The organism is Acidimicrobiales bacterium, from assembly GCA_036378675.1.
Classification (GTDB): domain Bacteria; phylum Actinomycetota; class Acidimicrobiia; order Acidimicrobiales; family Palsa-688; genus DASUWA01.
This window is the reverse complement of sequence record DASUWA010000023.1, coordinates 54953-149816: the sequence shown is the minus strand read 5'-3', so window position 1 is coordinate 149816 and position 94864 is coordinate 54953. Positions and strand designations below refer to the sequence as shown.

Below are 94864 nucleotides of genomic sequence, written 5' to 3'. Positions count from 1 at the left end.
GGTGAACGACCCTTTGGATCCAAGCTGGGGTTTCGGTACGCAGATCGGGGGAGTTCGATGAGCGAAAGTGTTCGTCCACGTGCGGCGTCGTCGGTCAAGACGTGGGATGCCGAGGCGGACGTCGTGATTGCCGGATTCGGGACGGCTGGGAGCGCCGCCGCCGCTGAGGCCGCCGCTTCGGGCGCCGAGGTCCTGGTCCTCGAGCGGACCAGCGGGTGGGAAAGCGCGGCCGGCGCGCTGTCAGGCGGGCTGATCTATCTCGGTGGTGGCACCGACATACAGAAGGCGTGCGGATTCGATGACACGCCCGACAACATGTTCACCTTTCTCGTGGCGGCCATGGGTCCCGGAGTCGACGAAGCGCGTTGCCGGGTGTACTGCGACGGCAGCGTGGACCACTTCGACTGGCTGGTTTCGTGCGGCGTCCCGTTCAAGGCGAGCTTTTGGGAGACCCCCGCTTGGGAGATACCGCTCGACGACGGCCTCATGTATTCGGGCGGGGAGAACGCGTATCCGTTCAACGAACTCGCAGCGCCCGCGCCACGCGCCCACGTTCCGCAGATGGAAGGGAAGAAGACTGGGCGAAGAGGCGGCGGCTGGATGCTGCTCAACCATGTGACCAAGACTGCCCTCGAACTCGGCACCCAGATCCGCTACGACACGTCCGTCGAAAGGCTCGTCGTCGACGAAGACGGTGCCGTCGTCGGGGTGATCGCGCGCAACTACGGCAACGAGGTCGCCGTACGCGCGCGAGGCGGCGTCGTGCTGACCACGGGCAGCTTCACCTACTCGGACCGCCTTCTCGAGTACAACTCCCCGTGGCTGCTCGGACGCCCCGGGTCGGCAGTCGAGGCTCACGACGGTCGGTCGATCCGGATGGGGCAGGCCGTCGGGGCAGATGTCCGGCACATGGACGCGTTCGAGTGCGCGCTCGGCATCGACCCGGCGCTGCTCGTACGCGGAATCCTCGTCAACTCGAACGGGCAGCGCTTCATCAACGAGGACACCTACCCCGGGCGGATCGCGCACGCGATCCTTCGCACCCAGGACAACGACGCGTTTCTCATCATCGACGAGGCCAGCTACGAGGAATCGCCGGAACCGCTCCGGCTGAAGTTCCTCAAGCTCCGGCCGACTTGGGTGTCGGCCACTCCAGAAGAGCTGGAGAAAGAAATCGGAATGCCCGAAGGATGCCTCCGAGCGACGGTGGACCTGTTCAACAACCACGCCGCATCGGGCACCGACCCCATGTTCCACAAGTCCCCCAAGTGGGTCCGGCCTCTCGGAAGTCCTCTTGGAGCGATCGACCTGCGCGGGATGTGCAACGGCTTCACGCTGGGAGGGCTCGCCACGACACCCAACAGTGAGGTCCTTCACGTCGATGGAGACGTGATCCCCGGGCTCTATGCCGCCGGTCGCGCGAGCAACGGCATACCCGCTTGGGGTTACGCCAGCGGGACGTCCCTCGGAGACAGCACCTTCTTCGGGCGGCGCGCCGGCAGGTACGCGGCACGTGCAGCAGCGCCACGAGGGGGCTGATGCCCTAAGGTCATCTCATGGTTCCCCGCGGCACGACGCGCCGGCTCCGCCAGCCCCGAGTGGCGGAGATGGTCGCCGGCGAGCTGCGCGAACGAATCATCAGCGGCGAACTTCCCGATGGTTCGTCCCTTCCCAAGCAGGATGAGTTCATCGAGGAATTCGGCGTCAGCAAGCCGTCGGCCCGCGAGGCGTTTCGCATCCTCGAAACCGAAGGGCTGGTGACGGTCCAACGCGGAAACGTCGGGGGAGCCATCGTCCACCTCCCGAAACCGAACGCGGTCGCCTACACCCTGTCTCTCGTACTCCAAGCGCGCGACGTGTCGCTCGAAGATGTGGGCAAAGCCCTGCAGCAGATCGAACCGGTGTGCGCAGCGCTTTGCGCAGGAAGGCCGGACAGGGACAAAGAAGTGGTGCCCGTGTTGCAAGCGGCTCACGACCGGCTGAGCCGCGCGTTGTCGACGCCACTCAGCAAACGTGACGAGCAGGAGGTCACCGACGCTTCACGCGCGTTCCATGAGGCGATCGTCGAAACGTGCGGCAACGAGACGATGATCGTTGTCGCCGGCGCTTTGGAGACCGTTTGGTCAGCGCACGAACGGTCTTGGTCCGCCCGGGTGGCTGAGGCAGGGCGCTTTCCGGAACCTCGGCTGGGCGCAAAGGCTCTCAAAGAGCACGCAGAGATCCTTGCGGCCATCATGACCGGCAACTCCGATCGCGCGGCGCGAGCGGCCCGCCGGCATCTCGCAAGCGCCCAGCTCTACCCGCTTTCGGAAAGCCCAGACGCACCGGTCAAGGCGACCACGCTTCGCCAGCTGGTCTAGATCACGGCTGCGGTCGCAACAGTGTCTGCGGCACCCGGCCGTCCAGGTCGGTGAAGGCATATTCGCGGGCCAGATCGGCGACGGCGAATACTCCCCCGCTCTTGGTCATCACATCCCGGTCGGCGGCCAGGGCGACAGCGGCGCGACCAACGAAACGCGGCGACTCTGCGCCCGCCAGGTCGAATGTACCTTCCGGTCCGAGATCGAGGAACTGGGTGCCGTCGTCGGCACGGCGGGCACCGAACATCACCAGCTCGGTCTTTACCAACCCAGGCCACAGCGACACGACCGCCACGCTGTGAGCGGAAAGCTCGTGGGCCATGTCCGCGGTCATCTTGTCGACGGCCGCTTTGCCAACGCCGTAGGGAACGTTGTGCGCGTACTGGATCGCCCCGGAAGAGGAGATATTGATGATCAGGCCTCGACCGTGCGCGACCATCGAGGGAGCGGCGTGTGCTGCCGCCATGTAGTGGGAGCGAACCCCGATGTCGATGACCTCATCCCATGCCTGCTTGGGAAGCTCCCAGAACGGCCGGTTGAGCCACTGGGCCAGATCGGGGGCCGCGAACACGTTGTTGACCAGGATGTCGATTCGGCCTTGGTCGGACAGCACCCTCTCGAAGGCCGCGTCGACCTGCCCGTCGTCATGATGGTCGCATTGAACGGCGACGCCTTTGCCTCCCAGCGCTGTGATCTCGCCGGCAGTTTCAGCGATCGTTCCCGGCAACCTCGCTCCGGCGGCGACCGTCCGCCCGGTGACATACACCGTCGCCCCGGCCGCGCCCAGCTCGACGGCGATCCCCTTCCCGATCCCCCGGCTGGCGCCCGTAACGACCGCGACTTTGCCCTCTAACTGGGTCATCCTTTCAATGATATAAATAAAAGCGGTGAGGAGGTCCCGATGCTCGTAGTCAAGACCGGGGTCGGAGCGCTCGAAGGCTCGACGATCACCGAACGATTGACCGGCAACCAGGTCGATCGGTTCCTCGGAGTCCCGTACGCACAGCCGCCGACCGGCCCGCGCAGGTTCCGCGCGCCCGTTCCCGCCCACCGATGGGAGGGCGTGCGGACTGCCCTGGATTACGGGCCCTCGTGCCCTCAGCTCACCGGTGGCCCTCTGTCGAGCCTGGTACCTGGCATGGAGGTCGGTCGCACAGCCGAGGACTGCCTCACCCTCAATGTCTGGACTCCGTCGGGGACGTCCGAAGCTCCTCTACCGGTGATGTTCTGGCTCCACGGCGGCGCTTTCACGATCGGGGGAACCGCCCTGGAGACCTACGACCCGTCTCTACTCGTCGCCGAACAGCAGGTCGTGGCCGTGAGCGCCAACTACCGGCTGGGCGCCCTCGGTTTCCTGTCCGCCGGACCGGAACTCACCGATTCGAACTGCGGGCTGCTCGATCAACTCCTCGCCCTGCGCTGGGTCCAAGACCACGTCGCCGCATTCGGTGGAGACCCCGACCGGGTGACCGTATTCGGCGAGTCCGCCGGCGCCGGGGCTGCGCTCCACCTGCTCGCCAGCCCCCTGAGCAAAGGTCTGTTCTCCGGGGCGATTCTCCAGAGTCCCGGCGCCGGACAGACCCTGACCGCGGAGCGCGCCGCGCAGGTCGCCGAGGTGTTCCTTTCGAAGGTCGGCGTAGGCCCTGGCGATCGCGAAGGGCTCGAGTCGATCCCGGTCGAGAAGATCATCGCCGCTCAGACCGAGGCGGCCTCCGAGCTTCGCAAGACGATCGGATCGATGCCCTTCCATCCGGAGATCGACGGGCACGTCCTCGATATCTTGCCGCTCGCCGCTGCGCGTTCGGGTCGCCTGGCACCTCGTCCAATTATCGCCGGGACGACGGCGGAGGAGATGCGGCTCTACGCCGACCGAAGGCTGGACCAGCTCGACTCGGCCACGCTCGCATCCGTCCTCGGGTCGATGGCGTCGACGGAGCTCGACCGGCCGTTTTCGACCGACGACATGCAGACGGTCGTGGAGTCCTACCTAGCCGACACGGAGTCGACCGGACGGGACGCGTTTGCGGCCGTCGCGACAGACGCGGTCATGCGCCTTCCTCTCGAGGAGTTCCTCGACGCGTACGCCGAATTGACCGGGCCGGTGTACGCGTACTCGTTCGCGTGGCGCGCCGCAGCGGGTGAACGCGACCCCGGGGCGTGTCACGCGATCGACTTACCTTTTTCTTTCGGAACCCTCGATCGGGCCGGCTGGGCTGAATTCACCGGCGCGGACGAAGACGCAGACCGCCTCTCTGCAGCCGTTCGCGCGGCGTGGGCCAGCTTCGCCCGTACCGGCGCGCCAGACGTGCCCGGAATCGCGTGGCCGCCGTACCGACCCCCGCAACGAGACACCCTCGTCCTGGGGCGCCGGATCGCCGTTGTTGAGGACCCTCTTTCCGAGGCACGCGTCCGGTGCGATCCGATCAAGCCTCGGCGCACCGGCGGGTTGGCGCGGTGGGCACCGAGGGTGATGCCGGGTATCGGACGGCGACTGACCCCCCATCAGGAGCTCGCCTGCGCGTTCCGGATCCTCGCCAGCACCGGGTTCAGCGAGAACATCGCCGGCCACATCACCGTCGCGGTTCCGGGCGGCGACCATCTTCTCGTCAACCCTTGGGGCCTATGGTGGGAGGAGATCACCGCCTCGGACATCTGCGAGATCACCTCCGGTGGCGAGGTCGTCGACGGGCGTTGGGATGTCACCCCCGCAATCCACATTCACACCGAGCTGCACCGGCGGCGTCCGGATGCCCGCGTGGTGGTCCACAACCATCCCTATTACTGCACGGTTCTCGCCGCGGTCGGCGTTCTGCCCGAGATCGCCCACCAGACCGGATCGATGTTCGACGGCGACCTCGGTTTGGTCTCCGAGTACGACGGCGAGGTGGACGACGCCGACCTCGGCCGCCAGCTGGCAGACCGGATCGGGAACAAGTCGGTGGTCGTCCTCGCCAGCCACGGCGTGATCGTGACCGGGCCCACCATCCATGAAGCCGTCTACCGGGCGGCGAGCTTCGACCGCATGTGCCGCCTTACCTACGACACCATGCTTCTCGGCCGGGCTGTCCTGCCGATCCCCGCCGAGCTACGGTCGGCGATGAAAGCCTCGCTGCTCGAGCGCGGCTCGACTGTTTACTGGGAGGGAGCCGTGCGACAGTTGCTTCGCGACGCACCCGAGGTTCTGAGCTAGGGGACCTTGGGACAGGCCCATTGGAGGAGGCTATGGTCAAGATCGACGATCTTCAGCGGGGCTCGTTCACCACGGCAGCGCGGGGCGACCAGCGCTCCGTCACCTTCCTGCCGGAACCTGCACGACAAGCTCGCCGTTACACCGTCGTCTCCGCCGACGATCACATCGTCGAGCCGCGTCACACCTTCGACGGCCGGGTGCCCAAACGGCTGGCAGACCGGGCTCCGCGGGTCGTCGAGAAGGCCGACGGCACCGAGACCTGGGTGTACGACGGGCAGGAGATCCCGAACGTGGGATTCAACGCCGTGGTCGGCCGCCCGGTCAGCGAGTACAGCTTCGAGCCGGCCCGGTTCGACGAGATGCGCAAAGGCGCGTGGGATATCGACGAGCGAATCCGCGACATGGACATCAACGGCGTGTACGCGTCGCTCAACTTCGCTTCGTTCCTCCCCGGATTCGCCGGGCAGCGCCTCCAGATGTCGACGGACGACCGGGACCTCGCGCTGGCATCGGTTCGCGCTTGGAACGAGTGGCACATCGAGGAATGGGCGGGCAGCTATCCGGAGCGGATCATCCCATGCCAGATCCCGTGGCTGCACGACCCTCGCGTCGGCGCCGACGAGATCCGCCGGAACGCCGAACGGGGCTTCAAGGCGGTGAGCTTCACCGAGGCGCCGCATCTTCTCGACCTCCCGTCTTTGCACACCGGCCACTGGGACCCGTTCCTCGAAGCGTGCGCCGAAACCGGCACGGTGATCAACCTTCACATCGGTTCGTCGGGCACGTCTCCCTCAACCTCCGAAGACGCGCCGCCCGATGTTGTCGGGGTTCTGTTCTTCGCTTACGCGATGTTCGCGGCGGTCGACTGGCTGTACTCGCTGGCTCCGGTTCGTTTTCCCGAACTCAAGATCTGCCTCTCTGAGGGCGGCATAGGGTGGGTGCCGGGGCTACTCGACCGGCTTGATCACATGCTTTCGTACCACTCGATGTACGGCACGTGGAAAGGCGTCGACTTGACGCCGGCAGAAGTGCTGAAGCGCAACTTTTGGTTCTGCGCAGTCGAGGATCCATCCGCCTTCGACCTACGGGAACGGATCGGAGTCGACCACATCCTCCTCGAATCCGACTATCCGCACTGCGACTCGACCTGGCCGCACACCCAGGCGACCATCGACGCGGAGATAGGTCATCTCCCCGTCGACGACATCCGGAAGATCACGTGGGAGAACGCCTCGCTCCTCTACCGCCATCCCGTCCCTGCGGCGGTGCAGGCCGACCCCAACGCGTACTGAACCCCTGGGGACACGACCCGCATGAGTTTCCCACGTGAATTTTACCGGGTCTGAAGTCCGCCAGTTCCGCCGCGACGGTTGGTGGCAGGAAAAGACCGTTGGGGAAATCGTGCATGAGCACGCGTCGCGTCAACCGGGCGCGGTCGCCTTCGTCGAGGACGCAACGTCGACCACCTGGGCGCAGTATGACGTGAGAGCCGATCGCCTGGCCGCGGTCCTCGCCGGCTTGTTCGACGTCGGCGACCGGGTAATCGTCCGTTTCCCGGACGGGGCCGCCGTGCACATCGCTTACGTTGCCGCCGAGCGGGCGGGACTCGTCGTGGTGGGCATAGGTTGGCGAGCCGGCCCGGCCGAGGTTGCCCACCTCGCAAAATTGTCGGGAGCGCGGGGTCTTGTGACTCAGGCTGGGATCAACGGCGGTCGTGCCGGCGAGGGATTGGGATCACTCGTGCATGTCGCCGTACCGGAGCGCGCGGATGGCGAGATCCTGGTCGGCGGGCGCCCTGCTCCGCCGCACGACGCTTGCGAAGGTTGGGCCAACCGGCGACTCGGCCCCGACGACCTGTTCATGCTCAACTCGACCTCGGGGACCACCGGTCTGCCCAAGTGCGTGATGCACACCCAGAACAGATGGTTCGCCTTTCACCGCCTGGCGTTGGAGGCGGGAGCGATGTCGAAGGACGACGTGTTCCTGTCGGCGATTCCTGCACCGTACGGGTTCGGGCTGTGGACCGCGCATTTCACGCCGGCGATCCTCGGCTGCGCTACTGCGGTGTTGCCGCGCTTCTCGGTGGACGGGCTTGTTCGGTCTGTCCAGCGCGACCGCATCACCGTGCTGTGCTGCGTGAGCACGCAGTTCATCATGCTGCTCAACGAGGCCGAAGAGAACGAGTGTGACCTGAGCTCGTTGCGGGTGATGTTCACCGGTGGGGAGGCCGTGCCGTACGAGCGAGCCCGCCAATTCGAGGAGCTGACCGGCGCGGTCGTGCTGCAGTTCTACGGTTCCAACGAGACCGGCGCGCTCAGCCGCACGACCCTGTCCGACTCGCCCGAACGCCGCTTCACCACGGCCGGGCGAGTGATCCCGGAGATGAACGTCCGGCTGTTCGCGTCAGAACTCCCCGGTCGAGGGCAACCCGGATGCCGGGGTCCCCTGCTCAGCCTCGGCTACTGGGAGGATCCCGAAGCGAACAACCAGCTGTTCACCGACGACGGCTGGATGCTCACCGGGGATGTCGTCGAAGTCGACGGAGAGGGCTACCTGAGCGTGGTCGGGCGGACATCTGACTTCATCATCCGCGGAGGGAAGAACATCAGCGCGCCCGCCGTGGAAGCCGAGATCGCCAAGCATCCATCGGTCTCGCTGGTCGCCGCGGTGGGTGCTCCCGACCCGGTGTTCGGCGAGCGGGTCGCGGCATTCGTGACATTGCGCCCGGATCGGCAACTCGACCTCGACGACCTCCGGGCGCACCTCCAGTCCAAGGGGGTCACCAAGGAGTGGTGGCCCGAGCGCCTGGTTGTGCTAGACGAAATGCCGCGCGCATCGGGCGGAAAAATCGCCAAGGGCGAGCTGCGTAATCTCTTCACCCGCGATCCCGGCCGCAACGGCCAAACGAAGGAGGAACCGTGAGAGGGTTGACCGGTAAGGCCGTTCTGATGGCGGGTGGCGCCGGCGGGATCGGCACCGCCACGTCTTTGCGGTTGGGCGCGGAGGGCGCCCGGGTGGCGGTCGGCGACCTGAACACGGAAGGTGCCGAGGCGGCAGCCGCCCAGATCGAGCAGGCCGGAGGCGAGGCGTTCGCGATCAGCCTCGACATCGGTGACGAGGGATCGGTCATCGCGGCGGTGAACGCGACGGTCAAGGCGTTCGGCGGGCTCGATGCCATACACATCAACGCCGCCGACCTTTCACCCGAAACCATCGGCGAGGACACCGACGCGGTCAGCATCGACCTCGGCGCGTTCGACCGCACGATACGAACGGGCCTCCGGGGCCATCTGCTGTGCACACGACTTGCGTTGCCCGAGATACTCGCTCGCGGCGGCGGCGCCCTCGTCTACACCAGTTCGGCGGCTGCCTTCGTCGGCGAACCGGAACGTCCCGCCTACGCCGTCGCAAAGAGCGGGATCAACGCCATCGTCCGCCACGTCGCATCGAAGTGGGGGAAGCAAGGCGTCCGCGCCAACGCGATCGCACCCGGCCTGGTGCTCACCGAGACCGTCCAGGAGGGCCTCGACCCCTCATTCCGCGCATCGGTCCTGAAAAGGCAGCGGAGCAACCGGCTGGGCCGTCCGGACGACATCGCAGCGATGGTCGCGTTCCTGATGTCCTCGGACGCGGAGTGGATCAACGGGCAGGTCATAAGCGTGGACGGCGGAGCAACCCTGCGTTAGCCGGCACCGCAATCGGCTTGGGTAGGCCGGGCCGTGGCCGAGGCGCGCACCGACATGTCCAAAAGGCTGAGTCCGGACGCTCCTGAAGGCCGCAACTGACAAGATCCGCGCCGTGATCAATCAGCCATTCGAGCCACCCGGCCCGGGGACTTGGGAACTGGATCCGGTCCACTTTCCCCGTCCCGTCACCCGGTACTGGGCAGAAATGCACCCCGAACCGTTCCAACTGGGGGTAGCCGAATTCAGCCGCCATTACGGGATGTTGATCGGCGGCATGCAGATGGCGTACGTGAACGGCTTCGCATACCGGGCCCTCGCTCCGGTGAGCGAGGACGAGATACCAGAGCGATTCCAGCGCGCCGAAGCGGTGTTCGCGCAGAAGCTGTGGCGGGACCAGCTACGGGAATGGGACGAAGACGCCAAACCAGCAGCCATCAAGACCCACCGGCGACTTCAGTCGGTGGATCCGGATTCCTTGTCAGACACAGACCTCGTGGCATATCTGGGCAGATGCCGGGACCATCACTCACAGATGATCTACCAGCACATGCGGTTCACCGGCGCAGCGATGATCTGCGTCGGCGACTTGCTCGTGCACGTCGGCGATTGGGCGGGCGTCCCACCCTCCGAGGTGCTCGGCATGATGCGTGGAGCCGCGCCGGTGTCGGCCGGAGCTTCTGAGGAACTAGCCGGCTTGATCCGCGCGTTCGAACGAGACCCGGCGGCGCGGGAGATCCTCGAGTCAGAAAGCGAGCCCGAAGTCGCGCTCGACAAGTTGCGTTCTCTCGGCAACGACGTCAGTACGGAGCTCAACGAATACCTGGACCTGGTCGGGTGCCGCCTTCTCGACGGCTTCGACATCTCCGGGCGGTACGCGCTGGAACTGCCGGACGCCCTCCTCCGCGCGATCCGGACCACCGTGGAGAAGGGATCGGCGGTCGCCTCCGACGTTGACTCCCAGATCGCTGGAATCCGCCAACAGGTCCCCGAGGAGCACCGCGCCGAATTCGACGATCTCCTCGGAGAGGCCCGCCTGATGTACCGGATCCGCGACGAACGGGGAGTCTTCAGCGACATATGGGCGTCCGGGATCATGCGACGTGCAGTCGTGGCGGCCGGTCGCCGACTTGCTCGGACCGGACGTGTCGCCGACCCTGAGCACTTCGTCGACGCAGGATTCGACGAGATGACTTCCATCCTGTCCGGATCCGCGGGTCCCTCCGCCGACGAACTCGCGGAACGGTTCGACTACCGGACCTCGCACACCGCTAAGGAAGCCCCTCCAGTGCTAGGTCCGCCGCCAACGCAACCGCCGGATCCATCCGGCCTGCCCGTCGCACCGGCGCGTCTCATGCGAGCCATCGGGGTCGCACTCGGCGAGCTGTTCGGGAGCTCCGAGGCCGAGCACGAGGAGGCACTGTTGCGGGGCCTGGCGGCCAGCGGTGGCGTCTACCAAGGTCCCGCCCGGCGCATCTCGGGTCCTACCGAGTTCGACCGGATCGTGCAGGGCGATGTTCTCGTGACGGAGTCGACGACCGAAGCGTTCAACATCCTGTTGCCGCTGCTCGGCGCCATCGTCACGGATAGCGGCGGGCTTCTTTCGCACTCGGCGATCGTGGCCCGGGAGTACGGCATCCCGGGAGTGGTTGGCACGCGTACGGCGACCGATCTCATCCCCGACGGTGCAACCGTACGAGTCGACGGCGACGCCGGCGAGGTGACGATCCTCAAGTGAAAGGGCTCGAGTGAACGGGGCAGTCCCTCTCTCGGACGCGCACGACGAATCTTTGTATGGGGCCAAGGCGGTCGGCCTCGGCGCGGCTGCCAGGGCGGGTTTGCCGGTCCCCCCCGGCGTCGCGCTCGCAGGACCACTGACCGACGCCGTCGCCTCAGGCCAGGACGAAGCGATCGTAGAAGTGATGGAGGCAGCCGGATTCCTCGCCGGTCCGCTAGCGGTTCGCTCGTCCGTTGTGGACGAGGACGGCGCGGCGGCGAGCTTCGCCGGTCAGCACCTCACCCTCCTGAACGTCCCGTCACGCACCGATCTGAACGCGGCAATCCGCGAGGTCTGGTGGTCGGCGAACTCCGACTCCGCGATCAGCTACCGGAAGCGGGTCGGGCTGTTCGAGCGCCCCAGCGTGGGTGTGGTCGTCCAGGCCCTCCTCGACCCCGACGTGGCCGGCGTGATGTTCACCCAGAACCCGATGAACGGGGCCGACGAGCGGGTCATCGAGGCGAGTTGGGGGCTAGGCGAGGCCGTGGTCGCGGCCCGGGTCATCCCCGACCACTTCCGGGTAGACCGTCATGGGGAGATACTCGAACGGACCCCGGGGCTCAAGAAAGTCGCCATACGGGCCGTCGCCGACGGGGGCACGGTCGAGAAGGATGTGGAGCCGCAACTGGTAGAGACTCTCTGCCTCGACGACCAGCAGGTCCAGCTGCTGAACGACCTGGCCACTCGCTGCGAGGAGGTATACGGCCCAGGGCGCGACATCGAGTGGGCATACGCCGACAAGCAGATGTACCTGCTCCAGTGCCGTGCGGTCACCAATCGCTCGGCAGGTGGGCGCTCGGCAGGTGGTTCCAGGGTGGCCGCGTCGGAGCGCCCGGCCGAGGTCATCGAGCAGGTACCGCTGTTCACAGGTCTGAGGGACGGCGATATCGCCCAGATCGGCAGCATGTTCAAGGAACGCACGTTCGCGGCCGGCGAGACGATCACCAAGGAAGGGGTCGGGGCGGCGGCCTTCTACGTGATCGAGTCCGGTGAGGCGTCGGTATCAATTCGCGGCAAGCAGATAGCGACCCTCGGTCGTGGGGACTACTTCGGCGAGATCGCGCTTATCGACGAGGGATCTCGGTCGGCCACCGTCGCCGCCGCCACCGACGTCGTCTGCCACGGGCTCACCTTCTGGGAGTTCCGTCCGCTCGTCCAGACCAACCCGACGATCTCCTGGAACCTCCTGCAGACCCTCGCCAAGAGACTGAGATCAGCCCAGGATTCCTGAGTCGCCTCTGCACTGGATCTAACCCCGCTCGGAGACCAGGGAGTTCCCCGGGTTCGAAGCAGTACCCGAAATGCGATCGTCATTGAGGACGATGGTCATTGAACACGGCGAACCCCAGGGAGGATCCAAATGACCACTGCACAGGACGTGGGTACACAGGACGCGGGTACACAGAACGCGGGTAACGCCGAAAGGCCGGACATGAAGCTCGAGGTCGTCATCATTCCCGTCTCCGACCCGGACCGATCAAAGAAGTTCTACGAGAACCTGGGCTTCAGGCTCGACGCGGACATCGTCGCAGGCGACAGCTTTCGGATCGTGCAGTTCACTCCGCCGGGCTCGGGTTGCTCCATCGGGTTCGGCATCGGAGTGACTCCCTCCGCCCCGGGAGCGGCGCAGGGTCTGGAGCTCATCGTCTCGGACATCGCGGCGGCCCGAAAGGACCTGGTCGACCGCGGGGCTGACGTGAGCGAGGTGTTCCACGGCTCTCCGTTCAATCCGGCCGGCCGGATCAGCGGACCGGACCCCGACCACCAGAGCTATAAGTCCTACGCGGTGTTCAACGACCCCGATGGCAACCTGTGGCTGCTCCAGGAGATAACCCACCGGCTACCGGGTCGCCTCGATCCCGGCGCTACCACGTATTCGTCCGTTTCGGACCTGGCGAACGCGATGCGGCGCGCGTCCGTCGCGCATGGCGAGCACGAGAAGCGAATCGGCCAAGAAGACCCGGACTGGCCGGACTGGTACGCGAAATACATGGTCGCCGAGGAGACCGGGGAGGCACTGCCGACGTGACCACGTACGACGGCACCTACTCCGCCACCGGGCTCCTGAGCCACGACCCGCAATTGGCCGGACAGACGGTCGTCGTGATCGGCGGAACGTTGGGCATCGGGTTGGAGACCGCCCGCCGTGCGCACGCCGAAGGGGCCGACGTGATAATCACGGCTCGCAACCCGGACCGCTTGCGGACCGTCGGAGCCGAGCTGGGCGCGAGGACCGCCGCGTTCGACGCCACCGATTTTGATCTGCTCACGAGGTTCCTAGACGATCTGCCTTCGATCGACCACGTCCTCCTCACCGGTCCGGGTCCGTACTACGCCCCCTTTGCCGAGTTCGACTTCGACAAGGCGGGCCGCGACGTCGAATCACACCTCTTTCTGCCGATCCTGATCGCGAAGCACGCCGCAGGCAAGGTCCGGCCGGGAGGGACGTTGCTCTTCATGGGCGGCACCGGCGGGCGGCGGACCGGTTCGGGACTCTCCCTGATCTCAGCCCTCACCGCCGCCCTGCCCGCCCTGGTGAGGAATCTCGCGCTCGAAGTCGCTCCCGTCCGGGTCAACCTGATCGCAGCCGGTTTCGTCGACACCCCGCTGTCGGCGTCACTCCTCGGCGACGAACTCGACGCACGCCGCGAACAACTACGCAGCACACTCCCGATCGGGCGCGTAGTGGGTCCGGGTGACATCGCCGCGCTCGCGGTACACCTCATGGTCAACACCGCGATCACCGGGGCGACCATGGACATCGACGGAGGACAGCAGCTGGTCCCCTGAGCGTCTCGACCACGTGGTCTACGGTTGGTTGCCGTGACCTGGGTGCCACCGGAACGGAAGCCATGGGTCGAGAAGCTGATCGCCTACGGCCGAGGGCTCGGGGACGATGGACAATCGATGATCTCGCTTCGCTCGGGCGACCTTCTCGAGGCGGCGACCGCGGCCACAGGCTTCACCGACTTCGGCGACGAATGGTTCCGCGAGCCGCTCCACCGCCTTTGCACCGCGCTCGATGACGAAGCGGAACTGCATCTCGCCGGCCGCCTCCGAGCCCGTGCGGAGTTGCAGGTGATCCTCCAGAACCGGCTCCGGTTGGTCGACCTGTGGAAGAAGGAACCTGCGATCGACCGGGAGATCGTCCGCTCCCCCATCGTCGTTACCGGCCTCGGTCGTTCCGGAACGACGCTGCTGCACGAGCTGCTCGCGTGCGACCGTGACAACCGCCCCGCCCTCCTGTGGGAGCTGGTTCACACGGTCCCGGGAGCTGCTGCGCCCGGAGAGTCGGAACGCCCTGCAGACGACGTCGATTGGGTCGCAACGACTCACGCCGAGATCACCGTCATGGACGAGATGGTGCCCGCCTTCACCTCGATGCACGAGAACGGAGGCCACCTCCCGACGGAGTGCATCTTCGCATTCGCCCACCAGTTCTCGAGCGACATCTTCACCGGCATCTACAACGTGCCCAGCTATACGATATGGAAGAGCGGAATTGATCAGGCGCCGATATACCAGTGGCATCGGCGGATGCTCCAGACGCTCCAGTGGTCCCGTCCCACCGAACGATGGGTGGTGAAGGCGCCCTCGCATCTGTCCCACCTGCCTCTCCTGTTCGCGACCTATCCCGACGTCCGGGTGGTGATGACCCACCGCGATCCGCTCCGGGTGGTGGGCTCTTTGGCGGACACGATGGCGACTCTTCACTGGATGCACTCGAACCGAGTACCGCATCAGGACCTGGTCGAGTTCTTGTGCCTGGGCGTTGAGCTACAGATGAACGGCGTCGCCAATGAACGCGACTCAGGCAGCCTTCCCGATGATCAGATCACCGATGTGGTTTACAAGGACCTCGTATCCGATCCCGTAGGCACCGTTGCCAAGCTGTACGACCGCTGGGGAATCGAGCTGTCCGATGAGGCCCGGGCGAACCTCCAGGATTACGTCGGGGCACGCCATGACAACCGAACGACCGGCGGCCACCGTTACCGATTCGAGGACACCGGACTGGACCTGGCGGAGCATCGCGGTCTCGTCGCCGACTATCAGCAACGGTTCGGAGTTCCGTCGGAGGTATGAGGATTCAGCTTCCGAGACTGTCGATCGGGACCAGCTCGCATGTGGGATGCGGTGGCCGATCGGCCAGCACCCAGCGAACGATCATGTAACCCTCCCGCCTTCCACCGGTGTCGATCCAGTTCGCCACACCGGGGTCTCGTGGCGAGATGACCAGGCGCCAGTTGCCGTCGGCCGATCTCTGCGCCGTGTGATTGTTCAGGTTCGTGGTGGTGTACCGGTAGTCCAGGCTCTCCATCCACGCCGACGCGGTGGTGAGTCCCCAATACAGAAAATTCTCCGCTGGATCGTGGACGGTGACGACGAGAGCCTCACCCTCCCCCAGAACCCAACGCCCGCCGTGGTAGGTCATCTCGGCGTTGCTGTGCGAGCGGACCTCGTCGTCCTGAGCCGCCACATGTTCCGATCCCGCAGTGCCGCCGAAGTGGTTGATGTTGCCAGCAGTGTCGCGCCACATGTTCACCGCCGTCGCAGCGACGAACTGGACGAACAGCGCGGCGAACTCCATCTTTGACGCGATCTCCTCAACTTCGAGGATCGGCGGCGCGACATCACCGACCAGATCGATCCGCAGGTCCGCCGGCCGGTCGCGGACGCGATCGAAGAACGTTTCGCGCACCGCCAGCTGCCCCGTCCCCGGTGGTACCGCGACGACGTTCTTGAAGGCCGGATCGGGATCCTCGCCCTCGGGGACGATGAGCACGTCGACCTCCCCGTTCGGTCCGAGCTGGAACTGATCGAGATGAGCCTGCACGGTCGTGCCGGTCCGCCCGCCGACGGCGCCCTTTCCGATGGGAGTGCCGAACGTCAACCCGACGTACGCGGCATCCCCGCGCGTCCCGCTGAGCCTGTAGGTCTGGCTGTCGTCGATCGGGCAGAAGGCGTACCTAGTGTCCGGATTGTCTACCAGAAGCTTCCTGTACTCGCTTTGCGACTGGAATAGCTGCGGATGAAGCGGATCCGACTTCTCGATGAACCACTCCTGCGCAAGCGAGCTGATCCTCGTTATCCATCGGTACCCCTCCGCGCGGTCGGTGTCGGTTCGCGGCACGGCTTCCGCAGTTCGAACCGTTTCGATCGCAGCTTCCTGGGCCTCGATCCAGGCCTTCCATGCACTGTCGAGGCGGTTCTGCACGTCGCTCATCCCCGAACCATAGGGCACTAACGTTTTCCTCGGCTCGTTTCGCTCCGCTCGCCGAAGGGTGCCGCGGGCATCGCACACGAGGAGGGTTCATCACGACTGAGTCGCCCGACGACGGCTGGACGGTGCTCGTAACCGGTGCGACCGGACGGGTTGGTTTTCCGATCGCGCGGGAACTTGCCCGACGTCACACGGTCTACGGGCTGGCTCGATGCACCCATCCGGGCGACGAGGACCGACTGATGGCCGCGGGCATTGTGCCGATGGTCGGAGATATCGCCGAACTCGAGGCCCTTGCCTTGCCGGTCAATCTCACCCACGTGTTCCACGCTGCGGCGCGGCTGGGGCGCGACGCCGACTCCGATTGGCAGAAAACCTTCGAGGTGAACGCCCAGGTGACCGGGAGACTTATCGCCGCGTGCGAAGGGGTGAGTGGATTCGTCTTCTGCTCGACCGGATCGGCATATGCGTATCAGGGAAGAAGGCCTCTCAGGGAGGATGACCCTCCTGGCGTTCATCTGGGCAACTACAGCCTGTCCAAGATTGCCGGCGAGGCTGTCGCTCGCTTCGCCGCGGTCGAGCACGGAGTGCCCCTGACGATCATCCGCATCTTCTCGACCTACGGTCCCCTTGGTGGTGCGCCCGCGGACCGCTTCGAACGCATACGCGCCGGCAAGGACATCGTCCTGCATCCAGACAAACCGAACAACTACAACCCGATCTACGAAGACGATTACGTCAGGCTCGGTGTCCGCGCGCTGGAGGTGGCCTCGATCCCTCCCATCACCGTCAACTGGGCGGGTAGCGAAACCGTCAGCGCAGAGGAGTACTGCACTTAGCTCGGCGAGCTCATTGGCAAACCGGTCAGGTTCCGGTACGAGGAGCGGGCGCCGTGGCCGCTATGGCCCGACACGAACCTGATGCACCAGGTGCTTGGACGCACCCAGGTCACCTGGCGCGAAGGCATGCGCCGAATGGTCGCGGCGCGCGGCTAGCGCGACCGAGCCCTTCGACGCCGCAAGTGTCGCGGAGCGTACGGTTCGGGCCGTTGCGCGAGTACAAGCACGCCGCCTAGCATGACCAGCGCGACGCCGCCGGCGAGAAGGTTGCCCGTGTGGGTCCCGGTTCTCGCCAACGCGGTCGATCGCGAGATCGGCACGAGGGCAGGAGCCGCGCTCGGCGACGGGTGAACCGTTGCAAGAGTGCTGGGGGGTGCCGCGACCGTCGTGGTCGTGGTCGCGGTCACAGCGGTCGTCGTCGGTGACGCCGGAGCCGCAACTCGGGGCCCGGCGCGCTCTGTCCCGGTGATCATCCCAGGGATGGACACGCTGACTATTCCCGCTGCAAGCACGAGGGCCGCAGCTATGAAAATGACGCGGGCCGCAGCCGGTCTTCGACCCATCCGGGCGACACTAGTTGGTCCCCATGATGAGGTCGGCATCCTGGTTGAAGTCGGTCACGAACGGCCAGTCCTCACCTTCGACCGGAGCCTGGCGGAAACGGACCCACTCATGGCTGTCGCCGTTTCGCTCCACCGCGAGGGCGGACCAGGCCTGACGTTTGAAAGTGACGTTGTCAGGCTGAAGCTCGTGGGCCGCGTTGAAATGCCGGATCACCCGGTCGGTAAGCCCTTCGGAACGCCAGAAGTGCTGAGCGATCTCGAAATGTGCGGCGGCCTCCGAGGCGGTCATGGGCTGGGGGCGAGACCTGTCCACGACCTGCTGAGGGCTGAGGGCGTAACGGCTGTCGGCACCGTTGCTGACCCAGTCCCGGAGCTTGGCGACGTAGGCCTCGCGCTCGTCCAGGCCGCCGATCATTTCCGCTATCTGCAACGCCCTCTTGCCGACAGGCATCGGCATGGCTCGCTCCGGAGGGCGAACGAGGGTACCGGTTTCGTCGATCCAGACGACCATCGGAACGTTGGTGATCCCGAACAACGAGTCCATCCGGTGGGTCTCGTCGATCAGCGACGGATGGGTCGACCCGGCCGCTTCGACGAACGGTCGGGCGACTTCAGGACCCGCCATCTCCAGGCAGACGTCGACGATCTCGAGTCCGAGAGGGTTTAGCTCCTCCCACAGCACCTGCCACCCGGGCAGGTCCCAACGGCAGCCTCAATAGGGGGCCCACGCCACGAGCGCCACCTTCTGGCCTCGCAGGGAGCGGAGAGAGAACTCCCGACCTTCGAGGTCGGGCAGGACGAGATCCGGTGCCTCAGCGGACATGAGCGCCCGACCCCCGGTCGTCTCCGGTCCGATCGCCCATACGCCGAGCTCCGGGTCGTTGACGACAGCCATCCCGAGCTTCCGGCAGGTGTCGGCGAGATCGAACGCCCCGGCCCCCAACGGGACGCACACTTCCCCCTTGCACGCTCCTTGGGGCTTGATGGACCAGCCGGTAGCCGCCTCGAATTGCTCGGCGTCGGTCGAGAACTCGGTGAGTAGCATCGAGGAACTATACGTTGCCCAGCCTGTCGCAGGCCTCTCTGAGCGCGCGGCGGCAGCCCTCCCACGTCTCTCGCACGATGTCGGCGACCGATTCCACTCGGTCGATCCGCCCAGCGACCTGACCGGTGTTGGCGAGGCTGGCTTCCATGTCACCGGTGAAATACAGCGTCTGGGCACCGTCGAGGCGGGTTTCGGACCGTCCTGTCGTGGCCGCCTGATCCGCCGTCGCTGTCCGAATGACGCGCATGGTTGGCATCCCGGGCAACGACAAGAGAACGGTGCCCGTCTCCTCAGACGCGACGACCGCATCCTTGAAGTTGTGGTGGACCGGCGACTCTCTGGACGCGAGCATCCGGGTTCCCATCTGGACCCCCTCCGCTCCCAGCGCGATGGCCGCGGCCATCGAACGACCGTCGCAGATGCCGCCCGCGGCAACGATCGGCAGGGTCACGCGCGATGCAACCAGCGGGAGGACCACGAGGGTCGACGCACCGTGACGGTTCTTGAACCCGCCTCCCTCGACGCCCTCGACGACCAAGCCGTCGACCCCCGCGTCGACCGCCTTGAGGGCGTTGCGGAGCGTGCCCACTACGTGGAACACGGTGGTACCCGCGTCGTGGAGCCGGTCGGTGAGAAGGCCCGGGTCGCCTGAGGATGTCGTCACCACTCGTATGCCCGCGTCGGCGAGAACTTCGACCACGCTCGGGTCCTTACGGACAGCCAGAGCAACGTTCGCCCCGACCGGCCGGTCAGTCAGATCTCGCACCCGCTTGAGGTCTTCCCGGCCCTGCGGGGACGCCGTTTCGATGATGCCCAGTGCGCCCGCGTTCGACACCGCGGCGGCGAGCTGCGCGCCCGCGATATAGGTCATCGGCGCCTGAATGATCGGAATCTCGACACCGAGCATCTCTGCGACCCTCATACGCGCGGAACCCGACGGCCGGCTTGTCGGCGTCATCTCGTCACGACTGTCCGACCGACGGTCCGTCGGGCTTCCATGTCCTCCAGAGCTCCGGGCAGACCCTCGAAGGGGACCGTCTCCCCGACAACGGGGCGGATGCTTCCTGCGGCCAGCAAGCCCAGCAGATGTTCGTGTACCCGCCGACCCACGTCTGTGGTGGGAGGGTTGAACTTCGGAACGGGCACAGGAAGGAAGTCCTTGAGATAGGGAACGAGCGCGGGATCGGTATAAGCGAGAATCACCCCCACCAAATCAAAGTTCCCGAAGCAAAGGGCACGCCCCGAGACCATCGGCTGTTCCTCCGCTTCGATTCCTTCCGCGAATCCGACGCACAGATGACGACCTCCATGGGAGAGGCACTCGAGCGAGCGCAGCGTCGTCGAGCCTCCGACCCCGTCGAAGCAGACGCTCACACCCCGACCGCCAGTGGCGTCGAGAACCGCCCTGACGAAATCGTCGGTCCGGTAGTTGATCACCAGGTCCGCCCCCAGCGACTTGACCAGGGGCGCCTTGTCGTCGCTCCCCACCGTCGCGAGCACCCGCGCCCCGGCTGCGACCGCAAGCTGCACCGCGGCCGAGCCGACGCCGCCGGCAGCCGCGTGGATGAGGACCGTTTCGCCAGCATCGAGTCGCCCGCGCTCGTGCAAGCCGAGGTAAGCGAGATGGAACGGATAGAAAAATGCCGCAGCCTCAATGTCACTCAACTTCGTCGGCGCCTCGAAGGCCATCGCGGTGGAGCAGACGACCAGATCGGCGTGAGCTCCAGTCCCTGCCCGGCCACTTGCAGTTACCCGTCGCCCGATCCATTCCTCCGCGCCCACCCCGACCGCAACCACCTCGCCTACACACTCCATGCCCAATGTGTACGGCAACGGGGGGTTGATGGTCAGATACCGCCCGTGGCAGGCATCAACCTCGTTGTAATTGAGGACGCTCGCGGTCGCACGTACCAGGATCTCCCCGGCCCCCGGCTCCGGCTCGGGAACTTCGCGCACTTCGAGCGCGTGAGAAGGAGACCCGAACCTGGTGACCTGCCAAGCGCGCATCTCAGCTGCTTAGCAGAGCCGCCGCGATGACGTCGCCCACTTGCTCCGACTCGATGAGGAAGCCGTCGTGACCGTAAAGCGAATGTATGAGCGACACGCGAGGGCGGTCAGGCAGATACTCCGCTATTTCCTGTTGCAGCCGGGGCGGGTACAGCCGGTCCGAGTCGATCGCCGCGACAGTCGACCTGGCAAGCACTGAGGACAGCGCTCTCTCGGCTCCTCCTCGTCCACGTCCGACGTCGTGGTGATCCATCGCCCGGCTGAGCACCAAATAGCTGTTGGCGTCGAAACGCCGGCGAAGTTTGTCCCCGTGGTGGTCGAGGTAGCTCTCGACGGCGTACCGGCCACCCGCCAGCGGATCCTCGGCAGCTTGGGCATCCCGCCCGAAGCGAGAAGCCAGCTCGAGCTCGGACCGGTAACTGATGTGACCGATGCGCCGGGCCAGGCCCAGTCCCAACTGGGGTCCGTCGCCATGTCTTCCGTCGTAGTAGTCGCCTCCGTTGAACAAGGGGTCGAGCCGGATTGCGTGAGCTTGAACCGCGCACAGCCCGATTTGCTCAGCGGTGGCTGCGGCGCCGCAACCGACGACGATCATTCTTTCTACCCGCTCGGGATAGGTGACCCCCCACTCCAGGGCCCGCATGCCACCCATCGACCCCCCGACCACGGCTGCCCAACGCTCGATGCCGATCGAGTCCGCCAAGGCGGCCTCGACCGACACTTGGTCCCTGATGGTGATCGCTGGGAAGCGCGATCCCCACGGCGATCCGTCCGGAGAGGGCGAGACCGGTCCCGTCGTCCCCTGGCACCCGCCGAGCGTGTTGGGGCAGATCACCCACCACCGATCCGTGTCGATCGCCCTTCCAGGACCGATCAGCGGATCCCACCACCCCGGGGTCCGGTGGCCCGGACCTGCCGGTCCCGCGGCGTGGCTGTCCCCGGTTAGAGCGTGCTCGATCAGGACCGCGTTGTCCCGGGCCGCGGAAGCGGTGCCCCACGTCTCATAAGCAGCCGTGATTGGACCGAACGAGCCGCCTCCCTCCAGCTTGAGAGATTCCTCGGAGAACAAGCTCGCGAACGTGCGGTGCCCGGGGTCATCCCCTGGCCACCAGACGCCGCTGGTCGCGGCTGGGCGAAAGTTCGGAGACCTTTTGACCATTCGACTAATTCGATCCGATAGCCGACCTGGGCGATCAGGAATCCATGGTAGCTTCGCCTTCGGGGCCTAGTAGAGCCCGTACTGCCGGTGGCAACCCAACCCGGAGGTGAGAGGATGACCAGCACCGCTACTCCAGTTGACAACGGAGTCGACGTCGCGTTCCTAATGACTGCGCGGAACATGCTCACCGAGCAGCCCGAAGGAGCCAACTTCAAATGGAGGGCGAGCAACACATGGGTCAACGGGACCCATAGCCGCAGCAGCGTCTCGGGTTTCTTCGGACTTGGCGAGGAGCAGAAGCATCGCACCGAGTTCACGTTTGACGGAGATCACCCTGAGCTGTTCTCATCCGAGGACAACGGGCCGACGCCGGTCGAGCTGCTTCTCGTCAGCCTGGCGAGTTGCCTCACTGCCGGTGTTGCGGCGGTCGCGCAGAACCGGGAGATACAGCTTCGGTCGGTTACCGCCACGCTCGAAGGCGACATGGACGTCCGTGGAATTCTCGGCTGCGATCCGGAAGTCCGCAACGGGTTCAGCCAGATCCGGGTGAGCTACAAGATCGACGCCGACGCCTCGCCTGACGACATCAAGGCTTTGGTGGCACAGTCGCAAAAGAGGTCGGCGGTGTACGACATCGTCACCAACCCGACGCGCGTGACAGTAGAGGTCGAGTGACCGTCAGCTTCTGACGGCACGCCAAGGTCTGGATGCAGCGGGTCTCGGCCGTCATAATCGGGGCCGGGCAGACCGGTCTCGCCATGAGCCGGTGCCTGAGCGAACGCTCGATCGAGCACGTCCTGCTTGAACGCGGAAAGGTCGCCAACTCCTGGCGAACCGAACGATGGGACTCCTTGCGGTTGCTCACGCCCAACTGGCTGAGCCGGTTGCCCGGCTATCGCTACCAGGGCGACGACCCGGACGGTTACATGACGATGTCCGAGATCGTCGGCTACATCGCGTGTTACGCCGAAACGATCGAAGCTCCGGTCGAGTCGAACACCGAGGTCACCTCCGTCGACGCGATCGACGACGGCTTCCGCGTCCTCACCACCAACGGAGAGTGGAGGGCGAAAGCGGTCGTGATAGCGAGCGGCCCGTACCACCGCGCCGACGTTCCGGGGTTCGCAGAAGCGATCCCGCCGACCGTCACCTGCTTGGCCGCGTCCGACTACCGGAACCCGGACCAACTCGACGAAGGTGGGGTGCTGGTCGTCGGAGCCGCGTCGACAGGTGTGCAGCTGGCCGACGAGATACACCGATCCGGTCGCCCCGTCACCCTCGCCGTCGGCGGGCACGTCCGGATGCCCAGGCTGTACCGAGGCATGGACATCATGTGGTGGCTCGACGCCGCCGGCGTCCTCGACGAGCGTTACGACGAAGTCGATGACATCGTCCGCGCCCGCCACGTGTCCTCGTTCCAGCTGGTGGGCACCCCGGCGAGGCTGACAGTCGACCTCAACTCTCTCCAGCAAATCGGTGTGCGTCTGGTCGGGCGTCTCGCCGGAATGACCAGCGAAGGGACAGCGCAGTTTTCCGGATCTCTGCCCAACCAATGCGCGCTCGCCGACCTCAAAATGGGTCGGCTGCTCGACACACTCGACGAATGGGCGACCGAACACGGCGTCGACACTGAAACCGATCCACCGGAAAGGTTCCCCGCAACCGACGTGCCGCCCGAACCGCCGCTCATGCTGTCCCTTGGCAGAGGCGACATCAAGACGATCGTCTGGGCGACCGGCTACCGCCCCGAGTACCCGTGGCTGAACGTTCCGGTCCTTGACGCCAAGGGGAACGTTCGCCACGAGGGCGGTGTCACCAACGTGCCCGGCGTGTACGTGATGGGCACCACGTTCCTGCGCCGGCGGAAATCGACCCTCATCGTCGGAGCCGGGGACGACGCACACGACCTCAGCACCCACCTTTGTGACTACTTGGATGAGCTGGCGAAGGTCACCTGATCGGCCGGTGCCCAATAACATTGCAACGGTGCAGGATCACGAGTGGGGTTTCCGCACAAGAGCCGTCCACGCCGGTAACCGGCCCGATGCCACGACCGGGGCGCGCGCCGTTCCTATCTACCAGACCACCGCCTTCGTGTTCGAGGACGCCGCCGACGCCGCCGACCTGTTCGCATTGCAGAAGTACGGAAACATCTACACGCGGATCGCGAACCCGACCGTTGCCGCGTTCGAAGAACGAATGGCGAACCTGGAGGGCGGTATCGGTGCTGTCGCCACGTCGAGCGGCCAAGCCGCAGAGACACTTCTATTCACCGGAGTCGCCGGCGCTGGCGATCACATCGTGAGCAGCGCCGCCCTTTACGGCGGCACTCATACCCTGCTCGACGTATCGCTTCGGCGATTGGGTATCGAGACCACGTTCGTCGCTCCGGACGACCCCGCCGCTTTCGTCGCTGCAGCACGTCCCGAAACCAAGGCGTTCTACACCGAGATCATCGCCAACCCCTCTGGTGTTGTCGCCGACCTCGAGGCTCTGGCCGACGGCGCGCACTCTTTGGGCGTGCCGCTCGTAGTGGACTCGACCATGGCCACTCCTTACCTCTGCCGCCCCTTTGAGCACGGCGCAGATGTGGTCCTGCACTCGGCTACCAAGTTCATCGGAGGGCACGGCACGTCGATGGGTGGCGTGGTCGTGGAGAGCGGGCGCTTCGATTGGGCCAACGGCCGTTTTCCCCGAATGACGGAGCCGGTTCCCAGTTACGGCGGCCTGCGCTACTGGGACAACTTCGCCGAGTACGGCTTCTGCACTCAGCTGCGCGTCGAACAGCTGCGCGATTTCGGAGCCGCCCTTGCGCCCCTGAACGCGTTCCTCCTGCTGCAGGGCCTCGAAACGCTGTCGCTCCGTATGGATGCCCACGTGTCAAACGCAATGCGCCTCGCCGAGTACCTGTCCGACCATCCTGCCGTTGCCTGGGTGGCGTTCGCCGGCCTCACCGCCTCGCCTTATCACGACCTCGCCCGCCGCTACATGCCGCGCGGGCCCGGTGCGGTTTTCTCGTTCGGACTCAAGGGCGGGAGGGAAGCGGGCGAGGCCTTCGTGGAGGCTACTGAGCTCGCCAGCCACCTGGCCAACATCGGCGACACCAAGACGCTCGTGATCCACCCCGCATCGACCACTCATCGGCAGCTTTCCGACGAGGCGATCGCCGCCGCGGGTGTGGCGGCGGACCTGGTGCGGGTGTCAGTCGGGATCGAGGATCTCGACGACATCATCTGGGACTTCGACCGGGCGCTGACGATCGCTTCGAAGGCGGACAAATGACCGCACCGCTCCGCGCCGAGCGATCCGAATCCGCACTAGAGCCGTGGCGGCCACCGACCGCGCCGGAGCGACTGCAGATCCTCAACCGAACCAAGACAGTCGCGATCGTGGGCGCGTCGTCCAACCCTGCGCGGGCAAGCCACTTCGTTGCTACCTACCTGCTGAGTTCGAGCACCGACTTCACCGTATGGTTCGTCAACCCGAGGGAGAAGTCGATCCTCGGCCACCCTGTGTACGCGACGTTGGGCGATCTACCGGAGTCCCCGGATCTCGTGGATGTGTTCCGCCGGGAGGCGGAGCTCCCGGCCGTCGCGGCGGACGCGGTCGAGGCAGGGGCCCGCACGTTCTGGGCCCAGCTCGGGCTGTGGAGCGACGACGCCGCCGAGCTGGCTCACGCCGCGGGACTCTCGGTGGTGATGAACCGCTGCGTGAAGATCGAGCACGCCCGCTTTGCGGGTGGCCTGCACCTCGCCGGTTTCGACACCGGAGTGATCAGCGCCAAGCGCCCCACCCGCCTGGGATCGTCCGGGAAATGACGGCGATGACCCCATCGGATTCGTCCACTCCGCAATGGAAGTTGGTCGACGAAGGATGGGGCCGCAAAGCGGTCGACTGTGCGACCCTGCACGAGCCGCAGAACTGCCGCGAGTACATCTACGTCCACCATCAACTCGAGGTAGGAGCCGGCGACCGGCTTCTCGACGTCGCTTGTGGTGCCGGGCTGTCTCTCGAGCTGGCGCACCTGCGCGGCGCGCAATGCGCCGGCATCGACGCCTCGCCGAGATTGGTGTCGGTCGCCCGCTTTCGCAGCCCGGGCTCGGATATCCGGGTCGGGGACATGAACCACCTCCCGTGGGAAGCCGAATCCTTCGACGTCGCCACCAGCTTCCGCGGTATCTGGGGCACGACGCCTGACGCGGTCACCGAGATTTACCGCGTCCTCAAGCCGGGCGGACGGTTCGGACTGACGGTCTGGGGACATCTGAAGGTGTCGCCGGGCGCGTGGGCGCTGGCACCGTTCCGCCTCGCCACCGAGGAGAAGGTCGACAATCAGGCGGCCATGGTGTCGCTCGGCCGTCCCGGTTTGGGCGAGCAACTCCTCGAGTCGTGCGGGTTCGTCGACGTCCGGCGGGCGGACGTTCCCTTCGCGTGGGAGTTTCCTGACCCCGACCTGTTTGCTCGCGCTCTCGCGTCCACCGGACCGGCGTACGAGGCGATCCAGAACGTCGGCGAGGAAGCGTTCTACCAGGCCGCTGTCGAAGAAGCCCGGTCGCGCCTGTCCGACGGACTGCCTTTGCGCGCGGAGATCAAGGTCGTCGGCTATCTGGCCCGCAAGCCGACCTGAAGGGTCACCGGCAGACCCCCTTCTCGATCAGGGCAGCCACGTCGGAGACCGACAACCCCAATACGGAGTTCAACACCTCCTCGGTGTCCGCCCCCAGGCACGGGGCTGATGCAGCGGTGCGTTGACGAAGCGCCGACATGCGCAGGGGGTTGCCCGCGTGTCGCTCGTCCCCCACTTCGGGGTGGTGGAGCCGCACTATGAAGTCCCGTTCCATCAAGTGAGGGTCGGACAGATGATCGAGCGGGCCCAGCACAGGCATCGCCGAGACGCCTCCCTCCTGCAGGAACCGTGCCGCGTCTGCGGAGTCGCGGGAGGAGGTCCATGCAGTTAGGCGTTCGTCGATCAGGCCGCGCCGTTGGAGACGGCCCGCCAGAGTCGATTCATCCTCCGACTCCGGCCAGCCCAACGCCCCGCATAGCCGAACCCAAGCGGCGTCGTCGGGAACGGCGACAGCGAGCCAGCTGTCCTCTCCGGCCGCGGGATACACACCGTGTGGAACGGCGTGAGGGCTGGCATTGCCGAGCGGCCGAGGGTCGACGCCGGACGCGAAGGCCTCGAGGTAAGCCTCGCCCAGAAGGAATGCGGCAAGGTCCGTCTGTGCCATGTCGACCAGCTGCCCTTCACCGGTCCTGCGCCGGTGGTCGAGCGCGGCGAGCACTCCCACCGCGAGCATCTTGCCGGCGATGTGGTCGGGATGGTTGAGAGAAGTACCACACGGATAGGGCGCGTCGGGGTGGTTCCAAAGGCCGTGCAGCCCCACGAATCCGAGGTTGAGGGGCCCGTATGCAGGAACCCGGGCCAACGGCCCCTCGCGGCCGTATCCCTGCGAGGTGACGTAGATCACCGCCGGGTTGACTTTTTTCACCTGTTCGAACCCGAGGCCCAGATCGTCGAGAACGCCGCCGCGGTAGTTCTCGGCAACCACGTCGGCTGTAGCGCAAAGCTCCAACGCCAGTCGCCGGCCTTCCGCCGAGTCTAAGTTCAGCGCAACGCTGCGCCGGCCGCGACACTCGGCGTTGAACGCGAAGCCGCAGTTGACCCGACCCATGCCGGTCGCCCGGAGCACGTCGAGATGGGATTCGGATTCGATCTTGATGACGTCGGCTCCCAGCTCGGACAGGACCATGCACGTTTCGGGAACGACAGCCGCCATCCCGAATTCCACGACGCGGATCCCTTGGAGAAGCAGCCCTCTTCCTCCGGTTCCGGTAGACACAGGATGTGAGGGCGTTCGCGCCTCCCAGGCCGGCTCGGAATCGCCATTGCGTGGCGCGCCTTTGCGCAAGGAGCTGGGCGTTGCGGAGAGGCGAAGCGGCGGTGCGACGAAGGGCGCGCCCTCGAGCTCGTCGAAACCCGTGTCGAGGAACACCTGACGAGCCTTGGTTTGCGGATGGGCGACGAACTCGGACGGCTGGTGGATGACTCCCACGGTCGCGCCCGACTGCATCGCCTCCTGGAATAGCTCGGCGCGCGTACGGTCGGTCAGCCGCTCCTGCGCGATGAGGCGCACCACGTCGCTGTTGGTGATCCGGAAGACGGGGTTCTTCCATTCCGGCTGCTCGAGCGCCTCGGGATTTCCAAGGACGGACAGAAAGCCGCGCCATTGCTTGCTGTTGCCGATGACGGTGCGCACCCAACCGTCGGAGGCGGGCAGTACCCAGTAGGAGCCGTCTGCGTTGCGGGTTCCCTGGACCGGGAGCAACGGGTTGATCTTGGCGTAGTCCTGCAGGACCACAGACCACGGCACGGTGCCGGCGAGCGCCGCTTCTTGCACGCTGACCTCGACGAGCTGACCCTCGCCGGTCCGACCCCGGTCCATGAGAGCCGAGATCGCTCCGAGCGCCGCATAGACAGACGCGCAGTCGTGGGCGAGATGTCCCGGGATCCAGCAAGGTGGGCGGTCCGGGAACCCGCTTGCGTGCAGAGTGCCGGATGCGGCGAGGGCTGGAAGCGGCTCGAGGTGCCATCCCGACTGAGGGCCGCTGAGGCCGAAGTCTGCGATGGCGACGTGAACCAGGTGGGGGTGGCGTTCATACACGTCGGCTGGATCGAGGCCGGCGGCAGCGCACTTAGAGGGTCCGAGGTTGTTCACCAGGACTTCGGCCGACGCCAGGTAGGGCTCCAGCGCGTCCCTTCCCATTTCGGACTGAACGTCGATGGTGGTGCCGCGCTTGTTGGCGTTGCGGTACGTGTGGGAAAGGCGAGGACTGAGATCTTCGGCGGGCGACATGATCCGGATCACGTCGGCTCCCAAATCAGCCAGGATGCGTGCGCACATTGCGCCCCGCAGGTCGGTGAGGTCGACCACTCTGGTGCCGTCCAGCGGTCCGGTCATTGTCGGATAATAAACGTGCAGACATGGTGTTGCCCTAACCTCCCCCGCCGTGAACGCGGCAATGCCTCCCGTCGGTCCGCTGGCCGGAATCAGGGTGCTTCAGATCGCCAGCCTTGCGCCGGGACCGTTCGCCGCTTGCATGCTCGCCGACATGGGAGCGGACGTCGTGCGGGTTGACCGTCTTGCGGGTGCGCCTGCCTTCAGCTCTGAGCTGCTCGGCCGGGGGCAGCGGTCGGTAGCCGTGGACCTCAAGCACCCCGCGGGAATCGATGTCGTCCTCCGTTTGGTTGAGTCGGCCGAGATGTTGATCGAGGGCTTCCGTCCCGGTGTCATGGAACGCCTGGGATTGGGACCGCAGGTGTGCCTCGGCCGCAATCCCGCGCTCGTGTACGGACGGATGACTGGTTTCGGTCAGGATGGGCCGCTGGCAAAAAGCGCGGGGCACGACATCAACTACATCTCGCTGAGCGGTGCGCTCGGAATGATCGGTCGGGCGGGCCAGCCTCCCACTCCGCCTCTGAACCTGGTCGGCGACTTCGGAGGGGGCGGGATGCTTTTGGCGTTCGGGTTGATGTGCGCACTTGTCGAAGCGCGGCGCAGCGGGCGGGGTCAGGTCGTCGACGCGGCGATGGTCGACGGGAGCGCATTGCTCATGCTCCCCTTCTTCGGGCCTCGACGTTCACCGCCGTCCCCGCGCGGCACGAACCTGCTCGACTCCGGCGCGCCTTTCTACGACGCGTACGAGGCTGCAGACGGCCGATGGGTTTCGGTGGGCGCGATCGAGCCACAGTTCTACGCCCGGTTGATCGAGGGCCTCGGCCTCGACCCCGGCTCGCTTCCTGCCCAGATGGATTCGGCCAGCTGGCCCGAGGTCAAGCGACGTTTTTCTGAAGTATTCAAAACCCGCACACGTGAAGAGTGGTGCAAGACGTTCGAGGGCAGCGATGCCTGTGTAACCCCAGTGCTCGACATCGACGAGGTGCCAGACCACCCCCACAACTCGGGTCGGCACGCCTACGCGGATGTTGACGGTGTTGCGCAACCCGCGCCGGCGCCGCGGTTCAGCGTGACCCCCGGTTCGCTCCGCCGCCCCCCTCCCGAGATTGGCGAGCACACCGACGAGGTCCTCGCCGAGTGGGCGGGCATCGATACCGATGCGGCAGCCGAACTGCGCGCTTCAGGGGTGTTGCGCTAAGTCTTGGGCCCGGGCCCTATCCCAACCGGAATATGGATAGGCAGAACCGCGGAGCCGCGACGCGCTGATACGTCGCAGCGACCGAGTCGTACGAGATCCCTGTCTGAGAGCCGTCTTTCAGAGGCACAGGCACGGCGTGAGCGTAACGAGAGCTCGTGTTTCGTCGCCGTCGGGACCGAGGATTGAACCCAGCGCACGACTTTGGTTGGTCGTGCCCGGCGCTATGGTGAGGGGAGCGACACACGGGAGCCCGAGGCTCGGGCTGAGAGGGGGTCTGATACCCCGACCGTTAGACCTGATCCGGCTAATACCGGCGTAGGGAGGAAATCATGGGCCTAGCCAAAGGAAATCGCGTCTTCGTCACCGGGTCACGACCCGACATCCGGGTCCCGTTTCAAGGGGTGCGGTTGCACGATTCACCCGACGGAACCCCCAACGCGGAGTTGCTGCGCTACCACACCGCGGGGCCGGGGGCGCCACGGGAAGCGGGACTGCCCCTGCTTCGCGAGCCGTGGATCGATGAGCGCGGCGACACGGAGCGGTATTCGGGCAGGGTGGTCGACGTTCGCGATGACGGCAGGGCCGCCGCTAGGGGCGCTCAGAGGTATCCCTCCCATACCCGCGAAAGCCGACAACCACGGCGAGCGAAGCATGGTGCGATCGTCACCCAGCTCCACTACGCCCGCCAGGGGATCCTGACCCCCGAGATGGAGTTCGCAGCCATTCGCGAGGGCATACCGGCCGACGCGGTGATGGAGGAACTAGCCGCCGGGCGCGCGATCCTTCCCGCGAACATCAACCACCCCGAGTCCGAACCGATGCTCATCGGGGCGCGCTTCTTAGTGAAGATCAACGCCAACATCGGCAACTCCTCGGTGACCTCGTCGGTCGCTGAGGAAGTCGACAAGCTTGAGTGGGCGACCCGGTGGGGCGCAGACACCGTCATGGACCTGTCAACCGGTCGGGACATTCACACCACCCGCGGCTGGATAATCCGCAACTCCCCGGTACCGATAGGAACGGTCCCCATCTATCAGGCGCTGGAGAAGGTCGACGGTGTCGCGGAGCGGCTGTCGTGGGACGTCTACCGCGACACTGTTATCGAGCAAGCGGAGCAGGGCGTCGACTACATGACGGTCCACGCCGGACTGCTATTGCGGTACATCCCGCTCACGGTCAAGAGGGTCACCGGGATCGTAAGCCGGGGCGGTTCGATCATGGCCGCCTGGTGCCTCGCGCACCATCAAGAGAACTTTCTCTACTCCCACTTCGAAGAACTGTGCGAGATCCTCGCGGCATACGACGTAGCGTTCTCGCTCGGCGACGGCCTTCGACCCGGCTCGATCGCGGACGCCAACGACGAAGCCCAAATCGCCGAGCTGCGAACCCTCGGTGAGCTGACCGAAGTCGCGTGGGAACGCGGTGCGCAGGTCATGGTCGAGGGACCCGGTCACGTACCGATGCATCAGATCCAAGAGAACATGCACCTCCAGCGTCAGTACTGCCACGGGGCCCCCTTCTACACGCTCGGCCCGCTCACCACCGACATAGCCCCTGGCTACGACCACATCACCTCGGCCATAGGCGCCGCCATGATCGGCTGGGCGGGCACCGCGATGCTGTGCTACGTCACCCCCAAGGAACATCTGGGGCTGCCCGACCGCGACGACGTCAAGGCCGGTGTCATCGCCTACAAGATCGCTGCTCATGCGGCCGACCTGGCCAAGGGCCACCCCGGGGCAAGGGCGTGGGACGACGCGCTCTCCAAGGCTCGCTTCGAGTTCCGCTGGGAGGACCAGTTCGAACTGGCCCTGGATCCGGACACCGCCAGGGCCTATCACGATGAGACCCTTCCAGCGGAGTCCGCGAAAACCGCCCACTTCTGCTCGATGTGCGGGCCCAAGTTCTGCTCGATGAGAATCAGCCACGACCTTCGCGCCGCCGACCGGATCCAGGAGGCGATGCAGGACAAGGCGGAGGAGTTCCGCTCGAGCGGAAGCGAGATCTACCTGTTACCGCAAAAAGCGACTTGACTGAGAACACATCGAAACCCATCCGGAGGAGACCGATGCCTAGGTCGATTGATCGTCACCGCCTTCGCGAACTGATGGACAACGGAGCCCAGCTGGTTGAGGTCCTCCCAGCCGATGAGTATGCGGAGGAACACATTCCGGGTGCGGTGAACATTCCCCTCAAAGAACTCGACTCCCACAGCGCTGCTCGACTCGACGCCTCCCGGCCGGTCGCCGTCTACTGCTGGGATGCCCTTTGAGACATGAGCCCGCGAGCCGCGTGGCGGCTCGAACAACTCGGATTCGTCGAGGTTTACGACTACTCGACCGGCAAGATCGACTGGATCGCAGCGGGTTGGGCGACTGAGGGGCCTGGCCCGTCCGAACCCCGCGTCCTGACCGCGATGGATCGCGGCGTGCGGACCTGCGACGTCGACGAACAGGTCGGTGCAGTCCGCCGGCGATTGGGACCCAACATCACCGCTTCTGTGGTGGTCAACAGTCAGGGAATCGTGGCCGGACGCTTAGAGCACCTGGATGCGATCGATGCCGAAGACCCGCGCTCCGCCGGCGACGTGATGAGACCCGGACCCACCACGATCAGACCCAGCGAGAACCTAAAAGAAGCCCGGGAACGCATGGCGGGCAGCCGCGTTCGTGAGCTTCTGGTGACGACACCGGACGGAGAACTGCTTGGGATCTTGCGTCCAGAATGATCGCTTGTGGGCCACTCTGCGCTACTCCGGTTGGTCGATCACACTTGTGGCCCAGCGGGTTTCGATCCGGGCAAACTTCCAGTAGGTGACAGCGGCGAACCAAACGGCGATGAAGAGCCCAACGACTATGTAACCGGCCTGATTGATGTCGAAGTTGGCCATGAGGTCCCAAATGCCACCGTGAAGGTTGAGCTTGTCCGATAGAACGCTGGCGATCTCGATGGTGCCGATCAACAGCGCGACGGCGATGGACAGTCCGGTGATGACTAGGTTGTAGTACACCTTGCGGACCGGCCGGGCGAAGGCCCACCCGTAGGCGAAGTTCATGAAGAACCCGTCGAGGGTGTCGAAGATGGTGAGCCCGCCAGCGAAGAGCAGGGGCAGAGAAAGGACCGCGTACCAAGGGAGGCCTTGGGTTGCTGCTGTTGCTGTCGCGCTGAGGAGCAGCACTTCCGTGGCGGTATCGAAGCCGATCCCGAAGACGGCTCCGACGAAGAACATGTGCCAGCTCTTCGTGATTGATCGCACGAACCGTCCGAAGAATCGGTACATGAGCCCTCTCGCCTGGAGTTGGCGCTCGAGTTCTTCTTCGTCGAAGCCGCCCTGGCGCATCCGCCGGAACACTTTGAGGATTCCAGCCAGAACGACCAGGTTCAACGCCGCGATGAGGTATAGAAACCCGGCTGCCAGGGAAGTTCCGATCACCCCTCCGGTTGTCTCGAAGCTCGAAGCAGGATCGACTATCGCCCCGAACACTGCCCGCGCCGCGACGCACAACCCGGCACCGACCAAAACGAGGACTGTCGCATGACCGAGAGCAAAGAAGAAGCCGGTGCCCAACGGCCGGCTGCCGTCGGCCATGAGCTTTCGGGTGGTGTTGTCGATAGCCGAGATGTGATCGGCGTCGAAGCCGTGCCTCGCCCCTAAGGTCCACGCGGTCAGCGCAACGCCCAAGCCGATCCCGAGGCCCTTGTACCGGAAGTGGTGCGGGGCGATGGCAAAGATGAAGATGCCCCAGCCGATGACGTTGATCGCGAGCACCACCGCGGCCATCAGGCCCAACCGAGCTCGCTCGGCCGTCGACAACACCACCCCTCCTCGACCCGTACCCCCAAGCGTCTCGGTCATCCACTTCTCCTTGCTGCCTCGAAGGTGGAGTGGCCCGACAACTGCTGAGCGTCGAAACGCACCGCCCTTGCGCCGAGGGTTCGGTCACGTCGACATCACCCAGGCGTCCGGACTTACCCCCGAAGGGCTTCACCGTTGCGGGACAGTGCCGGGATCTCACCGGACTTCGCTGTCGTGATGTCGCCCCGGTCAGCCGGAGCGACGCCACCCTAACGATCGACGATCAGGGAGTCAAGCCTGATCAGACGATCAGGTGAGCGCCGGTTTGGGATACTGGAGCATGCACCTGGTACCCCCGGAGCGAGCGCACAGAAGGGTCATCGACGGCAACCGTGTTTGCTCCGCGATCGAGGCCCTCGAAGACCAGGCGGCCATCCTTCACTGGGCCAACCGCTTCTCGGTGCTGGCGGACTTGACTCGCCTGAAGGTGCTCACGTGCATCAAGGTCGCGGGTCCGATCAGCGTCTCCGACCTCGCCGCGGCGGCCGACCTCAACGACGACACCACATCCCAAGCCCTCCGTCACCTGCGAGCGAGCCAGGCGGTCACCACCGAAAGAGACGGGCGCGTCGTCCGTTACCGCATAGCCGACCCAAGCATCGAGTACCTCCTCGACCTGGTCGCTAGCCCGGCGCCCACCTGATCACGCCGATCAGGTAGCCGCGCGCCCGCCATCGGCCGCGAGCACGGCTCCGTGGACAAAGCTCGCCTCGTCGCTGACGAGGAACACGATTCCCGCGGCGATCTCCTCCGGGGTGGCCGGGCGACCGGCGGGCGCAAGTGATGCGAGCTGATCGAGAGCTTCTCCCATCGCGGCGGTGCCCTCAGTGCGGGTGGGACCAGGGCTTATGGCATTCACCCTCACGCCCTTGGGGCCGTACTCCGCCGCCCAGGCCTTGGTCAGCAGCTCCACCGCGGCCTTGCTCGACCCGTACAGCGCCATCCCCTCGGCCCCGAACTGGGCGACCATCGTCGACACGTTGACGATCGCCCCCGAACCTCGAGCAGCCATCCCCGGAGCGATCGCGGCGACCAGGAACCAGGGAGCCTTGACGTTCAAGGCGTAGACGGCATCGACAGTGGGCTCGTCGATGGAGTCGGTCGGACCGAAGGGAAAGATGCCCGCGCTGTTGACCAAGATGTCCACCCGGCCGCCCAGGGATTCGTTGGCACGAGCAGCGAGGTCAAGGGCAGCTTCGGCATCTGCCAGATCGGCAGCCACGAACACCGCTGAACCTCCAGCCGAGCGGATCTCCTCGACCACACCCTGCCCCTTGTCCTTGTCTCGGCCGCTCACCGCGACCGTAGCTCCGGCTTCGGCCAGGGCGATTGCAGTGGCCTTCCCGATTCCGCTGGTGGCGCCCGTGACTAGTGCAGTTCTGCCGGTCAGATCAGCCATGTCAGCTCCTCTTTAGCAAGACAGATAGTGAGACCGCTTGTCTCGTTATCTCTAACAAAGACCGGGTGTCTCGTATTCCGGGGGGTCCAGCTAGAGTTGGACGGGACTGGGTAGCGAGGTCGCGAGTGAGTCGCACAGAGACGGAGATGCCTTGAAAGATTTAGTCCTTGGCGATGACGGCCTGCAGCGGTGCGTCTGGGGCACCTCACCCCCGGAGCTCGGGGCCTACCACGACGACGAGTGGGGGCGCCCAGTCGGCAACGACGACGCGGTTTACGAGAAGCTGTGCCTGGAAGGCTTCCAAGCCGGCCTTTCCTGGCTCACGATCCTGCGAAAGCGAGAGGCATTCCGCGAGGCGTTCGCCTCGTTCGACCCGGCGGTGGTGGCCAAGTTCGGGGACGCTGAAGTCGACAGGTTGCTCAGCAACCCGGGGATAGTGCGAAACGGAGCCAAGATCAACGCAACCATCGCCAACGCACGAGCCACCATCGCGCTTCGCGAACAAGGAATATCCCTGGCGGACCTGGTATGGCAGCGCCGCCCACGTATTGAAAAGGCGCCGCGACGAATTGGTGATCTCCAATCATCGACGCCCGAGTCGAAAGCCTTGTCCTCGGTTCTGCGGCGTAATGGCTTCTCGTTTGTCGGTCCGACCACGGTTTACGCGGCCATGCAGTCACTCGGAGTCGTCAACGACCACTTAGATGGCTGCCACTGGCGAGCGATCACGGAGAAGCAACGAGAGGCCTTTCTCCGCACCCCGCGGAGCAAGAAGTGACTCGAACTCGGGCAATCCGTCGTCCCCCTCAGGATTGATCGGTGGCGCGAACCCGGGACCCGGAGGCCCGACGAAGGGTGCTCGACAGCGCCCGAGACCTGGTGTCCGAGCGGGGTCCCAGGGCGGTAAGTGTCGACGAGATCGCTGCCGCGGCGGGGGTTGGCAAGCAGACCATCTACCGGTGGTGGCCCTCGAAGTCGGCTGTGATCATGGACGCTCTCGCCGAGATCACCGATCCGGTCCCCGCCCACCTGCCCGAATCCACCTACGAAGCGATCCGAATCCAGATGCGCCGAGTGGCAACGATGTTCAGCTCACACAACGGTGACCTGATACGTGAAGTCGTGGCCGACGCACAGGGCGACCCGGCGCTGGCAGAGGACTTCCGGGACCGGTTTTTCGCGCACCGCCGCGCGCGCGGCGCAGCCACCCTCGCCGAAGGCAAAAGGACCGGAGAGCTCCGCCCCGACCTCGACGTAGAGGACGCAGTGGACCTTCTGTACGCGCCACTCTGGTTGCGGCTGATCGTCGGGCACCGCCAGAACAGCCCGGCCGCCGCGGATCGAATCTTGGCCCTTGCATGGCCCGGGCTGGTCAATCAGGCCTAGGTTCCGCGCGGGGTTAGGCGCCCGGGAGAAGTCGGTGTATCTCGACGCGCCGCCGTTGGAAGTCCTCATCTACCCCGGCGGGCGGGGAACACGCCCACAGCTGACGGACCGCGAGCAGCTCGATTGGCTAAACGACCAGCGGCAACAGGTCGCCATAGTGGCAAGCGTCTGCACCGGCTCGCTCGTTCTAGCAGCCGCAGGCCTCCTAAAGAATCGTCCCGCAACGACCCACTGGGCCTCCCTCGAACTTCTCGCCCGAATTGACCCCTCCATCGACGTACGCCCGAATGAGCGATTCGTCGGCGACGGAGATGTGATCACGTCATCAGGAGTATCTGCGGGAATAGACATGGCCCTGCACCTCGTCCGCCGCTTGGCGAGCGAGGATCGGGCCCGAGACGTACGGAAGTTCATTCAATACGACCCCGAGCCACCGGTCTGACCGACCAACGTGCCGCGGAAATATCATCAGGCAATGGAGTCAACTGCGGGATATTCGGGAACCCCGCTACCCAAGAAACTTGGCATCAAGCCCGGCATGCACGTAGCGCTCCTCCACGCTCCCGAGGGGTTCGAGGCGACACTCGGCCTGCTGCCCGACGACGTCGCGATCCAGCATGGACTGCGACGCGGTCAACGGGTAGACCTCATCGTAGGATTCGTGAAGGAGCGCGAGCATCTGGCCCGCAACATCCAATGGTTGGTCACAAACCTGCCTCCCGAGGGCGCATTCTGGGTGGCGTGGCCGAAGAAAGCGTCGAAGATTGCTTCAGATATGACCGAGCGCGCGGTACGGGATGTCGCCCTGCCGATCGGCTGGGTGGACGTGAAGGTCTGCGCCATCGACAACACCTGGTCCGCGTTGAAGCTCGTTCTTCGTAAGGAGCTGCGCCCGCATGCCCGCAATCAAGTGCGAACGAAGCAAACTCTGGGTCCAGGAAAGTGACGGTGAGACGCCATGCCTAAGCCAGGACAGCCCCGGTTCAACCACGTCGCCATGAGTGTTCCAGCCGACCTCTTGGCCGAGGATGGAAGGCGCGAAATCGTCGACTTCTACTCGGAAGTCTTCGGATGGCACGAGTACCCTACCGAGACGGTCGACCGCGAGAAGCTTGTTCTGGGCGCGCATACCATCGATCAGTTTGTCTTCCTGATCGCTGACGACAATCCGATGCGCGCGCCACGTCTGGACCATTTCGGCCTCGGGGTCGGCAGCGAAGAGGAGCTGGACCTCTTCTACGACCGTGCAATCGAGTACCGGACCCGTGATCAGCGCGTAGACATCATCGACAAGAAAGTCGAGAAGCATCCGGGCCTCTCGATTACCAACTTCTACGTTGGCTACCTCCTGCCGATGATGATCGAGGTTCAGTACTTCGCTTTCGATGTACCGCCGACTTGAGCGGTTTCAGCTAGCTAACCGCTATCGCTTCCACTTCTATGGTCATCCCCGGAAGCGCAAGTGCTGCAACCTCCACGACGGTTGAGGCCGGCGGGTCACCGCTGATGAATTCATTCCTGACTCGAGAGAAAGTTCGAAGGTTCGACACGTCGGTGAAGTAGGCCGTCAGCTTCACGACCGATTCGAATCCAACGCCTGCTTGCTCGAGAACTGTCTTGAGATTCTCGAACGCGAGCCTGGCCTGTTCTTCGAAGTTTCCCTCGAGCACGTGACCGTCGGGCAACACTGGACCCTGCCCCGAGAGGAACACGACAGTCTGGGCATCCTCAACCCTCCAAGCCTGCGAGAAGCCGTACTTCTCCTGCCACAACCACGGATTAACCTGCCGTTTCGACGGGCGCGACGACAGCAAGCTGGCTTCGGTCCTCAATAGCGAACGTCGAGACCGGGGTAGGTCCCGGCGTCACGCCACTCGGCAAGCAGCTTGAAGAATGCCAGAGGGCCTTTGCCGTATGAGTTGACGATGAACCCGCCTTCGGCAGGCCGGCCCTCGTTGTTGTAGTACCCAGGCGTGCACTGCTCCTGGAAGGAGCGGACGTTGAGGGCGCTGTCGGCGAGCGTCTGCAGCCACTCGTCCTCGGCTTCAGTCGTCGCCTCGAACTCCCGAGCGCCGCCGTCGAGCCCCGATCGGACGATGTGGGCCACGTGCGAGCTGGCCTCGTGGAGGAGGTGCGGGTAGTTGGCGGTGAAGCCGCCCTGGGTGTGGCCGATGATGAACATGTTGGGGAATCCGTGCACGTGCATGCCGTGAACGGAGCGCATCCCGCCCTTCCAGTATTCGGATAGGAGGACACCGTCGGCACCGATGACGTCGTAACCGGCGCGCCGGGTGTAGTCGGTGCCGACCTCGAACCCGGTCGCGTAGATGATGCAATCCACCTCGTACTCACTCCCGCGCACCACGATGCCCTTCTCCGTGACACGGTCGACACCTCGACCGTCGGTGTCCACGAGCTTCACGTTCGGCCGATTGAAGGCCTGCAGGTACTCGTCGTGGAAGCACGGCCGCTTGCAGAACTGCCGGTACCAGGGCTTCAGGGCGGCCGCGGTGTCGGGGTCCTCGATGATCTCGTCGACCCTCGAGCGGATCTGCTCCATCTTCTCGAAGTCCGCCATCTCCATCGGGCTGAACTCCCCATCGCCTCCGACCCCTGCGGTTCGCTGCTCCCGCAGCCGCGAGATCAGCCGGCCGATGATGTCGGTCCAGCCGTCCATCACCAGGTCCTCCTCGGCGATACCGCCCGAGGTGAGAAGGGTGAAGTTCTCCATGCGCTTGCGCTGCCAGCCGGGTTGTAGCCGAGCGGCCCACTCAGCGTCCGTCGGCCGATTGCCCCGCACGTCGATCGAGGAAGGAGTGCGCTGGAAGACGTAAAGCTGTTCGGCAGCCCGAGCGAGGTGCGGAACTGCTTGGACCGCCGTGGCGCCGGTGCCGATGATGGCGATCTTCTTGTCAGCGAGCCTGCTCAGATTCCCGTTCGAGTCTCCGCCGGTGTAGTCGTAGTCCCAGCGGCTGGTGTGGAAGCTGTGGCCTCGGAAGGTCTCTATCCCCGGGAGTCCCGGAAGCTTCGGACGGTGAAGAGGTCCGGTGCCCATCACGACGAACCGCGCGGTCATCTCGTCGCCTCGATTGGTCCTGATGACCCAGCACGAGCGCGAGGGGTCCCATTCGAGACCGGTCACTTCGGTGGACAGGCACGCATTCTCGTAGAGCCCGAAGTGAGCGGCGATGCGGTGACAGTGATCGAGGATCTCCGGCGCGTGGACGTACTTCTCCGTCGGCAGATAGCCGGTTTCCTCGAGGAACGGGAGGTAGATGTACGACTCGACGTCGCACTGCGCACCGGGGTAGCGGTTCCAGTACCAGGTGCCCCCGAAGTCACCGCCCTTCTCGATGATGCGGATGTCGTCGATGCCGGCCTGCTTGAGCTCAGCACCGGCGACCAGCCCCCCGAACCCCCCGCCTATGAGCGCGACGGTGACTTGGTCGCGGAGCGGCTGGCGCTCGACTGGCTCGATGTACGGATCCTCGAGATAGTGGGCGTAGTCGCCGGCGATCTGGATGTACTGGTCGTTGGCATCGACCCGGAGGCGCTTGTCGCGCTCGTAGCGGTAGCGGTCCCTCAGAGCGGCTGGGTCGAACCCGAGGTCATCGCGCGTCTCAGTGGACATTCTGGACACGCAGTGTACCTACTTCAAAGCCGGGGTCACCCACCCGCGACTGCGTCCTCCAGCGCCCGGATATCGATCTTCCTCATCTGCATCATCGCCTGGAAGGCCCGCTGCGAGCGCGCCGGATCGGGGTCGCCGAGCAGCTCGATCAGCCGATCCGGGACAACCTGCCAGGAGAGCCCGAAGCGGTCTTTGAGCCAGCCGCAGGGACCCTCCTCACCACCGTCGCTCAGGCGCTCCCAGTACTCGTCGACCTCCTCCTGGTTCTTGCACGGCACCACGAACGAGACCGCCTCGTTGAAGCGGAACTGCGGCCCTCCGTTGAGTGCGGTGAACTCCTGGCCGTCGAGCTCGAAGCTGACCGTTTGCGCCGATCCGGGTTCGCCGTGGCCTCCTTCTCCCTGGCGCTGCACGGCGAGGATCCGGGAGTTCTTGAAGATGGAAACGTAGTAGCTAGCGGCTTCCTCGGCTTGGTTATCGAACCACAGGAAGGGCGTGATCTTGGGCATGGCGGTTCTCCTTCGCGCGACGGTCTCACCTGGTTGGACGGAACTCGGGCCCGTAGCTCATCGCGCGTCTCTACTCATGGAGGTTCCCCCTTGCATTCGGCTGGCAGCCATGATTCGCACTCGGCTGGAACGCCTCCAACGTTGTCACAACAGAGGACCGTATGTCGTCAAACGTGGCAGACCGACCCCCAACACGAGTCGACACAGGAGACAACCATGGACGCTCGCATGAACCTTTTCGAGAACAGCCTCGCCATGAAGTTCGGCAAGTACCTCAACTCCGCAGGTCGAGTCCTCACCGAGTCGACCCTTCCGGCCGCGACTCAAGAGTTGGTGAAGCTTCGGGCGAGCCAGATCAACGGCTGCGGCTTCTGCACCGACATGCACACCAAGGACGCCCTTGACGCCGGCGAGACTCAGCTTCGGCTCAACCTGGTTGCGGCGTGGAGGGAGGCAACGGTCTTCACCGAGGCCGAGCGCGCCGCCCTCGAGCTGGCCGAACAGGGAACCCGGATCGCCGACGCAGCGGGAGGCGTCCCCGACGAGGTGTGGGCGAACGCGGCCAAGCATTACGACGAGGAACAACTGGGGGCCCTTGTTGCGGTCATAGCCGTCATCAACGCGTACAACCGCCTCAACGTCATGGTTCGGCAACCTGCGGGCGACTACCAGCCGGGACAGTTTGCCTAACTCCCTAGGACTCCCTCGGAAGTCTTGATCCGGTACAGCCGGGCCGCGTTCCCGCCCATGACCGCGCGCCGTACATCATCGTCAACTCCAGCCAGCGCCTCCGCCGCCATCTCCACGCCATTGGGATATGTACAGGTCGGGTGCGGGAAGTCGGTCTCGAAAAGGAGATGCTCGTAGCCGATGGTCTCGATCGCCCGGTCTATCCCGGTGGTCTCGAACCAAAAGCAGGCGTTGACCTGCCGGCGGAAGTACTCCGACGGGAGCATCGACAGATGCTCGAGCGACCTCGCGCTCATCTCTCCCAGTTGGTAATCGAGTGCCAGCAGGAAGAACGGGATCCACCCGACGCCACTCTCCACCGACACGAACTGGAGGTCCGGGTGGCGCTCGAGCACACCGGAGTAGATCAGGTTGCCAAAAACGCCGGCGTTGTTGAGATAGAGCATCGCCGAACCCAACCCCAGCTTCTGGTTCATCCCGAGCGACGGCCAGCACACCGATCCGAACCAGGACATGTCGGATACAGCTGCCCCGATGTGGAAGTTGACCGGCAACCCGAGATCGCTGCACATCTCCCACAGCGGATCCCAGTGCGCCGTGCCGAGGTCGGGTATTCCGTGCTCGTGCGGCGCGGAGGTCAGATTGATCCCCCGGATGCCGCGCTCGTGAATGCGGTTGACCTCGGCGAGGCAGGCACCGATGTCCCAGAACGGCAAGGCGGCCATCCCGAAAAGGCGATCGCCCGACTGGTCCTGCATGTCAGCCATTGCGTCGTTGAAGATCTGGACCGTGAGCAGGCGGAGATCCTCGTCGACCACGCTCATGAACTGCTGGGTTCCTAAGCCGAACGCATTCGGGTAGACGATCTGGGCCCAGATGCCTTGCTCGTCCATCATCGCAACGCGTTCAGGCACGGAGTGGGCGCCGCGATGAACCTGATCGATGGTCCATCCGAAGAAGCGGGTGCCCCGGACCTTCACCCCTTCGGTGTTGATGACGCCGTTGGCAAGTGCCGGGTTGATCCGAACCCCGTCAACGACCCAGGTCGGTATCCCATCTACGTCCACTACCCTCGGAACCCTTTCGCGCATCGACGCCGGCGCCCTGGACGTCCACATGTCGTGGGGTTCGGTCAGGTGAGTGTCGGCGTCGATAATGCACAGGCCCTTCATCGCTGTCGCCACAGGGAAACTGTGGCACAGCTCGCACAGATATTGCTATACCTGCGTGATGCCGAGCCGCCCGGTGAGATCTCGTGACGAGCTCGGCTTCTGGGAAGGGGCCGATCGGCACCAGCTGGTGATCCAGCGCTGTGCCGACTGCGGTGCTCGGAGGCACCCGCCCGTGCCGATGTGCGGCGCCTGCGGTTCCGTGTCCAGCGACTACGAGGCCTCATCGGGCCGGGGTCGGGTCCTCTCTTGGATGTTGTCCCACCACCCGAACCGGCCGGAGGATCCGCCGACGGTCGTGATCCTCGTCGAGCTCGAGGAGGGAGTCAGAGTCGTTTCGAACCTGGTCGACCCGCCGGGGCCAGGACCGTACGAGGATCTGCCGGTCGAAGTCGACTTCGCCGACCAGGACGACGCGGTGATTCCAATGTTTCGGGCGTCGCCATGACCGGATCGGTGATCGCGGGAATCGGGCACACCGAGTTCTCGAAGGACTCCGGCCGCAGCTCCCTGCAGCTGGCGGCGGAAGCCGGATTGGCCGCGATCCGGGACGCCGGGCTCGTGCCCTCCGAGGTGGACGGGCTGGTCACCTTCGCGGTAGACGACAACGACGAGCTGTCGTTGATGCGGGCGCTCGGCTTGTCTGAACTTCATTACTGGTCGCGGGTGCCGGGCGGGGGTTACGCCGCGTGTGCGACCGTCCAAGTCGCAGCGTCGGCGATCGCGGCCGGCGCCGCCCGGACGGTCCTCATATATAGAGCCATGAACGAGCGCTCCGGCCGGAGGTTCGGCCAACCACTCGTCCGCCGTACGACGGCAGCCCCGCTCGACGTCCACTTCACATACGGCATCGACACACCGGCGAAGATGTACGCCCTCTGGTTCCGGCGTTACATGCATGAATACGGCGTGACCAATGAGGACTTCGGTCGCTATGTCGTCGTCGCCCGCCGTCACGCTGCGACCAATCCGAACGCCTGGTTCTATCAGCGACCGATCACCCTCGACGAGCATCAGCAGTCGAGGTGGATCGTCGAGCCCGTGCTGCGGCTGTTCGACTGCTGCCAAGAAAGCGATGGCGGAGTCGCGATCGTCGTCACCTCGGCCGATCGGGCGACCGATCTGCCTGCACCGGTCTCGGTGGTGGGCGCGGTCGACGCTCATGTCACCGGCACGAGCATTATGAACAACTACTACCTGCCCGACCTGGCCGGCTTTGCCGACGCACAACGATGCGCCGCGAGGCTCTGGGGCCAGACCGGCCTCCGCCCCGGCGACATCGACGTCGCCGAGATCTACGAGAACTTCAGCCCCCTCGCCCTGCTGGTGCTGGAGGCTTTCGGGTTCTGCGGCCGGGGTGAAGCCGCTTCCTACATCGCCAGCGGTGCCATCGACCTCGGCGGCGAACTGCCCGTCAACACTCACGGCGGGCTGCTCGGCGAGGCCTACATCCACGGCATGAACACGGTGATCGAAGGGGTGCGCCAGGCTCGCGGGCAGGCCGCGAACCAGGTCCCCGGCGTCGAGCATGTCCTGGTGTCGTCGCTCAGCAGCGCGCTGATCCTCCGAGCCCAATGAGCGCAGCCCTTCAGGGGTTGGAGGTGCTCGACATGACCAGGAGCGTCGCGGGCTCGATGGCCTCGATGCTTCTGGCCGACCAGGGCGCCGTCGTAACCAAGCTCGAGCCGCCGGGCGGTGATCCGGTACGCGACGAACCTGGCGCGCGTGTATGGATGCGCAACAAGAGGAGCGTCACCGTCGACCTGCCCGCGGACGTCGGAGCCGTGGTTGAGATTGCCCGCGGCGCCGATCTGTACTTGGACAGCTGGACACCGGCGCAAGCCGCGGAGCTCGGGATCACCGATGATCTCCTCGCCTCCGCCAACCCCCGTCTCGTCAGATGCTCGATCACCGCGTACGGCTCCATCGCACGCCACGCCGGCCGGCCCGACGATCCGTTCCTCGTCGCCGCCCGGTCCGGGCTGATGTGGGAACAAAAGGGGTGGGTTGGCGGCCCGATCGCACGCCTCTCTGGAACCCCGCCGCTCGCGCCGGACCTTGTCGCGCCGCCAGGGTGCTGGGACGGTTGCGAGCGGACCGGACCGATCCATCCCGCCACCCCGCAGCCGGCGATCGCGGCCGCCTACCTCGGGGCGCTGGCCGCTCTTTCCGCGATCCACGCCCGGGGGCGGACAGGACGCGGGCAGCGGGTGGAGACCTCGATGCTGCAAGGTGTGCTGGCGACAACCTGGGGCGCGTGGCAACGGGCCGAGCATCCCGACGCCCCGAGCTATGACAGCTGGGTCTTTGACTCCAGGTCACACCGAGGGCACTTCGAGTGCGCCGACGGGCGATGGATCTGCCACTGGGTCCCGCGACCTGCGTTCGTGCTAGGCGTGTCCGACGGAGATGCGCTCGATCCCCAGGCGGAGATACCTCCAATTCACCTCGATTCGGCGCGCATCATGCCCGACCCCGCCGACCTGGCGGTCCTGCACCACTATCACCCGCTGATGGTCGAGGCGTTCCGCCGTTTCTCTGCCGAGGAATGGACGAAGGTGGCTGCGGCGACGGACAACGCACTGCAGCCGGTGATGACGATGGAGGAGGCGCTCGACGATCCGCTTCTCATCGCCGACGGCTCTGTCATAACCGTGCGTGGGGTTCGCCAGCCGGGCCTGGCAATCAGGCTGCACGGCTGCGATCCTTCCGTCGCGGAGCCCTCGGCAGCCGCGGATACACAACAGACAGGGGAAAAAGATGCGCCCCGCGCTTCTCACGCGCCTCCGCTCGATGGCATCCTCGTGGTCGACCTCGGCCTTGCCGTGGCCGGCCCCTGGGGGACGCAAATGCTGTCCGACCTCGGCGCCCAGGTCATCAAGGTCAACCGGAAGTCCGACTCTTACTGGCACACCACCCACATGGCGATGGCGTGCAACCGGGGCAAGCTCGGCTTGGCCCTAAACCTGAGGAAACCGGCGGGCCAGGAGGTACTCCACAGCCTGGTGGCGCGCGCCGACGTCGTCCACACGAACATGCGACGCACGGCCGCCACCCGGCTCGGGGTCGACTACGAGCGTTTGCGCGGGGTGAACCCGGACTTGATCTACTGCCACACGGCGGGCTTCGACGACGCGCGCGCCGATCTACCAGGCAACGACCAAACCGGGGGCGCGCTGGCCGGGGTACTGCATGCTGACGGCGGTTGCGAACGCGGCGGGCGACCCGCTTCGAGCCTGACGTCGCTGGGTGACGTCGGCAACGGGTTCCTGTCGGCCATCGGTGTCGTCATGGCGCTTATCCACCGCGACCGCACCGGCCAGGGTCAGCTGGTCACCACGTCCATCGTGCGCGCTCAGCTTCTCGCCGCGTCGGCGTGGCTCGGCCCGGACGGATCCGGTTCCGGCCGGCCTCTTCTTGACGCGAACCAGCTCGGCTTCAGCGCCCGACGCCGACTGTACGGAACCCGTTCGGGCTGGTTGTGCCTTGGCGTGCGCACCGACGATCAGTGGGGCTCGTTTTGTCGGGCCGTGGATCGGGCCGACCTTCTGGCCGACCGAGACGACGAGGCCCTGGCAGCAGAGCTGGAGTCGACGTTCTCAGGGCGGCCGGCCGCCGAGTGGTGCTCAATCCTCGACGCAGCAGGGGTTCCGGTCGAGTTGTGCGATCCCGACGTGGCCCTCGGTCTTTTTGACGATCCAGATTTGTTAGAGCGGAGTTGGGTTACCACGTACGACCAGCCCCTCGTCGGCGCGTTGAGTCAGCTGGGACTCCTGTTCGACTTCTCCGATACGCCGGCGCGGATAGCCGGTCCGCCTTTGGTCGTTGGCGACAGTTCCCGCGTTGTGCTGAGTCAGTTGGGCTACGGCGACGGCGAGATCGATCAGCTGATCGCCGATCGCATCGTCTACGACAGCGGCACGAGCTGATATCACGATCTCTCGGTTGCGCCCCAGCGGCTCAGACGAATCGGAAGAAGCTGGCCGCTCCGAAGATCAGGCAGTAGATCGCGAACGGCGTGAGGGTGCGGGTCTGGAAGTACCGCATGAGGAATCTGACAGAGAAGTAGGCGGCGATTCCTGCGACGATTACTCCGACTGCGACTTGGCCGTGGATGTGCGCGCCGGCAGAGCCGGCGAGTGAGGGGAGTTTGAGCACACCTGCGGCGAAGATAACCGGGGTGGCTAAGAGGAACCCAAAGCGCGCAGCGTCCTCATGGTCGAGGCCCCGCCACAGACCGCCGACCATCGTGATTCCTGAACGGCTGATGCCAGCGAAGAGGGCCCCGATCTGCAGAGAGCCGATATAGAGAGCCTCCCTGAGTGACAGGTTGGCAAGCCGGGCGTCTGCTTCACGGGCCGCCTGTATCTCCGAACGCTGCCGGCCGCCCGACCGAGAGTCTCTGTCAGCTCGGCCGTTGTGGTCGATCGCTGAACTATCCGCCGGCCGTGAGGCCGGCTGGTGTCGCCGCATGCGTTCACCGGCAACGAGAATCAGGCCGTTGATGAATAGGAACGCCGCTGCAGCTACCGGCTTGGCGAAAACCGTCCGGAAGGTGTGCTCTAGAAGTATCCCGGTGAGGCCGACGGGAATGGTCGCGAAGACGATCATCCAGGCCAGTCGCTCATCACGGCCCTCGATGATCAGTTGCCGTTGCCGCATGGATCGGCCGAGGCTCTGAATGAAGCCTCGTATTATCCGGAACCAGTCGGCTCGGAAGTACCACAGAAGCGCGAATGCAGTGGCGCAGTGCAGGGCGACGATGTAAGCGAGATAGAAGGACTTCTCGCTGCTCGCTTGTGATGATTGGGTTACCAGGGTGTGCCAGCTGCCGCCGATCCACGCGGGGACGAGCACCGAGTGCCCCAGGCTCGAGATCGGGAACAGTTCGGTCACGCCTTGGAGAACGGCGATGACGATGGCCTGCAAATACGACACGGGGCAAAATCCTCGGGGGTTCGGGCAGAGGTGCGGCGCCACTCGGCGCTCGGATGATACGGGTCTCGAAGTAGCACACGTTACACTGTCGGCCGAAACGCCCGAGGGATCTCAGGAGGTGGTTCCCTGTCCTGGCGGCTCATCACCTACCGCCTTCCGAGCGAACCGTCCCGGCACCGGGTGGCGGCATGGCGCGAGCTGCGCCGCCTCGGCGCGGTTTCCCTACAGCAGGGGACCTGGGCTCTGCCGACAGGTGAGGGCTTCGACGAGGGTTTCGATCAGGTCGTCCGGACCATTGACGTAGCCGGCGGGCACCCCGTGGTCCTGGCTGTTGGAGATGATGACGCCAGCGTGGCCCAACTCGAAGCACTGTTCACTGAGCAGCGCGAGGCGGAGTGGTCGGAGTTCCTCGCTGACTGCGACAAGTACGAAGCCGAACTCGTCGACGAGGTACGTAAAGGCAAGCTGACCTTGGCCGAGTTGGACGAGGAAGAACAAAGCCTGGATCGTCTGCGGCGGTGGTACCGCCAGATCCGGGCGCGTGACCTGTTTAGCGCTCCCGCCGGGGTCTTAGCCGAACGGCGTCTCAAGGAGTGCGGCGAGGCTCTGGATGCGTTCGGGGATCAGGTCTACCAAGCGAGGGAGCAGCCGTAAAGCCAACGGTCGGACGCTGCGCGGTGCTATCCGGCCTTCCCGCCGCGGATCAGAGCGGTCGCCTCGTCAGGTGATTTACCCGCCCGTTGAGGGTCTGGAAGGAGCCGCAGGGGCGGAAGAACCGCGTCGTCGTTGAAAGTGTCGAGCCAGGCGCTCATGTTCTCGGCGGTCAGCGGTCTGGCTAGAAAGTAACCCTGGACTTCGTCACAGCCCATTTCCCGGAGCCGGTCCCACGAAACGCGGTCTTCTACGCCTTCCGCCACAGTTCCCAGGCCGAGATTGTGGCTGAGCTCGATTATGGAACGAACGATCGCTGCATCACTCGGGTCGGATGCGACGCGCAAAATGAACGACCGGTCGATCTTCACCTCGTTCACCGGCAGCCGCCGCAGGTACGACAGTGACGAATAGCCGGTCCCGAAGTCATCGACGGACAGCTTGATGCCGGCGCGAGCCAATCGATCCAGCACGCTGATCGTCCTGGGCGGGTCGGCCATGACGCTGGACTCGGTGATCTCGAGCGTGAGACGGTGACTGGGAATTCCAATCTCATGCAGGATGGACTCGATCTGGTTCGGCAGCTCAAGGTCCAGCAAGCTGCGAACCGCGAGGTTGACAGAAATGCCGATGTCGCGCCCGGCGGCGTTCCACTCGTGGCACTTCTTAAGGGCCGTTTTGAGCACGAACATGGTGAGCGGCGTTATCAGACCGGTCTGCTCGGAAACGTTGATGAATTCCGCTGGGCTTAACAGCCCGCGCTCAGGATGGCGCCACCGGACCAACGCCTCGGCACCTGTGATCAGACCATCTCGCACCCGGGCTTTCGGCTGATAGAACACCTCTAGCTGGTCCTCTGCGATCGCCTGGCGAAGCTCGGTGGCCATCGTCAAGCGGGCACGGCTGTTCTCGTCACGCTCGGGCGAGTACATCACGACGCGGGTGTCGCCACCCTTTGCTTCGTACATCGCCACGTCGGCTCTTTGCAGAAGGACGGTGGCGTCGTCGCCGTGCTCAGGGAACATGGCAACGCCGATGCTCGCACCTACGGCAACAGCGAGACCTTCCAGTTGGAACGGCTCGTGGAGCAATTCGACGATCCGTTGCGCCACCCGCACCACTTCCTCGGCATCACCTTGTTCAGGGAGCAAGATTGCGAACTCGTCACCCCCGAGCCGAGCCACGGTGTCACAGCTGCGCAACGCCGTGCCCAGCCGACGGGCCACGTGCTGGAGCAGGATGTCCCCGTTGTGGTGCCCCAGTGTGTCGTTGACCTCTTTGAAGCGGTCGAGGTCGATAAGCATGACGCTGGCCACACCCTCGCCCTCCGAGCGGGCGGACGCGGCGAGGTCGCTCAGCCGCTGCGCGAAGAGCATCCGGTTCGGCAATCCGGTGAGAGAGTCGTGAAGGGCCTCATGCTGTCGATCGGCGGCCTCTTTGCGAAGCTGATCCACGAGGCGGCCATTCTCGAAGGCGACGCTCGCATGGTTCGCGACGGTGGCGAAGATCTGGAGGTCGCTATCGTCGAACGTCGTGACGTTGCTCATCCGGTCCGCAACCATGATCGTGCCGACGACCTTGCCCTCTGACACCAGAGGAGCGACCATACAGTCCGCGACGCGCACCCGAGCCAGGTACGACAAGTGGCCCGGGTCACGGCTTCCACGAGGAATAGCGACCGGGATCTGTTCGTCCACCACTCGCCGCCACACCGGCTCACCTTCGAGCTTCGGGACTAAGGCTTCACTGTGATCGTCGGAGAGCGATCCCTCGCGGCTGCTCAGCCGATAGCTGCACTTGCCACTTCGGTCATCAAGCAAGACGATCTCGGCGACAGCCGCCCGAAGCAGCTTACGGGCTTCTGCAAGAACCTCTTCGGTCACCGCTCGCGCCTTGAGCGACGCGCCGATCAGCTGACTGAACCCGTAGATCCGCTGCAGGCTCGAGTGCCGCTGCTTGAGCGCCAGATGACGCCTATAGATCACCGCGAAGCTGATGATCAACAAGGACACGATCACTAACGCCCAGGGACTGGTCCACAGCACGATCACGGTCACAATCGAAAGACCTGTGTTCACACCGGCAGTGAGTATCCCGGTGACCAGAACCGAGCTGATATCCGGGTCGCCGCCGGTCCACCTGATCACCGCCGAAACGGAGGCCATGCTGATGAAGTCTCCGACTGTGACCGCAACGAGAATCGCTGCCCACGAGCGTGCAGATAGCGGGTTGGACGAGGCACCAATGACCCGAAAAACGAAGATCGCTGCGGCGCTCTCCGCGGCGAAGCACGCCAGGTTGAACGTCGCCTTGACCACGGCTTGACGACGGACAAAGACGCGGTAGGCAAGATGTCCTACCAGCCGCCCAGCGATCAAACCCCACGGAGAAGCGAAGAAGAATCCGACGACGAGCGGTATCTCGCTCAAATTGAATGAGTGCGTCTGCGCCTTTCGCTCGACATGGAACATGAGACCTTCGGCAGCCATGACTGCCGGCACGAAGGCCCACCACGCAACGTGGAACGGAGGATGCGCCGCCGCGGGCTGCCTTGCGGCGGCGAACCCCATCGAGACGGCGACCCCGGCCAGCAGAGTGGAGAGAATCCACACACGGTGGAGTGACGGATCCTTAGTGGGCTTCACCCGACGCCCAGAGTCTTCGGGGCTTTTCGTCGAGAATCGGCCGACCGAAAGGTCTCGAGTGGGAACTGCCGCGGAGTCCCAGGCGGGCCCGCGGCCGGACTCGGCCGGCGTTACTGGGTTACGCATCCCGCCGGCTCGCCTGGCTGGCCGCTCAGGTCCACAGGAAGTCGGTCCATGACGATCCTGTCCACGACGACCCCGTCCACGACGACCCTGTCCACGAAGAACCAGTCCACGACGACCCAGTCCACGACGACCCAGTCCACGAGGACCCTGTCCACGACGACCCTGTCCACGCCGAGCCGGTCCAGGCAGAGCCCGTCCAAGCGGAGCCGGTCCACGCAGATCCGGTCCACGAAGAACCAGTCCACGACGATCCGGTCCAGCTGGATCCTGTCCAGGAGGAGCCATTCCACGTGGCCCCGGTCCATGAGGAGCCATTCCAAGCAGCCCCCGTCCACGACGAACCGGTCCAGTTCGCCTGATTCCAGCTTGACGGCGACCAGCTTGTTCCGAGGTTGATTGTGCTAGGTGGATTGCTCGTCTCCGCCGCGGCTGCAGCGGTTTGGCTGTACGTCAGGCTCGGGCTGATGGCCGCGTAGTAGGCGTTCAGGAATCCGTGCCCTTCAATCAACGGAGCCTGGGTCTCGCCCGGCATCGCGTTGCCCAAGAGGCGCCCCTTGACCTGGTCCGGGCTGATCCCCGGGTTGCGGGCAAGCACCAACGCTGCGGCTCCTGACGTGATCCCGGCCGAGAACGAAGTCCCCGAGCCAACGAAGTTCCCGGTACCGACGTGTGCGTGCGGGAAGTCCTGGGCGATCGTGGACCCGGGAGCTAGCAAGCTGATCACCGAACGGCCGGGGGCCACCAGGTCGGGCTTGAGCCACCCGTCGTACAGGGACGGGCCGACCGACGAGAACGGGCAGGCATACCAATCGGAAGGCGAAGGCGAGTTGTTATCCGCGTAAGCACCCGCAGTGATGGCGAGCGGATCGTCCCCTGGACTGGTGATCGTCCCTGCCGAGGGTCCTGAGTTTCCGGCGGCGACAACCACCGTTATGCCGGACTGCCACGCTTGCTCGATCGCCTGGTCCATCGGCTCAGTGGCAGTCGGTCCCGTGGGCACGGCTCCGAGCGAAAGATTAAGGATGTTGATCCCGTACTTCTTTTGGTTCTTGATCGCCCACTGGATCCCAGATACGACGGTCGAGATGCTGGTCTGGCCATCGGCTCCGGCGACCTTGATCGAGACCAGGTTTGCCCCCGGAGCTTCTCCGGGATACTGGCCGTTCGAAGATGCACCGTTGCCGGCAACCAGTCCGGCGACAAACGTCCCGTGCCCGAACTCATCGGTGAAAGGGGAGTTGCCCGGGGTTAGGTCAACCCCGCCGACAAGTCGCCCGGCGAAGTCGGGCAACGCACCATCGATGCCCGTATCGAGCACGGCGACCGTGACGCCTTGGCCGGTATCGCCCTGCGCAGCCAAAAGGTTGGCGCCTGTGTCCTGGGAAAAGATTCCGCTCGGCGACGATGTCCCAGAGAAAGAAGGACAGCTCGTGGCACCGCTCTTGCTCTGGAAGTTGACCGGCTCGTCCGGAATTACAGACGCGCCGGCCGCCTGCAAAGCATCGACGAGGCCTTTGCGAGCCTTGATAGCCACGGCGGGAATGCTGTCGAAGACCTGGGTTACGGAGGCGCCGCGCGCGACTCCGTGAATCAGGTCAAGAGCGTTACCGGCATTCGGCCCGAACTCCACGATCACCGACTCGTCAGCGCCACTGGCCGTGGCACCCGTGTCAGCGAATGCTGGTGGAAGAGTCGCCAGACCAGCTGCGCCCACTCCAACCACGACGCCGAGCTTCAAAGTCCACGACAGCCCGAACCGTCTGCGCTGCCAGCCCACGCCCCTACCCCTAAAACCTTTCATGGCACCCCTGCCCCAATGCATTTGTGTCTAACGGACTCGCACAGAGTGGCCGAATAACCTCTCTCTGTCGAGAAGGATTCGTCTATTTCTGCGCAATCCTCTTTTAGTTAATCAATCGGATGCTCCGTCTTATCTAGTCATTTAGAGCTAGCCGTGAGCAGCGGATTTATCCGCTTATCGGGCCGGAGATCATCAATCTGATTCGCTGAGTACTTCCTCTATGGCGCGAAGGGCGTCCCAGCGCCACCCTCGACTCCCTCGAAGCTGTCGGTCAGCTAGGAGCCGGGTAGCCGGACAAGATGCCGGCGAATCGGGTCTCCACCAGAGGCCGTTCGGTCGGGTGGGTGATGATCCAGAACTCGCCGGCGCGAACCGCTTCGACCACTCGGCGTGCGACCTGCGACGGATGCTGGCCGTCGGGCCCGGTGAACGAATCGCGGATCGCGACGCGGACCGATTCGGCCATCTCCGTCCGGGTCTCGGTCCCTAACGCCGACGGCCGGTTCCGCTCTGACTCCATGACCCGGCTCTCGGTGGCGCTTGGACAGAGCACACTCACCCCGATCGGAATGCCGGCCAACACCAACTCCTGGCTCAGGGTCTCCGAGATCGACACAACGGCAACCTTGGTCGCGGAATACGGGCCTATGAACGGCACACCGCTCAGCAGGCCGGCGACCGATGCCGTGTTGACGATGTGCCCGGGCCGACCCTGCCGGCTCATGATCGGAAGGAAGCTGTGAATGCCGTGGATGACCCCCCACAGGTTGACGCTCAGCACCCAGCTCCAGTCCTCGAGGGTCTGGTCCTGAATGAGGTTGAAGGTCGAAACCCCGGCGTTGTTGCACAGCAAATCGACGCCACCAAATTGCTCGGCTGCCGTGCCCGCGAGGGCATCGACCGAGCGGGGGTCGGAGACGTCGGCTTGAACAGCCAACGCGGAACCGTCCGCCTTGCGGATGGCATCCGCCACCGTTTCGGCACCATCGGCGTCAATGTCCGCAACAACCACCGATGAACCCTCGGTTGCCAGCAGCTCGGCCAGAGCTCGGCCGATCCCGCTGGCGGCTCCGGTAACGACAGCGACGCGGCCTGGTCCGATAACTCCCCCACCGGACGGCTGATTCACTTCGGGCTCCTCTCGTTGGATCGAATCACTCGTTTATCCTCCGTCCAGCACGATCAGCTCGCCGGTCAGGTAGGACGACGCCGGACTGGCGAGGAACAGCGCGGTGCCCACGATCTCGTCCGCCTCCGCGACCCGCCGGAGAGCGACCCGAGACGCCATGTTCTCTTGCATCTCCGCCGTCGGCATTGACACGTGGAAGCTGTCGGTGTGGAAGGTCCCGCAGACGATCGCGTTGACCCGAATTCCGCGTGGGCCGAGCTCCTGCGCTGCAGCTTTGGTGAGCGCGTTGAGCCCCGCCTTTGCTGCGGCGTAAACGGCAGTGAAGGTGCTCGGGTACAAGGCCGCCTTGGAGCTGATGTTCACTATTGAACCGCCGGCTTCCATCCGGTCCGCAGCCAGTGCGGTCAAGCGCAACGGACCCTTGAGGTTCACGGCGATCGTCTTGTCGAAAAGCTCGGAGGTGATCTCTGAAAACGAAGGCGGAACCGGCGCGATGCCGGCATTGTTGACCAACACGTCGATGCGCCCGAACTCTTCGACCGTCGCTTCTATCAGCGCTTCGCACTGCTCCCAGTCGCCGACGTGACAGGGTACGGAGATTGCCTGAGCTCCCAGATCTTTTATCGCGGCCGCCACCTCGTCACACTGGTCCTGCTTGCGGCTGGACACGACAACGCTCGCACCCGCCTCACCGAAACCCAAGGCCATCGCCCGGCCCAGCCCCCTGCTGGCGCCGGTAACGACCACCACCTTGCCATCTGCTCTGAGGTCGGGAACGGTCATCGGGTCCGCTTTCGGTCTGTCCGGTCTGTCTGGTCTCTCCGGATGCCGTCGATCAGATACCGAAGGTGGATGTCGAAGAGCGCGTCGACCTCCCGTCGGTCCACGCCACCGGGGTCTCCCCCTGCCCTTGCAGTTTGCTTGCGGCGCCGGGGACGTTCTCGCGGGGATGCGCCGGACTCGACGGTCGCGAACCCGACCGTCGCCCACATGACGAGACGGCAGGCCTGCACGGCACCGTCGTCGGTCATGCCGTCTCGCTTTAGCGCTTCGACGAGCGGACGCGACGCTTCGAGGTACGCGGCTCGGTCCGGTGGGACCATGAGGCGGCTGTCACGGGCGAGGCGCAGCCGGTTGCGCATCGCCCGCGCCCAGCGGACCGTGTAGGCCGGCCAGTCCTCGCCTTCCCGCAACGTCGGCGCCGGATTTCCCAGCAACCGGTCGGCGATCGCCTCGACCAAGGCCTCCTTGTTCCCCACCCGGCTGTACAGGGGGACCGGGGAGACACCAAGCCGGCTGGAAACGCTGCGCATGCTCACCGCCTCGAGCCCGGATTCACGGAAGATCTCGACTGCAGCGGTGACGATCTCCTCAGCGTCGAGCCCCAGGTCGGTCGACTTGGGTTTCACGGGATCATCACCAGCTTTCCGATGACGGCTCGGTCCGCTAGTCGCTGGACGGCGGCGGGAAGTTGATCGAACGCCACCTCTTCGGTGACCGCGTTGCGCAAACCGCCGCTTACGACGAGGTCGGAGAGAGATCGATGAATCGAGTCGAGTTCCGGGCGTGAGTAGCCGCCGGCGAACACCCCGACCAGCGAGGTATTTGTCACGACCAAGTTGTGAGTCTCGATGCGAGGCCACGAGCCGCTGGCGAAGCCAACAGCAAGCAGCCGGCCATGACGCCCCAAAGCACTCCACGCCTCCTCTGCCGCGGTCCCGCCGACCGGGTCATAGAGCAGGTCGACGCCTTGACCACCGGTGATCTCCCTCAGCCGGGCGGCGAGGTCGGGACCCAGTAAGGCCACGTGCTCCGCCCCCAATCGACTAGCGAACTCGGCACGAGCATCGTCGCTCACGACCGCGATCACCCTTGCGCCTAAAGCTCGGCCCAGCTGCACGGCCGCGATACCGCTGCCACCCGCGGCCCCGAGCACTGCGAGCCACTCACCCGCTTCCACCCGACCGCGATCCACGAGCCCGGCCCAAGCGGTCAAGTGCGGGATCCAGAATCCGGCTGCCTGCGCATCGGTCAACCCGTTCGGCACCGGGAACGCAGAGTCGGCTACCAACAGGCACTCCTCGGCGAAGGACCCGTGGCCATCGATGAAGCTGGTAACTCCCATAACTGAGGTGCCACGTTGCCACTCGACGTCGGCGCCGGCGGCGGTGACGACGCCGGTCGCCTCTTGCCCGGGCGTGAAGTCGGTTGCGGGAGTCAGTGGATAGGTGTGACGGCACATGAGAACGTCTGGCAGACCTATCCCTGCGGCGGTGACCCGGATCCGGATCTGCCCGGGGCCGGGCTCAGGTTCGGGAAGCTCGACCATGCGGAGAACGTCCGCCGGCTCGCCCGCGCCGGACACCTGCCACGCGCGCATCACGCCATCGCTTCGATGATGTCGCCCGCGCTGGAAAGAAGCAGATCCACCTGAGATCCGAAGAACTCGTGGATCGGCTTGTCGGACAGCCCTCGCAGGTATTTCGCGTAGCTGCCCTCGAGGACGATTGCCAGCTTCCATCGCGCGAAGACGTCGTACCACGGCATAGCTCCGGTATCCCTGCCGGTTGCACTGGCGTAGCGCTCGATCAACTTTCGCCGGTCTGGCAGGCCGTCGGGCTTAAAGGAAGGCTCCTTTGCTCGGCCCAGCGGCATGGTCCCTTCGGGTCCGGGGTGAAATATCAGCGTCCACGCCAGGTCGACGAGAGGATCGCCGATAGCCGCCATTTCCCAGTCGACTACAGCCAGCAGCCTTGGTGGTGGCGCGGCGTCGAACAAGAGGTTGTCGAGTTTGTAGTCCCCGTGGCAGAGGGTGAGATCATGGTGCTGCGGCCGGTGGCTCATGAGCCAATCGGCGGCGGCGTGAGCCGGCGGAAGGTGCCTGCCGACGTAGGAGTCCAACTGCTTCATCCATCGTTCGATCTGGTTCGCCAGGTAGTTCGGCTTGGGAGACAGGTCGGCGAGGCCGTGGTCTCGCCAGTCGAGCGCATGGATCGCTGCGAGGGCGTCGATCATCTCCTCGAGGGCCCGCCCGTGAGTCTCGGGGACGTCAGCCCATGCCGGAGGGATGCTCGAGCGCACCGGCAGTCCGTCGGTGCGTGCCATCACGTAGAAAGGGGCCCCGAAGACGTCGGGGTTGCCGCAGGACAGCACGGGTCTCGCAATCGGCACGCGTGAGTCTTTGATCGCGTCGAGGATTCGGAACTCACGGAGTACGTCGTGAGCAGTGGCCGAGCTCGAGTGACGCGGCGCGCGGCGAAGCACCCAGCGGTTTTCGCCTCGATCTACTGCGAAGATCTCGCACGACCCACCTCCCGCCATCGGTCGGACGTCGATCGGCACAGAATCACCGATCGCTTCGTCGAGGAATCGCGCCAGCGCGGTCGAATCCACGGGTTAGCTCGACACTCCCGCCGCCGCCCGCAGCCGTTCCCAGTTGGCCTGGGCGGCAGGTCGCCGGCTCGGTATGTGCTCGGTGGGCCAGCCCTCGACCGGTTTGTAACCCTTCAGGATCGTCCGGGCGAGCACCGACTTGTGCAGCTCGTCGGGACCGTCGCCGATAGGCCCGAACCGAGTCGAGCGGTACCAGGCCTCGACCGGAAGGTCGCTCGAGTATCCGAGAGCTCCGCAGACCTGGATCGTGCGGTCGAGAACGGAGAGCACGACCTTCGACACGTGCGCCTTGATCATTCCGAGATCGGCGCGCACCGCCGCTGCCCCGTGGCGGTCCATCTTCCACGCTGTTTGGAAGGTGAGCAGCCGGGCGGCCTGTATCTCCATGTGGGAGAGGGCGACGTAGTCCTGCACCATCTGATGTTGAGCCAGCAAAGCTCCGTGCGACTCTCTCGACACCGCACGCTCACAAAGGATGTCGAGCGCCCTTTGGGCCTGCCCCAGCCATCGCATGGCGTGGTGAATACGCCCGCCGCCGAGTCGTTGTTGGGCAAGGACAAAGCCGTCGCCCGGCCGGCCGACTAGATGATCGCCAGGTACACGACAGTCGCGAAAGACGATCTCGGCGTGGTTGCCGTACTGCCCGTATTCCACACTCGGGTGCGCCATGGTGCCGATGTCGCGAGTGACCTCCATCCCGCCGGTCCCGGCCGGAACTACGAACACAGATGCGTGGCGATGCGGGCGCCCGTCGGGGTTGGTCTCGGCGAAGACGAGGACAATGTCCGCCACCGAGGCATTGGTGATGAACCACTTGTGGCCGTTGATGACCCACTCGTCCCCGTCCTTGACGGCGGTCGTGCCGATCACCGTCGGATCAGCGCCGGCGTGGAACGGCTCGGTGAGTGCGAACGCGCTCGAGATCTCACCGCGGAAATTGGGCCAGAGCCAGCGTTCCTTCTGCTCCTCGGTGGCCCCGTGGGCCAGCAGTTCCATGTTGCCGCTGTCCGGGGCCTGAACCCCGAACAGGGTCATCGAGATCATGGACCTGCCGATGATTTCTGACATAAGAGCCAGCTTCAGTTGCCCGAACCCCGGTCCTCCCAGCTTCGGGTCAAGAAACGCGCCCCAAAGCCCCTGAGCTCGGACCTGTTCCTGCAGGTAACGCTGTACCAGTGCCCACTCGGACTGCGGGATCTGGTCGAGTATTGGCTCCAGAGGAACGACCTCCGAGTCGACGAAGGCGCGCATCCACTCGAGCTTTTCTTCGAACTCTGGTTCGGTCTCGAAGTCCCAGGCCAGCTCAGGCCCCCAATCCCGGCATGGATAACAGGTCGATCACACCGTAATCCCCGTGGCTCGACTCCGTCAACCGGAGGCTCGGCCGGGCGGGAATCGTTCGTCCCGCCCGGCTTCGAGGGTCAGCGCCTCAGGCGATCATGCGGCCCGGGACTGCGGCGAACCAGCCTCAATTCCGGTGCCGGTCAGCCAATGAAGGTTGGAGAGCCGGTTCTCAGCCCGCCAGGTCGACACTTCGTGAAGGGTGAGAGCGGCGAATGCCACGCCCACGATTCCCAGGGAAAGGCCGAAGGTCAGCCACTTCAGGGCAGAGCCGGAAGCAGCGACGCCGAAGGCGATCAGAAGCCCGCCGGTGACAGCTGTTGCTCCGTCTAGGGCTCGCTGTACACCCCCGCGCGTGGGATCGAGTTGACCGAGCGCAACGACCGCGACTATTCCGATCGCTACTCCGACGGCGACCCAACCGAGCACGTGGGGGTGGAAGGCTTGGCTGACGACGATCAGAAATCCAGCGAGTATCGCGATAGGCGCGCTCGTCAGATATTTAGTACTCATTGGTGTGATGTCTCCTTGTTCAGCGGACCCCTTGTCCGCTGACACTCATGGTGGGAGAACTCGCCTTTGCGCCGCATCAGCAGAATGACTAAGCACAACCGTTACAGGCAAGTGATTCGGAGGGGAACCGCGGACGCCTCACGAAGCAATGGCGGCTGATTCGCGGTCGTCGAGAACCGTAGAGAGTTGGGTGCGTGAAGCGACACCAAGCTTCGGGAAGATCCGATACAGGTGGCAACCTACCGTCCTTGGCGATATGTAGAGCTGTTGCCCGATCTCGCGGTTCGATAGGCCTTGGGCGGCCATTTTGGCGATCTGAAGCTCCTGCTCGGTAAGCACGAACCGAGATTCTGGCCCGGAGTGCTGCTTCTCCCGGGAGGCCCGAAGCTCTTGCCGAGCCCGTTCCACCCACACGCACGCACCGAGTGCGGTGAGCGAGTCCCGAGCTGCACGCAGGGGCATTCGAGCCAGGCTGATCTTGCGTTGCCGGCGAAGCCACATCCCGTAGTGGAGAAGAAGTCGAGCCCGGTAGGCCGGCCAGGACCTAAGGTCCCGATCAAGGGCCGCCTCGAACAGCCCCTCCGCCTCGTCGTCGTTGGCGAGCAGAGCCCGGGCGTACAACACCCCCACCTCCAAACGATTTGGTGCGCTTTGATTCGGCTCTCTGGTGTTGATGGAGAGAAGATGACCCCGCGCTTCGTCAATCCGTCCGGCGTGCACCGCTGCTTCAGCCAGCTCGCCGATCCGCCAGGCGCTGCGCTGGTAGTGATGCACAGGATCACTAGGGTCGAACGTTCGCTCAAGATGGTCGAAGGCTTCCTCGTAGCTGCCAGTCGAGAACGCAATGATCGCCCGGGTCAGTTGGGCGTCGGCGAGCACCGCGCTGGCTCCGATCGGTACTGCGATACTCTCAGCTTCAGCCAGGTACGTCTCCGCCACGCTTGTATTCCCGCGTATCGCGTGAACGATCGCCAAGACGTTCTTACCCATCGCCTCCCAAATCGGCTGCCGGAATTCCTTCCCCGCGACCACAGCTTTGTCAGCCGCTGATTCGGCCGTGTTCAGGTCGTGTACGTAGATCCCGTTCCAAGCTTGGAGCGCGAGGGCCTCAGGCAGATACCACGCATACCCTGCGAAGCGCAGCTGTTGTATCGCCTCGGCGAGATAGGCGTTCGAACGATCGAATGATCCAGAGAAGTGAAGGGCGCTGCCGAGAGAAAATGCTCCTTCGGCATCGCAAACCGCTCCTGGGGCGCGATCCGCAATCCGAAGGAGGGCCTCGTCACTCCCCTCCACTTGACACATGGCCAAGATTGAGAGGAGTACCGGCTCGTCCTCCCGTGGCGCCACACTCCGCCCGGCTTCGGAGATTCGGGCGCGCAGTTCTGTTCCCTGACCCGACCACCAGCAGAGCTCGGCAGCGGCTCGGAGGAGCCGCAGTGCCACTGCGGGATCTCCGTCCGAACCTGCCGCTATGCCAGCGACTACCAGTGGTTCCACGGACTGAGCGTCTCTGACGAAACCAACTTCGATGAGATCTCGCAGGAGCATCCTTCGAACGTCATGAAGTGGGCTGCAACCGCATCCGTCCATCCCGCTCAACAGCCGGTCGGCCCTCTTCCTCTGTCCCAGATCTAGCGCGAGCTCAGCTGCGCGAAGCAGTCGGCGCTGTTGAACTCCAGGATCAGTACTCAGCTTCGCGGCGCGTTCCAGGGAGGCGATCCGGAATTTAGCGCGGCCCATTGCTCGGGAGCTCATCGCCGCGGCCTCGAGTTCGTGTCCCATCGTTTCGTCGGGGGTGGATACGGAGGCGGCCCGATGCCATGCCCGCCGATGAGGATGATCGGCGAGGGTCGTCGCCAGAGCAGCGTGGACCCGGCGTCGCAAGGTGTCCGCGGACGCCGAGTAGATTGCAGGTGGCGTCAAGGGGTGCAGGAACTGGATGCCAAGTTCGCTCCGTTCGACCAAGCTCGCGTCGACCGCGGGGGCCAGATCGTCGATAGAAGCCTCACAGCCTTTCCCCATAACCTCGGTAGCAGCGAGGATCTCGTTGAGGGTGGCGTCCTCGTCGAGTGCCCGCACCAGGAGCATCAGCCGGGTGGCCGGAGGAAGGTCAAGGAATCGTTCCGCGAAAGCGGTCTGTAGGCGTTTCGTAGTTACGAGTTCATTGGGACGATCGAAGACGGACGTCGCCGACTCTGCCGTAGCCGGAAGCTCCACGAGGACCAACGGATTTCCAGCGGCCAGGGCCAAGATCTGTTCCTGGAGCGTGGGACTTAGCGAGGGAGCTGTCCTCGCGAGGAGGGCGGAGGACGCCTTCTCGTCTAACGCAGCGACATAGAGCTCGGGGATGTTGAAATTCAGAAGATCTGTCTCGTAGCCTTCTCGTACCGCCATCAACAGCGCTACCGGGTCCGATCCGAGTCTCCGAGCGACAAAGCCGAGCACTTCTGCCGATTCTGCGTCGAGCCAGTGAGCGTCATCGACTGCTACTAGGACCGGCGTGTGCCTGGAAACCTCCGCAAACAGCTCTAGCGTCGCGAGCGCAATCGAGCGAGCGTCCCGCATCGGGGCATTGTCCATTCCGAAGCTTCCGAGAAGGACCTCCCGATGCGCTCGTGATAGATCATCTACCCACCCAAGAAGAAGCCTCAGTAACTGGTGTAGGCCGGCCAACGGCATGTTCATTTCGGCGCGGACAGCGCCCACCGTCCACGCGCGCATTCCCCGACTCTCCGCATTGTGGCTGGCCTCTGCCAGGAGGGCGGATTTGCCAGCGCCGGCCCGTCCGCGCAGAATCCGCGCAGCGCCACCACTCGGGAGCTGGCTCAGGAGGTCCCCAAGGGCTCTCGATTCGCACTGCCTTCCGATCAGGTTTCCTTGCGACCCTGAAATGTCATCCTCCAGCCCCACCGCCATCGCCGACCTCCTCGATCCGAGCTGAGCTCCATCGTCACGGGTATCGACCACGTTCGCATCCGCCAGCTGCATAGTCGTGGGTGGCGCGTAGTTTCACGCGCAACCGCGACAAACTGGCCGTCGTGCTGTTTCATAGAACCTCTGCCTCGGATCCCGCCTTCCCGCGAGCTTTCGTAAGGTGTTGATCCCGGCTTCACCGGGCAACCTTCATCCTTTGCGAAGGTCAGGAACGGGCGTTCCCAATATTTCCTCATGCGCCGCACCCCAGGCGGACCTGATCGCCCCTTTGGCCGACCTCGACGTGCGGGCGAGCACCCTCACACCCGCACCACATCCGTTTGGTAGCTCGCTCACACCTACGAGGACCTCCGGCACGCCCGACATCGTCGCCCTCAGCGTTTCCACCATGCAGTCGGGGCGGACCCGATCCGTGATCACATAAAGGCTCGCCACAACGTCATGGGCTCCGAAGACCGCCGGCGAATGCGGGTTCGTCTCGCCGGGCAGGAGGCGGAGCAGGTCGCTGAACAGCAAGTTTCCATCTTGATCCAGTACTTCTGTCTCCGACCAGAACACATCGTATTGATGGCTCTCGCCAAACGCGACACGGCCCGGCAGGACAGTCTCCCCGATAATGAGAGTCGAGTGAGGGTGCGCCACGACACGCATCTTTTGAACAAGTCGCGACGCCCTGAAAGGGATGACCGGGTCGGGCAAGTACTCGAAAACAGCGTCCGCATCGGCCCGTAGATTGATCAACTGGCTGGCATAGTTGCTGTGACATGGGAATGCCGTGGTCGCAGACTGGGTCGCGAAGTGGGCCGCTGATCCCTCCATCAACGAGATGTCGATTCGACAACGGTCGCCTTGGACAAGTCCGTCACCCGACTGCTGCAGGAAGATGAAGGCCATGTCTGGGCGGCCTTGATCGAGGTATATCGGTCGGAATATGTGCAACGGCGACCGCTGATAGTGTCGCTCGATTCGGGTGACCCCGCCGGTGCTCGCCAAGGTCAGGTCAAGGACTCCGACCTTTCCCGCTGCACCCACGGCGAGTCCTCCGGACGTCGAGCCCTCGAGGGATGTGACCTCCCCTGGCACGCGCTTTGGAGTGCACCACGCCAGGTCCCTCTCGGGTCGGGCGGTACCAATCATTGACGCATCGCTTCTGGTGGAACAACCGGGTCCGCGATGACCCGGCAGATCAGTTGAACTACGGCTCTCAACCCCCTCCCGGAGTAGCAGTTGGTGAAGATGAATGGTCGGTCGCCGCGTACTTTTCGAGCGTCTCGGGCCATGACATCCAGGTTGGATCTGACGTGCGACGCAAGATCGATCTTGTTGATCACCAGCAGGTCGGAGTTGGTGACACCTGGCCCGCGCTTCCGGGGAATCTTGTCTCCTTGTGCAACGTCGATCACAAAGATGAAGTAGTCCGCTAAAGCCCGGCTGAAGGTCAACGTAAGGTTGTCGCCGCCCGACTCGACCAGAACGACGTCCGCGTCCGGAAACCGAGCTCCGAGTTCCTGTATCGCTTCAAGATTCATCGACGGATCATCCCGAACGGCAGCATGCGGGCACGATCCGGTTTCGACTCCAACCACCCTGTCCGGGGCAAGTACTCCGGCGAGAGTAGATCTGACGTGCTCTGCGTCTTCTCGCGTGAAGATATCGTTTGTCACAACGAGCGGCGTGTGACCGGCGGAGATGAGCATCGGCACGAGTGCTTCAATAAGGGCTGTCTTTCCTGAACCAACGGGGCCCCCAATACCGATTCGGGCGATCCCACAGCGACGACCGGGGGTGAGTCCCAGGTCCGGGTCAGTGTCCCAGTCGAGCGCGTGGACGTGAGTGTGATCGAAAGCATGCATTTCTGGTGGATCCTTAGCTGGAGAAGAGGCGAACCGCTGACTGCTCGTGGTGCGTAGACATCACGTCAACTAGCGGTGTGCAGGTGGAAATGTCGTCGATCTCGGCGGACATCGCCTTGACCGAGGCATCTGATATGACCGGGCCCGCCAGATGGAGGATCCGCTGCCCCGCTCCGTGGTCAGTCAGCCCGAGTCGGACGGCTGCGGCCACCCAGTTCGAACAGAACGAATACATCTCGGCGACGACCGCCTCCGCGCACGGCGCACCCAGTTTGGCGCTGAGCACGCCCATTACAACGGCGTGGTTGCCGGGCGACCCGCCGCTGCTAACGAGCCGAGACACGTCGGAGATGTCCGCCTCCTTGAAGGCCGATGCCGCGATACTGAGGAGAGCACGTCCGATGCGGACCGAGGCCTCACGTGACTCACGCGCGAGTTTGACCGCAGAGAGGCGAAGGTCCGCGGTCCGGATCTTTTCGAGATCGAAACCACCGGCTCCGTCGACGGCCCGGTGGGCACACACAAGCGCGGCGCCGTCCGATGTAGCCATGCCAAGCCGCAGCGAATCGGTCAGGAGCCACCATAGAAGTGACGCCGGGCTATCGGAAGCAAGAACCCCCGCCTGTGCGTAAGCCTCGAGCCCGAACGACTGCGTGTACCGGCCGGTAGGGAAGGCTGAGTCGGCGAGCTGCAGGAGAGAGACGAGGCTGGCGAGGGAGCGACCGGAGACGCCGGGAGGGACGACCGTCGTGACGCTCCTACCCGCCAGCATCAGACGAGGTAATAGAGCTGTGATAGAGACACGGTTTCCGCTGGGCCGACGGTCGCCGACCGGCCGTCGACCGTAACCTGATAGGTCTCGGGATCGACGCTAATTTCTGGGGTGGCACTGTTGCGGACCATTTGGGCCTTGCCAATCGTTCGGCAGTTCTTCACCGGCTCGATCCACCGGTCCAGCTCAAGACGATCCTTTAGCCCTCGATCGACCGCCGCCTGGGAGGCGAACGTCAAACACGTGCGCCCGACGGCCTTGCCGAGTCCGCCGAACATCTGGAGCAACTGAACGGGCTCGGGCGTCGGAATCGATGCGTTGGCGTCTCCGATCGTCGCCCAGTTCACCAGGCCGCCCTTGATTACCAGCTTGGGCTTGACTCCGAATGTGTTCGTCGGCCACAGCACGATGTCAGCGACCTTTCCGGTCTCGAGCGATCCCACCAGGTGGCCGATCCCGTGGGTGACTGCCGGGTTGATCGTCAGCTTGGCGAGATAGCGCAGTATCCGCTGATTGTCGTTGTCGGACGGATCGCCATCCAGGCTGCCGACCATCGTCTTCATCTTGTCGGCGGTCCGCCAGCACGTCGCAACGGTGTCGCCGATTCGACCCATCGCCTGTGAGTCGGACGAGTACATGCTGAGCACGCCCATGTCGTGCAGCACGTCCTCTGCTGCTTCGGTTTCAGCGCGGATCCGGGACTGTGCAAACGCGATGTCTTCCGGGTTGCCGGGGTTCAGGTGGTGGGTGATGACCGTCATCCAAAAGAGATTGTCCGTGGTATCGGTTGTGTATGGACGGGTCGGGTTGGTGGAGGACGGGAGAACGTTTGGTAGCGAAGCTATCGCCATCATGTCGGGGGCGTGGCCGCCGCCTGCACCCTCGGTGTGGTAGCTATGGATCGCCCGGCCGTTGATCGCCTGGATGGTGTCGACCAGATAACCCCCCTCGTTGAGGGTGTCGGCATGTAGGGCTATCTGCGCGTCGAACTCGTCGCCAACCGAAAGGGCGCAGTCGAGAGCCGCGGCGGTTGCGCCCCAGTCCTCATGGACCTTCAGTCCGCACGCCCCTGCTTCGAGCTGTTCGATCAATGATTGCGGCCTGCTGCTGTTGCCTTTCCCGAGAAGGCCGATGTTCACCGGGAGAGTAGCGGTCGCTTCGAGCATCCTCTCGATGTTCCACGGGCCGGGAGTGCACGTGGTTCCCTTGGAGCCGTCTGCGGGACCCGTTCCGCCGCCTATCAGCGTGGTCACGCCGTTCGAGAGCGCATGGGGTATCTGAGTGGGAGTGAGGAAATGCACGTGCGTGTCGACCGCCCCGGGTGTCGCCACCAGACCCTCTCCAGCTATCACCTCGGTGCCCGCACCGATTATCAAGCGTGGGTCGACGCCGTCTTGCAGGTGCGGGTTCCCTGACTGACCGATTCCAGCGATACGCCCGTCCGTGACGCCGATGTCTGCCTTCAAGATTCCCAAGATCGGGTCCATGACGATCACCGAGGTGATGACAAGGTCAAGGGCACCGTCAGCGTTCCGAAGTCCGGGGACCTGAGCCATCCCGTCACGCACGGACTTCCCTCCCCCGTAAATCGCTTCTTCCCCGGGGAGAATGAGACTCCGCTCGACTTTTGCGATCAGGGACGTGTCCGCCAGGCGGAAACGGTCGCCGACGGTGGGTCCGTAGAGGGCGGCGTATTGCTGCCTGGATACGACGCTCATATCGCGACTTCCTCCGACTGGTGACGCGCTCCGCGATAGCCGAGCAAGGCCGCCTGATCCTTTGCCCGCTGCGCGGTCCAGCTTGCAGAGACAGCCCCCTCGAGAAGGCCGTTGAATCCGATTATCGTCCCGGTTCCACCGAACGCGACCAAGTTGACGTCACGTTCATCCCCGGGCTCGAACCTTATGGACTGGCCTGACGGGACATCGAGGCGCATACCCAGCGCTGCGGGTCGATCAAAATCCAGGGCTCGGTTGGCTTCGAAGAAGTGAAAATGTGAGCCGACCTGGATCGCCCGATCGCCTGTGTTACGGACCGGCAGCTGCAGGGCACGCCTCCCTGCATTGATCTCTATCGGCTCGTCACTAAGGAGCCACTCGCCCGGGATCATGATCGTTCTCCTCGCCTCTTGTCGTTGACCGTGTTCTAGGCCGCTCACGGAATCGGATCTGAAACCGTCACGAGCTGTGTTCCTGTCCGGAAGGTCGCCTCTACCTGAACCAGGTTGAGCATCTCCGCGACTCCTTCCATCACCTCGCCCCGCGTCAGCACCTGTTTGCCGAGCTCGATCGTTTCAGCCACCGATCTCCCATCGCGGGCTGCTTCTAGGAGCGCGTCGGTGATTAGCGCGATCGACTCCGGAAAGTTGAGCTTCAGGCCTCGTCCTTTCCGCCTTCGGGCCAACTCAGCCACTTGGTATATGAGAAGCTTCTCGACCTCTCGCGGGCTGAGCATCAACGACGAGGCGAACGCTTCGATGCGAGCGCTGTTGTGGCGGGGGTTCATTCTGGTTCTCCAGATCGGGCGTTTTCGGTCGGCTCACCGCGGTGACCGCCCGGCTGGCCCTGTGAGAGCAATTGACAGGGCCAGCCGAGCTCGATCGACTAAGTGGGCGGTCGCGGTTTACCAGCCGGCGAGGCCCTGAGGGCTGTTGTAGGGGATCGTGGCGCTGGTGACCTCCTCGAGCGACCCGTCGGGATGCACGGCATAACCGACGAGCTTCGAAGCGTTCCCGTAGATCTGGTACAGGTAGGCGCCGTGCGGGCACAACCAGTTGTCGCTCGGTCCGCTCGTTATCGTCCCGTCGAGGCCCCGAAATGTGCCGTCTCCCGGGACCACCGGGCAGGCTGGGTCCTTGGCCTTCGTAAGCACGTTGCCCTCGAGGCGGAAGCTCGTAAGGTATCCGTAACCGAAGTTGGTGGCGAACACCCAACGATCATCCGGCGAAATGGACAGCCAACAGAGCTCTGCAGGTTTTCCGAGGGTGGTATCCAACGGGGCGATCGGGCCGGTTGATACCTGGCCATCCTCGTCGATCTTAGCTAGAGCCACGCCGTCGCCCACCGCGTAACCGATCAAGAAATGGTCAGGTCGGTTGTTCAGGAAGAGCGGGTACCAGGGGGATCCACCGCCCCCATCCTGGAACGACGGCTCACTCAGGGTGCCGTGCGCCTCGACCTTGAATACCACCAGGCCGTCTGGGTCGGGAGCGTTCGACGCGACGAGTCGCGGGTTCCCCTCCTCGTCCTTCACCCACAGGATGGGTGAGCCGTCCGGATTGGCTTCCGCAGGTTGATCAAACGTGGTGCCGATGATGACAAACCTTTCGTCGGGTGAGATCGCTAGTGTCGTTGCGACGCGGTAGGGCTTGTCGGGGGTATTAGCGGTGTAGCACTCGGGTCGAGCGGTCAGCTGTCCCTCGCTGTCGACGGACATCAAGGTCACATGGTTCGGTCCGAACGAGTGAAGGACGTAGAGAGTTCCGTGCGAAGGCAAGAAGGCGAGCGCCTTGGCCGTGCCACTCCGGAGGTTCGTGCGGACACCATATGTCTGATCGACGATATTGCCTGTTCGCTTCACGTCGATGAGCGACAGCTTTCCGTCTTCGCCTAAAGAGAAGCTCGAGACGGAGTTCTCCCCGGCGTTGGTTGTGAAGAGGAACCGCCGATCAGGAGAGACGATGACACTTTTTGCTCCTTCGAAAGCGTTCGGAGCGCTCTCCTGCCCGCTGATCGGTTTGAACGTTCCCGACCCGGAACCGCCAGTTGCGACTCGCTCCACCTCGGTGAGCGCCCCATTGGGAGCACGCACAAAGTGAACTATCGAGTTATGAACTTCGTTCGTCTGCATGTACAGGTGCCCGGCTGACATCATTTGACCCTGCCGAGACATCATCTGATCCTGGGGGGACATCACCCCGCCGGACTGCGTTTCGTCGTGACCGGGTCGCGCCATCATTGCTTGGGGAATCGTTGGTTCCTCTGTCGCCATTCGCTTTCTCCTTGAACGTCGGGCTAATGCCCAGCTATATCGACGCCCGACCTCCAGATGCGTGTCCGAGGGAAGGCGCCCTTCCCTTCGAGGATGCTCATCGGAGGGCCCCCGAGCATCAGTCGAACGACTTCATGTGTGGCAAGACGGACCGGCGGCTAAGTCGCGTCACGCAACGCCCGGCCGTTGCACCATCGCTATGGGTTCAACGAGTTGCTCCATTCCCAAGGTATGAAACAGCCATCGCACCCGCGGCTTGGCGTTAGTGACCCGTGCTCTCCCACCCGAAGCTCGCACGCGTCGAACAGAACCGATCAACGCGCTCACGCCTACCGCGTCGATCGTGCGGACCCGCCTTAGGTCGATCACCAGATCAAGGCCAGGTTCGAGAATGTCGTAGACGACGTGCCGCAGGTGAAACGACGAGATCAGGTCCAGGTCCCCCGATAGCCGGAGGACTGTCGTCTTGTCCTGACAGTTTTCGATTTGGATCATTGCGTCGTGACTCCTTGCTCGGCGCCGAACCCCCTTCGCGGGCCATTGTGCGGAAGCAGCTCGAAGGTCGCATCGGTACACCGACTGACTTCGCTCGACGTCGTTCGGGCGCCTCGGGCCGGCAGGGCGAGTTCCACCGAGTGGCGATACCGCCATATGACTGATGTGGGCGAACGTGCTCCTGGGGGAGTCTGAAGCTCCGGACGGCCTCCGGGGAGCATTCGTTCCCGCCTCAGATGTCGTCCCTTGCCTCGAAAGGAGATCAACGACATGGCCCGAGATTCTGAGAAAAAGATGGAAAATCCTGAAACGATGAGCAATCCGGAGCAGACTTGGGACCACGAGGAGCAAGGCGGTAACGACGCGATGAGCGGCCACGACAAAATGGGCGCCCCTGACTCGATGGGCAGTCACGACGCGATGGGTGCGCCTGACTCGATGGGCGAAAAGGACGCCGAGAAGGAGTAGCCGCCCCAACTATTGGACGTTGGCTTTAAGGAGGCGATCACGGTGAGATTCACCAGGGGTTTCAGTGGACGCAGCGGTGGACAGCGAGATCCGAGGCTTCCACCGGGCCAGTACGACATTGGGCCATCGTGGCCGGTGTTGACCGCGGAGCCGACCCCGCGGCTCGATACGTCGACTTGGACGTTCAGGGTGGAAGGGCTCGTGCAGAATCCGACTACGTGGAGCTGGGACGAGATACAAGCACTGCCGGGATCGACTTATGACGGGGACATTCATTGCGTCACCGCTTGGTCCAAACTCGGAATGACCTTCCGGGGCGTATCGGTCGATACTCTCCTGGCTGCCGCCGCTCCGATGGCGACCGCTTCCCATGTGGTCGCCTTCTGCCACACCGGATATACCACCAACCTTCCAATTGAGGACGTGACCGGCGGCCAAGCGTGGGTGGCTTGGGAAGCCGACGGCCAGCCTCTCGCTCGAGAGCACGGCGGCCCCGCTCGCCTGCTTGTTCCGCACCTGTATTTCTGGAAGAGCGCGAAATGGGTCGCTGGCCTGCGCGTGCTCGACCACGACGAGCCCGGATTTTGGGAAGTCCGGGGCTACCACAACTATGGCGATCCGTGGCGCGAGCAAAGATATGACGGTGACTGACCCAACTGCGGAAGGTCGGGTTTCCGGGCCGTACCACCCCGCCAGGGTGGTGGCCATCCGCCCAGAGACTCCTACGGCGAAGACCTTTCGGCTGCGACTCCCCAAGCCGTCAGCACATCTCGCAGGTCAGCACTACATAGTCCGGTTGACTGCCCCCGACGGCTACACGGCATCTCGTTCATACTCCGTCGCTTCGCCGCCTGATGGCTCAGCCGAGATCGAACTTACCGTCGAGCGCCTTCCGGAGGGGGAAGTCTCGATGTTCCTGCACGACGAGGTGCTCCCTGGGGATGAGCTCGATCTTAGGGGCCCGATTGGCGGCTGGTTCGTGTGGCGGGGAAACACCCCTGCTCTCCTCATCGGTGGCGGTTCGGGCGTGGTGCCGTTGATGGCGATGCTGAGACTCGCACGGCGGACTGGGGTCGCCGACCTCGTTCGCCTGCTTGTCTCGGTCCGCCGTCCCGAAGACCTCTATTACGCCGACGAAATCTCTGGTCCCGAAACGACAGTCATATACACGCGTTCGGCTCCCGCGGGCAGTCCCCGTCCCCCCGGACGACTGACGTTAGACGACGTCCCTCTTCTGCCAGAGCATGGAACTGTCTACGTCTGCGGATCAGAGTCGTTCGCCGAGGCGGCAAGCGACCTGTTGCTCGCGTCTGGCATTCCCGCCGAAGAGTTGCGAATCGAAAAGTTCGGCCCCTCGGGATAAGCCCCGGCGACGAACGCAGTCAACCGACCGACGCCGGACAGCTATCGATGTTCGTACCGTATGCGCAAACGGTCATCTCAGGGCGAGGTGAAAAATGTCGATCGAAACGCTGCTCGAATGGCTTGATGAGGCCGTCGAAAACGCGGAGGTAGAGCTAGCAAGCGAGAACACCAATCTCCAGACTCTGCTGCGAGAAGATACGTCCGAATAGGCGCTCTGATCAGCAACGCACCTAGGTCGTTCGACGCAAAATCCGCCAAGCAGCCTCTGTCGATCTACGGTTGTCCCGTGCCGGTGCCCTCGGCATCCCTAAGTCGGAGACGCCCACTCAACCTGACAGACCGCGTAGATGAGTGTGCCCTTCTCGACGGTCTGTTAGAGGCGGTCCGCGAGGGACAGAGCCGAGCAATCGTGGTGCACGGCGAGCCCGGAGTGGGCAAGACAGCCATGATGGAGTACCTGGGGGGTCGAGCTTCAGAGTGCCGTATCGGGCGCTGCAGCGGGGTCCAGTCGGAGATGGAGATCCCGTTCGCTGGGTTGCACCAGCTGTGCGTCACGATGCTCGAGCACCTGGCCAGTCTCCCCGGTCCGCAACGGGACGCCTTGCGCACGACGTTCGGCATGAGTCCTCTGCCCGTGGCAGACCGATTTTTGGTCGGTCTCGCGACGTTGAGCTTGCTATCGGACGTGGCCTCTCGACAGCCGCTGCTCTGCCTGATCGACGACGAACAGTGGCTCGACGGGCCCTCGGCGCAGATTCTCGCCTTCGTGGCCCGGCGCCTGGGAGCCGAGTCCGTCGGTATGGTCTTCGGGACTCGTACGCTTGGCAGTGAGCTCGCGGGTCTGCCGAGCCTGGAGATTGGGGGCCTGAAGCAAGAAGATGCCCGCGCCCTGCTGGATTCGGTACTCACCGGCCCGCTCGAACCGCGAGTCCGAGACCAGATAGTCGCCGAGACACGCGGCAACCCGTTGGCCCTGTTGGAGCTGCCACGGAGTCTGACGGCGACGGAGCTGGCGGGGGGATTCACGCTTCCCCGCGCGGTGGATGTTTCCGAAACAATCGAACAGAGCTTCCGACAGCGAGCCGAAGCTCTCCCGCCCGATAGTCGTCTCCTCCTTCTCCTGGCTTCGGCAGACCCGGTTGGTGATCCGGTGCTGGTGTGGCGAGCCGCAGGGCTCGTGGGCATCGCGGCTACGGCGGCGAGGCCGGCGATCGACGCCGACCTCGTCGAGTTCGGGGTGCGCGTCCGGTTTCGGCATCCACTCGTTCGCTCGGCTATCTATTGGTCCGCTTCGGATCAAGGGCGTCAGGAAGCGCACCGGGTCTTGGCCGAGGCTACGGACCCGAGAATGGATCCCGACCGCCGAGCATGGCACCGGGCGCAGGCAGCCGACGGTCCCGACGAGGAAGTAGCTCGCGATTTGGAATCGTCGGCCGAGCGGGCGCAGGGACGCGGCGGACTAGCCGCAGCAGCCGCGTTCCTCGCGAAGGCCATGGACCTGACGCCAGACGCCTCGCGGCGCTCCCAGCGCGCGCTGGCTGCAGCTGACGCGGCACACCAGGCCGGCGCACCAGAGAAAGCCCTCGTCTTTCTAGAGGTGGCAGCGGCAGGTCCTACCAGCGATTTCGAACGCGCCAAACTCGACCTGTTTCGCGCCCAGATTGCGCTGACTCTGAACCGGGGCGGGGACGTAGTCTCCTTGCTGCTCAAAGCCGCCGGACAGATGCAGCAGTTCGACCGCAGATTGACCCGAGAGACGTTTCTCGATGCGTTTCTAGCGGCGCTGTTCGGGGCCCATCTGAGCACTGGAACCAGCGTTCGGGAAGTCGCGGAGGCGGTGCGCTTTGGGCCTGCAGCCCCCGACCATCCGAGCCCTGCGGACCTCCTCCTGGATGTCTTGGCGGTCAGGTTCACGGACGGGTACGCAGCCGCAATTCCGTTCCTGAAGGAAGCGCTTGAAGCCTTTGCTTCGTCGACTCTCTCCGCCGACGAGATGCGCTGGCTATGGCTCGCCCACATTCTGGCAGGCAATTTCTGGGACGAAGCAACTCTGGAGACGGCTCGTCACGTTCGAATCGCTCGAGAAGCTGGGGCCCTCGCCACGCTGCCCATCGCGCTCACATCGCGCATGGGCGCTCATGTGATCATGGGCGAGTTGGACAGAGCGAACCTATTGCTAGGCGAGCTCGAGGCTGCAAGCGAAGCCACAGGTATTCCCGTGGCTTCGTACGGGGCGGTGCTGCTCGCGGCCTGGCGCGGCGGCGCTGATGAACTCGACGGGTTAATCGATCGGACGGTTGCTGACCTCGTGCTTAGGGGCGAGGGATTTGGGCTGATCGTCACCGGGTTCGCGAAAGCGCTTCTCTGCAACAGCCTGGGACGGCACGCGGAAGCTATGGAAGCGGCTCGCGAAGCGAGCCAGTATCCACCGGTCATGGGTGTAGAACCCTGGAGTGTCCTCGTCGAGTTGGTCGAAGCGGGCTCACGCATCGGTCAGATCGAGCCTGCGTCCCAGGCATTTCGTCGTCTAAGCGAGACTACCGAGGCCGCCGGTTCAGACTGGGCTCTCGGCATAGAGTCACGCTGCCGCGCCTTGCTCAGCACGGACGATCACGCCGAGGAGGCCTACAGAGACGCGATAGACCGGCTCGGTCGGACCCGAGTGCGTGGCGAGTTCGCCCGTGCCCAGCTGCTGTACGGCGAGTGGTTGCGCGGCAGCGGAAGGATCGCCGATTGTCGCAAGACCCTGCGCTCCGCCTTCGAGCTTTTCACCTCGATGGGCATGGAAGCTTTCGCGGAGCGGGCGCGGCGTGAATTGCAAGCAACCGGCGCGTCCGTCCGCAAGCGTGCTGCTGATACCCGGAGCCAGCTGACGGCACAGGAAGCGCAGGTGGCGCAGCTGGCGAGCGAAGGTCTGTCTAACCCGGAGATTGGCGCGCGTCTGTTCATAAGTCCACCCACCGTGCAGTACCACCTGAGCAAGGTGTTCGCCAAGCTCGGGGTCAACTCACGGAACCAACTCGGACGGGTCCTCACCTGAGACGTGATCTCGCTAGGTTGCTTCCGCTGAGATGGTGGCTGCGACAAGGACAGGCATCGGCATGAGTAAAAGTCGTTCGACTGATGTTGCTTGCCAAAGACGCGACCCAGGATTGGGGCGATATGGCTTACCTTGTCACGCAGTTCTGGCCCGGTGCCTCGATGGACGAGTACTACACAACCGCCTCCATCCTTTGGCGCCCGAATGGCCTTCCCGAGGGTGAGGCGTATCACGCGGCGGGACCCACTGACGGGGGCGTGCTGATTGCCGGGGTGTGGGAATCAAGCGACCAGCTCGAAAGCTTTCTTACCGAGAAGTTGTCGCTACACACCTCGATCGACGGCGGTCTGAGAGGTGAGCCGGAGCAGCGCATCGCCGAGATCGGCAACCTCGTAATGGCCAACCCCACCCTTTGATCTGCTGACCAAGGCTGAAAGACATCCTGGACTGAGAAGTAGCGCCGTCCCGGAGATACGATCCCACACGGGTGAGGTGTAACCACTCCAGGAAGGGTTGCCGTCATGAAGGTCAGAAGTTCGCTGAAGTCCCTCAAGCAAAAGGCCGGCTCGGTGGTCGTGCGGCGGAAAGGTCGAACGTTCGTTTCAAACAAGAAGACCCCCCGGTGGAAGACCCGCCAGGGGTGACAGTCAACCTGGGTAGAAGCACCTAACCGATCGTCCGGATTAGGGCTTCCGATGGGGGTGCGACCCGGACAACTCGCGAACCGCGACGCGGAACGTAGGGTTCTCGTGGATCTTCTCGAGGCTGTTCGGGGAGGAGAGAGTCGGTCGCTGGTCGTTCATGGCGATTCGGGTGTCGGCAAGACGGCCTTATTGGAATACCTGGTCGGCGAGGCGCGGGACTGCCAGGTGGTCCGCTCGGCGGGCGTCCAGTCCGAGATGGAGTTGGCCTTTGCGGGGTTGCACCAGCTGTGCGCGCCCGTTCTCGACCACCTGGAGCTAGTTCCGGAACCGCAGCGTGACGCCCTGAAAACGACGTTTGGGATCACTCAAGGCGCTGTGCCCGATCGGTTCTTGCTGGGGTTAGCGGTGTTGAGTCTGCTGTCCGAGGCAGCAGACAAGAGGCCGCTCGTTTGCCTGATCGACGATGCCCAATGGCTTGATGGTGCCTCGTCTCAGGTACTGGGATTCGTGGCCCGCCGCCTGGGTGCCGAGTCGCTGGGGTTGGTCTTCGCGGCTCGCATTCCCAATCAGGAGCTGGCGGGTTTGCCCGGGCTTTTGGTCCAAGGTCTGGCGGAGGACGCGGCCCGAAAACTGCTCGATTCGGTTTTAAGCGCGCCGTTGGACGCCCAGGTGCGGGACCGCATCATCATCGAGACCGGTGGCAATCCGCTGGCGCTGTTGGAGCTCCCGAGGGGTTTGACCGCCGGCGAACTAGCCGGGGGGTTCGGGCTACCGGGCGCAGTCGCGCTCTCGCAAAGCATAGAGGAGAGCTTTCGCCGGCGAGTCGAGGCTCTTCCGCTCGATACCCAACGCCTGCTCCTAGTTGCCGCCGCCGAGCCGGTCGGTGACCTCGGGCTGCTGTGGCGAGCCGCCGAGCGGCTCGGGATCGATGCCGCCGCAGCGAAGCCAACACACCAGGCGGACCTTGTGGAGTTCTCCAATGGGGTTCGATTCCACCATCCGCTCGTCCGTTCGGCCGTGTACCGCTCGGCGTCCGCCGAGGAGCGGCAAAACGTCCATCGGGCGCTGGCTGACGCTACTGACGAGGCGCTCGACCCTGATCGCCGAGCCTGGCATCGGGCCCAGTCGTCGGCAGTTCCTGACGAGAACGTAGCCGCCGAGCTCGAGAGCTCTGCAGGCAGGGCAAGGGCTCGCGGAGGCATGGCGGCGGCGGCGGCCTTCTTGGAGCGAGCCACCAGGCTGACACCGGATCCAACTCAGCGAGCGATCCGGGCGATCACTGCTGCCGAGGCCAAAGTCGGTGCGGGTGCCCTGCGCGACGCGATGGACCTCCTCGCGATCGCTTTAGCTGGACCACTCAACGAACTCCAACGCGCGCGGGTGGACCTGATGCAGGCACGGCTCGCCTTCGTGATGAGTCGCGGAAATGACGCTCCGTTGCTGCTGGTCAAGGCCGCAAAGCGGCTCGAGACAACCGATCCCAATCTTGCCCGGGCTACCTACCGGGACGCCATGATCGCCGCCCTCTTTGCCGGCCGATTGGCCAGTCCTGGCGCCGACGTGCCGGCAGTAGCCGAAGCTGCAGGTCAGGCAGGCGGAGGAACCGATCTGGGGAATGAAGCCGATCTGCTAATAGCCGGGCTCGCCGCGAGCTTCAACCACGGATATATCTCGGGCTTGGAGATCCTGCGGCGCGCCGTAGTTTCGTTCGGGGATGGCATGTCGCCAGATGAGGAACTCCGGTGGCTCCCGCTGGCTTACGTCGCAACGATGCACATCCGTAGCGAGGAGCGTTGGTTGGCACTCTCCGAGCGCTGGGCTCGGCTTTCGCGTGAGCTTGGGGCGCTCAGCGAGCTGCCGCTCGCGCTCAGCGCGCGAGCACAGGTGCTCGTGATGGCCGGTGACTTGGCAGCCGCGACAGCACTGGTCGACGAGATTCAAGTGGCCGTGGAAGCCACGGAAATCCAGTTCCCGCCGTACGGAGCGTTGTGCGTCGCATCGTTTAGTGGCCACGAAGCAGAGGCATCGCGGCTGATCGAAGCCACGCTCAACCATGCCTCGCTGCGAGGTCAGGGACTTGCCATATCCGCAGCTGAGTGGGCGAGGGCGGTTCTGAACAACGGCTTCAGCCGATACGAAGACGCGCTGCGCGCAGCCTTGCGGGCGACCGAGGATCGATGGGGTGTGGGCTTCGCGAATTGGGCCCTGGTCGAGCTGATCGAAGCGGCGGCGCGGACCGGAAACCGTGACACCGCCGCCGAGACTTATGAGAGGCTCACGGAAGTCACCGATCAACGATCCGACTGGGCAGCCGGAGTTCACGCCCGTGCGCACGCGCTGTTGATCGACGGAAATGAGGCCGAGCGTCTATATCTCGAGTCCATCGAGCGCCTCGGGCGAACCCCCCTCCGAACAGAGCTCGCCCGTGCTCATCTCGTATATGGCGAGTGGTTGCGCAGACAGCGGCGACGGACCGACGCCCGGTCGGAGCTTCGAGTCGCGCACGACATGCTTGTGGAGATAGGCATGGAGGCCTTCGCTGAAAGGGCAAGACGTGAGCTGCTCGCTACCGGTGAAACCGCCCGCAAGCGCGACGTTGGCTCAACGACCGTGCTCACGCCTCAGGAAGCGCAGGTCGCCCGGATGGCAGGTGAGGGCCTGTCCAACCCGGAGATAGGCGCTCGGCTGTTCATAAGCGCACGCACTGTCCAGTATCACCTCAGCAAGGTATTCGCCAAACTAGACATCACCTCCCGGGGTCAGCTTCACCGGGTCCTGCACTAACCTCCGGCGCTCGCGAGAGCGGCAGTTGCCTCGTCGAGGGACTCGCTTACGGTGACGATCCTGTCCAGGCCAGCACTGCAAAGCACGCGAGTTACTACGGGTGAACTGCACGCGACGGCAGCTTGACCACCCGACTCTCGGACTCGTCGGATAACGCCCACCAACGCGCCGAGTCCTGACGAATCAATGAAGACGAGTCTCGACAGGTCAATGACCAAATCCTCGGACGAGATCGTCTCTGCGACGGCCTGACGGAACGAGCCCACAGTGGAGGCGTCCAGCGTTCCAGCGACAGATACCACGGCTATGCCATTCGATGATGCTTCCTGCTGCACCCTCAGCAAAACAGCGCTCCGCTCTCGATCATCACGCTCGCCGACAATCCGTTCTGGGCGCCTGGTCTGCTGCTGTGGCTAGTGACTGCCTGACGAAGAGAACCGGTCCGTCCTTATCTGCCCAACCGGGATGCCGGTCCGCGTAACAAGCTCGGTTGCTCGATCAGTGAATGACGACGAGCCGCAGATGAACGCGAGCGCACCCGTCGGCATGATCGGTACGTCGTGTTTCTTTAGACGACCCGGCGGTCGACCCGCTGTGTCTGGAGCGCGATTCGTGTAGACGATCGACGTTTCAGGGCCCGGCAGTTCACCCGAGAAGTAGAGCCCTTCTGGACTCCCTACGCACACGACGAGACGGATGAGGTCGGAAGCTCCGGTTCGCCGTGCAAGCCTGAGCATCGCGATCATGGGGAAAAGAGCGGACCGCCCTCCGCTCAGGAGCAGCGCTGGAGTGTCTCCAGGCCACACAAACCACCCGCCAATCGGACCCCGCACCTCGAGCTGGTCCCCCGCCTGCACGTCCTTGTTGAGGAACATCGATACTTCATTCGCGGCAATCCGTTCGACGGCGATCTCAATATCAGTAGACCGATCCGGTGGCGATACCACCGGAAAAGAGCGTGTCGCTGTATACCCGTCGGGGGCGGTCAGACGAACAACGTAGTGTTGACCGGCGAGATGGTTCGACGGCTCCGGCAGCCGAAGTCGGAGCACCTTCGCTCGCGACGCTTCGGGATCAGTGCTCAAGACCGTGGCCATTTCCCATTGCCCTATGTCCCGGGCAGTAGATGACATAAAGGCCCTCTTAGTAGGAGTCAACGATGTCAGGTCAACCGAAACCGCGCGTATCGACGAATGGTCTATGACTGACTGGTTCGCGCTACCCCATCCTACGACGGAGAATCGCGAAAGGGGTCAGTTATGTGACTGGAATTTCCCACTCGGCTAGCCGGCCGAGTTCACCATGCTGTGCTTGTCCTGGTAGTCAATCGACTGATGTTTGGAAGAGGGCGGGAACCGTACCGTTGCGGCCGGTAACCAGCAGCGAAGGAAGGGATGTTCCAAGTGCCCACGACCGACGAAATGAAGACGATGACCGACGTGGCCCTGCCGGGCGTGGGCAGTCCGTGACGGCTTTTCCCTACAACCAACATCGAGCGGATGTACGCCCTCGACGAGGCCTGAAACGCTCGAGACTGGGACACCTTCGACGCCTATCACGACCCCGACCACGTAGTGGTCTACTGGCCCGACAGGCAATCCACGCCAACCCTCGGAGGGCCGGACCACCGAGCAGAATCGGAAAGGTTCTGTCGGGCGTTCCCCAACAACAAAGTGACGCATATCCGTACGATCTCCTCTTTGGCGAGGACGATTGCACCGGCTTTGTCACGCGGTTCACCGGAACGTTTAGCGGAGCTCTCGAACTTCCAGATGGCAGTGTCGTCCAGCCCACCGGCAAGCCATTCGATGTTTTCTTCTCGACCACTGCGCGCTGGCGACAGGGCAAGATAATCGAGGAGTACCTCTTCTACGACAGTGCGACGTTCCTGAAACAAATCGGCCTCGCCTAGGGCCCCCGGCACGACCGGCAGTGTCGACACCTTGGAGCGATGCTTCATCCCAACCCAGACTAGGCCGCTTCGTCTCCGGTGCTACCAGCTGCAGGGCAGAAGTATCGGTAGACTCCCGCCAACTGCAGCGCTCGCACTATGGTCGGTCGCGGATTCGCAGCGTGGAGCACTGGACCGATGGATCGACTAGGGATCAACGCTCCGATGGATCGACTAGGGATCAACGCTCCATCTCGAATCCCCCACTCGCGCGGTCAAAAAGCGCCGACTTCCCTTCGAGGTTCCCTTCGAGCTGGCGACGACAAATGTCACATCGGGAATGTCCGACTGGACTTGCCAGGTTGCAATGCGTGATCGACAAGTTGCGTGGAGGGAGGTATGACGATGAGCAGCAGCGAGATTGACACGGCGACACGCTTCCGCCATCTGGAGGGGTACCGGGTCGCAGTCGTGCTCGCCGACGGTTCTCAGCTCGACGACGTTGAGCTGATCTCAGCCGGTCGAGGCGAGGTGGATTCGCTATGGCTCGATCGTGAAGGCGCCGACCTCTTTGTCAGGAAAGTCGAGGTCGTCGAACTCCACGAGGTCGCCCCGCACGCAGCTTGAGAGTCACTTCCACGGGCCGCGGGTCTGTGTTGCCCCGGCGCAGATGCCAAGCCGCTTAACCCTCAGGAATTACGCCGATCTGTCGGAGGAACGTGAGCGTGTCCCATACCTCCCAGGTCTCCGCGATCTTCCCGTCGGCCATGCGGTGAATCGATATCGCATCTACCTGGACCTTATTGCCGGTCGGCGGTATCCCGTTGACCTCAGCCACGTGGGTGCCCGAGCCGGTCCAGCGCACCACGACCTTGTCGCCGGTGGAGAAGATGTCCTCGATCTGCCAGTGGCCTTCGACGCCTTCCTGGTAGACCTTCACCGTCGCGGCCATCCCTTCCGGGCCGTCGGGGGTCGGTACCTGCGGGTCGTGCATGGTGTGGTCGGCGCTGAACAGCGCCGGCGCCAGCTCCAGTCGCCGGCCGTTGTTCATCTCCTCGTAGAAGCGGCGGACAACCGCCTCGGTCGCTTCGGACACCGATCCCTCCGTTTCGCTTGAACGTCGATCGGTACTTCGTCACGGAGCCGGCGCTTGGATGACGGTTCAGGAACATCCTTCCGGTGTGCCCAGTTGTTTGAAAATTGCCCTTGGGTGGTGGTCATAGTGACCCGCCGCGGGCATCATCCGTCGTAGACCAGCTAAGGGAGCTTGCTGGGAAAAGGAGGGGTCGACGGTGAGCCTTGATCGGCTGCGGCGATGGGCAAAGACTCGAAGGGCTCCGGGATGGGATCCGGCGGCGTCCGCGCCTTGGGGGCCCCTTCGCTTCAACTCGGAGTTGAGGACTGCTGCCGAAATCATGGTTATCTCGCAGCTTTCGACCCCGAGTGCGTCCGGTGATCCGGGTAGCGAGACAGGAACTGCGGCATAGCGAGGAAGTAGCGGCAACCGCCGACGGTGCCTACCGTGACTCGACCCGCGCTTTGGGCTACCTCCGAGCCCGCCTATGTCGAGAAGGGGATCACGGCCGAGGAGCGACGACAGATACCGTGGGTTCATGGATATGCCAGTCGACGAGGTAGTCGCGACTCTTAAGAGATGCGGGCTCACAGATCTTGTCGATCCGGCCCGATCAGAGCTACCCGATCCCGTGAGTCTCGATCAGCTCTTGCAGTGGGCCGAAAAGCACGGCGTCGACCGCGAATTCATGGTCGAGCGGATGGGTGGGAGCCCCTAACGACGTCCGGAGACGTCCGGTTCAGCAGCGGGGTGCGGGCGAGCCATATGATCGCTTCGGTTTTCGTGGACTCAACCTGACAAACGGAGGACGCGGCGCGGTGGAGATTTTCAGGGAGTTCACCTTCGAAGCAGCCCATCGGCTCCCCCACGTACCCCCGGGCCACAAATGTGCGCGCCTGCACGGTCACTCCTATCGGGTAGCGGTCCACGTGGAAGGACCCGTTGGGAGCAATACCGGTTGGGTCCGTGACTTCGCGGACCTGTCGTGCGCGATGGAACCTCTCCTCCGCTGCCTGGATCACTACTACCTCAACGAAATCGAAGGGCTCGACAACCCCACCAGCGAGGTCCTCGCCAAATGGATATGGGACCGGCTCCGGCCGGCCGTCCCCGACCTCTCCCAAGTCGTCATCCGCGAGACGTGCGCGTCAGGGTGCGTGTACCGAGGCGACCTTGACGGGCCATGACCGAGAAGTGGTGGTCCTGGCCAGCGGAGGCGTCGACAGCGCCATACTCCTGGCCGATCAGGCCGCGCGCGGCAACGTCGTGCATCCCGTCTATATCCGCTTCGGACTGACGTGGGAGCAGGTCGAGGAGGCACATCTCCGGCGCTACCTCGGCTCGCTTGCGGACCGGCCCGGCATTCGGTCGCTCACCGTCCTAGAGCTTCCCATCTCCGACGTCTACGGAACGCACTGGAGCGTCTCGGGGACCGACACGCCGGATGACACCACTGCTGACGAGGCCGTGTACCTGCCGGGACGCAACCTGCTGCTGCTGGCCAAGACCACCGTTTGGTGCGCACTGCACGGGATACAGCGGATTGCCCTCGGGACACTTCGAGGCAACCCGTTCGCAGACAGCAGCCACGAGTTTCTTTCTGGAGTCGCCCGCCTGGCTGGAATGGCACTCGACCACGAGCTCGAAGTGGTGACTCCGTTCGGCGAAATGACCAAAGCCGAGGTGCTGGCTATCGGTCGCGACCTACCTCTCGAGCACACGTTCTCCTGCGTGGCGCCCGTCGGCGACAACCATTGCCAGGCCTGCAACAAGTGCGCGGAGCGACGCAAGGCCTTCGCAGAGGCGGGCCTCGAAGATCGGCCCACCTACGCTTCGGGCTGAACATGGGCCGCACCTTTATCGCCCCGGTGTCCTACGGGCTGGGGGACCTAGTGGTCTCCCTTCCTGCGATCCAAGCCCTCATAGACAGCGACCAGCCGGTGTGGCTGGTCGCGCGGGCATCCTCCCAACGGCTCCTCGCCGAACGGATCTCCGGTCTGGCAGGCGTCGTAGAAGAGGCCGAGCTGACGTGCGGTCCCGGTGACCGGATCGTCGACCTGCGTGATCATCCGCTCCAACGCGACTTCTGGTGGGGATCGGCTGCGTTCGAGGCGCAGTTCGGTCGACTCAACATCAATGACATCCTCGAGCGCATCTGCGTCGATTTCGGGATCGAGGCCGACTTCAGCCGCCCCAGGCCGCTTCGCGCAGATCCTCGCTCCGATCTGAGCAGCACCGTGCTGCTGGTCCACGAGACGGACGGCGCCCACAAGGTCTGGCCGGCCCGCCATTGGAAGGCCGTGGACGCCATGCTTCGCGCCGAAGGACACGACACCGCCATGGTCCTCAAAACGGAGGGGTCATCCCCAGCAGGCATTCCCGGACTGGTAGCGCCCACGCCGGCGGTCGCGGTCGACGTCCTGTCTGCGTGTCAGGGGGTGATCGGCATCGACACCGGGCTCACCCACATTGCGGTTCAACAAGGAACACCGACCGTCACCATCTGCAGGCTCAACTCTGTGTACATACGGCCGTGGACGCACAGCGCGGCGCTGCGCGGAGACGCCTGCACCGACTCGTGCCTCGACGCCGAGACCAGATACGCATACAACGAAAGAGTCAGCCTTCGGAACTTTCAGCCACGGCCGCGGGTCTGCCCCTCGAGCTCACCATGCCTGGCGGCCACCCGACCTGACGACGCCGTCGCACTGCTTCGGGAGCTCCTGTGATCAACGGGATCTTGCACAGGGCCGTCGACTCGGCCGCCGACACCGGCGTGCGCAACAGCCAACCGGAAGGGATCGGCCGGGTCGTCGGCCTTGGCGACCTGGTCTGCTGGAACAATCTTGGGCGCAACGTCGTCTTTGCGGACACGTCTCTGCGCCCCCTGGCCGTCTTCGGCACGACACTCTTCCCGGGCGATGACGAGCCGTCCCAGTACGACCTCGACGTGCACGCCATCCTCGACCTGCCGGAATTCGGGCTCCTCGTGGTCCTGAACCACTTGGGAACCGTTCGCGCCTTCCGGCGGGCCGACCTTCTGGGTTACACCGGCTGTGGTCTCGTCGAGCCATCTGCGAATTGGTCTTTTATGGCGGACGTCGAGCGAACCGTCGCGGTGACCGGTCGCCTCGTGGGCTCGGCACCACGATCTGATGGCGCGATCGGCGTCCTCCTCACCGGACCCCTCGACACGGTTGCCGACGGAGCAGAGATTCCCGCCAAGGCTGGTGCGAAGGCGTTCGGCGAAGTGACCGCTCTCGGGGTCGTGCCCTCCGACGGGGATCCGCTCGTCGCCATAGGAGGCGACGGACATGTTGCTCTAGTTCCGCTGGCCGGCGGTCAGGTGGGGAGGCCCCGGTGGGAGGCGGAGGTCGAGTTTCGGGTCGCGACAATCTCCTGGCATGGCGGGGCGCTGTGGGCCGTCGGGCCGAGCCGGGGCGGCGCGGCCGACGACTACGACTGGGAGCAGCTAACCGGAGGCGGATTCGCCGCTTTGGATCCAGCGGACGGCAGGACCGTCGTGCGCGGGCCGATGCCGGACGACGTCGCATGGGGTACCGGCGGGGTGGCCGCGACGCCGATGGGTCCGCGCTTGGCTGCTGCCGGCCGCACGGGCTCTCTGCATCTGGTGGATCCTCGCAGCGGCGTCAGTCAGTGCTCGAGCGCACCGCTGGCCAGCGCGTCCCTGGGGATCGCCCACGTGGCGGAGGTGGGCGGCCGGGTGTGCTGCGGATTCAATCGGGGAGGGTACCGGCTTCACTCTTTTTCCGAGGCCGGCGCTGCGGACGAAGCCCCGTAGAGTTTGAACGACTCGTAGCGAACGAACCGGCGGACTCCCGTGGACAGCTCGTCCATGTAACGGTCGAATGCGGCGGACAAGTCGGCGACTTGTGAATCGAGCGCAGGGATCCACTCGGCAAAGGCCGGGTCGCGCGCGGACGCGGTTGCAGTTCGAGCCCGCCTGATGACCAGCACCGACAGGCGGTCAAGAACCATGCCAGGGCTTTCGGTCGCGACGGGAGCCGAAGCCGGCTGGTCCAGGATGGCGTCTATCGCGACATCGATTTCCTGTACGAGCCGATGGCGGCGGACGTTGAGCCGGTCGATCTCCCGCTTTGCGCCGGCGACGACTGAGTCGTTCGCGCCAATGACGCGAGTCGCATCCTCCAGATCCCACTGACGCAGATTGGATCCCACCAGATCATCGACGAGCCTGGCCCAGCCCAACCCATCGGCCTGCGCTGCGAACCCTGATACGCCCCGCTCCCCCATCACCGTCCGCTCCATGCGGGCAACGAGATCACCCGCCCTCGGTAGCGCCCTCGCAGAAGTCACGGGCCGGTCCGGTCGTCAAGTCCCCCGCGATCCACGGGTTCGGTGTCCTGCCCTTGTAGGTAGCGCAGGATCGTCCGGGACACGAGCGAACCGTGACCCAGGGCATTCGACACCCGCCAGTAGGAACCGCTGACCACATCGCCGGCCGCGAACACGCCGCGACGGGAGGAGCGCAACTCGCCGTCCGTCCGGACGAACCCCCTGCGATCCAGGTCCACCTGGCCACGGAAGGGCTCGGTGCACGGGCGCCGAGAGATCTTGACCACCAAGCCACCGGCGGGCACCGTCCTGCGCGCGCCCGTAGCGTGGTTCATCAATACGACTTCTTCAAGACGTTCACCACCGCTAACCGAGTCGACCTCCCACCCGGGCAGATCTTCGATGCGCTTCTCGGCGCGCACCCCAGCGGCGATGTCGTGCCTGGCCGACAACGACTCGGCGCGGTGAGCAAGGATCACCGAGGACCCCTTCGAAGCCAGAAACAAAGCGTCGAGGGTTGCGCTGTCGCCGCCTCCGATCACCACTACCGGCCGCCCGGCGAAGTGGTCCGGATCGTTCTCAACGTGGTAAGTGACATCTCCTCCGAAAGCGCCCTCGACGGCAACGGGTAGATGCTCGGGCGCACTCCCGCTGGCGATTAGCAGCGCTCTACCCCGAACCCGTCGACCGCCCGCCTCAACCCACCCTTCTGCGACGTTGGCGGCTGTTACGGCGTGGTCGGTCATTACCCGATCGGCAAGGTCCTCGGCGCTGGCCTGCAGGCCCGCCTGCAGTTGAGGCCCGTTCGCGTAGCGACCGGTCGCGACGTTGCGGACCGGGTGGTCGATCTCGACCAGTTGGCCGCCGAGCACTGGGCGGGCTTCGAGCAAGACGACGTCGAGCTGTATGTCGTGACACTCGAGCGCGGCGCTCACTCCGGCCGTTCCGCCTCCGATGATCACCAAGTCGTGTTGACGTTCGGACATCCTGCGATCCTCCGAAATGGTATCCCGGGAATCCTGTTCGGTTGTTAGTGAACTCATCCACGAATGGCTGCAACTACCTCGAGAGCCGAGCCGAAAGAGACCGAGCCGAAAGAGACTTCCGCAGCACGTCGCCGCCGGAGATCAAGGTTGAGGGGCGCCGACAGGCTGGTCATCCAGTTGTGCGGCTACTGCTTCCAACGCTTGGGCCGCCTTGGCGAGCGTGCCAGGAGGGATGTGGTCGAGGACCCGACCGCGCACGCTTGTTAGATGTGCCGGCCATGCGGACCGGAGTTTGCTCAGGCCCTGAGCCGTCAGCTCGGCGAGGTTGCTCCGCCCATCAGCGGAACTAGCTCGCTTTACTACCATCCCGTGTGACTGAAGGCCATCAACTAGGCGCGTCGTCCGGCTCGGAGACAACCCAGTGGCGATCGCCAGATCGGACATTCGCAGCTGCCGGTTAGGCGCTTCAGATAGGTTCATGATGACCGTGTACTCACTGGCCGTCAGTCCGGCAGCACGAACCATGTCGTCATGCAGGAGCCGAGGCAAGCTCAAGACGATGCGCATTAGCGACCGCCAGAACATCTCTTCAGTGGGGGTCATCGGCTCAAGGTTCGCCACTTCGGCTCGAGCATAACTTGCTTTTAGGAGCAATAGTTGGATAAGGGCAGCGCTGCTATTCCGCGCCGATGGTCGGGAATTGGCGAGCTAGGTCGGCTCGGGCGGCATCGTCGAACTCGACACCACCAGCTCGGATGTTCTCGGTCAGATGTTGGCGCGTCCTGGTGCCGGGGATAAGAAGGACGTTAGGTGCCAGGTCGAGCAGCCACGCGAGCGCGATTTGGGCCGGAGTCGCGCCCAGCCGCTCACCCAGCTCGGCAACAAGCCGACTCGTAAGGATCTCGTTCTGAACACCACGCGGCCAGCCCAACGGGCAGAACGGCACGAAGGCGATGCCGCGCGAACTGCATTCGTCCAGGACGTCGGAAGAGCGCTGATCGGCCAGGTTGAACAGGTTCTGGACGCAGACAACATCCGTCTGGTCGAGAGCTCTCCGAAGGTGGTCTATCGATATGTTGCTCAGCCCGATACCGTCGATCAGTCCTTGATCTCGAGCCTCGGTGAGAGCGGCTAGCTGCGCATCGAACCGCTCGCCTGGTCTGGATCCGTCCATTACTCGCAGGTTCACCGCGGCGATACGCTCGACACCGAGCGTTGTCAGATTCTCTTCGATGCCGGCCCGCAGTTGTTCCGGCTCGTCGTACTTCAAGACCGCGCCAGTGTCATCGCGTCGAGCCGCCACCTTGCTCACGATGGCCAAGTTCCGAGGGTACGGGTAGAGCGCCTGGCGGATCAGTTCGTTGACGACAGCCGGCCCGTAGTACTGAGCGGTGTCGATGTGGTTGATCCCACTCTCGACGGCGGCTGCTAGGACCCGCAAGGCTTCGTCGCGGTCTCGGGGCGGTCCAAAAACGTTGTCGCCGGCGAGCTGCATCGCACCGTATCCAATCCTGTTCACCCTCCATTGACCGACGGCGAACGTCCCAGCGGATTCGAGGTCTGCTCGCGGGCCGGTCACGTCCGAGTACGTCCGAGTGCGCCCGGCCGCCCGGTCCATTGATGGCTCGTTTGCGGCCCGGATCCCCGGGCCATTGGCTTATGACCCACCGTAGGTTGGCACTACTGCTCCGCTCACAGGGCCCGCCGCATCGCTGACCAGGAAGGCGATGACGTCGGCAATCGCCTCGGGCTCGACGGCACCGACCAGCATCTCGGGCGGGAACATCGCCTTGTTCTTGGCAGTTGCGATGATCTGCGGGGCGATGACGTTGACCCGTATTCCGCTCGGGCGCAGCTCGACGTCGAGGGTACGGACGAGGTGGACCAGAGCGGCCTTGCTCACTCCATAGGCGGCGTAGCCGGCGGTGGGTTCGATCCCCTGGCGGGCTGATACGTGGACGATGACGCCCGAGCCCTTTTGTTGCATGTGAGGCACCACGGCCTGAGTCAGCCAAAGCGCTGTGCCGACGTTTACGTCCGTCAGCTGCCTCAGGGTCTGCGGTGTCACTGACAGAGCGTCGCCGGCCTCGAAAGTGCCGATCGTGTTGACGAGAACGTCCGGCGTGCCCATATCTGCTGCGATGCGGTCCACGAGCGGTCCAGCCACGCCCGGGTCGGTGGCATCAGCCACCTCTGTGTTTATCCCATCTGGAAGCTCTTTAAGCCCAGCTTCGTTCCGGTCTACCGCGACCACGGTCAGCCCGCCCCCTCGTAGAGCCAGAGCTGTCGCCTGGCCGACACCGCTACCAGCGCCGACGACGATTGCTATCCGATTGCTCATGATCGAACCCTCCTCTGTGAAACTCAGCCACGGTATCACTGCTTGCACAAGCAAATATCTACTCCTACAATTCGGTTCATGTCAAGGTGCTTGTTGTCGTCAGAACGGTGAGCTGCTCTGATGGCCAAGGCTGACCCGCTGAGCACGACCGAAGAGGAGTTCTGGCGTTCGCTTATGCGGATCGTGCTGACGATCCCTCGCCACCTGGATGATCATCTGGTGCGGGCCACTGGCATCAATGCAAACGAGTACCAGACGCTGGTCTCGCTGTCCGAAGCTCCCGACGGTGAGTTGCGGATGACCGATCTCGCCAACGCCACTGGTTTATCCGGCAGTCGTATGACTCGTTTGGTCGACGATCTTCAAGCGCGCGGCTTCGTCACCAAGCGCGCCAGCGCTTTGGATGGCCGTGGCAACGTGGCCAGCTTAACTGTGGCCGGTCTACGGAAGCTGAAGGCGGCCAGGCGGGTCTACATCTCCAGCGTCAGGGCTCTTGTATTCGATCACGTCGACCGACCGGCCACGAAGGACGCTGCCGACGCCCTGTCCGCGATCGCCAGTCGACTACAAGACCGGCACTGAGAAATATTGCTTGCACAAGCATATAAACTCGCTATATGTTGGCCAAAGACGGAATGAGCACAACAGAGTGAAAGGAAGGAACATGGCTACGAAGGATTTGGGCGTCTGGACAGCGGATGATTGCGCCCTGGTGCTCATCGACTACCAGTACGAGATGTTCGAAGTCATCCGCTCGGAGACTGGAGCCGACATGGTCGAGCTAAATGCCCGACTCCTCGCGAGGACCGCGAAGGCCTTCGGCATGCCCATCGTCCTGTCGACGGTGGGCGTTGGGTTCGGGATCAACGGGCCTACTCTCCCGTCAATTCTTTCCGAGCTCGAGGGGATCGAGCCAATCGACAGGTCCTCGATGAACGCGTTCGAGGACAAGGCCTTCCGCGACGCAGTGAAGGCCACAGGACGGAAGAGACTGGTCATCGGTGCGCTTCACACCGAGATCTGCCTCACGTTCGCTACCGTCCAGGCACTCAAGGACGGGTACGACGTGTTGTACGTGGCTGACGCCGTCGGCGGCCGCTCGCAGACCGCACATCGCACTGCCATCGAACGGTTGGCGCACGCCGGGGCGGTTCCCACCACGGCACTCGGGGTGACTACTGAAATGTTCCGGGACTGGGCCGGGCCGATGGCTGGGCCGGCTCTCGACGTCATCTACTGGTACTTCACGGAAGCCCCAAAGATCACGGATCTGGTGGGTGTGGCAGAAGCGGAGAAGAAGGCCGCCGCGGCACACGGAGCGCAGTGACATGTCTGGACGACTGGAAGGACGAGTCTGCGTCGTCACGGGCACCGGCGGAAGCATCGGGCGGGCCACCGCTTTAACTTTCGCCCATGAGGGGGCATTCGTAGTGGGGTGCGACGTACTGGTCGAGCCGGCTGAACGGACAGTGACGATGGTTCAGGCAGCCGGTGGCCAGATGGTGTCGCTGCAGCCGAGTCGACTCAGCGATCCCACTGAATGCACCAGACTCGTTGACCTGGCGGTCAGCGAATTCGGCCGGATCGACGTCCTGTTCAACCTCGCAGCGAAATCCCACTTCAGCCCGCTCGAGAAGTTCACCGACGACGAGTGGGACGCCGCCCGCAGGGACGAGGTTGACCTGGTCTTCTACCTCACCCGGGCTGCGTGGCCGCACCTGAAAGCCAGCCAGGGCGTGGTTTTGAACATGGCCTCGTTGAACGGGTCTCTCGGTTTCAAGCTCCTGCCATCGCTGGCTCACATGACCAACAAATCGGGAATCATCGGGATGACGCGCCAGCTCGCTTTGGAAGGCAGCGAGCACGGGATCCGCGTCAACTCGGTCTCGCCGGGATTCATCGAGACCAACTCGACCCGAGGAGAGCTCGAGGACGAGGAGTTTGGCCGCCGGATGCGCGAGAGGACCCTCCTAGGTCGGTTCGGGCAGGCGGAGGACATTGCAAATGCTGCCCTTTATCTCGTCTCCGATGAAAGCGCCTACGTGACAGGCGTTGACCTCGTGGTCGATGGCGGAATGAAGGCCTGGTGACCGCGGCGACGGTCCAGACGGAGGGAGGAGCTATGGCCAGCGGCGACGCATCCGCATCACGGGCGCTTGCGACTGAGAAAGGCCGCCGTACGTCGGGTTTCTGGACCGTGGCGTTCGCCTTTCTCATTGTCATGGCCGTCGCGACACTGCCGAGTCCCCTGTACGGCCTCTACCGAACGCGAGATCACCTCTCGTCGCTGACGATCACGGTCGTTTACGCGATCTTCGCGGCGAGCACTATCGCCACCCTGCTGGCCGTTCCTTCCATCGCAGCGCGCATCGGTCGGCGGGGAGTCATGCTCGAGTCCGTGGCGACGATGATGGTCGCGGTAGGTGTGCTCGCCGCGTGGAAAGCCCTACCGGGACTGATTGTCGGACGGCTGCTCAGCGGGGCGTCGGTCGGCCTCGCTGCCGGCACCGCCATCATCTATCTGCTCGAGTTACGCCTCCGAGCCGACCCCGACGCGTCCCCGATCCGGGCGCGCAACATCGGAACGTCCGTGAACGTAGGCGGCCTGGGACTCGGTCCGTTGATTGCCGGCGCCCTGGCCCAGTGGGGGAAGCTGCAGCTGACCCTCCCCTACCTCGTGTTCATCGTCCTCGGGGCGATCGCGTTGGTGAGCTTGTGGGTCGTACCCGAGACAGGTGTGCGAACTCCCAAAGCGACAGCTCCGACGCGTTCGAGGGGTTCGAGTTCGGCGAGGCTGCCGATCCCAGCAGCCGCCGGGACCGCTGCCGCCTTCTCCGCGAGCGGCCTGTTCGCGGGGCTGTCCGGACTGATCCTCGGCACCACCCTGCACCATCCGTCACACGCCCTGTCCGGGGCGACCCTGTTCCTCGTGTTCTCTTCAGGAGTGGTGTCCCAGGTGGCCACGACAAAGCTGCCGGCACCCCGCGTGCTCGCGGTGGGTACCGTCTCGATGCTGGCAGGTCTCGTCCTCCTAGTGGTTTCAGTGCGTCTCTCGACCCCTAGCCTGGCGTTGTTCCTCGTCGGGGGCGCCCTGATTGGCGGGGGTGCCGGAGCGGTATTCAAAGGGACCACGGGAATCGTCCTCGAAGCAAGCGCCCCTCAAGACCGGCTAGCTATGACATCGGCGCTGCTCATCGCCCTCTACGTGGGACTTTCCGTTCCCGTGGTCGGAGCCGGGATCGCACTCAACCAGAAAGCGGGCGTCCCCAACACGGTGCTTGCCTTCGCCATCTTTGTTGGGGTTGGAGTGACCGTCTCAGGCTGGTTGCTACTAAGCCGTCGCCGGCCGGGCAAAGCCGTCAGGAACCAGCCACCGCGATGACCGGGAAGGCGAAGCGCATCACGGGAAGCAACTCGCACCCGAACGGCGTTGAACGGCAGGACAATGTGAAGGCAGACGTCGTGCCTCAGGGAGGATGACCGTGGCTACCCAACACCGAAAGCGAGCCGCAGCTGCCGATCCTGAGGCACGCGAGTACCTCAAGCAGGCGGACCCGGTCCTCGGGAAGCTGATCGACGCGAGGCCGGACTTCCGTCCCCGCGCGTGGATGGAGGAGCTTCCTCCGCTAGACGCCTTCGCGTCGCTTATCTTCGGTATCGCCGGCCAGCAGCTCTCCGTCGCCTCCACCCGAGCGATCATCTCGCATTTAGAGGACCACTTCGGCGGCCACATGCCCTCGCCGGCCGAACTGCTCGCGGCCGACGCGAAAGTCCTGAGGGACAGCGGCTTTTCGGCTCGCAAGGGCGAGACCATACGAGCTCTCGCGGAGAGGTTCGTCGACGGACGGCTAAGCGAAAAGGCGTTCGCGCGTATGACCGACGAAGAGGTAGAAGCCGCGCTCACCGAGGTCCCCGGGATCGGGCCCTGGACAGCACGCGGCTTCTTGCTGATCGCCCTGGACCGGCCCGACGTGTTCCTCACCGGCGACCTGGCTCTCAGGCACACCATCCAGCGAGAGTACGGGTTCGACCATTTGCCGACCGACGAGGAGTTGGTCGAGCTCTCGGATCGATGGCGGCCGTATCGGAGCCTGGCCGTTAGCTACCTGTTCGCATCGGAATACCAGGGATAGGAGTGAACAGGGGGGCGTTGTCGTCGAATCACCTTCCCCGACAATCCGATCGGTAGCCTTCCGATGTGGGACTGCTAGAGGGAAGGGTCGCCATCGTCACCGGTGGCGGCGGGGGGATCGGCGCAGCTACGGCTCGGACATTGGCTGCGCAAGGAGCGCGGGTCGCAGTCTTGGACATCGATGGGCCACGAGCCGATCTTGTCGCGGCAGAGATAGAGTCGACAGGTGGAGCTGCATGCGTGATCCACACGGATCTTTCCGACGAGGTGTCCGTCCGGGCGGCGGTCGCTGAGATCGGAAGGCGGTTCGGCCGGATCGATGTGCTCCACAACAATGCTGCCCTGACCGACTCGGACTTCCTCTCCCGAGACACCACCGTGATCGAGCTCGACGTCGAGGTGTGGGATCGGACGCTGAACGTGAATCTCCGTAGTCAGATGCTGATGTCGAAGCACGTCGTCCCACACATGGTGGCCGCCGGCGGGGGCTCGATCATCAACATGTCGTCGGGGGCCGCGTTCCGTGGTGATCGGACCCGTACCGCATACGGCGTTTCTAAGGCCGGCGTTCACGCCTTGACCATGTACACCGCCACGAGCCATGGAAAAGTTGGTGTGAGGGTCAACACGATCGTGCCTGGACTGATCATTACCGACGCCGTCAAGGCCCACCTAACACCGCAGATGCTGCAGGGGTTGGGTCGCGCCACCCTGACGCCATTTGTGGGTACGCCGCAGGACGTGGCTGAGCTGGTGCTGTTCCTGGCGTCGGACAAGTCCCGATACATCACAGGGCAGACGTTCACGATCGACGGGGGGATGTCCGCCCACGTTGACAGCTCCGACAGGTGACCAGGCCGAGCTTCAGACCGAGATGGGATGAATGGACGTATCGGCAGGTCCGGCGGACCGCTGAAAATGCTATTCTCGGCCCGCCGGAAGAAATGAGGTTTTCGTGCCGCGAATCGAGCCAATTCCGCTAGACGAGCTCGCGCCGGAGCCCCGGCGCATCATCGAAGAAGGCGTTACGAGCGGGATGTATGCCACTCCGATCCCGTTACAGATTTTCGCCTACAAGACGCAGCAGATCTTGATGACGCATACGGCGAGGAGCGTGTGGGGGCAGCAGTCGCTGCTCGGCGGGAGGATTTTGGAGCTCTTGCGGATTCGGAGCGCGCAGCTGGGTGAGTGCCAACCGTGTATGCAGTCGCGAAAGCACGAGTCGATCACCGATGAGGACGTCGCGTGCCTGCTGGCGCCCGGACAGGGTGAGCTGACGGAACAGGAGCGATTAGCGGTGCAGTTTCTGGACCTGCTGTCTGCCGACCATCACGCCATAGACGACGACGTGTACCGGGAGCTGAGCGAGGTATTCACGGCGGCCCAGATCATCGAGCTCGGGTTCGCGTGCGCCAACTCGATGGGCCTGCACCGGTTCATCCACACTCTTGACGTATACGGCTCGAGTGATCCCGTCATTCGGTTCAGTCCTGACCAGATCGACAGCGTCAACGAGGATGCCAAGGACCGCGTCGAACAGGTGGACCCTTCGTGACGCAGAAGATCCTCGTCACGGGAGCCACCGGACTGGCAGGTGCCAACATTTGCCGTCTGCTCAGGGAGCGGGGCGACGAGGTGCGAGCCCTCGCCCGAGCCAGCGCGGATACATCGCCCCTCACCGCACTTGGCGTGGAGATCGCCACAGGCGACATCACCGATGCGAAGGACGTCAGGCGGGCCGCGGCTGGTTGCGAAGCTGCCATCCACTCGGCGGCGTTGCTCGGCGGAGCCAGCCAGAACCTGTCTGATTTCGAGGCGGTCAATGCCCGCGGCACCAAGCATCTGCTGGACGCGGCGGAGGCGGAAGGATTGGGTCGCGTGGTTGCGGTGAGCACCAGTACCTTTTTCGACACATTCGGCAGCGTCGAGCGCGAAGACGCACCGCTCTTGAAAGAGACCAGTTCCGATCCCTACACGGTCACCAAGATGGCAGCCTTCAAAGACGTCATGGCCCGAGCGGCGCGTGGCATGGACGTGGTCAGCGCTCACCCTGGCGCTATCTTCGGTCCGTCGCCCGTAGTCAGCAACGCGCTAGGGATCACCAGCTTCAACCGTGTCTTGTTGTCTGCTCTTCGGAAGCGCATCGAGCGGTACCTGCGTTTCCCCGTGAGCTGGGTTTATGCCGAAGATGTGGCGAGAGGCTGCATCCTCGCACTGGACAAGGGTGTGGCAGGTGAGCGATACATGCTCGATGGCCAGCCGGACGACGTGGTTAGCATCGCCGAGGCCTGCAATCGCATGTGCGAACTCGCCGGCCTTGAGCATCGCGTGCTGGACGTGGCGCCCTCAGACGATCCCGAAGTGGTAGCCGTGTTCGGTCCGACCCTTCTCGCCATCGCCGAAAAGGCGGCCAGGGGGACCACGGAGCGTACTCCCCTGCAAGAAACGAAGACGTGGAAACGGCTGGGCTACGACCCGATCAGCCTGGACGCGGGCCTGCGACGGACGTCGGCATGGCTGAAGGAGATAGGGAAGTTTCCCTGACTGCCGAAGGTGAAGCCTCCGCCATGTCACGCCCGCACCTAGTTTCCCT

At 64.3% G+C, this 94864-nt stretch carries 96 protein-coding genes and 2 riboswitches; of the genes, 53 read left to right on the top strand and 43 right to left on the bottom strand.

The features are described from left to right. Window positions 1-1539 (top strand): FAD-dependent oxidoreductase (locus tag VFZ97_09130; GenBank protein HEX6393592.1); only part of this gene is annotated, 1539 nt, incomplete at its 5' end. Between the two features lie 17 nt (window positions 1540-1556). Next, window positions 1557-2360, top strand: a complete 804-nt coding sequence (locus VFZ97_09125; GenBank protein HEX6393591.1) for an FCD domain-containing protein — start codon at window positions 1557-1559, stop codon at window positions 2358-2360. Between the two features lies 1 nt (window position 2361). On the opposite strand, the gene VFZ97_09120 is transcribed toward VFZ97_09125, so the two are convergent. Further along, a complete protein-coding gene (locus VFZ97_09120) occupies window positions 2362-3222 on the bottom strand; it encodes an SDR family NAD(P)-dependent oxidoreductase (protein ID HEX6393590.1) in 861 nt (286 codons plus the stop codon). A 39-nt stretch (window positions 3223-3261) separates the two neighbouring features. Between VFZ97_09120 and VFZ97_09115 the strand changes: the two genes are divergently transcribed. From VFZ97_09115 to VFZ97_09075, 9 genes are all read left to right on the top strand, one after another. After that, window positions 3262-5550, top strand: a complete 2289-nt coding sequence (locus VFZ97_09115) for a carboxylesterase family protein (GenBank protein HEX6393589.1) — start codon at window positions 3262-3264, stop codon at window positions 5548-5550. Window positions 5551-5582: 32 nt separating this feature from the next. After that, window positions 5583-6842, top strand: a complete 1260-nt coding sequence (locus VFZ97_09110; protein HEX6393588.1) for an amidohydrolase family protein — start codon at window positions 5583-5585, stop codon at window positions 6840-6842. Window positions 6843-6876: 34 nt separating this feature from the next. Further along, on the top strand, window positions 6877-8472 hold the full coding sequence (locus VFZ97_09105; GenBank protein HEX6393587.1) for a class I adenylate-forming enzyme family protein: 1596 nt from the start codon (window positions 6877-6879) through the stop codon (window positions 8470-8472). Next, a complete protein-coding gene (locus VFZ97_09100; protein HEX6393586.1) occupies window positions 8469-9236 on the top strand; it encodes an SDR family oxidoreductase in 768 nt (255 codons plus the stop codon). The genes VFZ97_09105 and VFZ97_09100 overlap by 4 nt, the downstream gene beginning before the upstream one ends. Window positions 9237-9348: 112 nt before the next feature. Continuing rightward, complete coding sequence (locus VFZ97_09095) at window positions 9349-10971, top strand: PEP-utilizing enzyme (GenBank protein HEX6393585.1); 1623 nt, start codon at window positions 9349-9351, stop codon at window positions 10969-10971. Window positions 10972-10981: 10 nt separating this feature from the next. Then, the gene (locus tag VFZ97_09090) at window positions 10982-12241 is read left to right on the top strand and encodes a PEP/pyruvate-binding domain-containing protein (protein HEX6393584.1); all 1260 of its coding nucleotides are present in this window, start codon (window positions 10982-10984) and stop codon (window positions 12239-12241) included. A 129-nt stretch (window positions 12242-12370) separates the two neighbouring features. Then, on the top strand, window positions 12371-13039 hold the full coding sequence (locus VFZ97_09085) for a VOC family protein (GenBank protein ID HEX6393583.1): 669 nt from the start codon (window positions 12371-12373) through the stop codon (window positions 13037-13039). Continuing rightward, a complete protein-coding gene (locus tag VFZ97_09080) occupies window positions 13036-13800 on the top strand; it encodes an SDR family oxidoreductase (protein ID HEX6393582.1) in 765 nt (254 codons plus the stop codon). Before VFZ97_09085 ends, VFZ97_09080 begins: the two co-directional genes overlap by 4 nt. Window positions 13801-13833: 33 nt before the next feature. Beyond that, the gene (locus VFZ97_09075; GenBank protein ID HEX6393581.1) at window positions 13834-15096 is read left to right on the top strand and encodes a sulfotransferase; all 1263 of its coding nucleotides are present in this window, start codon (window positions 13834-13836) and stop codon (window positions 15094-15096) included. A gap of 4 nt (window positions 15097-15100) precedes the next feature. On the opposite strand, the gene VFZ97_09070 is transcribed toward VFZ97_09075, so the two are convergent. Continuing rightward, window positions 15101-16237 (bottom strand): DUF1214 domain-containing protein, encoded by a 1137-nt coding sequence (locus tag VFZ97_09070; protein ID HEX6393580.1) that lies wholly within the window; start codon window positions 16235-16237, stop codon window positions 15101-15103. Window positions 16238-16359: 122 nt separating this feature from the next. On the opposite strand from VFZ97_09070, the gene VFZ97_09065 reads away from it, so the two are divergent. Then, on the top strand, window positions 16360-17073 hold the full coding sequence (locus VFZ97_09065; GenBank protein ID HEX6393579.1) for an NAD(P)-dependent oxidoreductase: 714 nt from the start codon (window positions 16360-16362) through the stop codon (window positions 17071-17073). A 152-nt stretch (window positions 17074-17225) separates the two neighbouring features. Here VFZ97_09065 and VFZ97_09060 read toward each other — a convergent pair whose 3' ends face one another. Genes VFZ97_09060 through VFZ97_09035 form a run of 6 tightly spaced genes read right to left on the bottom strand, consistent with a single transcriptional unit; the run spans window position 17226 to window position 21847 of the window. Next, window positions 17226-17636 (bottom strand): hypothetical protein, encoded by a 411-nt coding sequence (locus VFZ97_09060; GenBank protein ID HEX6393578.1) that lies wholly within the window; start codon window positions 17634-17636, stop codon window positions 17226-17228. Between the two features lie 10 nt (window positions 17637-17646). Beyond that, window positions 17647-18318: a hypothetical protein gene (locus VFZ97_09055; GenBank protein ID HEX6393577.1), complete on the bottom strand. Its 672-nt coding sequence runs from the start codon at window positions 18316-18318 to the stop codon at window positions 17647-17649. 30 nt (window positions 18319-18348) lie between these two features. Next, on the bottom strand, window positions 18349-18681 hold the full coding sequence (locus VFZ97_09050; protein ID HEX6393576.1) for a hypothetical protein: 333 nt from the start codon (window positions 18679-18681) through the stop codon (window positions 18349-18351). A gap of 7 nt (window positions 18682-18688) precedes the next feature. Beyond that, window positions 18689-19639 carry a nitronate monooxygenase gene (locus VFZ97_09045; GenBank protein HEX6393575.1) on the bottom strand — a complete coding sequence of 317 codons (951 nt, stop codon included), beginning with the start codon at window positions 19637-19639 and terminating at the stop codon, window positions 18689-18691. Beyond that, the gene (locus VFZ97_09040) at window positions 19636-20688 is read right to left on the bottom strand and encodes a zinc-binding dehydrogenase (protein HEX6393574.1); all 1053 of its coding nucleotides are present in this window, start codon (window positions 20686-20688) and stop codon (window positions 19636-19638) included. Before VFZ97_09040 ends, VFZ97_09045 begins: the two co-directional genes overlap by 4 nt. Before the next feature lies 1 nt (window position 20689). Then, window positions 20690-21847 (bottom strand): homoserine O-acetyltransferase, encoded by a 1158-nt coding sequence (locus VFZ97_09035; protein HEX6393573.1) that lies wholly within the window; start codon window positions 21845-21847, stop codon window positions 20690-20692. A 114-nt stretch (window positions 21848-21961) separates the two neighbouring features. Between VFZ97_09035 and VFZ97_09030 the strand changes: the two genes are divergently transcribed. From VFZ97_09030 to VFZ97_09010, 5 genes are read left to right on the top strand one after another with little or no spacing between them, the layout of a single operon-like run. Next, the gene (locus tag VFZ97_09030; protein HEX6393572.1) at window positions 21962-22522 is read left to right on the top strand and encodes an OsmC family protein; all 561 of its coding nucleotides are present in this window, start codon (window positions 21962-21964) and stop codon (window positions 22520-22522) included. Window positions 22523-22554: 32 nt separating this feature from the next. Continuing rightward, a complete protein-coding gene (locus VFZ97_09025; GenBank protein ID HEX6393571.1) occupies window positions 22555-23805 on the top strand; it encodes an NAD(P)-binding domain-containing protein in 1251 nt (416 codons plus the stop codon). A 28-nt stretch (window positions 23806-23833) separates the two neighbouring features. Next, complete coding sequence (locus VFZ97_09020) at window positions 23834-25129, top strand: O-acetylhomoserine aminocarboxypropyltransferase/cysteine synthase family protein (protein HEX6393570.1); 1296 nt, start codon at window positions 23834-23836, stop codon at window positions 25127-25129. Then, entirely contained in the window at window positions 25126-25665 is a 540-nt protein-coding gene (locus tag VFZ97_09015; GenBank protein HEX6393569.1) for a CoA-binding protein, read from the top strand. Before VFZ97_09020 ends, VFZ97_09015 begins: the two co-directional genes overlap by 4 nt. Continuing rightward, complete coding sequence (locus VFZ97_09010; GenBank protein HEX6393568.1) at window positions 25662-26474, top strand: class I SAM-dependent methyltransferase; 813 nt, start codon at window positions 25662-25664, stop codon at window positions 26472-26474. Before VFZ97_09015 ends, VFZ97_09010 begins: the two co-directional genes overlap by 4 nt. Window positions 26475-26478: 4 nt before the next feature. Here the strand turns inward: VFZ97_09010 and VFZ97_09005 are convergent, their stop codons facing one another. Next, entirely contained in the window at window positions 26479-28809 is a 2331-nt protein-coding gene (locus VFZ97_09005; GenBank protein ID HEX6393567.1) for a CoA transferase, read from the bottom strand. Window positions 28810-28858: 49 nt separating this feature from the next. Here VFZ97_09005 and VFZ97_09000 point away from each other — a divergent pair, with 49 nt between their 5' ends. From VFZ97_09000 to VFZ97_08985, 4 genes are all read left to right on the top strand, one after another. Continuing rightward, the gene (locus VFZ97_09000) at window positions 28859-30004 is read left to right on the top strand and encodes a CaiB/BaiF CoA-transferase family protein (protein HEX6393566.1); all 1146 of its coding nucleotides are present in this window, start codon (window positions 28859-28861) and stop codon (window positions 30002-30004) included. A 241-nt stretch (window positions 30005-30245) separates the two neighbouring features. Then, a riboswitch (TPP riboswitch) is annotated at window positions 30246-30327 on the top strand. A 6-nt stretch (window positions 30328-30333) separates the two neighbouring features. Continuing rightward, window positions 30334-32037, top strand: coding sequence for a phosphomethylpyrimidine synthase ThiC (gene thiC, locus VFZ97_08995; protein ID HEX6393565.1), 1704 nt, complete (start codon window positions 30334-30336; stop codon window positions 32035-32037). 35 nt (window positions 32038-32072) lie between these two features. After that, the gene (locus VFZ97_08990; protein ID HEX6393564.1) at window positions 32073-32276 is read left to right on the top strand and encodes a rhodanese-like domain-containing protein; all 204 of its coding nucleotides are present in this window, start codon (window positions 32073-32075) and stop codon (window positions 32274-32276) included. 3 nt (window positions 32277-32279) lie between these two features. Continuing rightward, a complete protein-coding gene (locus VFZ97_08985; protein ID HEX6393563.1) occupies window positions 32280-32732 on the top strand; it encodes a CBS domain-containing protein in 453 nt (150 codons plus the stop codon). Between the two features lie 21 nt (window positions 32733-32753). Here the strand turns inward: VFZ97_08985 and VFZ97_08980 are convergent, their stop codons facing one another. Beyond that, complete coding sequence (locus VFZ97_08980) at window positions 32754-33860, bottom strand: HoxN/HupN/NixA family nickel/cobalt transporter (protein ID HEX6393562.1); 1107 nt, start codon at window positions 33858-33860, stop codon at window positions 32754-32756. Window positions 33861-33944: 84 nt separating this feature from the next. After that, window positions 33945-34073, bottom strand: a riboswitch (cobalamin riboswitch). A gap of 40 nt (window positions 34074-34113) precedes the next feature. Between VFZ97_08980 and VFZ97_08975 the strand changes: the two genes are divergently transcribed. Beyond that, on the top strand, window positions 34114-34503 hold the full coding sequence (locus VFZ97_08975) for a metalloregulator ArsR/SmtB family transcription factor (GenBank protein HEX6393561.1): 390 nt from the start codon (window positions 34114-34116) through the stop codon (window positions 34501-34503). A gap of 9 nt (window positions 34504-34512) precedes the next feature. On the opposite strand, the gene VFZ97_08970 is transcribed toward VFZ97_08975, so the two are convergent. After that, complete coding sequence (locus VFZ97_08970) at window positions 34513-35259, bottom strand: SDR family oxidoreductase (GenBank protein HEX6393560.1); 747 nt, start codon at window positions 35257-35259, stop codon at window positions 34513-34515. Between the two features lie 151 nt (window positions 35260-35410). Here VFZ97_08970 and VFZ97_08965 point away from each other — a divergent pair, with 151 nt between their 5' ends. Genes VFZ97_08965 through VFZ97_08945 form a run of 5 tightly spaced genes read left to right on the top strand, consistent with a single transcriptional unit; the run spans window position 35411 to window position 38047 of the window. Continuing rightward, window positions 35411-36037: a DNA-3-methyladenine glycosylase I gene (locus tag VFZ97_08965; protein ID HEX6393559.1), complete on the top strand. Its 627-nt coding sequence runs from the start codon at window positions 35411-35413 to the stop codon at window positions 36035-36037. Window positions 36038-36078: 41 nt separating this feature from the next. Continuing rightward, complete coding sequence (locus tag VFZ97_08960; protein ID HEX6393558.1) at window positions 36079-36645, top strand: TetR/AcrR family transcriptional regulator; 567 nt, start codon at window positions 36079-36081, stop codon at window positions 36643-36645. A gap of 34 nt (window positions 36646-36679) precedes the next feature. Then, window positions 36680-37087 carry a DJ-1/PfpI family protein gene (locus VFZ97_08955; protein HEX6393557.1) on the top strand — a complete coding sequence of 136 codons (408 nt, stop codon included), beginning with the start codon at window positions 36680-36682 and terminating at the stop codon, window positions 37085-37087. A 33-nt stretch (window positions 37088-37120) separates the two neighbouring features. Further along, window positions 37121-37591 (top strand): DUF3052 domain-containing protein, encoded by a 471-nt coding sequence (locus VFZ97_08950; GenBank protein HEX6393556.1) that lies wholly within the window; start codon window positions 37121-37123, stop codon window positions 37589-37591. Window positions 37592-37603: 12 nt separating this feature from the next. Beyond that, window positions 37604-38047, top strand: a complete 444-nt coding sequence (locus VFZ97_08945; protein HEX6393555.1) for a hypothetical protein — start codon at window positions 37604-37606, stop codon at window positions 38045-38047. Window positions 38048-38057: 10 nt separating this feature from the next. Here the strand turns inward: VFZ97_08945 and VFZ97_08940 are convergent, their stop codons facing one another. From VFZ97_08940 to VFZ97_08930, 3 genes are read right to left on the bottom strand one after another with little or no spacing between them, the layout of a single operon-like run. After that, window positions 38058-38477: a RidA family protein gene (locus VFZ97_08940; GenBank protein HEX6393554.1), complete on the bottom strand. Its 420-nt coding sequence runs from the start codon at window positions 38475-38477 to the stop codon at window positions 38058-38060. Beyond that, complete coding sequence (locus tag VFZ97_08935; protein HEX6393553.1) at window positions 38474-40276, bottom strand: NAD(P)/FAD-dependent oxidoreductase; 1803 nt, start codon at window positions 40274-40276, stop codon at window positions 38474-38476. Before VFZ97_08935 ends, VFZ97_08940 begins: the two co-directional genes overlap by 4 nt. 35 nt (window positions 40277-40311) lie before the next feature. Beyond that, the gene (locus VFZ97_08930; GenBank protein HEX6393552.1) at window positions 40312-40785 is read right to left on the bottom strand and encodes a VOC family protein; all 474 of its coding nucleotides are present in this window, start codon (window positions 40783-40785) and stop codon (window positions 40312-40314) included. Window positions 40786-41001: 216 nt separating this feature from the next. Between VFZ97_08930 and VFZ97_08925 the strand changes: the two genes are divergently transcribed. Continuing rightward, entirely contained in the window at window positions 41002-41475 is a 474-nt protein-coding gene (locus VFZ97_08925; protein ID HEX6393551.1) for a carboxymuconolactone decarboxylase family protein, read from the top strand. Here VFZ97_08925 and VFZ97_08920 read toward each other — a convergent pair. Continuing rightward, complete coding sequence (locus tag VFZ97_08920; protein ID HEX6393550.1) at window positions 41472-42659, bottom strand: amidohydrolase family protein; 1188 nt, start codon at window positions 42657-42659, stop codon at window positions 41472-41474. The two genes, VFZ97_08925 and VFZ97_08920, sit on opposite strands and share 4 nt — an antisense overlap. 46 nt (window positions 42660-42705) lie before the next feature. Here VFZ97_08920 and VFZ97_08915 point away from each other — a divergent pair, with 46 nt between their 5' ends. The 3 genes from VFZ97_08915 to VFZ97_08905 are packed head-to-tail and all read left to right on the top strand — an operon-like array spanning window position 42706 to window position 46573. Then, complete coding sequence (locus VFZ97_08915; GenBank protein HEX6393549.1) at window positions 42706-43092, top strand: OB-fold domain-containing protein; 387 nt, start codon at window positions 42706-42708, stop codon at window positions 43090-43092. Then, the gene (locus VFZ97_08910; protein HEX6393548.1) at window positions 43089-44222 is read left to right on the top strand and encodes a hypothetical protein; all 1134 of its coding nucleotides are present in this window, start codon (window positions 43089-43091) and stop codon (window positions 44220-44222) included. Before VFZ97_08915 ends, VFZ97_08910 begins: the two co-directional genes overlap by 4 nt. Further along, window positions 44219-46573, top strand: a complete 2355-nt coding sequence (locus tag VFZ97_08905) for a CoA transferase (GenBank protein HEX6393547.1) — start codon at window positions 44219-44221, stop codon at window positions 46571-46573. The genes VFZ97_08910 and VFZ97_08905 overlap by 4 nt, the downstream gene beginning before the upstream one ends. Window positions 46574-46604: 31 nt before the next feature. Here VFZ97_08905 and VFZ97_08900 read toward each other — a convergent pair whose 3' ends face one another. After that, window positions 46605-47582, bottom strand: coding sequence for an undecaprenyl-diphosphate phosphatase (locus VFZ97_08900; GenBank protein HEX6393546.1), 978 nt, complete (start codon window positions 47580-47582; stop codon window positions 46605-46607). Between the two features lie 180 nt (window positions 47583-47762). On the opposite strand from VFZ97_08900, the gene VFZ97_08895 reads away from it, so the two are divergent. Then, window positions 47763-48236 (top strand): Chromate resistance protein ChrB, encoded by a 474-nt coding sequence (locus tag VFZ97_08895; protein ID HEX6393545.1) that lies wholly within the window; start codon window positions 47763-47765, stop codon window positions 48234-48236. Between the two features lie 26 nt (window positions 48237-48262). Here VFZ97_08895 and VFZ97_08890 read toward each other — a convergent pair whose 3' ends face one another. The 18 genes from VFZ97_08890 to VFZ97_08805 all read right to left on the bottom strand — a co-directional run bounded on the left by VFZ97_08890 (window position 48263) and on the right by VFZ97_08805 (window position 69228). Continuing rightward, window positions 48263-50878 carry an EAL domain-containing protein gene (locus VFZ97_08890; GenBank protein ID HEX6393544.1) on the bottom strand — a complete coding sequence of 872 codons (2616 nt, stop codon included), beginning with the start codon at window positions 50876-50878 and terminating at the stop codon, window positions 48263-48265. A 151-nt stretch (window positions 50879-51029) separates the two neighbouring features. Further along, window positions 51030-52781 carry a S8 family serine peptidase gene (locus VFZ97_08885; GenBank protein HEX6393543.1) on the bottom strand — a complete coding sequence of 584 codons (1752 nt, stop codon included), beginning with the start codon at window positions 52779-52781 and terminating at the stop codon, window positions 51030-51032. A 295-nt stretch (window positions 52782-53076) separates the two neighbouring features. Continuing rightward, window positions 53077-53934: an SDR family NAD(P)-dependent oxidoreductase gene (locus VFZ97_08880; GenBank protein HEX6393542.1), complete on the bottom strand. Its 858-nt coding sequence runs from the start codon at window positions 53932-53934 to the stop codon at window positions 53077-53079. 33 nt (window positions 53935-53967) lie between these two features. After that, entirely contained in the window at window positions 53968-54717 is a 750-nt protein-coding gene (locus tag VFZ97_08875; protein HEX6393541.1) for an SDR family oxidoreductase, read from the bottom strand. Next, window positions 54714-55343, bottom strand: a complete 630-nt coding sequence (locus VFZ97_08870; GenBank protein ID HEX6393540.1) for a TetR family transcriptional regulator — start codon at window positions 55341-55343, stop codon at window positions 54714-54716. The genes VFZ97_08875 and VFZ97_08870 overlap by 4 nt, the downstream gene beginning before the upstream one ends. Next, complete coding sequence (locus VFZ97_08865; GenBank protein ID HEX6393539.1) at window positions 55340-56314, bottom strand: NADPH:quinone oxidoreductase family protein; 975 nt, start codon at window positions 56312-56314, stop codon at window positions 55340-55342. The genes VFZ97_08870 and VFZ97_08865 overlap by 4 nt, the downstream gene beginning before the upstream one ends. Continuing rightward, window positions 56314-57327 carry a phosphotransferase family protein gene (locus VFZ97_08860; protein HEX6393538.1) on the bottom strand — a complete coding sequence of 338 codons (1014 nt, stop codon included), beginning with the start codon at window positions 57325-57327 and terminating at the stop codon, window positions 56314-56316. Before VFZ97_08860 ends, VFZ97_08865 begins: the two co-directional genes overlap by 1 nt. A 3-nt stretch (window positions 57328-57330) precedes the next feature. Next, window positions 57331-58629 (bottom strand): acyl-CoA dehydrogenase family protein, encoded by a 1299-nt coding sequence (locus VFZ97_08855; protein HEX6393537.1) that lies wholly within the window; start codon window positions 58627-58629, stop codon window positions 57331-57333. A gap of 135 nt (window positions 58630-58764) precedes the next feature. After that, the gene (locus VFZ97_08850; protein HEX6393536.1) at window positions 58765-59181 is read right to left on the bottom strand and encodes a hypothetical protein; all 417 of its coding nucleotides are present in this window, start codon (window positions 59179-59181) and stop codon (window positions 58765-58767) included. Window positions 59182-59319: 138 nt separating this feature from the next. Beyond that, the gene (locus VFZ97_08845; GenBank protein ID HEX6393535.1) at window positions 59320-62100 is read right to left on the bottom strand and encodes a LuxR C-terminal-related transcriptional regulator; all 2781 of its coding nucleotides are present in this window, start codon (window positions 62098-62100) and stop codon (window positions 59320-59322) included. Window positions 62101-62307: 207 nt separating this feature from the next. Next, window positions 62308-63255 (bottom strand): urease accessory protein UreD, encoded by a 948-nt coding sequence (locus VFZ97_08840; GenBank protein ID HEX6393534.1) that lies wholly within the window; start codon window positions 63253-63255, stop codon window positions 62308-62310. Beyond that, on the bottom strand, window positions 63252-63971 hold the full coding sequence (gene ureG / locus VFZ97_08835; protein ID HEX6393533.1) for an urease accessory protein UreG: 720 nt from the start codon (window positions 63969-63971) through the stop codon (window positions 63252-63254). Before ureG ends, VFZ97_08840 begins: the two co-directional genes overlap by 4 nt. Before the next feature lie 13 nt (window positions 63972-63984). Then, a complete protein-coding gene (locus VFZ97_08830) occupies window positions 63985-64743 on the bottom strand; it encodes an urease accessory UreF family protein (protein ID HEX6393532.1) in 759 nt (252 codons plus the stop codon). Beyond that, entirely contained in the window at window positions 64743-66461 is a 1719-nt protein-coding gene (ureC, locus tag VFZ97_08825) for an urease subunit alpha (protein ID HEX6393531.1), read from the bottom strand. Before ureC ends, VFZ97_08830 begins: the two co-directional genes overlap by 1 nt. Beyond that, window positions 66458-66853 carry an urease subunit beta gene (ureB, locus tag VFZ97_08820; GenBank protein ID HEX6393530.1) on the bottom strand — a complete coding sequence of 132 codons (396 nt, stop codon included), beginning with the start codon at window positions 66851-66853 and terminating at the stop codon, window positions 66458-66460. Before ureB ends, ureC begins: the two co-directional genes overlap by 4 nt. Before the next feature lie 44 nt (window positions 66854-66897). Continuing rightward, a complete protein-coding gene (locus tag VFZ97_08815) occupies window positions 66898-67248 on the bottom strand; it encodes an urease subunit gamma (protein HEX6393529.1) in 351 nt (116 codons plus the stop codon). A 117-nt stretch (window positions 67249-67365) separates the two neighbouring features. Then, window positions 67366-68733, bottom strand: coding sequence for a beta-propeller fold lactonase family protein (locus VFZ97_08810; GenBank protein HEX6393528.1), 1368 nt, complete (start codon window positions 68731-68733; stop codon window positions 67366-67368). Window positions 68734-68901: 168 nt separating this feature from the next. Next, a complete protein-coding gene (locus VFZ97_08805; GenBank protein HEX6393527.1) occupies window positions 68902-69228 on the bottom strand; it encodes an STAS domain-containing protein in 327 nt (108 codons plus the stop codon). Between the two features lie 312 nt (window positions 69229-69540). Between VFZ97_08805 and VFZ97_08800 the strand changes: the two genes are divergently transcribed. The 7 genes from VFZ97_08800 to VFZ97_08770 all read left to right on the top strand — a co-directional run bounded on the left by VFZ97_08800 (window position 69541) and on the right by VFZ97_08770 (window position 77529). Beyond that, the gene (locus VFZ97_08800) at window positions 69541-69696 is read left to right on the top strand and encodes a hypothetical protein (GenBank protein HEX6393526.1); all 156 of its coding nucleotides are present in this window, start codon (window positions 69541-69543) and stop codon (window positions 69694-69696) included. Window positions 69697-69738: 42 nt separating this feature from the next. Continuing rightward, window positions 69739-70347 (top strand): sulfite oxidase-like oxidoreductase, encoded by a 609-nt coding sequence (locus VFZ97_08795; GenBank protein HEX6393525.1) that lies wholly within the window; start codon window positions 69739-69741, stop codon window positions 70345-70347. Next, window positions 70340-71059 (top strand): ferredoxin reductase, encoded by a 720-nt coding sequence (locus tag VFZ97_08790; protein ID HEX6393524.1) that lies wholly within the window; start codon window positions 70340-70342, stop codon window positions 71057-71059. The genes VFZ97_08795 and VFZ97_08790 overlap by 8 nt, the downstream gene beginning before the upstream one ends. A gap of 288 nt (window positions 71060-71347) precedes the next feature. Beyond that, on the top strand, window positions 71348-74101 hold the full coding sequence (locus tag VFZ97_08785; GenBank protein HEX6393523.1) for an AAA family ATPase: 2754 nt from the start codon (window positions 71348-71350) through the stop codon (window positions 74099-74101). A 122-nt stretch (window positions 74102-74223) separates the two neighbouring features. Continuing rightward, window positions 74224-74517 carry a hypothetical protein gene (locus VFZ97_08780; GenBank protein ID HEX6393522.1) on the top strand — a complete coding sequence of 98 codons (294 nt, stop codon included), beginning with the start codon at window positions 74224-74226 and terminating at the stop codon, window positions 74515-74517. Between the two features lie 105 nt (window positions 74518-74622). After that, entirely contained in the window at window positions 74623-74745 is a 123-nt protein-coding gene (locus VFZ97_08775; GenBank protein ID HEX6393521.1) for a ribosomal protein bL36, read from the top strand. Between the two features lie 51 nt (window positions 74746-74796). Further along, the gene (locus VFZ97_08770) at window positions 74797-77529 is read left to right on the top strand and encodes an AAA family ATPase (protein HEX6393520.1); all 2733 of its coding nucleotides are present in this window, start codon (window positions 74797-74799) and stop codon (window positions 77527-77529) included. On the opposite strand, the gene VFZ97_08765 is transcribed toward VFZ97_08770, so the two are convergent. From VFZ97_08765 to VFZ97_08755, 3 genes are all read right to left on the bottom strand, one after another. Then, a complete protein-coding gene (locus VFZ97_08765) occupies window positions 77526-77864 on the bottom strand; it encodes an STAS domain-containing protein (protein ID HEX6393519.1) in 339 nt (112 codons plus the stop codon). The two genes, VFZ97_08770 and VFZ97_08765, sit on opposite strands and share 4 nt — an antisense overlap. Before the next feature lie 78 nt (window positions 77865-77942). Next, window positions 77943-78662, bottom strand: coding sequence for an FAD-binding oxidoreductase (locus VFZ97_08760; GenBank protein ID HEX6393518.1), 720 nt, complete (start codon window positions 78660-78662; stop codon window positions 77943-77945). A gap of 446 nt (window positions 78663-79108) precedes the next feature. Then, a complete protein-coding gene (locus VFZ97_08755; protein HEX6393517.1) occupies window positions 79109-79489 on the bottom strand; it encodes a hypothetical protein in 381 nt (126 codons plus the stop codon). Window positions 79490-79825: 336 nt separating this feature from the next. On the opposite strand from VFZ97_08755, the gene VFZ97_08750 reads away from it, so the two are divergent. Beyond that, window positions 79826-80047, top strand: coding sequence for a hypothetical protein (locus VFZ97_08750; protein HEX6393516.1), 222 nt, complete (start codon window positions 79826-79828; stop codon window positions 80045-80047). A 55-nt stretch (window positions 80048-80102) separates the two neighbouring features. On the opposite strand, the gene VFZ97_08745 is transcribed toward VFZ97_08750, so the two are convergent. Beyond that, entirely contained in the window at window positions 80103-80516 is a 414-nt protein-coding gene (locus VFZ97_08745) for an ester cyclase (GenBank protein ID HEX6393515.1), read from the bottom strand. Window positions 80517-81033: 517 nt separating this feature from the next. Here VFZ97_08745 and VFZ97_08740 point away from each other — a divergent pair. From VFZ97_08740 to VFZ97_08720, 5 genes are all read left to right on the top strand, one after another. Next, window positions 81034-81213: a hypothetical protein gene (locus VFZ97_08740; protein ID HEX6393514.1), complete on the top strand. Its 180-nt coding sequence runs from the start codon at window positions 81034-81036 to the stop codon at window positions 81211-81213. Window positions 81214-81313: 100 nt separating this feature from the next. Beyond that, complete coding sequence (gene queD, locus VFZ97_08735; GenBank protein ID HEX6393513.1) at window positions 81314-81682, top strand: 6-carboxytetrahydropterin synthase QueD; 369 nt, start codon at window positions 81314-81316, stop codon at window positions 81680-81682. Further along, window positions 81669-82337, top strand: coding sequence for a 7-cyano-7-deazaguanine synthase (locus VFZ97_08730; protein HEX6393512.1), 669 nt, complete (start codon window positions 81669-81671; stop codon window positions 82335-82337). The genes queD and VFZ97_08730 overlap by 14 nt, the downstream gene beginning before the upstream one ends. Window positions 82338-82339: 2 nt before the next feature. Then, window positions 82340-83224, top strand: coding sequence for a glycosyltransferase family 9 protein (locus VFZ97_08725; GenBank protein HEX6393511.1), 885 nt, complete (start codon window positions 82340-82342; stop codon window positions 83222-83224). After that, window positions 83221-84297, top strand: coding sequence for a hypothetical protein (locus tag VFZ97_08720; protein ID HEX6393510.1), 1077 nt, complete (start codon window positions 83221-83223; stop codon window positions 84295-84297). The genes VFZ97_08725 and VFZ97_08720 overlap by 4 nt, the downstream gene beginning before the upstream one ends. Here the strand turns inward: VFZ97_08720 and VFZ97_08715 are convergent. The 5 genes from VFZ97_08715 to VFZ97_08695 form a co-directional block, all read right to left on the bottom strand. Next, on the bottom strand, window positions 84255-84785 hold the full coding sequence (locus tag VFZ97_08715; GenBank protein HEX6393509.1) for a DUF4254 domain-containing protein: 531 nt from the start codon (window positions 84783-84785) through the stop codon (window positions 84255-84257). The genes VFZ97_08720 and VFZ97_08715 overlap by 43 nt on opposite strands. A gap of 44 nt (window positions 84786-84829) precedes the next feature. Continuing rightward, window positions 84830-85798: an NAD(P)/FAD-dependent oxidoreductase gene (locus tag VFZ97_08710; GenBank protein ID HEX6393508.1), complete on the bottom strand. Its 969-nt coding sequence runs from the start codon at window positions 85796-85798 to the stop codon at window positions 84830-84832. A gap of 141 nt (window positions 85799-85939) precedes the next feature. Continuing rightward, window positions 85940-86401 (bottom strand): MarR family winged helix-turn-helix transcriptional regulator, encoded by a 462-nt coding sequence (locus VFZ97_08705; GenBank protein HEX6393507.1) that lies wholly within the window; start codon window positions 86399-86401, stop codon window positions 85940-85942. Window positions 86402-86474: 73 nt separating this feature from the next. Further along, complete coding sequence (locus tag VFZ97_08700) at window positions 86475-87416, bottom strand: oxidoreductase (GenBank protein HEX6393506.1); 942 nt, start codon at window positions 87414-87416, stop codon at window positions 86475-86477. A gap of 39 nt (window positions 87417-87455) precedes the next feature. Continuing rightward, window positions 87456-88139 carry an SDR family oxidoreductase gene (locus VFZ97_08695; protein HEX6393505.1) on the bottom strand — a complete coding sequence of 228 codons (684 nt, stop codon included), beginning with the start codon at window positions 88137-88139 and terminating at the stop codon, window positions 87456-87458. Window positions 88140-88259: 120 nt separating this feature from the next. Here VFZ97_08695 and VFZ97_08690 point away from each other — a divergent pair, with 120 nt between their 5' ends. The 8 genes from VFZ97_08690 (at window position 88260) to VFZ97_08655 (ending at window position 94815) form a co-directional block, all read left to right on the top strand. Beyond that, window positions 88260-88721 carry a MarR family winged helix-turn-helix transcriptional regulator gene (locus VFZ97_08690; GenBank protein ID HEX6393504.1) on the top strand — a complete coding sequence of 154 codons (462 nt, stop codon included), beginning with the start codon at window positions 88260-88262 and terminating at the stop codon, window positions 88719-88721. 82 nt (window positions 88722-88803) lie between these two features. After that, window positions 88804-89466, top strand: coding sequence for an isochorismatase family protein (locus tag VFZ97_08685; GenBank protein HEX6393503.1), 663 nt, complete (start codon window positions 88804-88806; stop codon window positions 89464-89466). A gap of 1 nt (window position 89467) precedes the next feature. Then, complete coding sequence (locus tag VFZ97_08680) at window positions 89468-90229, top strand: SDR family NAD(P)-dependent oxidoreductase (GenBank protein HEX6393502.1); 762 nt, start codon at window positions 89468-89470, stop codon at window positions 90227-90229. Beyond that, window positions 90226-91521, top strand: coding sequence for an MFS transporter (locus VFZ97_08675; GenBank protein ID HEX6393501.1), 1296 nt, complete (start codon window positions 90226-90228; stop codon window positions 91519-91521). The genes VFZ97_08680 and VFZ97_08675 overlap by 4 nt, the downstream gene beginning before the upstream one ends. Window positions 91522-91621: 100 nt before the next feature. Further along, complete coding sequence (locus VFZ97_08670) at window positions 91622-92272, top strand: DNA-3-methyladenine glycosylase 2 family protein (GenBank protein ID HEX6393500.1); 651 nt, start codon at window positions 91622-91624, stop codon at window positions 92270-92272. 65 nt (window positions 92273-92337) lie between these two features. Beyond that, window positions 92338-93123, top strand: a complete 786-nt coding sequence (locus VFZ97_08665) for an SDR family oxidoreductase (protein HEX6393499.1) — start codon at window positions 92338-92340, stop codon at window positions 93121-93123. Window positions 93124-93226: 103 nt separating this feature from the next. After that, the gene (locus tag VFZ97_08660; protein HEX6393498.1) at window positions 93227-93826 is read left to right on the top strand and encodes a hypothetical protein; all 600 of its coding nucleotides are present in this window, start codon (window positions 93227-93229) and stop codon (window positions 93824-93826) included. Then, window positions 93823-94815 (top strand): NAD-dependent epimerase/dehydratase family protein, encoded by a 993-nt coding sequence (locus tag VFZ97_08655; protein HEX6393497.1) that lies wholly within the window; start codon window positions 93823-93825, stop codon window positions 94813-94815. Before VFZ97_08660 ends, VFZ97_08655 begins: the two co-directional genes overlap by 4 nt. The last annotated feature ends 49 nt before the right edge of the window (window positions 94816-94864 follow it).

Coding starts and splice junctions, on each gene's coding strand:
- VFZ97_08950 (HEX6393556.1), top strand. CDS start 37,121: ATGGAGTCAACTGCGGGATATTCGGGAACCCCGCTACCCAAGAAACTT.
- VFZ97_08755 (HEX6393517.1), bottom strand. CDS start 79,489: ATGAAGCATCGCTCCAAGGTGTCGACACTGCCGGTCGTGCCGGGGGCC.
- VFZ97_08695 (HEX6393505.1), bottom strand. CDS start 88,139: ATGAGCAATCGGATAGCAATCGTCGTCGGCGCTGGTAGCGGTGTCGGC.
- VFZ97_08810 (HEX6393528.1), bottom strand. CDS start 68,733: ATGGCGACAGAGGAACCAACGATTCCCCAAGCAATGATGGCGCGACCC.
- VFZ97_08875 (HEX6393541.1), bottom strand. CDS start 54,717: ATGACCGTTCCCGACCTCAGAGCAGATGGCAAGGTGGTGGTCGTTACC.
- VFZ97_08915 (HEX6393549.1), top strand. CDS start 42,706: ATGCCGAGCCGCCCGGTGAGATCTCGTGACGAGCTCGGCTTCTGGGAA.
- VFZ97_08980 (HEX6393562.1), bottom strand. CDS start 33,860: ATGACCGAGACGCTTGGGGGTACGGGTCGAGGAGGGGTGGTGTTGTCG.
- VFZ97_08830 (HEX6393532.1), bottom strand. CDS start 64,743: ATGCTGGCGGGTAGGAGCGTCACGACGGTCGTCCCTCCCGGCGTCTCC.
- VFZ97_09125 (HEX6393591.1), top strand. CDS start 1,557: ATGGTTCCCCGCGGCACGACGCGCCGGCTCCGCCAGCCCCGAGTGGCG.
- VFZ97_08750 (HEX6393516.1), top strand. CDS start 79,826: ATGAGCAGCAGCGAGATTGACACGGCGACACGCTTCCGCCATCTGGAG.
- VFZ97_09085 (HEX6393583.1), top strand. CDS start 12,371: ATGACCACTGCACAGGACGTGGGTACACAGGACGCGGGTACACAGAAC.
- thiC (HEX6393565.1), top strand. CDS start 30,334: ATGGGCCTAGCCAAAGGAAATCGCGTCTTCGTCACCGGGTCACGACCC.
- VFZ97_09050 (HEX6393576.1), bottom strand. CDS start 18,681: ATGCTACTCACCGAGTTCTCGACCGACGCCGAGCAATTCGAGGCGGCT.
- VFZ97_09030 (HEX6393572.1), top strand. CDS start 21,962: ATGACCAGCACCGCTACTCCAGTTGACAACGGAGTCGACGTCGCGTTC.
- VFZ97_08985 (HEX6393563.1), top strand. CDS start 32,280: ATGAGCCCGCGAGCCGCGTGGCGGCTCGAACAACTCGGATTCGTCGAG.
- VFZ97_08690 (HEX6393504.1), top strand. CDS start 88,260: ATGGCCAAGGCTGACCCGCTGAGCACGACCGAAGAGGAGTTCTGGCGT.
- VFZ97_08865 (HEX6393539.1), bottom strand. CDS start 56,314: ATGCGCGCGTGGCAGGTGTCCGGCGCGGGCGAGCCGGCGGACGTTCTC.
- VFZ97_08740 (HEX6393514.1), top strand. CDS start 81,034: ATGGATATGCCAGTCGACGAGGTAGTCGCGACTCTTAAGAGATGCGGG.
- VFZ97_09010 (HEX6393568.1), top strand. CDS start 25,662: ATGACGGCGATGACCCCATCGGATTCGTCCACTCCGCAATGGAAGTTG.
- VFZ97_08780 (HEX6393522.1), top strand. CDS start 74,224: ATGGCTTACCTTGTCACGCAGTTCTGGCCCGGTGCCTCGATGGACGAG.
- VFZ97_08930 (HEX6393552.1), bottom strand. CDS start 40,785: ATGCCCAAGATCACGCCCTTCCTGTGGTTCGATAACCAAGCCGAGGAA.
- VFZ97_08680 (HEX6393502.1), top strand. CDS start 89,468: ATGTCTGGACGACTGGAAGGACGAGTCTGCGTCGTCACGGGCACCGGC.
- VFZ97_08700 (HEX6393506.1), bottom strand. CDS start 87,416: ATGGACCGGGCGGCCGGGCGCACTCGGACGTACTCGGACGTGACCGGC.
- VFZ97_09070 (HEX6393580.1), bottom strand. CDS start 16,237: ATGAGCGACGTGCAGAACCGCCTCGACAGTGCATGGAAGGCCTGGATC.
- VFZ97_08945 (HEX6393555.1), top strand. CDS start 37,604: ATGCCTAAGCCAGGACAGCCCCGGTTCAACCACGTCGCCATGAGTGTT.
- VFZ97_08815 (HEX6393529.1), bottom strand. CDS start 67,248: ATGAACCCCCGCCACAACAGCGCTCGCATCGAAGCGTTCGCCTCGTCG.
- VFZ97_09005 (HEX6393567.1), bottom strand. CDS start 28,809: ATGACCGGACCGCTGGACGGCACCAGAGTGGTCGACCTCACCGACCTG.
- VFZ97_08705 (HEX6393507.1), bottom strand. CDS start 86,401: ATGACCCCCACTGAAGAGATGTTCTGGCGGTCGCTAATGCGCATCGTC.
- VFZ97_09115 (HEX6393589.1), top strand. CDS start 3,262: ATGCTCGTAGTCAAGACCGGGGTCGGAGCGCTCGAAGGCTCGACGATC.
- ureB (HEX6393530.1), bottom strand. CDS start 66,853: ATGATCCCGGGCGAGTGGCTCCTTAGTGACGAGCCGATAGAGATCAAT.
- VFZ97_08990 (HEX6393564.1), top strand. CDS start 32,073: ATGCCTAGGTCGATTGATCGTCACCGCCTTCGCGAACTGATGGACAAC.
- VFZ97_09040 (HEX6393574.1), bottom strand. CDS start 20,688: ATGCGCGCTTGGCAGGTCACCAGGTTCGGGTCTCCTTCTCACGCGCTC.
- VFZ97_08725 (HEX6393511.1), top strand. CDS start 82,340: ATGGGCCGCACCTTTATCGCCCCGGTGTCCTACGGGCTGGGGGACCTA.
- VFZ97_09035 (HEX6393573.1), bottom strand. CDS start 21,847: ATGGTCAAAAGGTCTCCGAACTTTCGCCCAGCCGCGACCAGCGGCGTC.
- VFZ97_08935 (HEX6393553.1), bottom strand. CDS start 40,276: ATGTCCACTGAGACGCGCGATGACCTCGGGTTCGACCCAGCCGCTCTG.
- VFZ97_08715 (HEX6393509.1), bottom strand. CDS start 84,785: ATGGAGCGGACGGTGATGGGGGAGCGGGGCGTATCAGGGTTCGCAGCG.
- VFZ97_08840 (HEX6393534.1), bottom strand. CDS start 63,255: ATGATTGGTACCGCCCGACCCGAGAGGGACCTGGCGTGGTGCACTCCA.
- VFZ97_08805 (HEX6393527.1), bottom strand. CDS start 69,228: ATGATCCAAATCGAAAACTGTCAGGACAAGACGACAGTCCTCCGGCTA.
- VFZ97_08760 (HEX6393518.1), bottom strand. CDS start 78,662: ATGTCATCTACTGCCCGGGACATAGGGCAATGGGAAATGGCCACGGTC.
- VFZ97_08970 (HEX6393560.1), bottom strand. CDS start 35,259: ATGGCTGATCTGACCGGCAGAACTGCACTAGTCACGGGCGCCACCAGC.
- VFZ97_08925 (HEX6393551.1), top strand. CDS start 41,002: ATGGACGCTCGCATGAACCTTTTCGAGAACAGCCTCGCCATGAAGTTC.
- VFZ97_08905 (HEX6393547.1), top strand. CDS start 44,219: ATGAGCGCAGCCCTTCAGGGGTTGGAGGTGCTCGACATGACCAGGAGC.
- VFZ97_08685 (HEX6393503.1), top strand. CDS start 88,804: ATGGCTACGAAGGATTTGGGCGTCTGGACAGCGGATGATTGCGCCCTG.
- VFZ97_08710 (HEX6393508.1), bottom strand. CDS start 85,798: ATGTCCGAACGTCAACACGACTTGGTGATCATCGGAGGCGGAACGGCC.
- VFZ97_09120 (HEX6393590.1), bottom strand. CDS start 3,222: ATGACCCAGTTAGAGGGCAAAGTCGCGGTCGTTACGGGCGCCAGCCGG.
- VFZ97_09025 (HEX6393571.1), top strand. CDS start 22,555: ATGCAGCGGGTCTCGGCCGTCATAATCGGGGCCGGGCAGACCGGTCTC.
- VFZ97_09060 (HEX6393578.1), bottom strand. CDS start 17,636: ATGGGTCGAAGACCGGCTGCGGCCCGCGTCATTTTCATAGCTGCGGCC.
- VFZ97_08775 (HEX6393521.1), top strand. CDS start 74,623: ATGAAGGTCAGAAGTTCGCTGAAGTCCCTCAAGCAAAAGGCCGGCTCG.
- VFZ97_09015 (HEX6393569.1), top strand. CDS start 25,126: ATGACCGCACCGCTCCGCGCCGAGCGATCCGAATCCGCACTAGAGCCG.
- ureC (HEX6393531.1), bottom strand. CDS start 66,461: ATGAGCGTCGTATCCAGGCAGCAATACGCCGCCCTCTACGGACCCACC.
- VFZ97_08910 (HEX6393548.1), top strand. CDS start 43,089: ATGACCGGATCGGTGATCGCGGGAATCGGGCACACCGAGTTCTCGAAG.
- VFZ97_08800 (HEX6393526.1), top strand. CDS start 69,541: ATGAGCAATCCGGAGCAGACTTGGGACCACGAGGAGCAAGGCGGTAAC.
- VFZ97_08850 (HEX6393536.1), bottom strand. CDS start 59,181: ATGAGTACTAAATATCTGACGAGCGCGCCTATCGCGATACTCGCTGGA.
- VFZ97_09110 (HEX6393588.1), top strand. CDS start 5,583: ATGGTCAAGATCGACGATCTTCAGCGGGGCTCGTTCACCACGGCAGCG.
- VFZ97_09045 (HEX6393575.1), bottom strand. CDS start 19,639: ATGACGCCGACAAGCCGGCCGTCGGGTTCCGCGCGTATGAGGGTCGCA.
- VFZ97_08845 (HEX6393535.1), bottom strand. CDS start 62,100: ATGGCGGTGGGGCTGGAGGATGACATTTCAGGGTCGCAAGGAAACCTG.
- ureG (HEX6393533.1), bottom strand. CDS start 63,971: ATGCATGCTTTCGATCACACTCACGTCCACGCGCTCGACTGGGACACT.
- VFZ97_08770 (HEX6393520.1), top strand. CDS start 74,797: ATGGGGGTGCGACCCGGACAACTCGCGAACCGCGACGCGGAACGTAGG.